This is a genomic window from Microbacterium sp. CGR2 (assembly GCF_003626735.1).
Classification (GTDB): domain Bacteria; phylum Actinomycetota; class Actinomycetes; order Actinomycetales; family Microbacteriaceae; genus Microbacterium.
Window position 1 is genome coordinate 3,396,498 of the sequence record NZ_RBHX01000001.1, and the last position, 114,113, is coordinate 3,510,610.

106 protein-coding genes and 3 pseudogenes (2 of these 109 cut by a window edge) are annotated in these 114,113 nt (G+C 66.0%); 35 read left to right on the top strand and 74 right to left on the bottom strand.

The window, feature by feature from the left end; translation table 11 throughout:
• On the bottom strand, positions 1-523 hold the beginning of the coding sequence (locus D7252_RS17050; RefSeq protein WP_120776471.1) for an aldehyde dehydrogenase family protein. Its footprint begins 917 nt before the window's first position; 523 of the gene's 1,440 nt are visible here — the first part of the coding sequence; it begins with the start codon at positions 521-523; its stop codon lies beyond the left edge, outside the window.
• A 1-nt stretch (position 524) separates the two neighbouring features.
• Positions 525-2,192 carry a thiamine pyrophosphate-dependent enzyme gene (locus D7252_RS17055; RefSeq protein WP_120776472.1) on the bottom strand — a complete coding sequence of 556 codons (1,668 nt, stop codon included), beginning with the start codon at positions 2,190-2,192 and terminating at the stop codon, positions 525-527.
• A 159-nt stretch (positions 2,193-2,351) separates the two neighbouring features.
• On the opposite strand from D7252_RS17055, the gene D7252_RS17060 reads away from it, so the two are divergent.
• Positions 2,352-3,080: a FadR/GntR family transcriptional regulator gene (locus D7252_RS17060; RefSeq protein ID WP_120776473.1), complete on the top strand. Its 729-nt coding sequence runs from the start codon at positions 2,352-2,354 to the stop codon at positions 3,078-3,080.
• Positions 3,081-3,117: 37 nt separating this feature from the next.
• Here D7252_RS17060 and D7252_RS17065 read toward each other — a convergent pair whose 3' ends face one another.
• From D7252_RS17065 to D7252_RS17085, 5 genes are read right to left on the bottom strand one after another with little or no spacing between them, the layout of a single operon-like run.
• Entirely contained in the window at positions 3,118-4,299 is a 1,182-nt protein-coding gene (locus D7252_RS17065) for a M20 family metallopeptidase (protein ID WP_120776474.1), read from the bottom strand.
• A complete protein-coding gene (locus D7252_RS17070; protein WP_120776475.1) occupies positions 4,296-5,477 on the bottom strand; it encodes an amidohydrolase in 1,182 nt (393 codons plus the stop codon). The genes D7252_RS17065 and D7252_RS17070 overlap by 4 nt, the downstream gene beginning before the upstream one ends.
• Positions 5,474-6,010 carry a hypothetical protein gene (locus D7252_RS17075; protein WP_120776476.1) on the bottom strand — a complete coding sequence of 179 codons (537 nt, stop codon included), beginning with the start codon at positions 6,008-6,010 and terminating at the stop codon, positions 5,474-5,476. Before D7252_RS17075 ends, D7252_RS17070 begins: the two co-directional genes overlap by 4 nt.
• 1 nt (position 6,011) lies before the next feature.
• Positions 6,012-7,214, bottom strand: coding sequence for an aromatic ring-hydroxylating dioxygenase subunit alpha (locus D7252_RS17080; RefSeq protein ID WP_120776477.1), 1,203 nt, complete (start codon positions 7,212-7,214; stop codon positions 6,012-6,014).
• Positions 7,215-7,238: 24 nt separating this feature from the next.
• A complete protein-coding gene (locus D7252_RS17085; protein ID WP_215110989.1) occupies positions 7,239-8,207 on the bottom strand; it encodes a PDR/VanB family oxidoreductase in 969 nt (322 codons plus the stop codon).
• A 125-nt stretch (positions 8,208-8,332) separates the two neighbouring features.
• Between D7252_RS17085 and hisC the strand changes: the two genes are divergently transcribed.
• Both hisC and D7252_RS17100 read left to right on the top strand, forming a co-directional pair.
• Complete coding sequence (gene hisC / locus D7252_RS17090; protein WP_120776478.1) at positions 8,333-9,430, top strand: histidinol-phosphate transaminase; 1,098 nt, start codon at positions 8,333-8,335, stop codon at positions 9,428-9,430.
• 1,208 nt (positions 9,431-10,638) lie between these two features.
• Positions 10,639-11,028 carry a GyrI-like domain-containing protein gene (locus D7252_RS17100; RefSeq protein WP_120776480.1) on the top strand — a complete coding sequence of 130 codons (390 nt, stop codon included), beginning with the start codon at positions 10,639-10,641 and terminating at the stop codon, positions 11,026-11,028.
• On the opposite strand, the pseudogene D7252_RS17105 reads toward D7252_RS17100, so the two are convergent.
• A pseudogene (locus D7252_RS17105) lies at positions 11,012-11,920 on the bottom strand (IS5 family transposase). The gene D7252_RS17100 and the pseudogene D7252_RS17105 overlap by 17 nt on opposite strands.
• Positions 11,921-12,151: 231 nt before the next feature.
• On the opposite strand from D7252_RS17105, the gene D7252_RS17110 reads away from it, so the two are divergent.
• Positions 12,152-13,369, top strand: a complete 1,218-nt coding sequence (locus D7252_RS17110; RefSeq protein ID WP_183055332.1) for an MFS transporter — start codon at positions 12,152-12,154, stop codon at positions 13,367-13,369.
• A gap of 164 nt (positions 13,370-13,533) precedes the next feature.
• Here D7252_RS17110 and D7252_RS17115 read toward each other — a convergent pair whose 3' ends face one another.
• Positions 13,534-13,992 carry a putative immunity protein gene (locus D7252_RS17115; RefSeq protein ID WP_120776482.1) on the bottom strand — a complete coding sequence of 153 codons (459 nt, stop codon included), beginning with the start codon at positions 13,990-13,992 and terminating at the stop codon, positions 13,534-13,536.
• 75 nt (positions 13,993-14,067) lie between these two features.
• On the opposite strand from D7252_RS17115, the gene D7252_RS17120 reads away from it, so the two are divergent.
• Positions 14,068-14,502 (top strand): hypothetical protein, encoded by a 435-nt coding sequence (locus D7252_RS17120; RefSeq protein WP_120776483.1) that lies wholly within the window; start codon positions 14,068-14,070, stop codon positions 14,500-14,502.
• 431 nt (positions 14,503-14,933) lie between these two features.
• Here the strand turns inward: D7252_RS17120 and D7252_RS17125 are convergent, their stop codons facing one another.
• Both D7252_RS17125 and D7252_RS17130 read right to left on the bottom strand, forming a co-directional pair.
• Positions 14,934-15,368, bottom strand: a complete 435-nt coding sequence (locus D7252_RS17125) for a hypothetical protein (RefSeq protein ID WP_120776484.1) — start codon at positions 15,366-15,368, stop codon at positions 14,934-14,936.
• Positions 15,369-15,396: 28 nt separating this feature from the next.
• Positions 15,397-15,525: pseudogene (locus D7252_RS17130) on the bottom strand (recombinase family protein); the annotation flags it as partial.
• A 250-nt stretch (positions 15,526-15,775) separates the two neighbouring features.
• Here D7252_RS17130 and D7252_RS17135 point away from each other — a divergent pair.
• The 3 genes from D7252_RS17135 to D7252_RS17145 are packed head-to-tail and all read left to right on the top strand — an operon-like array spanning position 15,776 to position 18,797.
• Entirely contained in the window at positions 15,776-16,390 is a 615-nt protein-coding gene (locus D7252_RS17135; protein WP_183055333.1) for a TetR/AcrR family transcriptional regulator, read from the top strand.
• Positions 16,387-17,142 (top strand): ABC transporter ATP-binding protein, encoded by a 756-nt coding sequence (locus tag D7252_RS17140; RefSeq protein ID WP_120776486.1) that lies wholly within the window; start codon positions 16,387-16,389, stop codon positions 17,140-17,142. Before D7252_RS17135 ends, D7252_RS17140 begins: the two co-directional genes overlap by 4 nt.
• Positions 17,139-18,797: a hypothetical protein gene (locus D7252_RS17145; RefSeq protein ID WP_147406762.1), complete on the top strand. Its 1,659-nt coding sequence runs from the start codon at positions 17,139-17,141 to the stop codon at positions 18,795-18,797. The genes D7252_RS17140 and D7252_RS17145 overlap by 4 nt, the downstream gene beginning before the upstream one ends.
• Before the next feature lie 199 nt (positions 18,798-18,996).
• Here the strand turns inward: D7252_RS17145 and D7252_RS17150 are convergent, their stop codons facing one another.
• The 9 genes from D7252_RS17150 to D7252_RS17185 form a co-directional block, all read right to left on the bottom strand.
• Complete coding sequence (locus tag D7252_RS17150; RefSeq protein WP_215110991.1) at positions 18,997-19,683, bottom strand: NmrA family NAD(P)-binding protein; 687 nt, start codon at positions 19,681-19,683, stop codon at positions 18,997-18,999.
• A 10-nt stretch (positions 19,684-19,693) separates the two neighbouring features.
• A complete protein-coding gene (locus D7252_RS20260; protein ID WP_215110993.1) occupies positions 19,694-19,846 on the bottom strand; it encodes a hypothetical protein in 153 nt (50 codons plus the stop codon).
• 70 nt (positions 19,847-19,916) lie between these two features.
• Entirely contained in the window at positions 19,917-21,152 is a 1,236-nt protein-coding gene (locus D7252_RS17155) for a peptide synthetase (protein WP_120776488.1), read from the bottom strand.
• A 4-nt stretch (positions 21,153-21,156) separates the two neighbouring features.
• On the bottom strand, positions 21,157-22,140 hold the full coding sequence (locus D7252_RS17160; protein WP_120776489.1) for a CPBP family intramembrane glutamic endopeptidase: 984 nt from the start codon (positions 22,138-22,140) through the stop codon (positions 21,157-21,159).
• Positions 22,141-22,523: 383 nt separating this feature from the next.
• Positions 22,524-23,735, bottom strand: coding sequence for an MFS transporter (locus D7252_RS17165; RefSeq protein ID WP_120776490.1), 1,212 nt, complete (start codon positions 23,733-23,735; stop codon positions 22,524-22,526).
• A gap of 33 nt (positions 23,736-23,768) precedes the next feature.
• Entirely contained in the window at positions 23,769-24,503 is a 735-nt protein-coding gene (locus tag D7252_RS17170; RefSeq protein WP_120776491.1) for a MerR family transcriptional regulator, read from the bottom strand.
• A 323-nt stretch (positions 24,504-24,826) separates the two neighbouring features.
• Entirely contained in the window at positions 24,827-25,471 is a 645-nt protein-coding gene (locus D7252_RS17175) for a stage II sporulation protein M (protein ID WP_120776492.1), read from the bottom strand.
• A 76-nt stretch (positions 25,472-25,547) separates the two neighbouring features.
• A complete protein-coding gene (locus D7252_RS17180; protein ID WP_120776493.1) occupies positions 25,548-26,915 on the bottom strand; it encodes an FAD-binding oxidoreductase in 1,368 nt (455 codons plus the stop codon).
• 91 nt (positions 26,916-27,006) lie between these two features.
• On the bottom strand, positions 27,007-27,480 hold the full coding sequence (locus tag D7252_RS17185) for a hypothetical protein (protein WP_251050757.1): 474 nt from the start codon (positions 27,478-27,480) through the stop codon (positions 27,007-27,009).
• Between the two features lie 260 nt (positions 27,481-27,740).
• On the opposite strand from D7252_RS17185, the gene D7252_RS17190 reads away from it, so the two are divergent.
• The 9 genes from D7252_RS17190 to D7252_RS17230 all read left to right on the top strand — a co-directional run bounded on the left by D7252_RS17190 (position 27,741) and on the right by D7252_RS17230 (position 34,281).
• On the top strand, positions 27,741-28,352 hold the full coding sequence (locus D7252_RS17190; RefSeq protein ID WP_120776495.1) for a TetR/AcrR family transcriptional regulator: 612 nt from the start codon (positions 27,741-27,743) through the stop codon (positions 28,350-28,352).
• Positions 28,349-28,654, top strand: coding sequence for a hypothetical protein (locus D7252_RS17195; RefSeq protein ID WP_147406763.1), 306 nt, complete (start codon positions 28,349-28,351; stop codon positions 28,652-28,654). Before D7252_RS17190 ends, D7252_RS17195 begins: the two co-directional genes overlap by 4 nt.
• Before the next feature lie 104 nt (positions 28,655-28,758).
• Positions 28,759-29,910, top strand: a complete 1,152-nt coding sequence (locus D7252_RS17200) for a GDSL-type esterase/lipase family protein (RefSeq protein ID WP_120776497.1) — start codon at positions 28,759-28,761, stop codon at positions 29,908-29,910.
• A gap of 5 nt (positions 29,911-29,915) precedes the next feature.
• Positions 29,916-30,845, top strand: a complete 930-nt coding sequence (bla, locus tag D7252_RS17205; protein WP_120776498.1) for a class A beta-lactamase — start codon at positions 29,916-29,918, stop codon at positions 30,843-30,845.
• A gap of 543 nt (positions 30,846-31,388) precedes the next feature.
• On the top strand, positions 31,389-31,829 hold the full coding sequence (locus D7252_RS17210; protein WP_120776499.1) for a hypothetical protein: 441 nt from the start codon (positions 31,389-31,391) through the stop codon (positions 31,827-31,829).
• 259 nt (positions 31,830-32,088) lie between these two features.
• On the top strand, positions 32,089-32,565 hold the full coding sequence (locus D7252_RS17215; protein WP_120776500.1) for an adenylyltransferase/cytidyltransferase family protein: 477 nt from the start codon (positions 32,089-32,091) through the stop codon (positions 32,563-32,565).
• Between the two features lie 335 nt (positions 32,566-32,900).
• Positions 32,901-33,092, top strand: a complete 192-nt coding sequence (locus D7252_RS20145; RefSeq protein ID WP_183055334.1) for an LPXTG cell wall anchor domain-containing protein — start codon at positions 32,901-32,903, stop codon at positions 33,090-33,092.
• Positions 33,093-33,272: 180 nt separating this feature from the next.
• Entirely contained in the window at positions 33,273-33,674 is a 402-nt protein-coding gene (locus D7252_RS17225) for a hypothetical protein (protein ID WP_259461130.1), read from the top strand.
• A 307-nt stretch (positions 33,675-33,981) separates the two neighbouring features.
• Positions 33,982-34,281 (top strand): hypothetical protein, encoded by a 300-nt coding sequence (locus D7252_RS17230; RefSeq protein WP_147406764.1) that lies wholly within the window; start codon positions 33,982-33,984, stop codon positions 34,279-34,281.
• Between the two features lie 462 nt (positions 34,282-34,743).
• Here D7252_RS17230 and D7252_RS17235 read toward each other — a convergent pair whose 3' ends face one another.
• Complete coding sequence (locus tag D7252_RS17235; protein WP_259461131.1) at positions 34,744-35,850, bottom strand: sensor histidine kinase; 1,107 nt, start codon at positions 35,848-35,850, stop codon at positions 34,744-34,746.
• A 420-nt stretch (positions 35,851-36,270) separates the two neighbouring features.
• Between D7252_RS17235 and D7252_RS17240 the strand changes: the two genes are divergently transcribed.
• From D7252_RS17240 to D7252_RS17255, 4 genes are all read left to right on the top strand, one after another.
• Entirely contained in the window at positions 36,271-36,909 is a 639-nt protein-coding gene (locus D7252_RS17240) for a response regulator transcription factor (RefSeq protein ID WP_259461132.1), read from the top strand.
• A 98-nt stretch (positions 36,910-37,007) separates the two neighbouring features.
• Positions 37,008-37,274 (top strand): hypothetical protein, encoded by a 267-nt coding sequence (locus tag D7252_RS17245; RefSeq protein ID WP_147406765.1) that lies wholly within the window; start codon positions 37,008-37,010, stop codon positions 37,272-37,274.
• On the top strand, positions 37,271-37,606 hold the full coding sequence (locus D7252_RS17250; RefSeq protein ID WP_120776505.1) for a hypothetical protein: 336 nt from the start codon (positions 37,271-37,273) through the stop codon (positions 37,604-37,606). The genes D7252_RS17245 and D7252_RS17250 overlap by 4 nt, the downstream gene beginning before the upstream one ends.
• A gap of 2 nt (positions 37,607-37,608) precedes the next feature.
• The gene (locus tag D7252_RS17255) at positions 37,609-38,268 is read left to right on the top strand and encodes a hypothetical protein (RefSeq protein ID WP_120776506.1); all 660 of its coding nucleotides are present in this window, start codon (positions 37,609-37,611) and stop codon (positions 38,266-38,268) included.
• A 501-nt stretch (positions 38,269-38,769) separates the two neighbouring features.
• Here D7252_RS17255 and D7252_RS17260 read toward each other — a convergent pair.
• The 6 genes from D7252_RS17260 to D7252_RS17285 form a co-directional block, all read right to left on the bottom strand.
• On the bottom strand, positions 38,770-39,747 hold the full coding sequence (locus D7252_RS17260; protein ID WP_120776507.1) for a fumarylacetoacetate hydrolase family protein: 978 nt from the start codon (positions 39,745-39,747) through the stop codon (positions 38,770-38,772).
• Positions 39,744-40,748: an amidohydrolase family protein gene (locus D7252_RS17265; protein WP_120776508.1), complete on the bottom strand. Its 1,005-nt coding sequence runs from the start codon at positions 40,746-40,748 to the stop codon at positions 39,744-39,746. Before D7252_RS17265 ends, D7252_RS17260 begins: the two co-directional genes overlap by 4 nt.
• Positions 40,745-41,881, bottom strand: coding sequence for an FAD-dependent monooxygenase (locus D7252_RS17270; protein ID WP_120776509.1), 1,137 nt, complete (start codon positions 41,879-41,881; stop codon positions 40,745-40,747). Before D7252_RS17270 ends, D7252_RS17265 begins: the two co-directional genes overlap by 4 nt.
• Positions 41,882-41,928: 47 nt before the next feature.
• Positions 41,929-42,927 (bottom strand): cyclase family protein, encoded by a 999-nt coding sequence (locus D7252_RS17275; protein WP_120776510.1) that lies wholly within the window; start codon positions 42,925-42,927, stop codon positions 41,929-41,931.
• Positions 42,924-43,895, bottom strand: a complete 972-nt coding sequence (locus D7252_RS17280) for a fumarylacetoacetate hydrolase family protein (protein WP_120776511.1) — start codon at positions 43,893-43,895, stop codon at positions 42,924-42,926. Before D7252_RS17280 ends, D7252_RS17275 begins: the two co-directional genes overlap by 4 nt.
• Before the next feature lie 82 nt (positions 43,896-43,977).
• Positions 43,978-44,997 (bottom strand): VOC family protein, encoded by a 1,020-nt coding sequence (locus tag D7252_RS17285; RefSeq protein WP_120777041.1) that lies wholly within the window; start codon positions 44,995-44,997, stop codon positions 43,978-43,980.
• A 105-nt stretch (positions 44,998-45,102) separates the two neighbouring features.
• On the opposite strand from D7252_RS17285, the gene D7252_RS17290 reads away from it, so the two are divergent.
• Entirely contained in the window at positions 45,103-46,056 is a 954-nt protein-coding gene (locus D7252_RS17290; protein ID WP_120776512.1) for a LysR family transcriptional regulator, read from the top strand.
• A 51-nt stretch (positions 46,057-46,107) separates the two neighbouring features.
• Here the strand turns inward: D7252_RS17290 and D7252_RS17295 are convergent, their stop codons facing one another.
• The 13 genes from D7252_RS17295 to pcaH form a co-directional block, all read right to left on the bottom strand.
• Positions 46,108-47,331: an ABC transporter substrate-binding protein gene (locus D7252_RS17295; RefSeq protein ID WP_120776513.1), complete on the bottom strand. Its 1,224-nt coding sequence runs from the start codon at positions 47,329-47,331 to the stop codon at positions 46,108-46,110.
• Positions 47,328-48,338 carry a branched-chain amino acid ABC transporter permease gene (locus tag D7252_RS17300; protein WP_120776514.1) on the bottom strand — a complete coding sequence of 337 codons (1,011 nt, stop codon included), beginning with the start codon at positions 48,336-48,338 and terminating at the stop codon, positions 47,328-47,330. Before D7252_RS17300 ends, D7252_RS17295 begins: the two co-directional genes overlap by 4 nt.
• The gene (locus D7252_RS17305; protein ID WP_120776515.1) at positions 48,335-49,216 is read right to left on the bottom strand and encodes a branched-chain amino acid ABC transporter permease; all 882 of its coding nucleotides are present in this window, start codon (positions 49,214-49,216) and stop codon (positions 48,335-48,337) included. Before D7252_RS17305 ends, D7252_RS17300 begins: the two co-directional genes overlap by 4 nt.
• Complete coding sequence (locus D7252_RS17310; protein WP_120776516.1) at positions 49,213-49,971, bottom strand: ABC transporter ATP-binding protein; 759 nt, start codon at positions 49,969-49,971, stop codon at positions 49,213-49,215. The genes D7252_RS17305 and D7252_RS17310 overlap by 4 nt, the downstream gene beginning before the upstream one ends.
• The gene (locus D7252_RS17315) at positions 49,968-50,798 is read right to left on the bottom strand and encodes an ABC transporter ATP-binding protein (RefSeq protein WP_120776517.1); all 831 of its coding nucleotides are present in this window, start codon (positions 50,796-50,798) and stop codon (positions 49,968-49,970) included. The genes D7252_RS17310 and D7252_RS17315 overlap by 4 nt, the downstream gene beginning before the upstream one ends.
• 161 nt (positions 50,799-50,959) lie before the next feature.
• On the bottom strand, positions 50,960-52,129 hold the full coding sequence (locus tag D7252_RS17320) for a thiolase family protein (protein WP_120776518.1): 1,170 nt from the start codon (positions 52,127-52,129) through the stop codon (positions 50,960-50,962).
• Entirely contained in the window at positions 52,126-52,761 is a 636-nt protein-coding gene (locus tag D7252_RS17325; protein ID WP_120776519.1) for a 3-oxoacid CoA-transferase subunit B, read from the bottom strand. Before D7252_RS17325 ends, D7252_RS17320 begins: the two co-directional genes overlap by 4 nt.
• Entirely contained in the window at positions 52,758-53,516 is a 759-nt protein-coding gene (locus D7252_RS17330) for a 3-oxoacid CoA-transferase subunit A (RefSeq protein ID WP_120776520.1), read from the bottom strand. Before D7252_RS17330 ends, D7252_RS17325 begins: the two co-directional genes overlap by 4 nt.
• Positions 53,513-53,914: a 4-carboxymuconolactone decarboxylase gene (pcaC, locus tag D7252_RS17335; RefSeq protein ID WP_120776521.1), complete on the bottom strand. Its 402-nt coding sequence runs from the start codon at positions 53,912-53,914 to the stop codon at positions 53,513-53,515. The genes D7252_RS17330 and pcaC overlap by 4 nt, the downstream gene beginning before the upstream one ends.
• Positions 53,911-54,687, bottom strand: coding sequence for an alpha/beta fold hydrolase (locus tag D7252_RS17340; protein WP_120776522.1), 777 nt, complete (start codon positions 54,685-54,687; stop codon positions 53,911-53,913). Before D7252_RS17340 ends, pcaC begins: the two co-directional genes overlap by 4 nt.
• On the bottom strand, positions 54,684-55,997 hold the full coding sequence (locus D7252_RS17345) for a lyase family protein (RefSeq protein ID WP_120776523.1): 1,314 nt from the start codon (positions 55,995-55,997) through the stop codon (positions 54,684-54,686). Before D7252_RS17345 ends, D7252_RS17340 begins: the two co-directional genes overlap by 4 nt.
• A 27-nt stretch (positions 55,998-56,024) precedes the next feature.
• Positions 56,025-56,585, bottom strand: coding sequence for a protocatechuate 3,4-dioxygenase subunit alpha (gene pcaG / locus D7252_RS17350; RefSeq protein ID WP_120776524.1), 561 nt, complete (start codon positions 56,583-56,585; stop codon positions 56,025-56,027).
• Positions 56,586-56,587: 2 nt separating this feature from the next.
• Positions 56,588-57,406, bottom strand: a complete 819-nt coding sequence (gene pcaH, locus D7252_RS17355) for a protocatechuate 3,4-dioxygenase subunit beta (protein ID WP_120776525.1) — start codon at positions 57,404-57,406, stop codon at positions 56,588-56,590.
• Between the two features lie 119 nt (positions 57,407-57,525).
• On the opposite strand from pcaH, the gene D7252_RS17360 reads away from it, so the two are divergent.
• The gene (locus D7252_RS17360) at positions 57,526-58,278 is read left to right on the top strand and encodes an IclR family transcriptional regulator (protein ID WP_120776526.1); all 753 of its coding nucleotides are present in this window, start codon (positions 57,526-57,528) and stop codon (positions 58,276-58,278) included.
• Between the two features lie 89 nt (positions 58,279-58,367).
• Entirely contained in the window at positions 58,368-59,558 is a 1,191-nt protein-coding gene (locus D7252_RS17365) for a 4-hydroxybenzoate 3-monooxygenase (RefSeq protein ID WP_120776527.1), read from the top strand.
• Between the two features lie 94 nt (positions 59,559-59,652).
• On the opposite strand, the gene D7252_RS17370 is transcribed toward D7252_RS17365, so the two are convergent.
• Both D7252_RS17370 and D7252_RS17375 read right to left on the bottom strand, forming a co-directional pair.
• Entirely contained in the window at positions 59,653-60,510 is an 858-nt protein-coding gene (locus D7252_RS17370; RefSeq protein WP_120776528.1) for a fumarylacetoacetate hydrolase family protein, read from the bottom strand.
• 66 nt (positions 60,511-60,576) lie between these two features.
• Positions 60,577-61,761 carry an FAD-dependent monooxygenase gene (locus tag D7252_RS17375; protein ID WP_120777042.1) on the bottom strand — a complete coding sequence of 395 codons (1,185 nt, stop codon included), beginning with the start codon at positions 61,759-61,761 and terminating at the stop codon, positions 60,577-60,579.
• A gap of 47 nt (positions 61,762-61,808) precedes the next feature.
• On the opposite strand from D7252_RS17375, the gene D7252_RS17380 reads away from it, so the two are divergent.
• The 3 genes from D7252_RS17380 (at position 61,809) to D7252_RS17390 (ending at position 64,341) form a co-directional block, all read left to right on the top strand.
• Positions 61,809-62,615: an IclR family transcriptional regulator gene (locus D7252_RS17380; protein ID WP_120776529.1), complete on the top strand. Its 807-nt coding sequence runs from the start codon at positions 61,809-61,811 to the stop codon at positions 62,613-62,615.
• Positions 62,616-62,692: 77 nt separating this feature from the next.
• Complete coding sequence (locus tag D7252_RS17385; RefSeq protein ID WP_120776530.1) at positions 62,693-63,799, top strand: cupin domain-containing protein; 1,107 nt, start codon at positions 62,693-62,695, stop codon at positions 63,797-63,799.
• The gene (locus D7252_RS17390; RefSeq protein WP_120776531.1) at positions 63,796-64,341 is read left to right on the top strand and encodes a maleylpyruvate isomerase N-terminal domain-containing protein; all 546 of its coding nucleotides are present in this window, start codon (positions 63,796-63,798) and stop codon (positions 64,339-64,341) included. Before D7252_RS17385 ends, D7252_RS17390 begins: the two co-directional genes overlap by 4 nt.
• 177 nt (positions 64,342-64,518) lie before the next feature.
• Here D7252_RS17390 and D7252_RS17395 read toward each other — a convergent pair whose 3' ends face one another.
• The 8 genes from D7252_RS17395 to D7252_RS17430 all read right to left on the bottom strand — a co-directional run bounded on the left by D7252_RS17395 (position 64,519) and on the right by D7252_RS17430 (position 72,538).
• Positions 64,519-66,231 (bottom strand): hypothetical protein, encoded by a 1,713-nt coding sequence (locus tag D7252_RS17395; RefSeq protein ID WP_120776532.1) that lies wholly within the window; start codon positions 66,229-66,231, stop codon positions 64,519-64,521.
• A complete protein-coding gene (locus D7252_RS17400) occupies positions 66,228-66,992 on the bottom strand; it encodes an SDR family NAD(P)-dependent oxidoreductase (RefSeq protein WP_259461133.1) in 765 nt (254 codons plus the stop codon). The genes D7252_RS17395 and D7252_RS17400 overlap by 4 nt, the downstream gene beginning before the upstream one ends.
• Positions 66,989-67,861, bottom strand: coding sequence for a phosphogluconate dehydrogenase C-terminal domain-containing protein (locus D7252_RS17405; RefSeq protein WP_120776533.1), 873 nt, complete (start codon positions 67,859-67,861; stop codon positions 66,989-66,991). Before D7252_RS17405 ends, D7252_RS17400 begins: the two co-directional genes overlap by 4 nt.
• The gene (locus D7252_RS17410; protein WP_120776534.1) at positions 67,858-68,652 is read right to left on the bottom strand and encodes a sugar phosphate isomerase/epimerase; all 795 of its coding nucleotides are present in this window, start codon (positions 68,650-68,652) and stop codon (positions 67,858-67,860) included. The genes D7252_RS17405 and D7252_RS17410 overlap by 4 nt, the downstream gene beginning before the upstream one ends.
• Entirely contained in the window at positions 68,649-69,443 is a 795-nt protein-coding gene (locus D7252_RS17415) for a triose-phosphate isomerase family protein (RefSeq protein WP_120776535.1), read from the bottom strand. Before D7252_RS17415 ends, D7252_RS17410 begins: the two co-directional genes overlap by 4 nt.
• Positions 69,443-69,913, bottom strand: coding sequence for a ribose-5-phosphate isomerase (locus D7252_RS17420; protein WP_120776536.1), 471 nt, complete (start codon positions 69,911-69,913; stop codon positions 69,443-69,445). The genes D7252_RS17415 and D7252_RS17420 overlap by 1 nt, the downstream gene beginning before the upstream one ends.
• An 11-nt stretch (positions 69,914-69,924) precedes the next feature.
• A complete protein-coding gene (locus tag D7252_RS17425; protein WP_120776537.1) occupies positions 69,925-71,652 on the bottom strand; it encodes a dihydroxyacetone kinase family protein in 1,728 nt (575 codons plus the stop codon).
• A 172-nt stretch (positions 71,653-71,824) separates the two neighbouring features.
• Complete coding sequence (locus D7252_RS17430) at positions 71,825-72,538, bottom strand: FCD domain-containing protein (RefSeq protein WP_308162518.1); 714 nt, start codon at positions 72,536-72,538, stop codon at positions 71,825-71,827.
• Positions 72,539-72,775: 237 nt separating this feature from the next.
• Here D7252_RS17430 and D7252_RS17435 point away from each other — a divergent pair, with 237 nt between their 5' ends.
• From D7252_RS17435 to D7252_RS17450, 4 genes are read left to right on the top strand one after another with little or no spacing between them, the layout of a single operon-like run.
• Positions 72,776-73,417, top strand: coding sequence for a DUF2291 family protein (locus D7252_RS17435; RefSeq protein ID WP_120776539.1), 642 nt, complete (start codon positions 72,776-72,778; stop codon positions 73,415-73,417).
• Complete coding sequence (locus tag D7252_RS17440; RefSeq protein WP_120776540.1) at positions 73,417-74,982, top strand: sugar ABC transporter ATP-binding protein; 1,566 nt, start codon at positions 73,417-73,419, stop codon at positions 74,980-74,982. Before D7252_RS17435 ends, D7252_RS17440 begins: the two co-directional genes overlap by 1 nt.
• Positions 74,979-76,082 carry an ABC transporter permease gene (locus tag D7252_RS17445; protein WP_120776541.1) on the top strand — a complete coding sequence of 368 codons (1,104 nt, stop codon included), beginning with the start codon at positions 74,979-74,981 and terminating at the stop codon, positions 76,080-76,082. Before D7252_RS17440 ends, D7252_RS17445 begins: the two co-directional genes overlap by 4 nt.
• Before the next feature lie 47 nt (positions 76,083-76,129).
• Complete coding sequence (locus tag D7252_RS17450; RefSeq protein ID WP_120776542.1) at positions 76,130-77,104, top strand: D-ribose ABC transporter substrate-binding protein; 975 nt, start codon at positions 76,130-76,132, stop codon at positions 77,102-77,104.
• A gap of 81 nt (positions 77,105-77,185) precedes the next feature.
• On the opposite strand, the gene D7252_RS17455 is transcribed toward D7252_RS17450, so the two are convergent.
• Genes D7252_RS17455 through D7252_RS17480 form a run of 6 tightly spaced genes read right to left on the bottom strand, consistent with a single transcriptional unit; the run spans position 77,186 to position 85,560 of the window.
• Positions 77,186-78,592, bottom strand: coding sequence for a nucleoside hydrolase-like domain-containing protein (locus D7252_RS17455; RefSeq protein ID WP_215110996.1), 1,407 nt, complete (start codon positions 78,590-78,592; stop codon positions 77,186-77,188).
• A 41-nt stretch (positions 78,593-78,633) separates the two neighbouring features.
• Positions 78,634-80,403, bottom strand: coding sequence for a glycoside hydrolase family 3 protein (locus tag D7252_RS17460; RefSeq protein WP_120776544.1), 1,770 nt, complete (start codon positions 80,401-80,403; stop codon positions 78,634-78,636).
• Positions 80,400-81,275 carry an ATP-binding cassette domain-containing protein gene (locus tag D7252_RS17465; protein WP_120776545.1) on the bottom strand — a complete coding sequence of 292 codons (876 nt, stop codon included), beginning with the start codon at positions 81,273-81,275 and terminating at the stop codon, positions 80,400-80,402. Before D7252_RS17465 ends, D7252_RS17460 begins: the two co-directional genes overlap by 4 nt.
• A complete protein-coding gene (locus D7252_RS17470) occupies positions 81,272-83,038 on the bottom strand; it encodes a dipeptide/oligopeptide/nickel ABC transporter permease/ATP-binding protein (protein WP_120776546.1) in 1,767 nt (588 codons plus the stop codon). Before D7252_RS17470 ends, D7252_RS17465 begins: the two co-directional genes overlap by 4 nt.
• Positions 83,035-83,976, bottom strand: a complete 942-nt coding sequence (locus tag D7252_RS17475) for an ABC transporter permease (protein ID WP_120776547.1) — start codon at positions 83,974-83,976, stop codon at positions 83,035-83,037. The genes D7252_RS17470 and D7252_RS17475 overlap by 4 nt, the downstream gene beginning before the upstream one ends.
• A gap of 45 nt (positions 83,977-84,021) precedes the next feature.
• A complete protein-coding gene (locus tag D7252_RS17480) occupies positions 84,022-85,560 on the bottom strand; it encodes an ABC transporter substrate-binding protein (protein ID WP_120776548.1) in 1,539 nt (512 codons plus the stop codon).
• Between the two features lie 117 nt (positions 85,561-85,677).
• Between D7252_RS17480 and D7252_RS17485 the strand changes: the two genes are divergently transcribed.
• Together D7252_RS17485 and D7252_RS17490 are read left to right on the top strand one after the other, a co-directional pair.
• Entirely contained in the window at positions 85,678-86,322 is a 645-nt protein-coding gene (locus tag D7252_RS17485; RefSeq protein ID WP_120776549.1) for a TetR/AcrR family transcriptional regulator, read from the top strand.
• A gap of 352 nt (positions 86,323-86,674) precedes the next feature.
• The gene (locus D7252_RS17490) at positions 86,675-87,223 is read left to right on the top strand and encodes a hypothetical protein (RefSeq protein WP_147406766.1); all 549 of its coding nucleotides are present in this window, start codon (positions 86,675-86,677) and stop codon (positions 87,221-87,223) included.
• A 278-nt stretch (positions 87,224-87,501) separates the two neighbouring features.
• Here the strand turns inward: D7252_RS17490 and D7252_RS17495 are convergent, their stop codons facing one another.
• The 17 genes and pseudogenes from D7252_RS17495 to D7252_RS17575 form a co-directional block, all read right to left on the bottom strand.
• A complete protein-coding gene (locus tag D7252_RS17495; protein ID WP_147406767.1) occupies positions 87,502-87,858 on the bottom strand; it encodes a hypothetical protein in 357 nt (118 codons plus the stop codon).
• A gap of 253 nt (positions 87,859-88,111) precedes the next feature.
• Positions 88,112-88,786 (bottom strand): SDR family NAD(P)-dependent oxidoreductase, encoded by a 675-nt coding sequence (locus tag D7252_RS17500; RefSeq protein ID WP_120777044.1) that lies wholly within the window; start codon positions 88,784-88,786, stop codon positions 88,112-88,114.
• 14 nt (positions 88,787-88,800) lie between these two features.
• Positions 88,801-89,817 carry a zinc-binding dehydrogenase gene (locus D7252_RS17505; protein ID WP_120776552.1) on the bottom strand — a complete coding sequence of 339 codons (1,017 nt, stop codon included), beginning with the start codon at positions 89,815-89,817 and terminating at the stop codon, positions 88,801-88,803.
• The gene (locus D7252_RS17510; RefSeq protein ID WP_120776553.1) at positions 89,814-90,674 is read right to left on the bottom strand and encodes a fumarylacetoacetate hydrolase family protein; all 861 of its coding nucleotides are present in this window, start codon (positions 90,672-90,674) and stop codon (positions 89,814-89,816) included. The genes D7252_RS17505 and D7252_RS17510 overlap by 4 nt, the downstream gene beginning before the upstream one ends.
• Entirely contained in the window at positions 90,613-91,602 is a 990-nt protein-coding gene (locus D7252_RS17515) for an SMP-30/gluconolactonase/LRE family protein (RefSeq protein WP_120776554.1), read from the bottom strand. Before D7252_RS17515 ends, D7252_RS17510 begins: the two co-directional genes overlap by 62 nt.
• Positions 91,589-93,307 (bottom strand): IlvD/Edd family dehydratase, encoded by a 1,719-nt coding sequence (locus D7252_RS17520; RefSeq protein ID WP_120776555.1) that lies wholly within the window; start codon positions 93,305-93,307, stop codon positions 91,589-91,591. Before D7252_RS17520 ends, D7252_RS17515 begins: the two co-directional genes overlap by 14 nt.
• A gap of 52 nt (positions 93,308-93,359) precedes the next feature.
• Positions 93,360-94,283: pseudogene (locus D7252_RS17525) on the bottom strand (SDR family NAD(P)-dependent oxidoreductase); the annotation flags it as partial.
• Between the two features lie 159 nt (positions 94,284-94,442).
• Positions 94,443-95,378 (bottom strand): alpha/beta hydrolase fold domain-containing protein, encoded by a 936-nt coding sequence (locus D7252_RS17530; protein WP_120776557.1) that lies wholly within the window; start codon positions 95,376-95,378, stop codon positions 94,443-94,445.
• Positions 95,379-95,427: 49 nt separating this feature from the next.
• On the bottom strand, positions 95,428-96,207 hold the full coding sequence (locus D7252_RS17535; protein ID WP_120776558.1) for an SDR family NAD(P)-dependent oxidoreductase: 780 nt from the start codon (positions 96,205-96,207) through the stop codon (positions 95,428-95,430).
• Position 96,208: 1 nt separating this feature from the next.
• A complete protein-coding gene (locus D7252_RS17540) occupies positions 96,209-98,890 on the bottom strand; it encodes an alpha-L-rhamnosidase (protein WP_120776559.1) in 2,682 nt (893 codons plus the stop codon).
• Positions 98,890-101,601 (bottom strand): alpha-L-rhamnosidase, encoded by a 2,712-nt coding sequence (locus D7252_RS17545; RefSeq protein ID WP_183055336.1) that lies wholly within the window; start codon positions 101,599-101,601, stop codon positions 98,890-98,892. Before D7252_RS17545 ends, D7252_RS17540 begins: the two co-directional genes overlap by 1 nt.
• Before the next feature lie 45 nt (positions 101,602-101,646).
• Positions 101,647-104,112 carry a glycoside hydrolase family 3 N-terminal domain-containing protein gene (locus D7252_RS17550; RefSeq protein ID WP_308162520.1) on the bottom strand — a complete coding sequence of 822 codons (2,466 nt, stop codon included), beginning with the start codon at positions 104,110-104,112 and terminating at the stop codon, positions 101,647-101,649.
• Positions 104,109-105,104: a Gfo/Idh/MocA family protein gene (locus tag D7252_RS17555; RefSeq protein ID WP_120776561.1), complete on the bottom strand. Its 996-nt coding sequence runs from the start codon at positions 105,102-105,104 to the stop codon at positions 104,109-104,111. The genes D7252_RS17550 and D7252_RS17555 overlap by 4 nt, the downstream gene beginning before the upstream one ends.
• On the bottom strand, positions 105,104-105,880 hold the full coding sequence (locus tag D7252_RS17560; RefSeq protein ID WP_120776562.1) for an SDR family NAD(P)-dependent oxidoreductase: 777 nt from the start codon (positions 105,878-105,880) through the stop codon (positions 105,104-105,106). The genes D7252_RS17555 and D7252_RS17560 overlap by 1 nt, the downstream gene beginning before the upstream one ends.
• A 65-nt stretch (positions 105,881-105,945) precedes the next feature.
• Positions 105,946-106,977 carry an alpha/beta hydrolase gene (locus D7252_RS17565; RefSeq protein ID WP_120776563.1) on the bottom strand — a complete coding sequence of 344 codons (1,032 nt, stop codon included), beginning with the start codon at positions 106,975-106,977 and terminating at the stop codon, positions 105,946-105,948.
• Positions 106,978-107,008: 31 nt separating this feature from the next.
• The gene (locus D7252_RS17570; protein WP_259461134.1) at positions 107,009-109,417 is read right to left on the bottom strand and encodes a glycoside hydrolase family 2 TIM barrel-domain containing protein; all 2,409 of its coding nucleotides are present in this window, start codon (positions 109,415-109,417) and stop codon (positions 107,009-107,011) included.
• A 134-nt stretch (positions 109,418-109,551) separates the two neighbouring features.
• Positions 109,552-111,024: an MFS transporter gene (locus D7252_RS17575; RefSeq protein WP_120776565.1), complete on the bottom strand. Its 1,473-nt coding sequence runs from the start codon at positions 111,022-111,024 to the stop codon at positions 109,552-109,554.
• Between the two features lie 158 nt (positions 111,025-111,182).
• Between D7252_RS17575 and D7252_RS17580 the strand changes: the two genes are divergently transcribed.
• Positions 111,183-111,824, top strand: coding sequence for a TetR/AcrR family transcriptional regulator (locus tag D7252_RS17580; protein WP_120776566.1), 642 nt, complete (start codon positions 111,183-111,185; stop codon positions 111,822-111,824).
• A 182-nt stretch (positions 111,825-112,006) separates the two neighbouring features.
• Here D7252_RS17580 and D7252_RS17585 read toward each other — a convergent pair whose 3' ends face one another.
• The gene (locus D7252_RS17585) at positions 112,007-113,482 is read right to left on the bottom strand and encodes an MDR family MFS transporter (RefSeq protein ID WP_120776567.1); all 1,476 of its coding nucleotides are present in this window, start codon (positions 113,480-113,482) and stop codon (positions 112,007-112,009) included.
• 105 nt (positions 113,483-113,587) lie between these two features.
• On the opposite strand from D7252_RS17585, the gene D7252_RS17590 reads away from it, so the two are divergent.
• Positions 113,588-114,113: the 5' portion of a TetR family transcriptional regulator gene (locus tag D7252_RS17590; protein ID WP_120776568.1), read on the top strand. It continues 125 nt past the right edge of the window; only the first 526 of its 651 coding nucleotides appear in the window; the start codon lies at positions 113,588-113,590; its stop codon lies off the right edge, out of view.

Sequence of the window (114,113 nt, forward strand, 5' to 3'; positions counted from 1 at the left end):
GAGGGGCGACCTCGCTGGGCTTGAGCACCACCGTGCAGCCCGCGAGAAGGGCGGCGCCGACCTTGAGCACGATCTGGTGCAGCGGGAAGTTCCACGGGGTGATCGCGGCGACGACGCCGACCGGCTCCGAGACGACGAGGGAGTTCGACACCGCCTCCCGCTCGACGTGCGCGCGGGCAGCATCGGCGAGCATGTTCAGGTCGGCGATCGCTACCCCGACCTGAGCGGAACGCGCGAACGCGATCGGCGAGCCCATCTCGGCACTGAGGGTCGCGGCGAGAAGCTCACGGTGGCGCGCCAACCCCTCGGCGAGCGCCTCTACGTAAGCGATCCGCTGCGCCATCGGCGTCGTGGACCAGCTGCCGAACGCGTCCGCGGCCGCAGCCACCGCGCGATCGACGTCCGCGGGGCCGCCTGCGACGACGGCGCCGATGACGGTGCCGTCGGCCGGGCTGACGACATCGATCGCCCTGAGGCCATCGACATCTTCCCTGATGCCTGCGATGTCGTGCCCGATGGTCATGTCAGACCCCTGCCCGCTGCACGAGGTGCGCGTCGGGCGCGAGCGGAACGGGACGCGGGACGCCCTCATGGATGAGGTGCCACGGCGAGGGGAACTCCCCCACCGGCACGTCGATGAGGATCGGCTCGTTCGCGGGGACCGCATCGGCGAGCACACCCGCCAGTTCCTGCGGCGTGTACGCCCGCGCGGAGCGGATGCCGTACGCGTCGGCGAGCTTGCCGTAGTCGGGGTTCGTCAGGTCGCTGGCGAAGTAGCGCGCACCGTAGCGGTTCTTCTGGATGCGGCGCACGTTGCCGTAGAAGCCGTCGTGGAAGACGATTGTCACCAGTCCGAGGCCGTAGCGCTTCGCCGTCGACAGCTCCTGCAGGGTCCAGGAGAATCCGCCGTCGCCGTTGACCGAGACCACCGAGCGGGTCGGATCCGCGGCCTTCACACCCAGCGCCGTCGCGAAGCCGTAGCCCAGCGTGCCCTGGTAACCGGGGCCGATGTACGTCCGCGGCTGGTAGGCGGGGTAGCAGGCGCTGGCGGCGTAGCCGACCTGGGTGAACTCGCTCACGAAGACACCATCCTCGGGCAGCGCGCCGCGGATCGCCGCGAGGTACTCGCGCTGCGGGGCGATGTCGTCGAACTGCTCGGCGAGCCAGGAGCGGACGCGGACGAACTCGCTCTCGCGGGAGTCCCGCTGCGGAGACCCCACCTCGGCGGCGAGCGCGGCGAGCGCCAGCCGGGCGTCGGCGTGGAGGGTCTGCACGGCGGCGCGCGGGCCGCCGAGGTCCGCCTCTTCCGCGTTCACGAGGATCACCGGTGCACCATGGGCGTCGACCTGGGTTCCGAAGGTGGAGACGAAGCGGGTTCCGACCGCCAGTACGAGATCGGCGTCCTCACGGAAGGCGCGGAGCGCGAGCGAGTCGAACGCGAGGCGGTGCCGGGCGTCGAGCGCGCCCCGGCCGTTCTCGGTCATCAGCACCGGAATCTCCAGTGCCTCGGCGAGCGCCTGCAGCGCGACGGACGCGTTCGAGGCGAGCACCCCACCGCCGACGACGATCATCGGGCGCTGGGCCGCGAGGAGCCGGGCCGCCGCGTCGCGGATCTGCTGCTCGTCGGGAACGAGCGGGGCGTCGGCGACCATCTCAGCCGCCGCCATGCGCGAGGTGGCGGCGAGCACGTCCGGCGGCACCTCGATCGCGACGGGACGCGGGCGGCCGCTGCGCAGCTGCACGAAGGCCTCGCGCACCAGTCCGGGGATCTCGTCGGCGGAGCGGGCGATGCCGGTCCACTTGGTGAGCCGTTCGAGGATGCCCGTCTGGTCGGGGATCTCATGCAGGGCGCCGAGTCCGCGGCCGATGGCCTTCGAATCGATCTGTCCGGCGATGAGCAGCATCGGCGAGTTCGCGGAGTAGCCCGTCGCCACACCGGAGAGGGCGTTGAGCACTCCCGGGCCGGGAACGACCATGGCGACACCGACGTCTCCGGTGCTGCGCGCATACCCGTCGGCCATGTAGGTCGTCGCCTGCTCGTTGCGGGCGCAGATGAAGTCGACCTGGTCGGCGCGGGCGTGGAGGGCGTCTGCGGCGGCATCGAGCTGAACGCCCGGAATACCGAAGATCCGTGAGACTCCCTGGTTGATGAGGGAGTCTGCGAGCAGATCGCCACCGGTGTGGTCGGTCATCTGTTTCCTCTCGTGAGCAGCATTGCGTGATTGACTGTATTAGATACATTCAATTACTGCAAATAGGAGAATCGCCCTGAGCCGCCGCTCCCCGGCAGCGAGGCGTCTCTAGGATGTGAGAGATCCGCTGCAGAACACTGCCCCGACCGAAGGACTCCCGTGGCCAGCACCCAGGATGACGCGCGCACCTTCCAGCGTGTCGCGCCCGCACAGTCCGTCGCCGACCGCGTCGTGGCCGAGGTCGAAGCGATGATCAAGTCCGAGGGCCTCACCCCCGGCCACCGCATCGGCACGCGCCAGGACCTGTGCGAGCAGTTCGGCGTCGCGCCGGCCACACTCGGCGAAGCGTTGCGCGTGCTGCGCGCCCGCGGCTCCGTCGACCTGCGCCCGGGCCCGGGCGGCGGCATCTTCGTCGCCGACCAGTCGCCGCTCATCCGACTCGCCCACAGCGTGCTCCGCCTACGCCAGACCGGCGCTCCGGTCAACGATGTGATCAAGGTGCTCGATGCCCTCGACGAGGCGGTCATGCACGATGCCGTCCTGAACCGCACCGACGCGGACATCGCCGACCTCGACGCGGTCATGTCGGACCTCGCCGACCACTGGCACGACCCGATCGAGGGGCTGCACGGCAACTGGCGGCTGCATCGCCGCATCGCCGAGATCTCGCCGAACGCGGTGCTGCGGACGTTCTACCTGAACCTCGTCGACTACATCGAGGGCGAGACCGCCGGCGCGGCGGATGAGGACGCACTGGCCGTCCCCGGATTCCGCCAGGACACGGACGAGCGCCTGCACATCCACGAGGCGCTCATCGAGGCGATCCGCAGCAGCGACGTCGAGGCCGGGCGCAAGGCCGTGCTGGACCACCGCACGCTCGGCCGCTGACCGCGGTCTCGGCACCGCGACCGGATCGCGCCCGCGCCTAGCGGGACACGTGCCGGAGAGCGAGCGCGGCCAGCGCCGCGGCCTGATCGCCGAGCACCGCATCGTCGAAGACCGCGTGCGGCGAGTGGTTCATCGGGATGTCGTCCGGGTCGACGTGCGGCGGCGTCGCGCTCAGGAACAGGAAGGTCCCCGGCACTTCGCGGAGCACGAACGAGAAGTCCTCCGAGGCCATCCAGGGCACGGCGAGCTCTTCGACCCGGTCGTTTCCGAACTCCTCCCGCAGCACCGCCGTCGCCGCCGCGGTCTCGGGCACCGTGTTGACGGTCACCGGATAGCCGATGATCACCTCGACATCGGCCGTGCACCCGTGCGCGGCCGCGATGCGCTCGACGAGGAGCGGAAGTTCCGCCTGGGCCTGTGCGATCGAGGCCTGGGACAACGTGCGCAGCGTCGCGGCGAGTCCGGCCTGCTCGGGGATCACGTTCACGACCTCGCTCGCGAACAGCTTCGTCACCGAGAGCACCACGGGGTCGAACACGTCGACGCGCCGGGTGACCCAACTCTGCAGCGCCAGCACGATCTCGGCGACCGCGGGCACCGGGTCGACCGCCTGATGCGGGCGGGAGCCGTGGCCGCCCCGGCCGTGCACGGTGACCTTCAGCACGTTCGCACCGGCCATGATCGTGCCCGGTTTGAGTTGGAACGTGCCGCGCTCCCCCGGACCGACATGGATGCCGTAGGCCGCTTCGACCCTCGTGCCGGCAGCGTCGAGCACGCCGTCGCGGATCATCAGCGGCGCACCTCCGCCGGCCTCCTCGCCCGGCTGGAACATGAAGACGACGGACCCCGCGATGCTCTCCCGCCGTGCCGCGAGCAGCCGGGCGGCGCCGACGAGTCCGGCCACATGGAGGTCATGACCGCACGCGTGCATGGCGCCGTTCACGGACGCGTACTCCAGCCCGGTCTCCTCGACGATCGCCAGCGCATCCATATCGCCACGCAGCAGCACCGACGGGCCGTCCGCCGCCCCGCGCAGCACCGCGGTGACCGAGCCCAGGTCGCTGCCGGTCGTGATCTCGAGGCCGAGGTCGGCGAGTTCCGCGAGCACGACGGCCTGCGTCTGCGGCAGGTCGAAACCGACCTCGGGGATGCGGTGCAGGCGGCGCCGCAGATCCACGAGCTCGGGCAGCAGGCGGGCGGCATCTTCGCGCAGCGTCACGGGTTCTCCTTCGTCGCGGTGTAGACGGTCCGTCCGTCGATGAGCACCTCCCGCACGGTCGAGGCGACGTCGAGCGGGTCTCCGGTCCACAGAACCACATCCGCGTCACGGCCGACCTCCAGCGCACCGACGCGGTCGCCGATGCCGGCGATGTCGGCCGCGGCGGAGGTCATGGCGGCGATGGCGGTCTCGCGGGGAAGGCCGGCGCGCACGGCGACGGCGGCCTGCAGAGCGAGGAGCCCGATGGGAACCACCGGATGATCGGTGGTCAGGGCGACGCGCACTCCCGCCGCGGCGAGGGTCGCGAGGTTCGCAGGATCGGCCTCGCGCACCTCGACCTTCGATCGGCTCGACAGGATGGGGCCGAAGATGACGGGCACATCGCGCTCCGCGAGCACGTCGGCGAGCTTGTGGGCCTCGGTTCCGTGGTTGAGCACGAGACGCAGCCCGAACTCCTCGGCGATGCGCAGCGCCGTCGCGATGTCGTCGTGCCGGTGCGCATGCTGCTCCCAGGAGAGCGTGCCGTCGAGGGCCTCGGTGAGCGCCTGCTTTCCCAGGTCGACCGCGAACGGTGCGCCCTCCGCGCGGGCGCGATCGCGTCGGTCGGCGTAATCGCGCGCATCCAGGAGCGCCTGCCGGATGACGAGCGCGATGCCGAGGCGGGTCGACGGCAACTGCTTGCGCTCCCCGTAGACCTGCTTCGGGTTCTCGCCGAGCGCCGACTTCATGCCGAGTGCCGCCCGGATCACCTGCTCGTCGACCGAGCATCCGCCGGCGGTCTTGATCGCCACACTCTGCCCGCCGATCGGATTCCGCGACCCCGGCTTCACGACCACAGCTGTGACGCCGCCCGCCAACGCATCGGCGAACGCCATGTCCTCGATGTTGATCGCATCGATCGCCCGCACCCCGGCGGTCACGGGCGACGACACCTCGCTGCCGTCGAAACCCGCGGGGCCGTTCGCCTCCTCGTGCACGCCGATGTGGCTGTGCGGATCGATGAGTCCGGGCAGGACCCAGCACCCCGTGGCATCGATCACCCGCGCACCGCCCGGCACGGAGATCCCGACATTGACCGCCTCGATCCGGCCGCCCGACACGAGCACCGTGCCGCCGTCGAACTCCTCGCCGAGGCCCGTGACCACACGTCCGCCGACGATCGCGACGTCTGCGCTCATCGTCGCTCCTCGCTGGTGCTCATCGTGTTCTCTCCCGCGCGCCGCTCGACGAGCGCGCGCGTCCGTGTCAGCAGATCCTCGAGGTCGAGGCTGAGGATGCCCGCCGCGGGGTCGACCCGCACGACGATCCCGTCCTCGCACTCCGGCGGCTCCCCGCTGAGATCCACGAGAGGATCGTCGACCCAGACCCACGGCAAACCGTCGGCATAGCGGCGGATGTGCGCGAGCTTGTCGAACTGCACGGGCAAGAAGGGCCAGGGCTCCTCCGGCAGCTCGAGCGGCGCACGGAACGCCGTGTGCGCGTTGTGTCCCCACTCGGATGCCCAGACGATGTCGAAGTGCTCGGCCAGCTCGTGCAGGCGCCGGGCCGCCGAATCCGGGATGGCGACGTCGCGAACCCACCGGCCCCAGGCGGAGAGGTGGTGCATGCTCACCGGGACCGAGGGCTCGCCCTCGATCACGAACACGTCGCTGATCCCCAGCACGAGGACCGGGCGGTCTCCGCGCGGCGGTCGCGCTGTGTACTTCGCCATGTCAGTCGTCCACCGCGTCGGCGAGCAGCGTCGCGTCAGCCGCGCCCTCGAAGTAGTTGCCGCCCTCGATGCGCACCAGCCGCTCCGACTCGTCGAAGCTCACGCCCACGGGGTCGCCGCCGGCGGCGACCGCGCGGTGCTGCTTGGCCATCATCCGCCGGATCATCGCGATGCCCTGATCGGTGGTCGTGAGGTGATCCTCGGAGTGCAGCGAGATGGCACCCTGCGACTTCTGCGCCTCGTAGTCACCGGGGAGGCGCTGATGCTCGAGGTCGGTGAGCTCCTTCCACGGCTTGCCCTCGTGCGTGGAGCGGAGCTTCGCGAGGAAGTCGGGATCGGCGTCGCGCGCCACCGTGAAGATGCGGAAGTTCGTGTCGTCCATCGGCACGACCCAGCCGATCATGTTCGTCTGTCCCGAGCTGAGCTTCGGGCTGGCGACGACCCGCAGGTTCGGGAAGATGACCTCGGTGACGCGGCGCAGCTGACGGCCGTCGCCGAGCTCGCGCATCTGGATGCTGCGCACGCCGAGCGGCGTGTACTCGTAGCTGACCTCGGGGATGAGCGCCATCTCGGGTGTGAACTGATTGCCGCTGAAGCGCGCGTGCAGGATCGGCACGTGGAACGGGTCCATCACGTTCTCCCAGTGCTGCAACCAGTTGAAGTCGAGCTCGGCGGGTCCGCCGCCGCCCACGCCTCGGTCGTTGACGATCAACTGCTCGTCGTCGGCGAGCTCCTCGAGGGTGTCGTAGCGCGGAAGCACGGGCTTCTTCTCGGGCGGGCCCAGGTACGCCCAGATCAGGCCGTACTGCTCCTCGACCGGGTACCAGGGCTGGCGCACACGATCGCGGTGCAGGCCCAGTTCGGGCTCGCACGGCTGCTCGAGGCAGTGCCCCTCGGTGTCGAACACCCACCCGTGGTAGCAGCAGCGGATGCCCTCCTCTTCGACGCCGCCGTAGAACAACGAGGCGCCGCGGTGGATGCAGCGCGGGTGCAGCAGGCCGGCCTTGCCCTTGCGGGTGCGGAAGAGCACGAGATCCTCGCCCAGCACCTGCAGCGAGATCGGGCGCGTCGTCGCATCCTCGACCTTCGCGATCGGGTGCCAGTAGCGGCGAAGCACCTCGCCGTAGGGGGTGCCGGGGCCGACCTGGGCGAGCTCGTTGAGCGGCTGCCCGAGGCGTAGGCCGTATGCGGTTCCGGTGTCCATGTTCGCTCCGTTCGTGCGGGGGGGTCAGATGTCGAGGACGAGACGCTCGCCGAGAGAGCGGGACACGCAGATCATCATCGTCTCGTTGCTCTCGCGCTCGTCGGGGGTGAGGATCGAGTCCCGGTGCTCGGGGGCGCCGTCGATCACGGCCGTCTCGCAGGTGCCGCAGACGCCCTCGAGACAGGAACTCGGCACCCCGATCCCGGCGTTCTCGAGCATCTCGAGGATGCTGCAGCCGCGGTCGACCGTGACGACGAGGTCGGACCTGGTCGCCACGACCTCGAAGGTGTCGGCTCCCTGCGACTCGCCGAACGTCTTTGGCTGGAAACGCTCCAGATGCAGGGCACCGTGCGGCCAGTCGAGGCTGAGCGCTTCGAGGGCATCGAGCATGCGGGCGGGGCCGCAGGCATAGATACCGGTGCCTTCCGACACGGAGCCGATCCAGGTCGCCAGGTCGAGACGCTCCTCGCGGTCGCGACTGACGAGCCGCGCCGTCTCCGCGCTCAGGTGCGGGGCGGAAGCGAATGCCATGCCATCGCGGCGCGTGCCGAGGTAGGCCAGTCGCCACGGGACTCCCCTGCGTTCGGCTTCGGCGACCATCGGGAGGATCGGAGTGATCCCGATGCCGCCCGCAAGGAAGACATAGGCGCTCGCGTCTTCGAGCCCGAAATGATTGATCGGAGCGGATGCCCTGACGGTGTCACCGGTGCGCAGGGTTTGGTGCACGTAGCGGGAGCCCCCGCGGCTCGGGGTCTCGGCCAGGACGGCGACGCGCCACATGCGGAGATCGGCCGGATCCGAACACAGCGAGTACTGGCGTTCGAGGCCGTTGGCAAAGCAGAGATCGATGTGGGCACCGGGAGCCCATTCCGGCAGCAGGTTACCGGCGGGGTCGTCGAGCTCGAGGGACAGAACATCGTGGGCCTCCCACCGCATCGCACGGACCCGGAGGTCGAGGGGCTGCGGGGAGAACTCTGCCGCAAACTGAGACACCGTCGTCCCGCTCCTTCCGTCGATCCGGTCACCCAGATCGAATTGACAACATTGGATATAATCAATTGCGATACTATGAATCCCGCCCGAGGCTGTCAAACGGGCGACGAGTGAAAGGCGGAACCATGTCGGAGTTGAGACTGCGCGAGGATCTGAACGCGATCCCGGACTACAAGCCCGGGAAGGCGACGACGCAGTCGCCCAACACCGGCCCGGTGTTCAAGGTGTCGTCGAACGAGAATCCGTACGGACCCCTGCCGTCGGTAGCGACCGCGATCGCGGACCGGATCGCCCACATCAACCGCTACCCCGACACCGCGGCCACCGCCGTCGTCGCGCTCCTGTGCGAGCGATTCCAGGTCTCGCCCGTGAACCTCGTGCTGGGCAGCGGATCCGTCGAGGTGGTCTCACAGCTCATGCGCGCCACCGCCTGCGAGGGCAATGAAGTCATGTTCGCGTGGCGCTCATTCGAGGCCTACCCGATGCTGGTTCGCGCCGCCGGCGCCACTCCCGTCGCCGTGCCCCTCACCGCGGACCACCGTCACGACCTCGACGCGATGCGCGCCGCGATCACCGCGCGCACGCGCCTGATCCTCGTCTGCAATCCGAACAACCCCACCGGCACCACGATCGGCACGGACGAGCTGACCGCGTTCCTCGACGCCGTCCCCGCCGACATCACCGTCGTGATCGATGAGGCGTACGTGCACTTCAACGAACGCACGGACTCCCCCTCCGGGATCGAATACTTCCGCCGCTACCCGAACGTCGCGGTCGCGCACACGTTCTCGAAGGCCTACGGGCTCGCCGGGCTGCGCATCGGCTACGCAATCGCTCCCGAGCGCCTCACGAACACCCTGCGCAAGGTCGCGATTCCCTTCGGCGTCACGGATCTCGCGCAGGCCGCAGCTGTCGCCTCCCTGCACGCGGAGGACGAGCTCTCGGCCCGCGTGGCCGACCTCATCGCCGAGCGCGAGCGCGTGGTCGGCGCCTTCCGGGATGCGGGCATCGATCTGCCCGAGACGCAGGCAAACTTCATCTGGGTCCCCTTCGGCGACGCCACGACAGCGGCGGCACAGCTGCTGGAGAGCCACGGGCTCCTGGTGCGCCCCTTCGCCGGAGAGGGCTTCCGCGTCACGATCGCCGAGCGGGAGGCGAACAACCTGCTCGTGCGCTTGGCGCCCAAACTGGCCGCCCATTTTGCGCCGCTCGCAGTCGTCTGAGAGTCAGGGCTTACTGAGGCAACCAGCTCGTGTGACACATCAACGGGCGGCTCGGCCACCTTTCTGGCACGCGGGGGTCAGATTCGTCAACGCTGGCAACAGGGCCCGACTTTGAGCTCCCGCAAACCCTCCCGCACCAACGTCGTTCCCGACGCCTCGGCACCGAAGTCCCGTCGTCGTTTTGGGTGGCATCGTCGAGATGGCCGATTTCGTGCGCGCAGACCTCTTTCCCCTCCAGGAGCGGCCCCGCGGGCAGGATTCCTGGGCGGTCAGTAAAGGCTCGGGGAAGGCGTCGCCGAAGATGTTCCGGTGAGTGCCCGCAACTACGCCACCGGGCGCCTGGTGGGCGATGCTCGTGAGCATCGCGTCGCTTGCGACAACCCTCGCGTCAGTGAGCCAGCGAACATCCAGCCCGTGGTGGCAAGAGGTTCGAAGTGTGCAGGAGTGAGATAGACGGAGCGCAACGCCACATCGTGCCTCTCCACCCATCTGATGAGCGCGTCGGCCTGCTCTCTGATGACCGGCGGGCCGGCCAGGAGGGCATCGCTTTCTCTCCGTAAATCAGCATGCGGGACAACGGGACCAAAAGACCCGGTCCGTCCTTCGTCGATCATGGTGCCACGTCGAGGTCTTTCACCCGGCCTCACGCGTGCTGAGCCGCTTTGGTCAGGACGATGACCCGAGAGTCGAAGGAAATCACCTGTTGCATCGCGACAGCATGGGCGTCTCGGACCTTCCATCGGACTAGTTCGATCCTCGTATCGAGCATGCTGTTGTGCGAACGACGATCCTTGGCGCCCTCTACGACAAGAACGCCGAAGTGCTGCACCGGCAACCTCAGATCGTTCGCGTTCTGCGCATTACCGAATCCTGTTACAGCCTCGGAGTCCTCACCACAGAAAGGCAGCACGGTGAAGCCGTGGAAGATCTCTTGAGACCCGACCGTTCCCGGCCTGACTCTCGAGCTGCACCGAACTAAATCACCGCATCTCCAGACGTCGACGCAGCCTTTAAAGCGCTGGCACGCGGCGGGCCCTTACCAGCTTCTCGTCTCGTGATGGCTAGTAAGGGCTCCCGGAAGGTACAGACGAGATCAGCTAGCGCAACGGCGGGTAGCGATCACCGCGATCTCGCGATCGTCGACAGGGCTGCGAACCTAGGGCGTGCCTGACAATAGATCGCGGGTTGGCGGAGCATAGCATGACGTCATGAGCGAATCTCCGACCCCTGCTTTTGTTGTTGGTGAAGTGGTACAGACTACTTACGGCGCCGAGTCGGGTTGGGTTGGACGTGTTGGCACTGAGTTTTTCGGCGTGTACTTCGACTACGAGTCGGACGAGTCCGGCGCCTACTCGCTTCTGGTCGGAGTCGGCGCTGACTCCGACGAAGACGCTCCTGATGGAGCGTCCAGTGTGGGACTGGACCAGGGGCGTCGGGTGGCGTTCCCTGCTGCGGGTCCGATGCCGGCGGGAATCGTCGAGGCGTGGGGACGCGTCTGGTCAGCGAGCACTTCTGGAGAACTCAGCCGAGCATTCACAACGGATATCGAAGTGCACCGACCGGACGGTTCGGCCGAAATTCTTATCGCGGCCAGTTAGAGCGCGTGTAGGCTAGCGCCTTGGTCCAGGCGATGGTGGCGTTGAGGGTGACGGCGGCGCGGTAGACGATGGCGTGTTTGTCGTAGCGAGCGGCAAGGCCGCCATTGCTTGAGGTGGCAGTACTGGCGCTCGATCACGTTGCGGTTCTTGTAGTCGGCGGCGTCGAGCTTGACCGGGCGGCCGCCGCGCGAGCCGCGGCGCCTGCGGTGACCCTTCTGATCGTCGGGCTCGGGGATCCCAGCCTTGATGCCGCGGGAGCGGAGATGGCCGCGGATCTCCCGCGACGAGTCCGCCTTGTCGCCGCGGGCTGCGTCTGCTCGGGTGCGCGGCCGACCCTTCTCGCGCCCGACGCGCAGCTGATCCATCAACGGGAGGAACATCGGCGAGTCGCCGGCCTTCCTCGGTGTGATGGGCGTGACCAGCGGGAGCCCTTTGCCATCGACGAGCTGATGGATCTTCGTCGATAGGCCGCCTCTGGAGCGGCCGATGCCGTGATCAGGTGGCTCTTCCCGCAGATTCTTGCAACTCGGTCCAACCCGCTGTGAGGCGGGGCGTGTTCGTCGCATGCTGATGCGCCCGGGCGATCGTGGAGTCCACAGACAACAACCAATCGACCAGCTCGGCGACATCAGCCGCGGCTGTCAGCTTCGCTAGCACCTGATCCCAGGAACCCTCGGTCGCCATCCGGGGATGCCACGTCCACACCGTCTGCCAGGGCCCGAACACCTCGAGCAGGTCACGCCAGGCGATCACCGTTCGGTACCGGTAGAGGATGCCTTCAACCATCGTCCGAGCATCCGAGAACTTCCGACCCGGTCTACCCGTCGGGCGCGGCAGCATCCCCTCGGTCAACGACCACTGAGCATCCGAAGAGCACCTGAAAGCGCGACAAGCATTCAGACATCCAGCCCGCAGCCCCAACCTTTGTCAGACATGCCCTAGCGGCACTGGCGTACCGAAAAGGTCTGCCGAACCCGGAAGCGGCGGACGTTTGCGGGACCGTTGGACTGCTCACGGCCGAGCTGTCGCCGAAACGATCGTATTTTGGAGGGTTTCCCACAGTCGTCCCCTCGGGCACGGTCTTGCTTGGCTCGACGTGCTCGCTATGGAACACTTGCTGGTCATGACCGCACCCAGAATGGCGAAAGGTTTCAACGCCTGGGTCGGGGCGTCGGTCGGTTCGGAGCTCGGTTCAGGTGTCCTCGCGTTCGCTTTGACATGGGTGGCATCGGGGTACAGCCCTCACGTTGCGGCTGCGGTGCTCACCGCGAGCATCGCTCCGTCTGTCCTTCTGGGGCTGCTGGGCGGAGCCCTTGCGGACAGGTTCGGGCCGCGACGGGTGATGGTGATCTGCACGGCGGCCTTGCTGCTCATCAGCGGCGGACTCGCGGCCGCCGTTGCCCTGTGGTCTACGCCTCCCGTGGTGCTCTTGCTGACGGCGGTACTGATCGGCACCGTGTCCGCTTTCCATCGGCCGGCCGCGGGTGTCTTCCCACGGCTCTTCGTCGCGGACAAGACCCTCGGAGCAGCTATGGCGAGGGTCGGCATGGCGAGCCAGATCGCCCGGACCATCGCACCTCCGCTGGGCGGCCTACTCATCGGCATGGTCGCCCTCAGTGGGGTCGCACTGCTCGACGTCGCCGGCTGCGTCCTGATGCTGGTCACCCTCCTCCTGATTCACCCCCCGCTCGAGCAACCACCCGCATCCGAGTCGGTGACGTTCCGCCGCATCGTCAGCGGATTGACTACCTCCCGCGCTACGCAGGGCGTTCCTGCACTGCTGCTGTGCGTCGCGATCGTCGCGGGAGCGGTGATCCCGGCAGTGCTGCTCGGCATACCCCTCGCAGCCCGAGAGCGCGGCTGGTCAGCGTCGGAGGCCGGTCTCATCGAGGCCGGTTGGATCGCGGGCGGAATCCTCAGTGGAGCATGGTTCGCCTGGAGAGGCATTGCCTCAAAGGTGTGGCGCCCCATGACAGTCGGGCCGCTGCTCATCGGCGCCGGCCTCGTACTCCTGGCGATGTCATCACACTGGGCGCTTGCAGTGGCGAGCACCACGCTCGTCGGCGCGGGCGTCGTGATCTTCACGGCGCACCTGTTCCCGACGTACATCATGCTCGCGCCCCCGCTGATGGTGTCGAGGTTCCAAAGCCTGCTCATCATCGTCCAGCAAGCTCCGCAGCTCGTTATCAACGCTCTGATCGGCCTCGTCGCAGCCACCATGGGCGCGGGAACGATGATCGCCCTCGCCGGCGGCGTCTCCGTGCTGGCGTCAATCGTCGTCCTATCCGACAAGACCTTGCGCGCGTTCACCGCCGAAGGGCCAGAGAGCGCAAGCGACTGATCTTCGCTTGTGTTGGCTCCGATCGACAATCCGCCGAAACCCCCTGCCGATTCAGACGGGTGCTGGTCGGGCCGAGAACCGGTCACCGTTTACGGCAGGGCCTCCCAGCCACGTCGAGAGCAACTACCGAAAACGATCGTTTCCGGCTGGGCTGACCGCGGCGACTAACGCCCCTTCGGGAAGCCGATGGGGCGCAGTTCTGGAGCCAGGCTCTCCCACTGCCACTCGCGTTCAGCATCTTGATCGATTTTGCCTTTGCCGTAGAGGCCAGCGGCTTTCGCGGCGTAGGTCGCAGCGTGTGGCGAGTGGTCGAACATGTGGGCTACCGCGCACGCCTGGCCGGCGGCACGAGCGGCAGCGACGGCTGCCTTCGCTCCTGCTTCGTTCGCTTCGCGCGCGGCCGCGTGAGCGGCAAACGCAGCGGTGCGACATGTCGTCATCGGAAGTTCGCCGCGCTCCCACGCACGTAGTGCTGCGATCGCTGCACGCGGTCGGTCATCACCCGGGCGTTGGTCCTCGAAGATCGGCAGAGTGCGCTCCGCGCAGCTCGCCGCCCAGAGCGCGATCGCGTGATGAATCAGGGGTTCAGGGTTGGTCCACTGGGTCTTCGTCTCCTCGCTCACTCCTTGATCGTCTCAGGGATCCGCCGGAGAACAATCAGCCCAACGCGGGTTGTGCAGATGTTGGGCGCGTACGTAATGGAAGCGACCTCGCACCCAAACAGTAACGATCGTTGGCTTGGCGCGGCACCTGCGGACGCGGTCTTCCTCACGCAGATCCTCGGGCCGACAGTGCTGATCGGAGTTGATCTCGGTGGCGGCTTCATCGCCACCACGCAACTCGGGGTGTCGGGCGTGGAGGGTGGCGAGTCCGGTCTGGCAGGCGGGTTGATCAACACCAGTCAGCAGTTCGGCGGCGCTCTGGGACTCGTCCTCGGGACGATCGCTGGCCTGCGAACCGCCGCGCTCGAGGAACACGGGGTTGCCGCCGCGGACGCGCTCAGCGGAAGGCTCTCTTGGCTCTTTCTGTCCGCCGCAGCTCTGTCGATCGGAGGCGCGGTCATCGTCGCCCTCTGGCACCGATCACGACTGACGACTCCGGGGCGACCAAGCGTGGTCGACCGTCAGGCATAACGCTCGAGGCTACGACCGGCAGCGAGATGTCGGCCGCATCACCGTCATCACACCGGATTTGCATCCTGGGGATGCACCCACCCGCGCATCCACGCCACGCCACAACCGCGACAACATCCGTGAGAATCCGCCACCTTTCATGAGAACAGCGGCAACTTTCGTGAGAAGGCGACAAGTTTCGAGAACCGACGCCCCCCGACCCCTTTCGGCAGAACAGTTTTGGTGTCCGTTGGGTGATCCCTATACGGACAGCTGTCACGCGCCAGGCTTCTCCGTCAGTGTTGCCGAGGACGATCGTTCGGTGGGCGGCCGTCGTTGATGTTGGTCCCTCGATCGGGATTCACTTGCAGGAAGCGTCGCCGGGGGCCAATGGGATGGAGCCAAAATCTAGCGCCTTCGGTGCCGCAACTCGTCCGCCGAGCTGCTCTCGCTCAGCGCCCTGCGGCGTGGAGCCAGATCGTAAGCCACCCCAGGGCAAGGAAGAACAGCGCTACACCAGGCAGCAGGCGCTGCATCGGGGTGAGGCGCTTCCACCGTGACCATGCGGTGATGGCGGCAACAAGACACACTGCTGTACCGATGACCGCAAGAGCGATGACGGCCTCACCTGTCTGGACGGTGATGGTCCCGCCGGTTGTTGCTTCGTAGATGCATGCCCGTCCGATTGGCATGAACGTCACGTCAGCTACTACCTGGGGGTACTCGCCGATGAAGACGGCGGTGTCCGGGGCGCTGCGGAAGCATGCGCCGTCGATCTCGCGAGAGTCGCCGTACTGAGACACGAAAGCGACCCAGACCGCCAATTGACTGAGGAGGCTCGCGATTATGAGCCATGTCGTCTGGGCTGCCTGGGTCGCTTTCGTCATTTGACTAGTGTTCACGCACTCACCTCGGAGCCCCGGACACGCCGTGATCGACGTACAGATCATCACGCCGCACGCCGGCAGCGAGCAGGTCCGCCTGCTGATGATCCGTGGACTGCTGACGCGTCGAGACACGTGCGTAGCCGATCAACTTGCCCATGAACCGCTCCGGTGTCTCGAAACCAACGATCAGTGCCCGCCTTCAAGCAGGTGGTTGCGAGACATAGTTGCGAGACTCGCCGGGCCATACAGGGCGGCCTCAGCCGGCGGCAGCTTGGCGCCGACTGTGAGACGTCTCATATCCCATGTGATGCGAGACGGCACGGTTGCGGAACGGGCGTTGCGCCGGTCGACCGTGATGATACCTTGGCACCAATGCCAAAATATTGGCTGTGATGCCAGGAGGTGTGATGCGAGTCGAGCGGGAATTGACCGTCACGCAGGAGGTCCGGCGTCGTCGGATCATCGATGCGGCGATCGACTGCCTCGGTCGCGATGGGTGGCACAGCACGACGCTGGCGTCGATCGCTGCGGAGGCGGGCATCAGTCGTGGCTTGATCTCGTACCACTTCGCTGGTCGTGACGACCTGTTCGAGGCTGTGCTCGAGACGGTGGTGGTCACGATCCTCGCCGAAGGGTCGGCGGCGATGCAGCAAGGCATCGATGAGGCGCCGACTGCGACGGCCAAGCTGCAGGCGTACATCGAGGGCAACTTGCGCTTCATCGGCGCGCATCGGCGCGAGATGGCCGCCCTTGGGCAGGTGATGCCGAATCTGCGGCGCAAGGACGGTGCGCTGCACGCGAGCCCCGATGCGGAGGAGCCGATCATCGCCGGCACCGCGCTGCTGTTCGAACACGGGCTCAACACGGGCGAGTTCCGCGCGGCCGATGCCCGCCTGACGGCCTACACGTTGCGCCGCTGCATCGATGGGGCTGCGTTGAAGATCGTCGCCGATCCCGACTTCGACATCGACGCCTACGCGCGCGAGCTCACGACCCTCTTCCTCCAAGGAGTCCACGCATGACCACGCAGATCACCCCGGCAGTCCAGCTGCGCGGGCTCTCCAAGCGCTTCGGCGACCACGTCGCCGTCGACGGCATCGATCTGACCGTCCCTCCTGGCACGTTCTTCGGCATCGTCGGCCCCAACGGCGCCGGCAAGTCGACGACGCTGTCGATGATTGCCGGCCTGCTGAGCCCCGACGCCGGATCCGTCAAGGTCGCGGGGCACGATGCCGCCACGGACCGGGATCGTGTCCTCAGCGAGCTGGGGATCATGATGGAGGGCCTCTCTCTGCCCGAGCGGCTGACGGGCGCGGAGCTGCTGGAGTACACCGCCAGGTTGCGGAGGATCGGTGACGACTGGCCGGAGCGGGCGGCCGACCTGCTCGAGGTCCTCGAGCTCGATCGAGCCCCTTCGACGCTGATCGTGGACTACTCCACCGGCATGCGGAAGAAGATCGGCCTCGCCGTGGCATTGCTGCACCGACCCAGCGTCCTCGTGCTGGACGAGCCGTTCGAGGCCATCGACCCCGTCTCCGCTCGAGCCATCGAGGGGCTGCTCGAGCAGTTCGTCGCCGGGGGTGGCACGGTGCTGCTGTCGAGCCACCTCATGGATGTCGTCGAGCGGACCTGCGAGCGCGTCGCGCTGATCAAGGACGGACGCATCCTCGCCGAGGGCACGGTCGACGGCGTCAGGGCGGGCCGCACGCTCAACGACACGTTCGTCGACCTCGTCGGTGCACCCGTGCAGCGCGAGATCCGGTGGCTGGCATGAGGATGAGTGCGACGTTCGCGTCGATGCGGTGGCGGATCATCCGACACGGACCGCACGACGAGCGAGGCTTCGGCCTCGTCGTCGGCCTGGTCGCCGCAGCCGGCGTGGTCGTGCTCGCAGTCCTCGGTGTCTCGGGCACGGTGCATCCGAGCTGGCTGATCGTGGGGATCTCGCTGTTCGGCCTGACCTGGCTGATCGGACCCGTCCTGCTTCCCGGATCCGCACCAGCCCTCGATCCGCAGTGGTTCAGGACGCTGCCCCGACGCCCGAGCACGATCGCCCGAGAGCTCTCCGCAAGCGAGGCGATCAGCGTCGGGACGGTCATCACCGCCGTCGCGCTGAGCAGCCTCATCGTCGTGGCGGCCGCGCACGGACCGGCAGCTGTCGCCGTCGCGACGCTGGCCGCAGCATTGCAGCTGCTCTTCCTGCTCTGGCTTGGCCGGTGCGCCTCGGCCGTGGTCGCTGGTCTGCTCCGCTCGACTGCGGGTACCTGGGTCGCAGCCGTCCAGATGTCGGCGCTTCTGGCGGTCTCCTTCGCTGGCTGGGTGCCGATCGCCGCACTGCTGCTCCCCGACCTCGGGGACGGCGGCACGGACATCGTCACTCCGTCGGTGGCGGGTGCGCTTCCCGTTGGAATTGAGGACGCGCTCCTCGCGCTTCCCGCCGGCTGGGGACTCTCCGCGACGCAGGCCATGATCTCCTCCGCCCCGCTGATCGATGTGATCGCGCCCTTGCTCGGGCTCCTCGTCGGGGCCTTCGCATTCCGTGGCGTCTGGATCGCCTTGACCGCGCGAGTGCTCCGCAAGGCGCCGGCGCGAACGCTCAGCAATGTCACCGCCAGGTCGGCAGCGTCTGCACGGACTCCGCGATCGGGTGGACCCACGCGGGCCGTCGTGGCGCGGGAGCTCAAGACCTGGTTCCGCGACCCGCACCGACGCCTCGGCATGATCCACGCCTGGATCACCCCCCTACTCATGATCGCCCTCGTCGCACCGACCAGCTGGTCGTGGGCGCTGCCCTTCATCGGCGTGATGGCTGCAGTGCTCGGCGCGATGGTGGCCGTGAGCACCTACGCCCTCGACGGCACCGCCTTGTGGCAGCTCCTCACCACGCCAGGAGCAATCCGCGCCGACGTGCGCGGCCGACAGCTCTCCTGGCTGCTGCTGTTCGGCATCCCGACTCTCGCGCTGACCGTCGCGCTCTGCCTCGTCAGCCAGTCGCCCCTGTCGGCGGTCGCGACCGGCATGACCCTGGCTGCCATCGGGGCGGCGTGCGCGTTCGCGCCCCTGCTGGGTGCGCTCATGCCGGCGATCGGCGCCGACGCGCGCGACCGCGTGTCATCCACCAGCCGCACGGGCAATCCCGCCGGCGCGCAGTACACCGTTTTCGCAGCCGTCGTCGCCACCGCGATCCTGCCTCCGCTCCTGCTGAACCTCAGCGGCTCGGGCCTGCCGTGGCCGGCGCACGCCCTGCTCGGTGCTGCCATCGGGGCGGCGTCAATGGTCGGGCTTGCGGCGCTCACACGCGCGCGCCTGCGACAATCGGGATCGGCCCTGCTGGCCGCCTTCGAGTCCGGCGACATCTCTCGGCTCCGCAACCGACCGAGCACTACGAAGACTGCGGCTCGACCCGAAAATGGTGCGTTGACCGGTTGAGACCACCATCGTTTGTGGAGCAACCGTCGAGCGCAGAGGTCCGCGACGAGGGCGAAGCTCTGGGCGAGCCGTTGGGATCGCGGCTGCCGAGGCGGTAGCCACCCCTGCGAGGATGGCAGTGATCACGCACGTGGCTCGAGTGACGAGCGAGAGGCGACATATGCCTCGCCCGCGCTGGCTGAGGGGCTGGCGATGCCGTTCACTTTCCTCGGAACAACGCGGCGTGTTCGCGGGCGAAGCTCTCGAACTCGCGCGGCGGATGTTTCATGAGGTCGGGCACGGCTGTCGAGATCGTGGCAGCTTCTCCGCGGGCGTAGTGCGCGTAGTCCTCGAGTAGTCCTTCGACCTGCCAGGGCGGGAGCACGCCGGAGAGCATCTTGCCGAATTGCTCCGGGGCGACGTCTTCGAAGTGGACGTGGCGTCCCATGGCGGATGAGAGGTGTGCGGCGAGCTCGGTGTGCGTGAGTGCTTCGCCCCCTGTCAGGGTCACGGCTCCCAGTGGCTGGGATGAGGTGAGGGCAAGTGCGGCGATGTCGCCGATGTCGCGCACGTCGACGAGACTTACTCGCGCCTCGCCGATCGGCGCGGGAAGCGTTCCTGTCGCCTGCACGATGCCCGCGAGGGCGAGCATTCCCTGCATGAACAGATTTGGTCGCAGTGCGGTGATTCCGATGCCTGATGCGAGGGCGTGCTGTTCGACGGCTGCGTGGTAGCGCAGGAAGCGGACTGGTGAGTCGATCGCGGACCCCAGTTGGGACAGCAGAACGAGGTGGCTAACGCCTGCCTCGATTGCGATATCGATGAACTGTTTCTGTTGCGCTTCGGCGCGCTCGGTCGACGGCGTCACCAGATATGCGGCGCGTACTCCCTCGAGCGCCGTACGCACACTGCGGGCGTCATCCAGGTCGGACCTGCACGCCGAACTCGACGGAAGGGGGCCTTCGGGACATGGACCGGAACGCGATGCCCCGTGCCGTCAGAGAATCGGTGGTGGCTCGGCCGGTAGAACCGGTGGCGCCGGCGACGAGGATGTCGGGTGCGATGGTCATGGTCTCTCCTGCAGGTCTCGGGGGTGGCGCGGTCCGTCGATCAGGGCGCGGGACCAGTCGGCGCGGCAGATCAGCATTGCTGGGTTGCCTGCCTCGACAGGCGTGCTGCCACGTCAGCGGCAAGCCCGCCAATGTCATCGTGGCCGGTGAGGGTAAGCCGGAGCGCGCCGCCGTGCGTGACGACGCCGAGGACGCACTCGCCCTGCACCTGGGTCGTCATCATCGGACCCCATACCGCTTCGGCAGCGTCTGAGCGGGGTGCGAAGATGCCGAGGTTCGTGATCTCGATGTCGGCATCCGTGGCCGCGAGCATGGCCGCTTCCGCTTCCATCGCGTCGGTTGGCTGCAGCGCGGCGAGCATGAGGGCGGCCGCGCGTGCCTGGACGCGACCCGTGCGAAGCTGTGCCGTCGCGTCCTGCGCGAGAGGCCAGAAGTCGCGACCCTGCGGGTCGTCCAAGGCAACGGTGGTCGCGGTGAACCGGTTCGCGACATCGTCGGGAAGCCCGACGGCCGAACGCAGATCGATGGGTGCATTGATCCGGACGGGTCCGGTGATGCCGCGGGCGCTCAGCGCCTGGGCGGCCGCGGCACAGAGCGCCCCTTGCACGGTCGCGTCATGCGATCGTGCGATCACGCGGAGTCGCTCGGTTGTGGACCAGTCCAGGGCGGCGACCTCGACGGTCGGCGGAGTGCCGTCGAACGCGCGCACCACGGCCGCTGGACGTTCGAGTCCCGCCGACGCCGTCGGGGTCGCGGCCGCAGCTCCGTCGGGCAGTGATCTCAGCAGCTGCTCTTGGCTGGCGGGGATCGGCTGAGCGGGCGGGGTTCGCCCGTCGAGGATCTCCAGAAGGTCCGTCACTGCCCGCAGTGCCCCTCGACCGTCCGCAATCTGGTGAGAGAAGGTAAGGATGACGACGAAGCCACTCATTGTGTCGACGAGCGTCGCTCTCGCCAGCGGGCCCAGGTCTGGGTCGATGGGTGCGGCCTGCTCCGCGGACGCCTCGACCACCCAGTCGTGGCCGCTGGAGACTCTGAGCGGAATGGGCTCAGACGTCGGGCGGAACACTGCCTGCTCGCCGGTGCGATCGATGCTGCTGGCGAGCAAGGGATGCGTCCGCTGCAGAGCCGCAAGCGTCCCGGTCAGCTCTTCCTCGGTGATCGGCGAGGTGAGCTCGATCACGATCGAGAACTGCACGGGGTTGCGGCTGATATAGAGGTCGATGATGTTCTCGAACGCCCCCAACGGCCGCAGGGTCGAGGCGGCAGCGTAATCGTTCGTGAGGGTAATGCGCTGGTCGCGGTCCATGCTTCTACTTCTCGCCCGCGATGGCATCAGCGGTGTCGCTGGGTGCGGTCGGGGTGAGGGCTGGGCCGGCCTTCCGAGTCCACCACAGGATGACCAGGGTGATGAGGACGACAGCCGCCGTCGGGATGAGCTGGGTGACGGATCCGACGCCGGCGGAGCGGTCGCTCAGCGCGCCACCGAGGTCAATGCGGAAGAGCGGTCCCGAGACGAGCGAGAACGTGTTCAGCACGGCGTGGAGCACAACCGCGATCTCGACGCCGCCGGTGCGCCAGGTGATGACGGCGAGGCATGACCACAGCACGAAATACCAGATGTTGATGTAAATGTCGGTCGACATGTGGACCGCGGTAAAGATCACGCTCGAGCCAATGATGCCGAAGACCAGGCCCGCCTTGCGGCTGCGCGTCCAGCTCCCGAGGACTCGGAACAGCAGCCCTCGCACCCCGTACTCCTCACCGGTCGTCTGCAGAGGGGTGAGCAGCAGGGTGCCGATAAAGATAGCCACAAGGTCGAACTGCGTCCACGGCACCTCGACAGAGGGCGCGAAATAACCCACCGCATTGGCGAGAATCCAGAAGGGACCGAACACGAGCAGGCTCTTGCCGAGCAGGTCGAAGCGGAAGCGGGAGATCACCGAGTGCATCGACGCTCCGGGAACCCCGTACAGCCACCGCTGGATGAGCATGCTCCACGGCATCAGCAGGAACAGCGACAGCATCGAGGACGCGTGGTAGAGCGGTGTGTAGTCGGTGCCCTGGAACAACGGGGTCGTGTGGCCGTTCTGCAGGTCAATGAGACCGGTCAGCGCTCCGAGTCCGGTCGGGAAGATGACGAGCCCGGCGAGGAGCATGACGATGGCGAGGACGCCGCGACCGATGCGACGCTTCTCGCCGGCCAGCACGCGATGGTACTCAACTCCAGGAGGTACGGAAGGGGCACGCTTCGGGAGTGCGCGCTCGAGCAGCCAGTTCGGCGGGATGGTAGTCATGGTGTCCTTCGTCAGTGGTGAGTTGGTCAGTTCCGTGTTTCGTGCCGAGGAGTCCGTGGTAGTGCATGCGTAGCGCGCGTGCCATGGTCGCCAGTGTCGCGGCCGGGCATCAGGTTCAGTCAGTTCGGCAGTCAAATGAGCGACTCAAACGTGCCGATCGTCTCGGCGATCGGAGGGATCTGCGAGATAGGCTCGACCGCCTGCGGGCTCTCGAACGCCATGCGTCTCTCTCCGTTTTCGTCGACTATTACAGTGTGTTAGTTAGAACGCTAGCACACCGTAATAGCGTGATGGGAGACCGAGGCAACCGCTAGAGTGGCGGTCACACCGCGCGGGCGCCCATGACTCATGCCTCGAGTCTGCGCTAGCTCGTCGGTGAGCTCTTATTCGAGCGCGGAGGGTGCGAGGTCCTTCATCGGTTTGGCCACGAGCACGCTGATGACCATGACTGCCCACGCCGCGGCCGCTACCACCGCGGCGATCTGCAAACTCACAACCTCCGTCAAGACCGACGCGATGACGATGCCGATTGAGGGGGCGATAGTGACGGCGGCGTTTTGAACGCTCATGACCCGCCCGCGCACAGGATCGGGGATTCGTTCGAGCATGAGGACGCCTGCGAGGCTTGTGAACAGTCCTGAGGCCATGCCGGTGACGAACGCGCCGACCAGGACGATCGGTATGTTCGCGAGCGTCGCCATCATTCCAATCCCGATTGCGGCACCGCTAAGACCGCCCCCGAGCCAGGCTCGCCGTCCACGACCGGGCTTCGCAAGCACGGCATAGATCACGCTCCCTAGGAGCAACCCGAGCGCAAGCGCGCTCAGGACAAGTCCGAGAAGAGCTGGCGCCTCGATCCGAGTGAAGTACACCGGGAGGATCAGGCCCTGGAAAGAGCTGGTGACCATTCCGGCGACGAATGTCATCATCAGCAGCATCACCAGGAATGGTCTGCCGAAGAGCGCATTGAACCCTTCCCGGAACTCGGTGAACACGTTCCTGCGCGTCGGGATGACCTCGTGCGGAGTGGCGCCGGCCCGGTGCGGGATCAGGAGCGTCACCGCGGCTGCGGCAAAGGAGAGCCCTGCCGTGACCCAGAGGACAGTGCTGCCGCCGAGGACTCCGACGAGGAGTCCGGCAGCCGCAGGGCCAATGACGATCGCCGCGGCTCCGAGGCTTTCGCGCAGGCCGATGAGTCGTTCCGATGACAACGGGCTTGTCCGCACGATGGCGGGTAGGAGGGTTTCTCGAGCCGTGATTCCGGGGATGTCGCCGAGGGCGCCGACCGCGCCGAAGAGGATGAACCAGCCGACATTCAGATCCGTGATGAGGTCGATGAGTGGAAGGGCCGCGACCGCAAGGCCCGAGATCATGTCCGTGATGATCGACGAGGTACGACGGTTGACCCGATCGATCACCACCCCCATGAGGATCCCACCGGCAAGCGCGGGGAGTACGGTCGCGGCGGCGACCGTACCTGCGCCAAGCGCGCTCCCCGTGGCCTGGAGAATGATCAAGGGCAGGGCAACGGTGGCGATCGAGTTGCCCAACGCGGACAGCACGTACGAGGCGAGATAGGCGATCGTGAGTCTCATGACCCGAGTGTCGACGTTGTCGCCGCGACAAGGTCAAATCTGCCCTGCGGTACCTTGTTCCGCTTTCGCCGTGGCCCTCGAGATGATGTCGAGCTGTGGCGGGGTGAACGCCTGCTCGAGGTAGTCGTTCACCAAGGCTGCGAGCCGGGGTTGCACGGGCAAGTCTGTCCACTGTGCGAGCACACCGCTGAGCGCCGCGATCGCCGCATCTCTTTCCGCCTGAGAGGAGGTTTCATCCATCGCTCGCAGCTGTCTGCTCAGGTCTCCGAACTGCACCATGCCCGCGGAATCGCTGAGGCCTGCTCTGAGCGACTCGCGGAGGCGCTCGGTTCCAGCCGACATCAGAAGCAGGGTCATATCTCGTTCGATCCTGCGGACGTCAGGGAGCGACCATAGTTCGCGAAGCGCATCCTGATCGCTGTCGTATAGGGCGATCACTTCCGGTGAGGAGGACGAACGCGCCGCCCGCACAGCGGCGAGCTGCGCCTGCATTCGATCTATTTGTTCGAGGAGACTCGATTCGAGCGCAGCGAGTTCATCAACCACGACATCGTCGCGCTCTTCGATCAACATCTCGCCGATCCGGTGCAGAGGAAGCCCGAGAGCGACTAAACGGCGGATCCTCAGCAGCCGAGTCAGGTCCGTCACCGAATACAGTCGATACCCGTTGGGAGCGCGGGCAGGCTCCGGCAAGACTCCCTCGCGGTGATAGTGACGGATCGCCCTCGGCGACACCTGCGCGATCGCCGCGATCTCTCCGATCAGCATTCGCCGCCCTCCCCCACTCGTTCGGTCCTCGGGTTCGCCCCGGGTCCGGCATTCGCTCCATCGAGGCGCTCGCGAACGCGTTCGACCTCGGCCAGTTGTGCGCTGCCCACATCAGCGGCGCATCGGTGAGGTACTGCACGGCGCCCAAGTTTCACCGACGCCCACGCCACCGGCGCGTTCGACCACATCGCGCCCCCAATGATTGCAGAACACCGCCGAAGAACGTCATGCTGCGACAGGGAGCCCGTGGGGTAAGGAGCTGTTCGCGCAGTCCCCTTCAACGAGTCGGTCGTCGGTCGGCGAGTACCGATATGCCTCCGGCGCTACAGCAGCAGCTGGCTCAGCGGGCCCACCATGTAGACCAGTGAGAATGCCTCCCAGATGGCTCCGATGATGAGCAGGGCGAAAGCGGGCAGCGCCAGCCATCCGATTGTCTGGAGGCCGCGCACATATCCCTGGCGGCGGTTCTTGGCACCGACCGTGCGGGGGAACAACCAGTATTTGCCGAGCAGGAAGGCACCTAGCGCGAGCAGGATGTATGCCTGGAACTCGATGATCACCGTGAGCGAGTGCGGGATCAACGCGACCCATCCGGTCTCGCTCGTGGGGGCGAGCGAGACGCCGGTCACGGCCACCCAGACGCCGAAGGCCGCGACGCCCGCGAAGGGCACGATCAGCGAGGGCAGCACTATGGTGAGCGCGCTCAGCTGGAAGACGTTCACGCCGAGGATCACGAGAGCGAAGAGCCACGGCTGGCTGAAGATCGACAAGACCAGATCGGCGGTGCCGTCCTCCTCCATCGACGCCGCGCGGGCCTGGACCAGCTCGGGGAATATCAGTCCGACGGCGAATCCAATCAGGCCGATGCCGTAGGTCGCGAGGTTGAGCAGGAGATAGAGGCGACGGTTAGCGCCGATGATGCGGAACGGTTGGCCTATTGCTCGAGGACGTCGGACGTTGTTGGGCATGGGTGATTCTCCTGAGGGGTTGTTCGCGTTCGATGTAGGTATCGAGCTTCTGGACGCGGTCAGCGTCGTGGCGTTGTCAGTGGTCGGGCAGGCCGATGGAGACTGCGGAGAAGCGTCCGGATGGATCCACATCCCCCTTCACGGCGTGCAGGCGGGCGAGGTTATCGCCGAACGCCGCCCCAGCACGCGTGATGTCTGCTGGTGGCAACAGATTCGGGTAGGCGGCCGGCAGTCCGTGCGCCTGCAGCTCGCTGAGCAGCCGCTCGGCCCAGGCGACCTCCGCATCATGTCCTTCCGCGTCCGGGGTTGTGGCGATGAGCTCCACCATGAAGTGCGGCTCCCTGAGCGCCCATGGAGAGTGAGCGGCGTCGGGGCGAGTGGCAGCCCCGTGGAAGTGGTGGATGTTCACCGCGGTGAGTGGCGAGATGCGGCGCCGTTCGCCCTCTGCGAGAGCTTCAACGACTGCGGGATTCAAGCTCGACAGCGAGATGGTTCGCAGGGTGTACTGTCGCCCCGCCGGGAACATGCCATCCAGTGAGTGAAGGGCTTGGGCGGGCGTGACGGGGTGGACCTCGGACATGAGTGGCATCCCGATCTGTTCGATCTCCTGCACCCACTGCGTACCCTCGGTCGCGTCACCCTGCCAGTTGACGGACACGAGGAGCATCGGGTTGCCGTCCGGGCCGCTGGTGATCGCGGGGGCGATGGAGAGTTCGTCCGGGACGGCCGGGTAGAGGTCGTTCAGGGCGGTCAGGACCGGCCGGATCTCTTCCGTGCTGAATGCGATGGGGCCGGCGAGGACGACGGGGAGTTCGGTGAGCGTGATCTCGAGTGTCGTCACGACACCGAAGTTGCCGCCTCCCCCACGAAGCGCCCAGAGAAGCGAGGGGTTCTCATCGTCAGAAGCGACGACGATCGATCCGTCGGCGAGCACGATTTCGGCCGAGACGATGTTGTCGGCGGCGAGGCCCCGGGTGCCGAGGTACGGGCCGTAGCCGCCACCAAGGGTGAGCCCGACGGCACCGACCTCATTGACGGTCCCCACCGCTGCAGCGAGGCCGTGCTCTGCGGCTGCATCGACCAGATCCTCCAATCGCGCACCACCTTGCACCCGAGCCGTACGGGCCTGGCGGTCGATCTCGACGCCGCGCATCTGCGAGAGGTCGATGGTGACTCCATCCTGGGCGTGCGCTCTCCCGGCCCAGTCGTGCCCTTGGCCTCGAACCGTGACGGGCACGTCGGGCGGCGTCTCCCGCAGCACGCGCTGGACATCGACTGCAGTGGCGACGCGAGCGACAATCGCAGGGCGCGATGTCGACTGGTCGCTCCACAGACCCGTCGCACCTGGGAACGCTTCGTCGCCGGCCTGGATGACCTGCCCGTCGATGGCCTCTCGTATCGTCTCGGCGAGCTTTTTGCGGTCGGATCGAGTGTGCGTGGTCATGTTTTCCTTTCCGGGGCCGCAGCGTCCGCTACAACTATCGAGGAGTCAGTTCTGAGGGCTGTTCTGCCTGTCGGGTGCTTTCGTGGAGGTTCTAGCTGGCGAGCTCATCGATCCAGCTCGACCGCATCCGTAGCGCGCGCTCCGTGCTGCCGATCACGGCAGCGAGACCGATCAGGAGATTGATGTGGAGAGGAAACTGGAAGGGCGAGGTGAAGGTACCGATCGAGTCGGCGATCGGCGGGATCTGAGAAAGGGCCTGGATGATCTGCGGCACCTCCACGCACAGGCCGACGACAACGAAGGCGATGGAGACGAGTCCGATGACGTGACTCACCCCGGGGTGTCGTTGGTGCAGGCGGGCGCGACGGCCTTCTGCAGATGCGGGATCGGGTGTCAGGGGTTGCTCTGTGCCGTTGGCGCGCACGTAGTGGCAGCGCTTGAGCCCGAAGCCCGTGATGGCGACCTCGATGTGCCCGCCGGGCACATCGAACCTCGTGGGCATTTTCGCGAACGACCGCAAAGCCCCATCGACATATAGCCGGGCGCGGATCTCACCGTCGGTCATGTCGCCGGCATGGCGGACATCAACTGTGTACGTGGAGGTCGTTCCGTCCGGTGCTGGCAATGAAATGGAGCGGAGCGATCTGCCAAACAGCTGCCACCACCGGTACCGGCGCAGCGGCTCCCCTGAGCCGGCTCGCACACGGCGGTGTCGCCATTGTCTGATCCCCATCGAGACGGCTCCAATTTAATAGCACGGTGTGATAGTCGGTCGTGGACTAAGATAGCACACCGTGATAGTGCGACGTCATGAGAGGAGCAGACATGGACGTTGAGGCAAAGGAACCAGGGACGCGCGACAAGATCTTGATCGCAGCGGCAACAATGCTCGGAGAGAACCCGACCGCACGTTTGAGCGTCCGGGCCGTGGCTGCCCGAGCTCACGTGAGCACAGGGTCGCTCAGGCACTTCTTCCCCACGCAACGCGATCTGATCGACACCGTCGTCGCCGCGATGTATGACCTGCAGATCCCGGACGATCCCATCGCGGAGGTTTCGCTCCCGCCGGCCGAGCGGCTGATCGCCTGTCTGCAGCTGCTCCTGGCACAGGCGGGTGTGGGCGATCGTGCGCGACAGCAATGGGGCGACCTCTACCACGCGTACGTGGCGTCCACCCCGCCCGAGGAAGAAGCTGCCACCTATCTCGCGCTCGAGCGGATGGGTCGCCACCGCATCGAGCAGTGGCTGGAAAAATTGGTGGACGAAGGCGGGATCCCCGCGGGGTCGATCGAGCAGCGGGCGCAGTTCCTCGCGACGGTGATCACCGGCATCATGACCGAGCGCGCCCTGCCATCTGCCGTCGTGCGGGTAGAGACTGAGGCAGAGACGCTCCGGCTAGCCGCCCATGCCGTCACGACCGGATGGCCCTCGGCGTGAACGCCCTCCTCTACGAAGCCGCGGTGCAGGTCGTTCCGCTGTTGCTCATCGCTCTCTTCTTGGACCGACGAATCGCCAACGATGAGACGACGGCGCGTGCACGACGGTGGCGCCGCTGGTCCAACAAGTTCTCCCTGATTCTGAACGGGATCGCGTTCATGGTGTCGCTGTTCATTCTCGCGGGGGCGTTCCCGGCCAGCTCGCTCAGCATGGCCATCGTCATCTCGGCCGTCGCCGGATCTATCGGACTGCTCTGCGGACAGATCTGGCAACGACTCGACGAAGAACCCGGCCGCTCGTGACCATCGCGGGTCCGTACCGGGAAACTTCAGGCTGTCGCCAAGGCTGTATTCCCTCGTCGCGACCCGCACACTGACACCCGCACACCGACAACCTACGGAATCACATGATCACAACCACGCTGAATGCCGAGTTCCTCGACGGCATAGCAGACCTCGAACCCGTGGACCGTGGAATGCGGCCGCACCGGCTTCCACCACACATCCGTGACCTGGATGCGGATCCCCAGTTGAGTCTGATGGAGGCCCAGCCTTCCGGTGCACGTGTCGCTGTCGTGACCGAAGCGCGCCGGATCGAACTCGAAGTACACGCCACCCGAGTGGGATACCGGATGATTCCAAGGCCACGAGGCGCGATCGATGTGGTGGTCGACGGCGTCCACGAGCAGACCTACTCACTCACCGAAGGCGACGCGGTGGAGCTCGACGTGGCCACCGGTGGCAGCTCAGCCACCGCGGGAAGCGCCGAAACGGTCGTCCTCGAGGGAATGCCTGCGGGCCGGAAGACAGTGGAGTTCTGGCTCCCGCATAACGAAGCCGTGGACCTGGTGCAGCTTCGTGCCGATGCGCCTGTCGAGCCCGCTCCGAAGACCGGTCTCCTCTGGGTGCACCACGGCAGCTCGATCAGTCAGGGGTCCAACGCCACGCATCCGACGGGTATCTGGCCGGCCATCGCGGCCCGCCGCTCTGGAGTTCGGCTACGCAACCTCGGGTTTGGCGGCAGCGCCCTCGTCGATCCGTTCCTCGCCCGGGTCATCCGAGACACTCCCGCGGACATCATCAGCGTCAAACTGGGGATCAACGTCGTCAACCTCGACGCCATGCGGCTGCGCAGCTTCGTGCCCGCGGTTCACGGTTTCCTCGACACCATCCGCGATGGGCACCCGGCGACACCACTTCTCCTCATGTCACCGCTTCATTGCGGCATCCACGAGGAGACACCCGGCCCTGGGTCGGTCGACATCGCCTCGATCGGCACGGACCTGGTTCAATTCACCGCCACCGGTACCCACGGCGATACCGCGCAGGGACGATTGACCCTGCAGGTGATCCGCCAGGCCCTCGCAGAAGTGGTCGCGGCCCGCCCCGAAGACCCGAACCTCCACTACCTCGACGGGCTCGAGCTCTACGGGGCAGCGGACGCCGAAGCCCACCCGCTCCCCGACGCCCTCCACCCGGACGCCGAGACACACCGTCTCATCGGCAACCGCTTCACCGACCTCGCTTTCGCCCCGCGGGGCACCTTCGGAAAGGCCTAAGGCTCATGCGCCGCCTCCTTACCGCCGGACTCACCGGACTTTTCGCCCTGACTGCACTCACCGGCTGCGTCCACAGCCCAGATGAACCGACCACTCCCAGCCCGGCCCGGCCGACCACCACGCCCTCCCCCGAACTCCACGCCGACACCGAGCAGGAGCTTGTCGCGCTCGAACAGGAGTACAACGCAACCATCGGCGTCGTCGCGGTCAACACCGGCACCGGGGAATCCGTCTCCTACGGCGAGAATCGACGGTTCGGCTTCGCGTCGACCATCAAGGCGTTCGCCGCTGCAGAGTTCCTCCGGACAGTGCAAGGGCCAGACCGCGACGAACTCGTCCACTGGACCGCAGACGAGGCCGACGCCTCAGGCAACGCTCCGGTGACCTCCCAGCACGTCGAAGAAGGCCTGACCTATGCGCAGCTTGCCGAAGCCGCCGTCCGGTTCAGCGACAACGCCGCTCTCAACCTCGTCTTCGACCGGATCGGTGGCCCCCAAGCCCTCGACGACGCCCTCACGGATCTGGGAGACACCACCACGGAGGTCGTGAACAACGAACCGACGCTCAACACGATCGAACCAGACAGCACCGAGGACACCACCACAGCGGCCGCATTCACCGCCTCCTTCGAGGCGTACCTCGACGGCTCCACTCTCACCGCAGCCGATACCGCGCTACTCCTCGACTGGATGAGCGACAACCGCACAGGAGACCCCCTGATCAGAGCCGGTGCGCCCGCCGGGTGGGTTGTCGCAGACAAATCCGGTGGCGCCGGCCCCATCCGCAACGACATCGCCATGATCACGCCACCCGGAGAAGCTCCCATTCTTCTCACCGTGCTGACCTCCCGAAACGACCCAGATGCGGCTTTCGACAACACCCTCGTGGCGCGAACCGCCTCCACCATGCTGAATGCACTCGGCCCCACCAGCTAGGACAGGCAAGAGCGCACGCTTTGTACTCCAGGATCGCCACGTCCAGGGAGGACTCCCCTGCCGATGACGGAGCCCCGAAACCGCCAGTTGATGGGTGCGATAACGGCCCAGCAAGCCAACTAAGTCCGTGGCTCAGCTCCCTCCCCGTCCGCGGCGGGCGAACCGTACCGCTATCCCCGCACCGATAACGAGGACGACCAGCACCACGCGTCCCCTCAGCGACATACTGTGAACAGACGGCAGCAGCGGGCGTTCGCCCCTCGGGGGCCAGCCAATCGACGGGTACGAATTCTCCTGCTCCACCCCAGGACAACAGGCACTGGTCAGGGCGGGTGTCTACGGCGAGTTCTTCGAAGCTCGCGCGCGAACCAACCGTAAACGATCGTTTACGGCAGACGACGGACCGGTGGCCGGTATCGCGCATGCCGCGGGTGCCGCGGGTGCCGCGGGTGCCGCGGGTGCTGGCACACCGTAGCGTTTCAGGCCAGCGATTCGAGACAGCCTTCAGCCGGGTTCGAGGAGCGGCGGGTAGCCTCGGGCACCATGACTGACCAGCAAGCCGAGCGGAGCTCCCGGATCGTAACGACCGGGAGCTCGCTCGTGTACTTCGTCTTCGCCTGCCTTGCCGTGCTACACGTGCTGGCGATGCCCGTCTTCCAGTACTTCAGCGTCGCGGGCAACGCCGAGTACGCGTGCATCATGGGACCCGTCCCACCAGACGCCGCGGTTCAAGGAGAGGTGTCGCTCGTCGAAGGACACAAGACAGCCTTCCCTGCCGGCAGGTACTGCGAGTTGGAAAGCATTTCGGGCGAGCCACTGACCTATCAGACCGGATGGGTCATAACGATGATCGCGTGTGTCGCAACCCTCATCGTTGCCTGGGTGACCGTGCTCGCGATTCGACGGCGGCGACCGCGCAACATTCTCGTCGCGCTCGTCCCCGCGGCGTTGACGCTGCTCGCATGGGTTGCGGTGTTCGTGTAGCGCTGCGCTTCGCGGCTTCTCCGGCTCCCCTCGGTAGAGCTGTCCCGGACTGTCGAAGTAGTGGAGCCGCTGCGATTCGGCGACTACCATCGCGCCGGATGCCGCTACCGCGACTGCGCCGGCGGTATCGCGAGCGATGATGCGATGACGCAGTTCGGAACGAAGGGGATTGAGCCGTGTCGACGTGGAGCGACGACACCTGAGCGCGCTGGCGAGATCAGTAGAGTCGTACGGGTACTTTCACTCCGAGGGAGACGCAATGACGGCAGAGCCCACCATTCAACGGCGAGATTACAATCCCGGGCCGCGGGTCGGAATCACGTTCTCCACGTTTGATCTGCTGCACGCAGGGCACATCATGATGCTCGCCGAAGCGAAGCGTCAGTGCGACTACCTCATCTGTGGGTTGCAGATGGATCCGACTCTGGATCGTCCCGAGAAGAACGCGCCGACGCAGGCTGTAGTTGAGCGGTACATCCAGCTCCGCGGCTGCCGGTACGTGGACGAGATCGTGCCGTACTCGACCGAGCAGGACCTCGAGGACATCCTCCGATCGTTTAAACTCGACGTGCGCATCGTGGGCGACGAATATGCGGACCGTGGCTTCACCGGGCGCGAATACTGTGAGGCGAGTGGCATCGAGTTGTACTTCAACGGCAGGGACCACCGTTTCTCCAGCTCGGGCCTCCGAAAGATCGTCGCGGAGAAGGAAGCGGAACGAGTCGCCAGAATCTGACCGTAGGAGCGTCATCAATCACGGCGTTCCCAGGTGGTGGATGCCAGGCTAGGCAGCCACGGTACGGAGGGGTTCGGTGAGTGATGCGCGAGTCTGGTGATCAGAGTGGTGTGCAGGCGGGGTGGGTGATCGTTGCGGCGTGCGCCGTTGCCGCTCTATCGGTGTGGTTCGCGATGGCCTCCGCATACGCGGATGCCCGGGAGATCGAGGGGCAATGCTTCCAGAATTCGCCGCCCTCCGCCGTTGTGACAGAGGATGCTTCCGCCTTCGAATCGGATCGGACCGCTCTCCCCGCTGGTCGTTCATGCGTGTACGACGCGCAGGGCGGAGGGACTGTGTCGACACAGACAGGGTGGCCCACGACGATCGCCGCGTTCGCCGGAACCGGCATTGCTGCGCTCGCGCTCGGGCTGGCGTTCGTCCGTCGTCGCCGGATGAACGCGATGCAGCACGTCCTCACGAGTTCTGCGCTCCTTGCGGTCTGCCTCGGGTGGGTGTCGATCGTGATTTTCGCATCGAAGGGATGATTTTTCTCACCAGACACCATCGTGCTCTTCGTCTTCACTCTGCTGAGCGCCCGCCCCGCTGGTGCTCGCTTCGATGAGTAGTCCGACCTCTGCTGAGGAACGGCATCATCGGAGCGTCGACAAGCTTGCGCCAGGCACAGATACTCTGGCGTTGCTGACGGCCCCCATTAGGCTGACGGCGTGACCCTCCAGCCACTGCCCGCGAGAGATGTCCGCTTGCGTGGCACCCGAACCGCGTTCTGGGTGATCGCAGCCTTCGGTATCCCTGCGGCTGCCGTAGCGTGGAACTGGTACGCACTCGCGCAATTCGAGGCTCAATCCGAACAGAGCAAGGCACTCTCGGCCCAGACCACGATGGCGGGTTTCGCGGAAGTCTGGGGTGGTGTACCGCTGGTTCTCGCCCACATCGTCGGGTTGGTCACGCTCTTCGTCCTCGGATGGAAGGGCTATCGAGGTCGCGGCATCGCTCTTGCGATGGGCGCCGTCGTCATCGCATCTGTCATCGGCATCGGCATCACGCAGCTGCTCTGGGCCGGCGAGCTGTTCCAACTCGGCATCGACAACGACGTGTACGTGCCCTGAGGCAGCGGCCCATCACTACGTCGGGTGCCACGTTTCGACGCCTCCAGCGGCGGAGCCACGGCATCCGCCTTTCGCCAATGTGGGCGGGTTCATAAAAAGACCTTCGCGCGAACGAACCGCCCACCGGCAGATGGCCCCTCAACCTGTCGAAAGGAATCACGACATGACACTCCAACGTGATGAATCCCCAAATCCCTCGTTTCCCATCGATCCGTCGGAGAACGTGATCGTGCGATCAAACGGGCAGTACTGGGCCCCTCGGCGCCGCGGTGGATGGCGAGCCGTGAAACCAATGTCGGAATCCGAGATGCATTCTCGCGATAGTCGCGCCATCGGCCTTACTGTCGGTGGAGCCTGCGGGATCTTCGCCGGTTGGATCTTCTCGGTCGTCGTGGACTGGTGGGCGTGGAGCTCCTTGGCGGGTCTGCTCATCAGCCTGACGGGCGCCATCGCACTGATCGCAGGTGCGATCCTGCTCATCCGGCAGCGTCGATTCGTGGCCTTCGTCGTGCCTGCCCAGGGAGACCTGTTCGGCATGGCCCAGCACATCGACGGACTCCCCAAGCTCATCGATCTCGACACGCCACCCTCCGATGTCCATCAGTAGGGTCAGAGCTTACTGAGCCCGGTCAGCTCGTCCGCGGCGCCGACCCGTGGGAGCTGAACGACCCAGATCTCATCCCCGAGAGCGAGTGCCTGGAGGGTCGACCCCGCGCATCTTCGACGACTCCCCACCGTCGACTCGTCTGGCCCGACGCTGCTCGAACCCCATCGCGTAGTCGGGGCAGACCCCTCCCCGAGAGACTCGTACACAGAAGTACACTGGGTACACAGGAATTCACAGGAGGTAGTCGATGCGACCCTTCTTCCGCTGCCCCGTATCGCGCACGCACCACGGCCCGCGCATGGACATTCTCGGAGGACGAGCTCGACGCTCTCCGTAGCGAGCTCAAGACTCGATCGCTTCGGATCCTGTCCGAATGGGAGCACGGACGGCATCGCGTTCATCGTCACCGATGGCCGTGTGTGAGGGTTCTGAGTGGCCCTCGCCGCCGTGTTTCGTCGCGAGCTATTCAGTTGCAATGTCGCTTGCTTTGGCGGAACTGTCCGCCGGCACAGGCACTGTCGCTCGAACGACCCATGCGCCCTGTGAAGGCCCCGCTTCGAGCGACCCGCCATGTTGCGAGAGCCGTTGTCGTCCCCGCCACAGACCCCGGCCTCCCGAAGTCGCTGCGCCGCCAGCTACGCCCGGGGCTAGGGCATTTTCAACGAGGAGCGTCACGCTGTCGGGACGGTCGAGAATGCGGATGCTCGCGAACTGCGACGTGGGGGCATGTTTGATGATGTTCGTGACTGCCTCGATCGCGATCTCGATGAGGAGCCGCTCCGCCGTAGGTGACAGACACTGATTGTCGTCGGATGCCGACACTGTTGTCGGTATCCCCGCGTCCTTCAGCAGGTCGCCGAGCGTGGCGATAGCTTCCGCCACCTGCCCGTTGTATCGAAGGGCGCGCGACGCTGGCGCTTCGGTCTGGGTGTCGCGCATCAGCGAGAGCAGTGACTGAATGCTCCCAAGTGCGCGCTCAGCCGAGTCCTCAATCGTGGTGAGTGAAACGGTACGCGCATCCTTATCGGGCTGCTTGGGTAGCGCACGGGCGTGGAAGAGGATGAGTGTGAGGTCGTGCGCGATGCCGTCGTGGAGCTCGTCGGCGATCCTCTCCTGCTCTTCACGGGCGATCAGTTCGAGGTCCTGCTCGACCCGCGCACGCTCCGCGATGAAGATCCCTTCCCGTGTGGCCAGGAGCCGGAATGCCAACCCTGCAAGCAGTGCGATCGCGGCGATCCCCGCAATCCCGAACATGCCCCCTTCAGCGAGCGTCGTGCCCGTGGCAGCGATGTAGGCCGTCAGAGTGGCGACGAGAAGCGAGTGCGTAATGACCACCCATGGCGCGCAGGTTGCAGCGACGAGGCTTAGCGCAATCGCGAGCTCCAGAACGTCACCGCCGCTTCCGGTGAAGATCACCCCGACGCCGCTGATGATCATGATTGCAAAGGCGGCGGTCAGCGGGTGCCAGGCGAAGGCGGCAAGACCTGCGTAGAACGCCATCGCCAGGAGATCGGAGCGGGTGAAGCGCCCGCTGGAGATGATGAACCCAACAGCGATGAATACGAGCACTCCGACAGACGCGACGAGCAGGACCCTGACGACCGGATGGAGTGAGCGTTGCTCCCAGAACCCGCGCGAGAGCATCGTTCGCCGGATGGATAGCCGGGCGCTGTCCCCGCTACTCAGCACTCGTGAGGTGTGCGGGTTCGACCGGTCAGGCACAGATGCCGAGAACCTTGCACATCCAATCTCCGAGATCGGCGTTGTCCGCGATGGTGAACAGAGCAAGCGTTCCGATGTCGTACAGATTCAGGCCCATGTAGAACTCCTTACGATCGGTCGCTGAAACACCTGCTCGATGTTGAGCCCCGGGCGCGACCTGGATGTGCTCCCGCCATATTCGTGTGCCGCCCTGAGTCCCGGAATCATGGCCCCAGGGCTACAGCTTGCCAATCGGTGACGCGATACGGTTTCCGGGTGGCTGAAGCGGTGAAGGTGCTGATCGTCGACGATGACGCACTCGTGCGGCATGCTCTTCGGGCATTCATTTCTGTCGACGAGCGCGTGACCCTCGTCGGCGAAGCCAGCGATGGCGCCGAGGTCGTGGATGCGTGCAAGAGGCTTTCCCCTGATGTCGTCCTGATGGACATCAAGATGGCGGACGTCAACGGCGTGGAGGCGACGCGACGAGTTCTAGAGTGGAACCCGCGCTGTCGAGTCGTGGCGCTGACGACCTTTACCACGGAGTGGCGTGCTCTCGAGGTACTGCGCGCGGGCGCCAGTGGCTATCTGGTCAAGAACTCTGCCCCAGACGACATCATCGCCGCCATCCTTTCGGCGCACGCCGGCGACCGTGTTGTCTCCCCCGAAGTGCAGTCGAGATTCGTGCGCACGATGATCGAGTCGGGCGATATGGAGCCTGTGGATGCGCCCGCTCTCAGCCACCGTGAACATCAGATCATCGAGCTGATCGCGAAGGGCCTGTCGAACGCCGAAATCGCGCATGAACTGCACTACGCCGAGGGCACCGTGAAAGCTGACATCCGGCGCATCAATCAGATTTGGAACGTTGACAACCGCCTGCAGATCGTCCTGCGGGCAACAGCGATCGGAATCATCAGCCTGTAGCGCCAGGCGGGTGCGGTCGCGATCCATCACAGATAGCCCTAGGGCTACAGTGCTCGACGATCTCTTGCCCCCTGCCTCCGTGTCCCAACATGATGCGTATGTCCGACATCTGGATTGGGCATCACCGCCACACGCTCACGACGGGCAGGGATGAAATGACGATAACTACTTCACGCCTCGCGGTGTCCTTGCCTCTCGTCGGCGCCGCGTTTCTGACGATGGCGATTCTCTTGCCTGTCGAGCTCGCGATAGCGGCATGGCTGCTTGCCATGCTCAGTTTCGCGGCCGCCGTGGTGTGCGCGATCATCGTCGGACGGCGACGCAACCCCGCGCTTCTCGCCGTTCAGCAAGGAGGATCGAAATGACCGCAGATGTTCACCAGGCGGACCCGCAGATCGCAGGGACCGGCCGCGGACGCGTGATTGCAAGCTACGTTCTCGCCAGCCTCGTGGTTCTGGCGCTGACGCTCCGATTCCCTCCCGGCGATTTCACCGGATGGATGGCAACCAGTCTCAGCACTCCCCTCTGGGTGGCGTATCTGATCCTGGCGGCCATCTCGCTGGTGGGGTTCCTCCTCACTCTCAACCTCGAGCGTCGCTACGGGCGCTCGGGCGCGCGGTGGATGAACCTCATCCTGCTCGTCGGCACGTTGCTATCGACGGTGGGGGAGCTAATAACCGGTTCATCAAAGGGATGAGAATGAAGAATCAGAAGAAGACTGTAGTTGGAGCGGTCGCTCTGCTGGCGCTCTCGCTGGCCATGCCGCAGACGGCGTCTGCGAACGAGACGCAAAGCAACCTCGAGGATGAGGTTGCAGCCATCATCGGCGCTGAGATCCAGGCGGATGTCGATCCCAACGAAGCAGGGATCATCTCGTTCGGCACGCCAGATGTGACGGTCACTGCGCAGACCGCGAACGAGTTCAACAACGATCCCGAAGCGATCGCCGACGCGTTCTTCCAGGGCGTGCAGGACGAGCTCGCTGAATCCCCCGAGCCGACGCCTCCGCCCCTCACGACATTCGGCACCGGAACCTACGTCGCCGATCAGAACGTGACAGTTCCCTCCCTGGGAATCGCGTGGATCGCGCAGAAGCTGAACTACAACATCTCCGGCAGCTACATCAACAGCCTCTCGAAGAGCGGCAGCTCGTACATGTACGGCATCGCGCTCGGTACGTGGTCGCACAACAGCACCACGACCACGCTGAAGAGGTCGCGCACCTGTGTCGCGACGCAGATGTCCGGGGTGTTCCGTTACACGGTCAATGGGGTGGGGATCCACCTCCCGGCGAATGTCCTCGCCTCTGACGCAGCGAGCGGCGGCGGCCTGCACAGCGTGACCTACCACGACTGCTGAGTCGATACGGATGCAGGCCTTTGGCATGCACGATCGCCGGTGACCAACCAGCGGATCGAACGGAGCTCCCGGGCAATCAAGCCCGGGAGCTCTCTCGTGTACGGGGTCTGAGACCGCTGGGGCTGCTCCCGCTTCAAGCCCTTTCGCGCGCCCCTGCTCAGGGGCCGAGCTAGATGATCAGCACGCGCGCATCCAGCATCTCGATCAAGTCCGCGTGTCGCACTCCGTGCCCAGTAACCACGCGAAACGCGCTCTCACCTGCTGAGCCACATCTCACTTCCCTGTCTGGCCCTTTACCGACGATAAGACCACTTATCGCAACTATCCGGCGCAGTCCCCTTCGCTCGAGGCCCGCAGGGTGGCGGCACTCTGATCTGCGTGCGGGTGCCGCCGCAGCGAAGGCTGGTCTCGGGTTTCGGCGATCTCGCGGTGACTTGAATCTTGCGCCGCTGCCGCCCTGGGGCGAGCTCCCCTCTAAGGGGCGCATCAGTCGAATCTCAACTACAGCGCCCGCCGACGCGCGCGGGTTCGGCTTCTGGCGCGGGGCAACGCGGGGGCGGAGATGGGCGCACCGACCCTCCCGACGAGCTCGCCCACCCCCTCGACCGCCATGCGCACCACATCGCCCTCGACCAGCGGCGGCGGCGTGAGGGTGCCGTTGCGTCCCCACAGCTCGCCCAAGCATCCGCCGTTGCCGACCGTGCCGCTGCCGAGCACATCACCCGGGATCACGCGGGAGTTGCGCGATGCGTAGGCGACGAACTCGGGGAACGGCCAGCCGGCGTTCGAGACGAGATCCTCACCGATGAGCTCATCGTTGACGTACACCTCAGTACGGATGGCGAGGAAACCATCCTCGTCGAGGTACGGGTCGAGTTCGTCTGCCGTGACGATCCACGGGCCGAGGCTCGTGCCGAAGTCCTTGCCCTTCGACGGCCCCAGCCGGACTTTCATCTCCCGCGCCTGCAGATCCCTGGCCGACCAGTCGTTCATGATCGTGTACCCGAAGATCACCGATGCTGCGGTGCTCGGGTCGAGGTTCGATTCCCCGACCCCCGGCGCTCCGCCGATCACCACCGCGACCTCGAGTTCGAAATCCAGACGTTCGGTCACCGGAGGGTGCAGCACGTCGGTAGGTCCGAGGATCGTGTGCGGATTGCCGAAGTAGAACGTCGGAGCCTCGTACCATTCCGGAGCCACGTCGCTCTTGCCCTCGACGCCCGCGCTGACCCCCTCGACGTGCTCCTCGAAGGCCACGAAGTCGCGAACGGATGCCGGCGACAGCGGCGAGAGCAGGATGACATCGGCGAGCGCCGGACCCGCGGTTCCGGCGACCTCGCGGTGCAGCCCGTGAGCGGCATCCAGCCCCAGCGCGAGCACATCCGCCACCGTCAGACCGCGAGGGAAGGCGAGCACCCGCTCACCCTCCACGAATCCTTCGCCGATCGTCCCCTCAGCGAGCCACCGGGCGATCTTCATGCCCGAACCCGTCTGCCGAGCAGCGCCGCGGCGTTCGTTTCGAGGATCCCCTCGACCACGTCTGGTGCCAGACCGGCCTCCCGCACGAAGTCGACGGGGTCGTCCAGACCCATGTCGAACGGGTAGTCGCTGCCGAGCAGCACGCGCGACTCCCCCGCGACCTCGACGAGGTGTCGCAGAGCACGGGGATCGTGCACCACGGTGTCGAACCAGATCTTCGAGAGGTAAGTCGACGGCGCGTGCACGCAACGCTGCGCCTCGGGCCGCACCCGCCAGGCGCGGTCGGAGCGTCCGATCGCGATGGGGAGATAGCCCCCGCCGTGCGCGGCGACGACGATCAGCTCCGGATGCCGGTCCAGCACGCCGGCGAAGATCAGGTGGGAGAGGGCCACCGCGTTCTCGACGGGCTGCCCGACCGTGTTCGACAGGTAGAACCGATCGAGCCGCTCATCGAGACTGCACCCGAACGGGTGCAGGAAGACCACGGCGCTGAGCTCGGCGGCCCGCGCCCAGAAGGGTTCGAGTCGTTCGTCGGACAGCTCCACGTCGCCGGCGAACGACGAGATCTCGACGCCCGCGAGTCCGCGGCCGAGCACGGCGTCGTCCAGGCACTCCACGATGCGCTCAGGATGCTGCAGCGGAACCAGCCCGAGTCCGATGAGCCGCTGAGGGGCTTCGGCGACGTGCTCTGAGACCAGGCGGTTCGCCTCGTTCGCCGCCCATACGGCCAGCCCTTCCGGCGCCCACGGGTAGAACTGGTTCGGCGAGGTGCTGACCCACTGCACGTCGACGCCCTGAACATCCATCTCGGCCAGGCGCACCGGCACCGAGGTGAGCTTCGGGATGCGCGCCCCGACCATGGGTCCGGACACGGCCAGGCTCTCGGCACCGTTGCGGGTCAGCTCGAGGGCAGCAGCTTCGCGCACGAGCTCGGGGGCGCGTCGTTCGACCTCTGCCTGCAGCGAGGGCAGCAGGACGTGTGCGTGGACGTCGGTGGTCATGCCGGCTTCGCCATCTGCTGCGCGATGCCGAAGATGAGGCCGCCGGCGTCGGCTTCGCGGTTGTGGTCGAGCTGCCATTGACCGAGTTGCACCGAGGCGTCGACGACGGCCTGCGCACGCGGTACGCGACGGGCGTGGAATTCGTCGAACAGTGCGTCGTCGACGACGTCGCGTCCGATCAGCAGCTCGGTGAGCACGAAGGCATCCTCCAGGCCCTGGGCGGCGCCCTGTGCGATCGTCGGAGGGCACGAGTGCGCGGCATCGCCGATCACGATCACGCGGCCGCGGTTCCACGGAGCCGGGACGACGTGCTTGGTGAACCAGGTGTAGTTCGCGGCAGCGCCGGCTTCGAGGTCGGCTCGGATGGAGTTCCACGGCCCGTCGTAGGCCCGCGACGCCTCGAGCATGATCTTCGTGGCTTCGTCGCCGGAGACGCCGAACCGATCCTGCGCATCCTCGACGAGGAACGCGTACATGGTGTCGTCACCGGTGGGCGTGTATCCCGCGATGTAGACCGGGCCGCCGTAGTAGAGCTCGGAACGCTCGACGTCGGCGGGGCGCGACACGAACGCCCGCCAGATACCCATCCCCGTCGGCTCCGGCTTGGTCTCGATCCCGATCAGCTCCCGCACACCCGAGTTGAGGCCGTCGGCGCCGATGAGCAGGTCGTACACTCCCGCGGACTCGTCGTTCACGAAGACTTCGACCGCATCAGCGGCTCGAGGGCCGAGACCCGTGACCTTCGCGCCGAAACGCACACTCGCCCCCGCCGCGCGGGCGTGGTCGAGGAGGATGCGTGTGAGGTCGGCTCGGGGCATCCCCATGGCGGCCGGGTAGTCGGGGCCGCCGGTCTTGACGTCGGGAAGCGCAGCGACCACGGGGGCGCCAGGTCCGGGTGCCCGGAGGTTGAGGCCCTCGAACGGGAAGCCGGCCGCCTGGATGTCGCCCCACGCGCCGAGCGCATCGAAGACGCGGAGAGCGTTGCCCTGCAGAGAGATGCCGGAGCCGAGAATCGACGGGGCATCCTTCACCTCGAAGACGTCGACCTCGACGCCCGCCTTGGCGAGCTGGATGGCGGCGGCGAGCCCGGCGACTCCGGTGCCGGCGATCGCGACCTTTCGGACTGCGGTCATGTGCAGAACCTCCTTGTTCTGGATGAAGCGATGTGAAGAGACGGTGACTACAGGATGGCGACCGGGTTGACCGGCGAACCGACCGCCCCGGTGATGGGCAGGGGCGGCGCCGACAGCAGGAAATCCCATCGTCCTCGCGAGGCGCACTCCTCGGCGAGTTCGTCGAGATTCCACATCTCACCGATCGTCAGTCCGAGATTCGGGATGACGACCTGGTGCAGCGGCTGGAAGGCGGGTACGTCGAACTCGTTGGGCCGCACCTCGAAGCCCCAGGTGTCGGTCGCGATGGCGGCGATGTCGGTGCGATGCAGCCACCCCGCCGTCGTCAGCGACAGACCAGGAGCCGGTCCGCCCGCATAGTCTCCCCAGCCTTCGCGGCGCGCGCGTGTGAACTGCCCGGTGCGCACGACGACGATGTCGCCGCGGCCCACTGCGCTCGATGCCCCCTGTGCCGCGATCGTCGATTCGAGGTCCGCGGCCGTGATGGCGTACCCGTCGGGCAGCTCGCCGGACTCGGGCTGGAGGTGCCGCCCCACGTCGAGCAGCACGCCTCGGGAGACGATGACGGACGCGGCATGTTCGATGCCGGTCACCAGGTCGCCTTCGCTGGTCACGACATCCCCGGCTCGGCGCCCGTTCCAGGCGTTGCCGTGATCGAAGATGTGGCCGAGGCCGTCCCACTGCGTCGAGCATTGGAGCGGCATCGCGATGACGTCATCCGCCCCTCCGATGCCGTGCGGGAAGCCCTGGTTGCCGCGCTCGGCATCCACCCCGGTGTCGGTCATCGTGTGCACCGGGTTGGTCCGGCGACGCCAGCCCTTCTGCGGGCCGTCGGTGTCGAAGCGCTGCGAGAGCGAGATCACACGCCCCGAGGTGACGAGAGTCGCGGCCTCGACGCGCTTCGCATCGTCGATGAGGTTGAGCGTTCCGAGCGCGTCGGCCTCGCCCCACCGATTCCAGTTGCGGAAGGCCGTCGCGCGCGCGGCGACCTCTGCTTCCGGGTCGTGACGGTCGAGGTCGGCCGGGTTCTCGGAGGGAGCGCTCATCGCGCGTCTCCGTCGGACGTCTCTGCCACGCAGCGCACGACCTGCGTGCCGAGGTTGGCGATCGTACCTATCATGACGTCGCCGTCCTGGAGGAAGCGCTTCCAGTGCTGGCCGTTGCCGGCCGGGCTCCCGGTGAGGAGAAGGTCGCCCGGGTACAGCGGATGCGTCTGAGATGCGGCGGAGAGCAGCGCGGGGATGTCGAAGAGGAGGTCCGTCGCCGAAGCATCCTGCATCGTCTGCCCGTTGAGCTCGAGGTGCAGGTGCGCGTCTTCGGCGGAGACGAAATGGGCGGGAACGAAGAACGGGCCCGTCGGCAGGAAGCCCGGCGCGTTCTTGGCGCGGTACCAGTCCGTTCCGATCTCCTTCATGTCCTTGCGGAAGACCAGGTCGCGGGTGGTGACGTCGTTGACGATGGTGTAGCCGGCGATGTGGTCCCAGGCTTCCTCGCGCGAGACTCGGAAGGCCTCTTTGCCGATCACGAGGGCGAGCTCGAGCTCCCAGTCGTGCACCTCGCTGTAGGCGGGGAGGACGAGGGGAACGTCGTCGCCGACGACGGCCGCCGGCAGCCCGATGAAGAAGTACGGCTCACCATTCTTCTTGCGGTCATCCATCATCGTCGCCGCGAACTCGCGCGCCTCCTCCGGCGTGCGGTCGGTGTTCTGAGTCAGGCCGGCGGCGACGAGCTGGATGACATGCTCCCGGTAGTTCGCGCCAGTCTGCAGCACCTGCCGCGGCTCGACGGGGGCCGTCAGCGTCATGTCGCCCAGACGCAGCCAAGGCCCGTCGGCGCCGGCCATTCCCTGCAGACGATCCCAGTCCGGTGCGGCGAGGAAGGCGTTGAGGTCAGCGGCACCGAGATCGTCGGGGGTGAGCGGTCGGATGCGATCACCCACCACGAGACCGAGCTGTGCACGTCCGCCATCACGGTAGCGGGCGAGGGCGAAGGGGGCGTCGGGTGCTGTCGTCATCGTCGGTGACTCCTCTGTCGTTCGATGTGTCGGTTCTAGTGGCATCAGGGGCGGACGACATCGTCCGCCCCTGTGAGCCCACTCAGCCCTGGCCGTGCTTGGCGTAGGGGTTGAAGAGCGCGTCCTTGATCTCGTCGGGAACGCCCTCTTCGGTCGCGCTGGGCCCGTCGGCCGCCGGGAACGACTCGGTCATCGACATCGGCATGGCGCTGTTGCGATAGAAGTTGTTCGAGCCGAGCGAGGGCTTCCAGGTGTTCGCCTCCCAGTCGGGCACGTAGTTGCGGTAGCCGCCGGTGTTCAGCTCGATACGGAGACTCGAGGGCTCGCGGTAGTAAAGGAACGTCTGCTCCCCGATCCCGTGGATGTTCGGCCCGTACTCAATCGGGGTGCCGTTCTCCATGAGGGTGTCCGCCGCGATCAGCAGCTCCTCACGGGTGTCGACCCAGAAGGCGTAGTGGTTGATCCGTCCGGCACGCGTGGAGCCGTCGAGCACCACTCCCAGGTCGTGCGACTTCTCATTGGTCGTGAGCACCGAGAACACCGAGATGGGCGCCTCGTCGAGCACAGTGCGGGCCATGAAGCGGAAGCCGAGGACATCGACGTACCACTTCACGAACGCGTCGACGTCGCTCGCCGCGACCGTGACGTGGTCGAGCTGGCGGGGAGCACCGGCGACCTTGGAGCGCCTCTCCGGGCGGTCGGGGTAGATCGACGCGACACTCTCGGGAGCCTGGTGACGCGTGACGTCCCAGTGCAGGGTCATGTCGTGACCGAATGGGCCCGTGAAGCGGTAGGCGCGTCCGATATGCGGAACATCATCGAGCCACTCGCCTTCGACGCCCGCGGCTTCGACACGTTTCGCCGCCTCTTCGAGCGCCTCGGCACTCGAGGTGCGCCAGGCCATGGTCGCAAGCGAGGGCTCCTCGCCGGGCACGATGACGAGCGAATACGCGTAGTAGTCACCCCAGCAGCGCAGGTACACGGCTCCGTCGACGCGGTCGACCACGGTCAGGCCCACCTGCTCCTCATAGAATCTGACCGACGCCTCAACGTCGGGCGCGGTGATCGCGACGTAGGACAAATGGGACAGTAGTTTGATCATCTTCGATCCTCCGTTGAGTTCTCGGGTATTCCCGTACATCCACTCTCCGCTCGGCGCTAACATCAGGGAAGATGTGTTCGACAATCCTGCACATCGATGTCATCTATGAGCTGGAGGCCCGCCGTGCCGAGTTCCAAGAACGTGTCGCGCCTCGACCTCAATCTGCTCGTCTCTCTCGACGCGCTCCTCACCGAGCGAAGCGTGACGCGGGCAGCAGAACGACTTCACCTCAGCCAGCCGGCGCTCAGCGCATCGCTCTCTCGACTTCGAGTGCATTTCGACGACGAGATCCTCACACGGCGTGGCAACAGCTATGAGCTCACGCCTTTCGCCGCGCGTCTGAGCGAGCACACGACGACGGCGCTCGAGGCTGCCAGACGAGTCTTCGACAGCCAGGCGGACTGGGACCCGTCGACGTCGACGCGGGAGTTCTCGATCTTCGGCTCGGACTACGGTTTCGCGACCGTCGCGCAGCGTGTGTCCGCTATCGCGGCACGGCAGGCTCCCGAGGTCAGATTCCGATTCATGCTGCACAGCCCGGCGATCGTGGAAGACGCCGCCGTGCGCCTGCGGTCGGCCGACGGCATGCTGATCCCGCATGGTCACATCTCGGAACTGCCGCACCTGGATCTGTGGCGCGACGACTGGGCGGCGATCGTGGCCACCGAGAATCCCGACGTAGGGGAGTCGCTCAGCCTCGAACAGGCTGCGGGACTGCCGTGGGTGCTCACCTACAGATCACGGTTCGCCTTCACCTCTGCAGCGCGTCAACTGGAACAGCTCGGCGTCGAGCCGCACGTCGAAGCCGTCGTGGAGAGCTTTCTGGCGATGCCGTTGTTCATCGCCGGCACCCGCCGAGTGGGAATGGTCCAACGCGCACTCCTGCCGATCGCGATGCGCGCGGCAGCTGTGCGCGAAGTGCAGATGCCCTTCGAGGCGACGCCGCTGGTGAGCGCGCTGTGGTGGCATCCTGTGCATGCCCGGGATCCGGAGCACGTCTGGATGCGTTCCGTGTTCGAACAAGCCGGCGCCGAACTGTCCGAGTCCCTCAACGGGTGACGGCGAGAGAGGGCGGGACGGAGCATCCGTCCCGCCCTCTCCCGCGCCCTGCTACTCGACAATCCCTTCATCCCGGACGTCGATGACGCCGCCGACCGGCTGCCAACTCGCGCCATCGAATTCATTGAGCTCGAACTGGAACGCGATCCGACCGAACGGTCCGGAGTCGAACACGATCCCCGGCAGCAGCAGCGGGTTCTCGACATCGGAGAAGTCGTCCCAGGCGGCGATGATCCCCTCGCTGTCGAGCGACTCCGCATTGCGCAGCGCCTCGACGATCGCCGCCCCGAGACCGTAGCCGTTGAGGGCGAGCGCATCGCTGATCTCGGCCTCATGTCCGTACTCGGTCATCGCTTCGGAGTACGCGAGGAAGTCCTCGTCCTCGGCGAACCGGGGGTCTGAAGGATCCATGAACCACTTGAACGCGTGCGCTCCCTTCACTGCCTCCGGACCCGCCTGGTTGATGGCCGTGGTGAAGTCTGACGTCGTCGAGCCCAGTATCACGGTCGGCTTCCAGCCGATCTGGTGGATGTAGGCGAGCACCGCACCGACGGTCGGTGCGCCGATGTTGATGATGAGTGTGTCGACGCCTGCGGACTGAAACTCGCTCACCTGGGCGCTGAGATCGGCCGTGCCCGGAGCGACCAGAGCGGTCTTGGCAGGAACGACCCCGCCTGCCGCGAGGCCGGCGGTCTGGCTCTCGCTGAGGTCGTTGTTGAAGCCCACGTAGCCGACGACCGCATCCGGATGCTCCGCCGTCAACCAGTTCGCCTGAAGCTGCCCCTCCCAGGCTACGTCGGGCCAGAACGCCCGCTGCAACGGGAAGTTCTCGATGTCGCTGAGCGGGCTGTTGCCCGCAAGCGAGATGCCGGCCACGCCCTTCTGCTGCAGGTAGTCGCGACCGGCGATGGAGATGCCGCCGAAGTTCACGACGGCGACGGCGCCGTCCTTCTCGACGAACTTGCGCTCGTTCTCGACGAGTCGCGCGGGGTCGTAGGCGTCGTCTGCGGTGACGAGCTCGATCTGCCGCCCGTCGATGCCGCCTTCGGCATTGGTCTGCTCGATGTATGTCTCGAGACCCGCCAACCCCGGCGCGACGGCACCGAGCGGACCGCTCTGCGGCCAGCTCGCACCGATCACGATCGGGGCCTTGTCGTCGCCTCCGCCCGAGGCGTCCGGGGTGGCGCCGCGGGCGGTGCAGCCGGTGAGCACGAGGGCTGTGGCTGCGACCACCGCTGCCAGGCGCGATGCGACGCGGATCGTGGAATTCATCATTGAGTTTCCTCTCGGGTGCTGGGTATATCACGAGTTGCAGTACGTGCGAGGGCGCGGTATCCGCGACCGATCAGTCCGGCGGCGCCGCTGGGAGCGATGATGATGCAGGCGCCGAGCACGACGGCGAAGACGAGCTGCGCCAGGTACGCCGAGGTGTCACCCGGAACCGCCTCGCTGAACCAGGTCGGCAGGTAGACGATCACGACCGCGCCGATGATCGCGCCCCACCACGACCGGTTTCCGCCGACGACGGAGGCGACGAGGAGGGTGATCGAGAACACCAGCGGGTAGGACTCCGGCACGACCAAGCCGAGCACCAGCGCATACAGCGCGCCGCCCAGGCCCGCGACGGCGGAGCTGATCACGAAGAGCGCGAGCTTGAGTCGGTCGGTCTCGACGCCGACGGATGCCGCCAGGATCGGGTTCGCACGCACCGCGGCGAGCGCGCGGCCGATACGCCGTGAGACCAGGTTGCGCACACCCAGAATGCTCAGCAGCAGCACCACGAGCAGCACGAGGTAGATCCACTGCGCGTCCGTCAGAGCGCCCGTGGGCGAGAAGAGTCCTCCCCCGCTGAGCGTGATTCCCGCCTGCCCTCCGGTGAAGTCCGGGAGACGGTAGAGCACGATCGGGAACAGTGCGGCGATGACGATCGTGAGGAGTCCGAGGTTGAAGCCGCCGAGTCGGACGCCGGGCAGCCCGATGATCGCACCGACGATCGCACACACCACGACTGCGGCGACGAGCGCGAGCGCGACCGGCCATTCCAGGTGGCGGATGACCAGCATCGACGCATACCCGCCGATGCCGAAGATGGCTCCCTGGCCGAGACTGATCTGGCCGGAGAAGCCCATCAGCAGGTTGAGGCTGATGACACCGAGTGCGACCGCGAGCACGCGGCTCATCGCGAAAAGGTCGTAGTCGGTGACCAGGAACGGGATGCTCACGGCGATCACGATCGCGACGCCCGTGGCGATGCGGGGCAGCCAGTGGAGGATGGTGGTCATGCGCGCACCGTGCTTTCGCGTCCGAAGAGCCCGGCGGGCTTGAAGAAGACGACCGCGATCACCACGGTGAAGGCGAGCAGTACGTTGAGGTCGCCACCGAGCCCTGGGACGTAGCGGCCGCCGATCGCCGTCAGCAGACCGATCAGCAGGCCGCCGACCACGACGCCGATGCGGCTGGTGATGCCGCCGAGGTTGGTGGCCGCGAGTCCCATCAGCAGGGGGACGGTCATCATCGCCGGGGATAGTCCGAGCGAGGGCGCCGCGACGACGCCGGCGACGGTTCCGACGGCGCTCGCGGCCGCCCAGCCCGCCGCGAGCCATATACCCGCGTTGAGTCCGAGCAGCGCCGCGGAGTGTTGATTCTGTGCGACAGCTCGGAGGCGCAGGCCGAAGGTGGTGCGGGTGAACAGGAGCGCCATCGCGCCCATCACGGCCGCGACGAGGATCAGTCCGCCGACCTGTTGACTGGTGAGCCGGAGTCCACCGAACTGCAGCACCCAGCTGCCGAACGGGTTCGGGAAGTTGCGCGGATCGGTGCCCCAGATCATGCTGACGACGGCATTGATCCCGAGTAGCAGCGTGACGCCAAGGGTCGTGAGCGCGGTCTGATTCCGCCGGTCGACCCAGCGCACCACCCCGAAGTAGAGAAGCGCGCCGATGAGCGCCGACACGACGATCGCGAACGGGATCGCCAGCCAGGCGGGCCAACCTGCGAGCAGCGCCGTGTAGGCGACATAGGCCGCGAGCACCGCCATCTCGCCCTGCGCGAGATTCAGCATCCCAGTGCCCTGGAAGATGACGCTGATCGCGAGCGCGAGGGCGGCGAAGACCACGCCGGTCGTCAGGCCGTCGAGGGCGATCTGCAGGAACTCGATCATGACACCTCCCGTGTGTCTGTTCCTCGTGCACCGTCGTCACTACCCCCGAAGTAGTGCGCGTGCAGAGCGTCCGTCGAGTGATACTCGGCCGCCGGCCCGTCGTGGACGACGCGACCTCTGCTGAGCAGCACGACGCGATCGGCGACCTCGAGCGAAAGGCGGGCGTTCTGCTCAGCGAGCAGAATCGTCAACTCCCATTCGTCACGCAGCGCCACGAACTGGGCGAAGAGCTCCTTCGTGGTGAGTGGGGCGAGCCCCAGCGAGGGTTCATCGACCAGGAGCAGCCGCGGACGCGCGAGCAGCGCCCTGCCGACCGCGAGCATCTGCGCCTGGCCGCCGGAGAGCGCCCCGGCCGGCCGCTTGCGGAACTCCTCGAGGATCGGGAAGGTCCGGTAGACACGTTGGAGATCGGATGCCGCAAGCGACCGTCGCGCCGAAGGTCGCCCGATGCTGCCGAGGCGCAGGTTCTCCTCGACCGTGAAGTCGGAGAACGTGCCGCGTCCCTCCGGCACGTGGCCGATGCCGAGCCGGGCGATCTGCGCGGTACGCAGGCGGTTGAGATCGGTGCCGTCGAAGCTTCGGCTGCCTCGCACCGAGACCGTCCGGCTGATCGCACGCAGCAGGGAGGTCTTGCCGGCGCCGTTGGGGCCGAGGATCGCCACGATGCTGCCCTCGTCGACCGTGAGGTCGATCTCGTGCAGCACCTCGACGCGCCCATAGGCTGCGGTCACTCCGCGTAGCGAGAGAAGGCTCATGCGGCGCCCGCCTCGAGATGGCCCGTCTCGACGTCACCGGTTTCGACATCGGTTCCCAGATAGGCGGCGATGACGTCGGGGTTCCGCCGGATTTCCTCAGCGGTGCCGTGAGCGAGGAGGCGCCCGGCATCCAGCACCGCGATCGTCTGGGCGTACTTCATCACCAGCGCGACATCGTGCTCGACGAGCACACACGTCATTCCCGATCTCGTGCCGTGAGCCACGATCAGGTCCATCAGCGCCGCCGACTCGTCTTCGCTGAGGCCCGCCGCCGGCTCATCGAGCATGAGCAGGGTCGGGTTCGAGACCAGCGCGCGGGCGATCTCGATGCGGCGTCGGTCGCCGTGCGCCAGTGCACCAGCCGGGGTCAGGGCATGCGCGGAAAGACCGACCCGGTCGATGACGTCTCTCGCCCACTCGGTCGCGAGCTTCTCCTCGCGGCCGCTGCCCGGCGTGCGCAGGACGTGGCTGAGCAACCCGGCCCCCGTACGCACATGCGTGCCCAGCATCACGTTGCTCAGCACGTCGGCGTCGTCGATGAGGGCGGGGGTCTGGAAGGTGCGGGCGATCCCGGCCTTGGCACGACGGAAAGCGCGCAGTACGTCCAGCTGCTCGCCGTGCAGCGCGATCGTGCCCTCGTGCCGGTAGATGCCGCTGATGCAGTTGAACAGTGTGGTCTTTCCCGCACCGTTCGGCCCGATCACGGCGCTGACGCCGCCCGCCGGAACATCGAACGTCACGGCATCCAGTGCCCTGACACCGCGGAAGCCGATGCGGACGCCTGTGAGGCGGAGCGCGGGTGGCGCAGGTGTGTGCGCGTTGTTCATGCAGAACTCCTTCGTTCTGCTTTCATGACACCCGAGTCGAGGGCATCACAGAAGCCCCTATCGGTGATGCCGGGCATCGGGTTGCCTGATACCCGTGGTGGGTGTGATCGCTGGAGCCAGGCGGAATCTCTCAATGCCAAATTCGCGCCGGGCCCCCGCCGCTATCGCTCGAGGACGAGCGCGAGCCCCTGCCCCACGCCGATGCATAGGGCGACGACCGCCACACCCCCGCCGCGACGCCGCAGCTCGTGCGCTGCACGCGCGAGGATCCGCGCGCCCGACGCGCCGAGGGGATGGCCGATCGCGATCGCTCCGCCGTGCACGTTGAGGCGCTCGGGATCGAGCTCCGGCCAGCCGGCCAGGCAGGCGAGCGACTGCGACGCGAACGCCTCGTTGAGCTCCACGAGATCGACATCGCCCCACGTTCGGCCGGCGCGGGCGAGCGCGCGGTTCGCCGCCTCGACGGGCGCGATTCCGAACACGTCGGGATCATTGCCGAATACGCCCCGCCCGGCGATGCGGGCGAGCGGCTCGCCGTCGATCGCTCCTTCTCCTCCGAGCAGCACGGCGGATGCCCCGTCGGTGATCGGCGAGGAGTTGCCCGCCGTCACCGTCCCGTCCGCGGCGAAGAGCGCCCGCAGGCCACCGAGCTTCTCGAGCGTCGTGTCGTCGCGGATGCCCTCGTCGCGCGAGAGGCCGGCACCGGGAACCCCGACGATCTCGCCGTCGAACACGCCATCGGCCCACGCCTGAGCGGCTCGCCGGTGGCTGCGGAGCGCAAACGCATCCTGCTCCTCCCGCCGGATCCCGAAGATCGTGGCCAGCTTCTCGGCCGACTCCCCGTTCGAGATCGTCCACTCCTTCGGGAGGGCGGGATTGGTCATCCGCCAGCCGATCGCGGTGTTCCACATCGTCTGATTGCCCACCGCCGGCCACGGCTTCGGCGACTTCTCGACGACGAACGGAGCCCGGCTCATCGATTCCACCCCGCCGGCGAGCACGATGTCAGCGTCACCCGTCTCGATCGCTCGAGAGCCCTGGATCACCGCCTCCAGACTCGAGCCGCACAGCCGGTTCACCGTGGCTCCGGGCACGGTCGTCGGGAATCCTGCGAGCAGCGCGGCGAACCGGGCCACGTCGCGATTGTCCTCCCCTGCCTGATTGGCGTCGCCGAGCAGCACGTCGTCGATGCGCCCCGGATCGATCCTGGTACGGTCGACGATCGCCCGGAGCGTCACGGCCGCGAGATCGTCCGGGCGGATGCCAGACAGAGCCCCGCCTGCACGTCCGAAGGGCGTGCGCAGGGCGTCGTAGACGAAGGAGGCGGTCACGAGAGATCCAATCCGGTCAGCGAGCTCAGCGCAGCGACAGTGTTTGCTCCGAACGCCTCGCGGACGACGAAGCGCCCGTCCACGACGTCGAAGACCGCGTGATCGGTGTAGACGCGTGTGACGCACCCGACCCCGGTGAGAGGGTATGTGCACTCGTCGACGAGCTTGGACGACCCGTCTTTGGCGAGCAGATCGGTCATCACGAACACCTGCTTCGCTCCGATCGCGAGATCCATCGCACCCCCGACAGCGGGGATCGCGCCGGGTGCGCCGGTCGACCAGTTCGCGAGGTCGCCGTTCTGAGCGACCTGGAATGCTCCGAGCACGCAGACGTCGAGGTGCCCGCCGCGCATCATCGCGAACGAGTCGGCGTGGTGGAAGTACGCCGCCCCGGCCAGCGCCGTCACCGGCTGCTTCCCCGCGTTGATGAGGTCCGGGTCGATCCGGCCGGCTTCGGGCGCCGGCCCCATGCCGAGCAGGCCGTTCTCGGTGTGCAGGATGATCTCGAGCTCCGCCGGCAGGAAGTTCGCGACCAGTGTCGGCGCACCGATGCCGAGGTTGACGACCGCGCCCTCCGGGATATCCGCCGCGATGCGTGCCGCCAGGTCGTCACGCGTGATCCGGGTGGTCATCGCAAGACCTCGCCGTCTTCCGCAGCACGCTCGATCGGTCGCCCCTCGATGTCCACGCCTCCGATGAAGCCGTCATCGCCGAGCCAGGGCCGCCGCCCGACGGCCACGACACGGTCGACGAACAGCCCAGGAGTCACGACCGTCTCGGGATCGATCGACCCGAGGGGCACAACCTCATCGACCTGTACGACCGTGATGGCGGCGGCCGAGGCCATCACCGGACCGAAGTTGCGTGCGGTCTCGCGGTAGACGAGGTTGCCCCATCGGTCGGCCGCGCAGGCGCTGATCAGCGCGACGTCCGCGGCGATCGGGTACTCGAGCACATACCGCCTCCCCTCGATCACCCGCTCCTCCTTGCCTTCGGCGAGATCGGTGCCGACTCCGGTCGGAGAGAAGAAGGCGCCGATGCCGGCGCCCGCGGCACGGATGCGTTCGGCGAGGTTGCCCTGCGGCACGATCTCGAGCTCGATCTCGTCCGCCCGGTAGAGACCGTCGAACACCCACGAGTCGTGCTGCCGGGGGAAAGAGCACATGATCTTGCGCACCCGACGCTCAGCGAGCAGCGCGGCGAGGCCAGTGTCGCCGTTGCCTGCGTTGTTGGCGACGATGGTGAGGTCATCTGCCCCCTGAGCGATGAGCGCGTCGATCAGTTCGACCGGCTGTCCGGCGCGGCCGAATCCGCCGATCATCACGGTCGATCCGTCTCTTATCCCCGCCACGGCCGCCGCGGCATCCTGTACGGTCTTGTCGATCATGATTCGTTGTCGCCGCAGTCGGGGCCGAACACGTCGCTCGCGATGCGGAACGCTGTGTTGGCTGCGGGCACGCCCGAGTAGATCGCCGACTGAAGGATCACCTCGCGGATCTCGTCGATCGTGAGGCCGTTGCGGACGGCGGCTCGCAGGTGCATCGCGAGCTCCTCATGGTGACCGAGCGCGATCAGCGAGGAGAGCACCGCGATGGATCGAGAGCGCCGATCGAGTGCCGGTCGCGACCAGACATCGCCCCATGCGACGCGCGTGATGAAGTCCTGGAAGTCGGCGTTGAGGTCCGTCGTCGCCGCGATCGCGCGGTCGACATGCGCATCGGAGAGCACCTCTCTGCGGACGGCGAACCCCTGTTCACGTCGTTCGTCGTCGGTGAGACCCGTCATTCGCGGCTCCTCTCGTTCAAGAACTGAGTCAGCAGGGCGGCGACGGCCGCGGGCGCATCGACGGGCGCGAGGTGCGACGCCTCCGCGATCCCTGCTGCCGATCCGTCGACCACCCCCGCAGCGATCTCGCGCACTGACGACTCGGGCGTGACCTCATCCTGCTCGCCCCAGATCGCCAGCACCGGCGCCGAGATCTCACCGAGCCGATCGCGCACGTCATGGCTTGCGAGTGCCTCGCAGCACCGCGCGTAGCTCTCGTCGTCGGCGTTCTGCAGAACGTGCAGCAGTCGCCCCGTGAGATCCGGGTGCGAGGCGATCGAACCAGGGGTGAACCATCGTTGCGCCGAGCCGATGATCAGCGCTGAGGTGGATTCAGCCCGCACCTTCGCAGCGCGCTCCCGCCAGGCATCCGGCGTACCGATCGCCGCGCCGGAGCAGAGGATCGCCGCACGCTCGACGAGTGCCGCATGTCGCAGCAGAAGCTCGAGCCCGACAGCCCCACCGAGTGAGACACCCGCGTAGCGGATGCTGTCGACGCCGAGCGCCGAGGCCCCCGCCGCCACCGCATCAGCCAGGTCGGCCACCGAGAACGCCGTGGAAGCCGCAGCAGAATCGCCGTGTCCTGGCAGGTCCCAGGCGACGATCCGGTGCGTCTGCGCGAGCGCGGGGGCGACCGATTCCCACAGGATCGTCGAGGTGCCGAGCGAAGGACCGAGCACGAGCAGTGGTGCACCGTCGGGGCCCACCGGTTCTGTGAAAGCGAGCGTCGTCATCGGGTCTCTCCCCCTGCAGCCGTGCCGAGGTGCGCGGTGGGGTCGAGCAGCTGGTCGAGATCGACCCCAGACGCCTCCGCCATCGCACCGACGAGGTCGCGCAGATCCGCGCCCGCGACGGCAGCGTCGATCAGCTCATCGAATCGCGCGCGGCCGATCAGCGGCACGAGCACGATCGCGAGCCGTTCGCTGACCATCAGGCCACCGGTGAGTGCGAGGTTGCGGGATGCCGCGGCGCGGTCCATATGCAGATTCTCGGCGAGCGTGGCGGCGTGCGCCGAGGCGCCGAGCGCGAGCCGCAGCAGTTCGCGAAGGGTGGGCCACTCGGCGTGCCATGCCCCGTCCGGGCGTTCGTCGCCGGCGAGCGCTGCGGCCAGATGAAGCGTGGCGCCGAGGCCGGGCGCCCGAAGTGCTGCCGAGCGGATGAGGATCGATTCGACCGGATTCTGCTTCTGCGGCATCGCGGAGGAGCCACCGCCGACGCCTTCGAAGAGCTCGCCGATCTCGGTGCGGCTGAGGGTCGCGACGTCGGTGGCGACCTTGCCGAGCGCGTCGATGGCCTGCACCAGAGCGTCACCGAGTTCCGTCACCGGCCAGCGGGAGACGTGCCAGGCAGCTCCGGTGTCGCTCAGACCCGCGCGCCGCGCGAAGGCGGCAACCAGATCGCCGGTCGCTTTGCGGGATCCGGTGATCTCGACGAATGATGCTCGGGTCCCGCCGGCCCCAGCAAGCTGCGCGGGGAAGTCGAGCGCGGCCAGTCGAGTGGCGGCACGGTCGATCCCGAGGAGCCAGGAGTCGATCCTGGCGCCGAACGTGGTCGGGACGGCGTGCTGGGTGAGAGTGCGCGCCACAACCACCTCGCCGCCGTGGGCCACCGCGAGGTGGTTCAGTCCGTCTGCCACCTGCCCGAGCGACGTCCCGACCTGAGCCGCCGCCACGCGCGCCACCGACATGATCGCCGAATCCCAGATGTCCTGACTGGTCGCCCCGCGGTGCACCCACACTCGAAGACCCTCCGGCGTCGCGGCCTTGAGCTGCCGGACGAGGGGTATCACCGGGTTCCCGCCCTCGACTGCGGCGGCGATCAGCGCGTCGACCTCGATGATCGAGCTGCCGCCCGGCGTGAGCCGACCACGGAGTACATTCTCGATCGCCGCGAGATCGGCCGCAGAGAGCATCCCGATGTCTGCGTACGCTGCGGCGAGCGCCCGCTCTGAAGCGATGAGTGCGTCGAGGAACACGGCGTCGCGCACGATGTCGTCGCGTCCCACGGTCGCGGGCGAGAGCAGTCCCTCATCGAAAGCGGTCATGCGCACACCTCTCGGTGATGCTGGGCGTCAGTAGACAAGGAATACCGTCTCCCCTTCGCCCTGCACGCGGATATCGTGCTTGAGCCGGCCGTCGGCGGTGCGCGTCGCGATCAGCGTCGCCCGTTCCTCCGCCGAGAGCGACGAGAGCAGCGGATCCGCGTCGAGAGCGGTCGCATCGTCCGGAAGGTAGATGCGCGTGTGGAGTTTGTCCGGCAGTCCGCGGGCGTAGACGATCGTGGCGAAGAACGGCGCCCGCCGGTTGCGAGATCCGGGGTTGCGGGTCCAGAACTCGTAGCGCCCCTCGGCGTCGGTGAAGGTGCGCCCGAAGCCGGTGAAGGTGTGGTCGTCCCTGCGGAAGGCGCCGCGAGCGCGCGGCACCGTGCCGTCGGTATCCGCCCCGAAGATCTCGATGAATGCATCGGGGATCGGATTCCCCGCTCCGTCACGCACGGTGCCGCCGAGCAGGATCGCTCCGGGCGAATGCGGGAATGCCACCTCATGCATCTTCGGGTACTCGATGCCGTAGGCGAAGAACGGGCCGACGGTCTGCCCCGCGGTGGGCCGATGGGTCTTGGCGGGCACCGACATGCTCAGGCCTCCTCCTGCTCGAACCAGGTCGCGTCGGGTCCGTCAACGACGATGTCGAAGCGGTATCCCGTAGACCATTCCGGCGACGTTAGGTCGTGGTCGTACACCCCGACCAGAGCGTCGCGGTCCTTCTGGCGCCAGATCGTGTTGTAGATGGGGTCGAGGGCGAAGAGCGGGTCGCCGGGAAAGTACATCTGCGTGACCAGTCGCTGGGTGAACGACGAACCGAACACCGAGAAGTGGATGTGCGCGGGGCGCCACGCGTTGAGATGGTTCTTCCACGGATACGGGCCCGGCTTGATCGTCGTGAACAGGTACTCGCCGTCATCGTTCGTGACCGCACGCCCCGCGCCGGTGAAGTTCGGATCAAGGGGCGCAGGATGCTGGTCGCGCTGGTGGATGTAGCGCCCAGAGGAGTTCGCCTGCCACAGCTCGATGAGCTGGTTGCGCACCGGCCTCCCCCACGAGTCCAGCAGCCGACCACGCACCGTCATCCGCTCGCCCAGCGGCTCACCGGCATGCTGGATCGTGAGATCCGACTCGATCGCGGCGACATCGCGCTGCCCGAAAGCCGGCGACAGCAGCTCGATCGTCTCGGGGTCGACCAGCCGGGGGTTCTTGGTCGGATGCCGCAGGATGCTCGACCGATACGGCGGGAAGTCGTGCATGGTGGCAGGCAGCGCTTCTCCCCGCGCCTCCCGACGGTCGAGCGCCCCATGAAGATCGACGATCTCAGCGGTGATCGCCGACTGCGCGACCTGGTCGGGCGAAGCGAGCAGCGACTCCGGGGCGGCTGCGATCGTTCCTGACTGGAGGGTCATGGGTGTCTCCTTCGACACGGGCGGGCTGCGTTCACAGCATCCTGATCCGCGATCGTCGGTGGCGGATGCCGATTCCCACTCAATGAGACACGAGCGTCGAGGTGTGGCACTATCGGCGCATGGCAAACTCCCCCTCGGGCGATTCCGTCACCGAGCGACTCATCCGCGTGCTCGAGACGTTCACGCCCTCTCGCACGGCGCAGAGCGCCGCCGAGATCGGTCGCCGGGCGGGCCTACCCGCCTCCTCTGCCCATCGCATCGTCGGCGAGCTGGTCGACGCGGGGATGCTGGAGCGCGACGACGACCGGAGGATCCGCATCGGCATGCGCCTGTGGGAGCTGGCCACGCGATCCTCACACGCCCTGCGCCTCAGGCAGGTGGCGCTGCCCTTCATGGAGCGGGTGCAGTCGCGTGTGCGCGAGCACACCCAGCTGGCCATCCTCGAGCAGGACGAAGCACTGTTCCTGGAGCGCCTGAGCAGCCCTGATTCCGGGTCGAACGTGACGAGGGTGGCGGGCCGGCTGCCGCTGCACGCGTCCTCCTCCGGGCTGGTGCTGCTCGCCTATGCCGAGCACGCCCTGCAGGAGCGAATCCTCGCCGGCGCCCTCCCCCCGGTGTCTGCCGAGACGATCACCGACCCCGCGGAGCTGCGCCGCAAGCTCGCGGAGGTCCGCGCCGTGGGGCATGCGGCGGCCCCCGGCTACATCGAAGAGGTCTCGACAGGTGTGGCCGTGCCTGTGCACGACGAGACGGGCAACGTCGGGGCGGCCCTCTCGGTCGTGCTCCGTCGCAACGACGCGACCGAACCCGCGCTGCGCGAACTGCTCGCCGCCGCCCGCGACATCGAGCGCGGTCTCGGCGGCCGCCGCTGACGCCAGCTCCCATTCAACGGTAGAACGGTGGGTTCGGTGGGCTCGGTGATCCCACAATTGCTGGCGATACGTCCGTCGAAGGAGACGCCATGACCATCACCACCCGCACCCGCGTCGCCATCGTCGGCGCAGGACCCGCAGGGCTCCTGCTCTCGCACCTGCTGGCCGAGGCCGGGATCGACTCGATCGTCCTCGATCGGCGCAGCCGCGCCGAGATCGAATCGACAATCCGCGCCGGCATCCTCGAACAAGAGACGGTGCGCGTACTGAGTGAGACAGGTGCCAGTGACCGGGTCCTCACGGTCGGCAACCGCCACGACGGCATCGAACTCCGTTTCGACGGCGAGGGGCACCGCATCGATTTCCCCGCCCTCACCGGACGCAGCGTCTGGCTCTATCCGCAGCATGAGGCACTCAAAGACCTGATCTCCGCGCGCCTGGCCGCCGGTCAGGATCTCCGGTTCGAAGTCGACGTCACGGGCGTCGGCGATGTGGGAACCGCGCGCCCCTGGGTCTCGGCGATCGCCGCCGACGGGACGGAGCAGCGCATCGAGGCCGAGTTCGTCGTCGGCGCGGACGGATCACGAAGCGTCGTACGCCCCGCGGTCTGCGGGTCATCCACCGGAGGGTACTTCCGCGAGTACCCCTTCGCATGGTTCGGCATCCTGTGCGAGGCGGCGCCCAGTTCTCACGAGCTGATCTACAGCAACTCCCCCGACGGGTTCGCGCTGATCAGTCAGCGGAGCGCCACGATCCAGCGCATGTACTTCCAGTGCGATCCCGGCGCCGACCCCCACGCGCTCTCCGAGGCGCAGATCTGGGACACCCTGCAGGCGCGCGTGCCTGGCACGATGCTGACGACGGGGCCGATCATGCAGCGCGACGTACTGCGCTTTCGCAGCTTCGTCGCGCATGAGCTGCGCAACGGACGAGCCGTGCTCGTCGGCGATGCCGCCCACACCGTGCCTCCCACCGGTGCCAAGGGCATGAACCTCGCGGTGGCCGACGTGGTGCTGCTCGATCGGGCGCTGCGCGCACTGCTGCTCGAGCACGATGCCCGCCTGATCGATGTGTTCGCCGAGACGGCACTGAAGCGCATCTGGAAGGCACAGCATTTCTCCTGGTGGATGACGAGCATGCTGCACACTGCGACCGACGCCTCGCCCTTCGATCAGCGTCGCCAGGTCGGCGAGCTGCGGTCAGTCGTCGAATCGGAGGCGGGGCAGACCTTCCTCGCCGAGGCCTACACCGGATGGCCGCACGAGGGATCCAGCCGATGATTCGGTCCGATGGGAGACCGACAGGTGCCGTGCGCGGGTAGCGCCGCAATCTCACGCGCCGGGTCAGCAGGAACCGCTCCGCCCTGGAACACGGTCAGAGTGCGGGCAGCGGCCTCTCGGCGTAAGCAACCGCGGTGCGGCCGGACACGTTGACGACTAGTCGACCAATCCGCTCGATCTCGAGCTCGATGACTTGCCCGTCCGACAGCGGTCCGACACCTGCCGGAGTGCCGGACGCGATCACGTCACCCGGCCAGAGAGTCATCACCGAGCTGGCGTAGGCCACGAGTTGAGCGACGTCGAAGATCATGTCTGCTGTGGAGACACTCTGACGATGGTCACCTCCCACCCAGCAGTCGAGCCTCAGCGAGTCAGCGTCGCCGACCTCGTCCGGCGTCACGATCCACGGACCGATCGGAGTGAAGGTGTCGAAAGACTTGCGCGTCGAGCGATCTTCGGTCGAGCGGACGCTGATGTCGAGCACCCCGGTGTACCCGGCCACGTACGACAGCGCGTTCCCGGGGGGAACGCTGCGCGCTCGACGACCGATGAGGACTCCCAACTCGCCTTCCTGGTCGGTGCGCTTGTCGGTGTACGGCAGCTCGACTGTGCCCCCGGGTGCGAGCACAGAGCTCGTCGCCTTGAGAAACAGGCCGTATTCGGCGATCGTCTTCTGCTCGGACATCTCGATCTTGTGGTCGAGATAGTTCACCGGTGCCGCGATCAGCTTCCCCGGGCGCGGTAGCGGGGCATCCAGGACCACAGATGCTAGAGACGATCTCGGGAGATCCGCCAGTTCGAGATCCGCGACGCCTGCGAAGTCCCCATGCGCGTCGAGCCAATCGCTCCACGCACCGGCGACGCTGGGGGTGGGCAGCAACGAAGACAGGTCGACGACGACGTCACCGTCGACCAGACCCGGGCGCTGCCCGTCGAAGAGCGCAAGTTTCATGTGTTGTTGTTCCGATCGTGGTCGGGGGAGACAGGCTCCCGCAGGGTTGACGAGTCGTGCAGGTTCCTACCCGCGCGCACCTCCGCGTGCGGCGTACAACCAGTCGATCGCGCTGAAGTCGTCGATCGCACGGGAACGCAGCACCTCATTGCGCTCTGCCGCTTCGCTGCCCGATCGGTGACAGAGTTCGCCGAACGCCCGCGCCATGGTCTGCACCTGAGCCGCTCTCGGCGAACGCTCTGCGGCGAAGCGTGCGCCCACGTCCATCGCAGTCCCGGCATGACCCGCCACCCGACCGAGCGCCTCAGCGTCCTCGAGCGCCTGACAGGCTCCTTGGGCGAGATACTGCAGCATCGGATGCGCGGCGTCTCCCATCAGTACAAGCCGCTGATCAGCCCAGATCGGCGATGGCATCCGGTCGAACAATGGCCATCTGCGCTGCTTGCCGACGAAGTCGAGCGCGCGCGCGACCACGGGGTGACAGCCGCTGAAGCGCTCCTCCAGCTCATCCACACCGCCGTACTCGCTCTCGCCTCTGGCGAACGAGTCGCTCCTGAAGACGAGAACGTTGTTCAGCAGCTCGCCCCGGCGCAGCGGATACTGCACGAGGTGTCCTCCAGGCCCCATCCACACCACCACATCATTGGCGATCGGCCCTCCGTCCGCGATGGGGATCGTGCCTCGATACGCCACGTAGCCCGAGTTGATCGGACGGTCGCCCACGAGAGCATCGCGCAGCGACGACCGCAGACCATCCGCTCCGATCACGAGGTCTGCACTGAGGGATCGACCGTCGAGCGTGACTGCGATGCCAGCCGCCGCGTCGACGGACACGACCTCGGTGGCGGTGCTCAGATCCGCGCCGAGTCGAACCGCCTCCGAGAGCAGCAGCGAGTGCAGATCTGTCCGGTGGATGACCGCGTAGGGAGCTCCGTACCGATCCTCGAAGGCCTGATCGAGGGTCACCCTCGAGAGCTCCCGATCGGTGATCGCATCCCGGGCGACGAGATTGTCGGGAAACACGGCGATCTCACGGATCGCGTCCTCGAGCCCCCATGAGAAGAGGACTCGCATGGCATTCGGACCGAGCTGCAGCCCCGCTCCCACCTCGCCGAACGCGGTCGCCTTCTCGACCAGGGCCACGGCGATTCCCGAGCGTCGCAAGGCGATGGCGCTCGCCAGACCGCCGATCCCTCCGCCGATGATGAGGGCGCTGCGAACCGTGATTGCGTCTTCGTCGAGCGTGCTCATCCCGTCAGCTTCGACGTGCACCGCCGGAAAACGCCTAGGATTCCTCCATGCGGAACGATCCCCTCCCGCGTCGCCCGTCGAACGGTGTCGAATCGCTCGACCGCGGCCTGCGGCTGCTCCAGCTGTTGCGCGACGACGGCAGCGTTCGCGTCGCAGACGCAGCCGAGCACCTGGGCACTGCGCGGTCCACAGCGCATCGGCTGCTTTCCACCTTGGTCTACCGGGGCTTCGCGGTGATCGATGACGATCATGTCTATCGTCCCGGACCATCGATGGATGCAGGAACGGCCCGGCTGGCGTGGACGAAGGAGCTCCGCCGCATCTGTCACCCTCATCTCCTGCTCCTGTCCCGTCGGGCGGGGCAGTCGTCGAATCTCATGGTGCGAACCGGGTTGCAGGTGCGATTCCTGGAGACCGTCGAATCTGCAGCTCCTCGGCGAACCCGCGACCGTCAGGGGATCATCATGTCTGCCTCGAAGGCCTCGGGCGGCAAAGCCATCCTTGCGCGCTTCACCGATGAGCGGATCGCCTCGATGTACCGAGAAGCGCGGGATGAGGATCGTCTCAATGCGCATGAACTGACCGCCCTTCTGCGGGAGCTGAGGTCGATCCGTCGGTCGGGCTACGCAGTGAACCGCGGGGAGACCGAGCGCGACGTGGCAGCGGTCGGTTCGGCGATCGAGTCCTCAGACGGCTCCGAGATAGGTGCGTTCTCGGTGTCGGTACAGTCGGACCTCCTCACCGCATCGCTGCAGGAGCACCTCATCGAACTCGTGCTCTCAGCACGTCAGGAGATCGCGCGCGATGTCCGCGACAGCGACCTTCACGCCGACACTGGGGATGGTTCCGCATAGCGGAATCCTTGCCACTCCGTTGCGCCCCCCGTCTAGCGTCAGCCTCGCATCCGTCACCGATCGACGAGGACACGTCAATGACGATCGACAACGCCGCGCACAGCGACACCACTGACCCGCAGCTCCCAAAGCCCTCTCCGGAACTGGAGCGGCTGTACGCCGACTTCGCTCGAAACAGCACGGCTCCGCTGTGGACGCAGACGAACGACCTCATGCCGTTCGCGCCGAAGCCAGCAGCGGTTCCGTTCGTCTGGCGGTGGAAGGAACTGCTCGACATTGCCAAGAGGTCGGGAGATCTCGTGCCGGTGGGACGCGGAGGAGAACGCCGAGCCATCGGCCTCGCGAACCCTGGGCTCGCGCCGACCGCGTACGCGACGCCCACGCTCTGGTGCGCGATCCAGTGGCTCGGCGGCCATGAGACGGCCCCCGAGCATCGGCATGCGCAGAACGCCTTCCGCTTCGTCGTGGAGGGCCAGGGGGTGTGGACGGTGGTCAACGGCGACCCGGTCGCGATGCGGCGAGGCGACCTGCTGCTCACCCCCGGATGGAACTTTCACGGCCACCACAACGACACATCCGAGCCGATGGCATGGATCGACGGACTCGACGTGCCGCTTGCCCACGACCTGGACTTCGGGTTCTTCGAGTTCGGCTCAGACCGCGTCACCGACGAGGCATCACCAGCGGTCTCCCGCAGCGAGCGTCTGTGGGCGCACCCCGGCGTCACCCCGCTGTCGAGCCGAGGGTCATCTTCGAGTACTCCGCTCGGTGCCTACCGCTGGGAGGCGACAGACGCGGCGTTGCGCAACCAGCTCGAACTCGAGGACGAGGGCTACCCGGCGACGGTCGAGCAGGGGCATGCTGCCATCAAGTTCACGAATCCAACCAACGGAGGCGACGTCCTCCCCACGATCCGCTGCGAGTTCCATCGCCTGCGCGAAGGGTCCGCCACGGCCCCCAGGCATGAGGTGGGCTCGTCAATCTGGCAGGTCTTCGAGGGACGCGGGGCTGTGGTCCTGGGAGGGACTCGGCACCGTCTCGAACGGGGCGACCTCTTCGTCGTGCCGTCCTGGGTGTCGTGGTCACTGGAGGCGGAGACATCGTTCGACCTCTTCCGCTTCAACGACGCGCCGATCGTCGAGAAGCTCCACTTCGACAGAGTCTTCATCCCCTCCGAGCGATGACCCCGAGGATGTCACGTGCGCCGGGGCGGGCCGCGGATCGGATGCGCGAGGCACGGCGCGGAACGGCCTACTTCTCACGCATCCTGGATAGCCTCTCGGATGAGCATCTCGCCGAAGAGATCTCGCCCACAGGGGAACGAACAGCCGCCATCGCCGCGCGAGTCGCGCTGCATGCCCGCGTCTGCGCCGAAGCGCTCGAAGCCGCGCGGATGGGCACCGTGTACACGCCGCTCGCCGCACGTTTCGATGCCGCCTCGATCAGATTCACCTCGACGCTGTCGCCCGACGCCCTGCGTAATCTCCACGCGCACAGCGTCGTCCATCTGAATGTCGAATGGCGTGATCTGCCACCCCAGCTCTGGACCAAGGCGATATCGACCGGCGGCGACAGTGCGCGCAGTCCACTCGTGCTGGTTGAAGAACGACGACGCCTAATCTGGACATCAGCCGCAGCCATAGATCCCCTCAGACGCCTCGAGCCTCTGCCGGACGACGTCCGAAGAATTGCTCGCATCGCCTCGGTGAGCATCCGGACAGTCTGACGAGTGCGAACGGCGGCGGTCGCACACATTCAGCAAACGAACTCAACCACCTCACCCCGAAGCTAAGTGACGGTCCGGACACCGCTTCGACCACCGCCCCGTCGACGTAAGGCGTGTCTGCGTCGCTCGCAAGCACGGGAGGGGGTACTTGACTCCACATCTGCTGCATCCCGTCCCCTACACGGCAACGCGTGCCCATGAGCCCGCGGCGAGCTCTCTTCGCGCGACCGCACCACCGGGGACCTTGACCCTCACCACCCGAGCCCGCCGGTCCATGTTCGCGACGAGAAGGATGTCTGCACCCTCACATCGTCCTCCGAGGCTCCACAGAAGACCGTCCGGGCTCGCGCCGGACAACAGCACACTGTTCTGCAGTTCCACGAGAGCGTCGAGGGCCTCAGCGACGGGCAGCCGGCCAGACTGGTCAGCGATCCCACGGGGGCCCCAGGTCTCGAACCAAGACAGGGAGCTCACGCCGCGAACTGCGAGAGCCGCCGCGCTTGCGATGACCCAGGCGGCGAGTTCGGTCGCACCCTGACGCTCGTCGGATGCACCCGTGAACTCTGCGCCGTACCCCGCGGACAGATTCGTTCGAGACGGGGCCGGTTGCGGTGTCGTCGCCACATTGTTGAAGCGCGGTCGCAACGAGACTGGCCCGATGTGCACATCGAGTCCGTCCGCGATCCGCACGGCCTGCTCGGCCACGAGCCGCTGCATCGCGACCGACTCGACGAGCTGCTCAGTGTCGAGCGCATGAAACAGCGGACTCACCGTGACGACGATCGCCTCGGCGTCGCGCGAGATGGAGTCGCGCTCGCGGTTGAGCTCGGTGAAGTGCGATCGTGCCCCGCTCGCGAAGGGAGCATCGATCCCCGCAGCGCGGAGGGCTGCAATCACTCGCGCTCCGACCGCGGGTGATGTCACGTGCGTGTCCTTGTCGAACGCCGCAACCCGCAGCAGCGGCACGGTCAGCGCCGTCAGCGCTGCCGCCGCGGAACCGACCTGATCGTCATCCTCTCCGCAGATCAGCCGCACGTCGAGCGGCCTCTCATCACGGGCCGCCCTATCCAGCACGGCGCGCCAGTTGCGCGTGGTCAGATCCAGTTCGACGATCCGGAAGGTGCCCGCCGACGAGACTGGTACAGGGTCAGGAGCGGTCGAGGCCTCGACTCCGATCTCTGGGAATGAACCGCCCTCAGTCAGGTCGATCCGCGCTTCCGGGGCAGAGCCCGCACGAGTCTCTCGGTCCGCCGGAGCGGAGACGATGATCGTCTGCTCCACCGTCTCGCCGTCACCCAGGACATACGGGTACGGCAGATCGAGCGGCCGGCTGTACGTCTTGAACGACGCATCGGTCCAGTTCCGCTGATCCTCCATCTCGAACACGTCGCCCGTGAAGGAGATCCGCGCTCCCCCGTCGATCCGCAGCTCACGGATATCGCGGATCGGCTGGTGCGGACTGATGTCGACGGGGAAATCTGTCGCCTCCGTCGAGCCGTCGGAGTGGACGACGACGACGTCGCGTCCCGCCTCCGACGGCGGATGCAGTGCGACGAGCCCAGTGCGGCATGTGTCGAAAGCCGCAGCGCTGACGGCGCTCCACACGATCGACAGCTCATCGCCGCGGGTTGCGACGGTCAGAGTCGACGACACACGGGCACCGAGTCCTTCGTGCTGAAGGGCCAGCTCGAAGGACTCGGCACCGCGGTCGAGCCTGCGCACGGCGACGGGCACGGTTTCCCACCCTCTGTCACGCACGACGGCACGCACTGCGCGGAGCACGATGATGCCATGATGGCGAATGTCGGCGATCTCGTCGCCCCTCACCTCGAGCGTCCAGCCGCCGGCCTGCCACTCGACAGCATCGGTCCGCCACCAAGTCGGAGTCACAGCGAAGTCATGCCCCCGTCAACCTGGAACAGCGCACCGGTTGCGAAGGCTCCTTCGTCGCTCGCGAGGTAGACCATGATCCCGGTCACGTCGTCAGGGGTGCCGGCACGGCCGATCGGGATGCGGCTGACGATTGCCGCGCGCGACTCGGGATCGGCGCTGATCGCGGCGACCAGCGGGGTCTCGGTGTATGCGGGTTGCACCGTGTTCACCCGGATGCCCTGCGATGCGTAGGCCGCAGCGACCGTGCGGCCAAGGCCGTGGATTCCCGCCTTCGATGCGCTGTAGGCGGTGAAGTCCTTGCCTTCGCCGTTCACACCTGTCGGGCTGCCGGTCAGAATGATCGATCCACCTCCGTGCTGCACCATCGATCGCACGGCGTGCTTGACTGTCAGGAATGTTCCGGTGAGGTTGATGTCGATCGTCCGACGCCAGACATCCAGATCAAGCTCTGCTGCCGGCGCGTCCTGTCCGAACAGCTGCACGCCCGCGTTGGCGACGACCACGTCGGGTGACCAGCCTGCGGCTTCGAGTTCAGCGAAGCCTCCGGCGACGGCATCCTCATCAGAGATGTCCATGGTGATCGCGCGTGCCCTCGCACCGATGTCCGCAGCCGCGAGCGCAGCTCCCTCGGCGTTGCGATCCGCGAGCACCACCCGTGCCCCCTCTCGAGCGAAACGCTTGGCCACCGCCAGACCGATGCCCAGCGCAGCACCGGTGATCAGCGCAGTCTTGCCTTCGAGTCGTGTCACGTTCTTCACCGCTTGATCTGATCGAGGTGCAGCATGCGGGCGAGGTTCTTATCAAGTTCGTCGTCCTGGAAGATCTTCTTCCAGTCGTCCTTGATGATGCTCTCACGGCCGTAGTCCATCGCGATGAGGCACGCGTCGGAGAACGGGTTGTCTCCGCGGAGGCCGTTGGCGAGTGCGACCTGGGTGTGACCGTACAGGATGCTGCGGGCAGCTGCCTCGGGCACGCCCATCGTGTTCACCGTCTCTCGGAGAGCTTCGTTGAGCAGGTCGCCGATCATGCACGCGACGGTCTCGACCAGGGTCGGCTCGAGCTGGGCGAGCTGCTTGATGGTGACCCAGTGCACGTCGATGACGGGCGCGTAGATGGCGCGGACGGTCGCCTCGACGATGGCCTTCTTCGCCTTGTCATCGCTCTCGATCGCGGCGATCGCGTCCTGCGGAGCGGCGATGCCGCCGAACGTGTCGGCCCACTGCTCAGGCGTCTCGCGCTGCAGGAAGAACGACGGGTGGCACGGGTGCGCGACGGCCTGGATCACGTCGGCGCGCGTCGTCAGCAGACCGGCGTACGCGGCGGCGGGGTCGAGGGTCAGCACGATGGCACCGGGGCGCAACTGCGGGACCACATCGGCCGTCACCGGGCCGAGGGCGAGGTCGGGCACGGCGAGCACGACGATGTCGGCGTCGGCCACGGCCGTCGCGGCGTCAGTCAGCTCGCGGCCGGCCTCGATCGTGCGCTCCTGTCCGGCGGGTGAGTTCTCGACGTACCAGACGGTGTGGTCGGTCTTGACGAGGTTGTTGGACACGCGCATGCCCATCTTTCCGCCTGCGCCGATGACGGCGATCTTGTGGGTGGCGGTGGCGGTCGAGCTGTCGGTCATGATGTGCTCCTCAGGTATTCGAGTGTGATGCGGGTCCATTCCCGCTCGGTTCGGATGGTGGTCTCGGCGTCGGACTGCCAGGGGAGCCAGTGCTCGACGATCTCGTTGATGCCGCGCTCGCGCGGCCGGACGGCGGAGAGCAGCTGCGGGTAGTCGTGCATTCCCGTGCCCATCGCGGTGCCGGAGTATGTGAAGCCGACCCAGCCGTCCTGGCGGGCGAAGGCGAAGTCCTTGACGTGCACGTTCTTCACCAGCGCAGAGGTCTGCTCGACGCAGATTCTCGGCTGCTCGAGTCGGGCCACGACGTTGGCGGGGTCGAGGCAGATGCCCAGATGCGGACTGTCGACGCGCTCGACCAGCCCGACGAGGTCGGTGGTCGCCATCTGCTCGTAGGTCTCCAGCGCGAGAGTCACGCCCGCCGACTCGAACGCGCGGATGCTGCTGCGCAGCCACGTCTCCGCTTCGGTGGTCGAGGGCCGGGAGTCGGGGCCGTAGACCATGCTGCGCAGCAGACGGACATCGAAGATCTCGGCGATCTCCAGGAACCGGGTGAGGTGCTCGGGCGCGATGCCCTTCGTTCCCAACTCGATCGTGATGCCCAGGTCGCGCGCGGCCGAAGCCGCCTCACGCAGCAGCGCATCGCTCATGCTCTCCAGGGGGGCGTAGTCGCAGATCTGGAAGAGCTCGACGCCCTGCTCGCGCGTGTCCTCGAAGGCGTCGACCAGACTCAGCGGATCGAGCGCGCGGTCGGAATGCCGCCAGAAGTAGGCGTAGGTGCCGAGACCGATCATGCGCTCTGCCCCGCAGTGCGTCCCTGGTCCTGTCGAAGGGCCGCGAGTTCGGCGGCCTCGTCGAGCACGGTGACCAGCGCATCGGGATCGTGGGCGAAGCGGCCGAGGAAGACCCCGTCCACCGCATCGCCGAGAGCGGTGAGGAGGCCAGGGCCAGCGGCTCCCCCGTAGATCACGGCGGAGTCCGCGCGCGCAGCATCAGCCTGGATGGCGAAACGCAGCGCCGCGGCGACGACGCGGATGTGCTCGGGCCCGGCGGGCTCGGGGGCGCCGATCGCCCAGACCGGCTCATAGGCGACGATCACCGCGCCTGCGTCGGCCCCGTCGAGCGCCGATCGCAGCTGGTCGACGGCGACGACCGCGGCATCCGCAGGCGCCTGCTGCTCGGTCTCGCCGATGCACAGCAGCGGCGTGAGTCCTGCACGCAGGGCCGCCCTCGTCTTCGCGGCGGTCTGCTCCTCGGTCTCGCTGAACAGGCGGCGGCGTTCCGCGTGACCGATCTCGGCGATCGTCGCACCGACCTCGGCGAGCTCGGCAGCCGTCACCTCCCCGGTGAACGCACCCGGCTCCTCGCCGGAGACGTCCTGCCCTCCGATGCGCACGGGCGTACCCGCGAACGCGGCGATCGCCGGCAGCACCTGCAGATAGGTCGGGGTGATGAACAGCTCGACCGCGCCGTTCATGACGGCGCCGTGTGCGCGCACGCGCGCCGCGACATCGTCGAACCAGGCGCGTGCCCGCTCGTGCCCGAAGTACGTCTTCAGGCTCACCCCGACCGTGACCTGCGACATCAGCAGGATCCGGTGGTCTCGTACTCGTCGATGACGGCGACCTTCTCGGCGCTCGCACTGGTCTCGTCGAACCGGTAGCCGAGCCACTCCCGCACGAGTCGGCGGGCGAGCTCGATGCCGACGACGCGCTGGCCCATCGTGAGCACCTGCGCGTTGTTCGAGAGCACGGCGCGCTCGACCGAGAACGAGTCGTGCGCGGTCACGGCGCGGACGCCGACGACCTTGTTCGCGGCTATCGCCACACCGAGACCTGTACCGCAGATGAGGAGGGCTCGGTCGGCCTTCCCCTGCGCCACGAGTTCGGCGGCGGCGATCGCGACGCGCGGGTATGCGGTGTGCCCGTCGGCATCCACGCCCACGTCGACGACGGCGGCGACGCCGTCGCTGTTCTCGAGGTCCTTCTTGAGTATCTCCTTGTAGTCGAATCCGGCGTCGTCGGAGCCGATCACGAGACGGAGCTTGTCGGTCATGGTGAGTCCTTTCAGTTCGAGGTGTCGGCGAGCAGGTCGCCGAGAGCGCTGACGATCAGCGCGAAAGAGATGGCCCCGGGGTCGGGAGTTCCGATGGCGTGCTCGCCATGCGTGCGGGCGCGGCCCATCTTCGGCATCAGGTCCGAAGTCGCCGCGGCCGCATCGGTCGCGGCGACCGCCGCGCTCTGCCACGCCGCAGCGAGCTCAGCGCCGCCATCGACAGCGCCGGTGAGGACGCTCGTGAACGGCACGAGCGCATCGACCATGGTCTTGTCGCCCACCTCGGCCTTGCCGTAGGTCTGAACGCCCCGGACACCGGCGTCGACACCCGAGGCCACTGCAGCCGCGTCGGGTCGCCCCTCGTCGCCGAGCCGCGAGGCGACGGCGTTGAGCATGACGCCCCAGAGAGCGCCCGACGTGCCGCCCGCCTTGTCAGCCCAGGCGTCCGCAGCATGACCGAGAGCGGTCTGCGCTCCGGCTCCGGCTTCGGAGGCGAGGACGGCGGCGGCGAGGGCCGCATGCGAACCGCGCTGCATGCCGATGCCGTGATCTCCGTCGCCAGCGATCGAGTCGATGCGACCGAACTCGTCGGCGTTCTCGTCGATGGTGTCGACGATGACCTGAAGGGCCGCGCGCACGGTCTGTGCGACCGCTTGCGAATCGTCATCGCCGGGCGTGATGATCTCGGTGATGCTCTCGCCCGCGCTGACCGGTGCTGCCTGCTCGGCCGTGACGACCGAGCCGCGGCGGTAGGCCGGCGCGTCGACCGGGGTGTCCCAGAGTCGCTCGAGCTCCTCGTCGAGCCAGAACAGGGTGAGAGAGGTGCCCGCCATGTCAAAGCTCGTGCAGAACTCGCCCAAATGGGGATCGACCGCGACGATCCCTGCCGTGTCGAGCAGCTGCGCGATGCGGCGGTAGACGACGAACATCTCCTCGTACTTCAGCGCACCGAGCCCGTTGAGGATCGGCACCACGCGGGCTCCTGCCGCGTCGACGCCGTCGGGGATCTCGGACAGCAGACGTGAGACCAGGAGCTCGGCGAGTTCGTCGGCGGTCGGCACGTCGGCCTCGTCGATGCCCGGCTCGCCGTGAATTCCCAGACCGATCGCCATGCGTCCTTCGGGCACCGTGAACAGAGGCGCAGGCGCACCGGGCAGGGTGCACCCGGTGAAGGCGACGCCGAAGGAACGCGTGCGCTCGTTCGCGAGCCCGGCGACACGGGTCACCCCGGCGAGGTCGTAACCGGCCTCGGCCGCGGCGGCCGCGGTGCGGAATACTGTGAGATCTCCGGCGATGCCTCGACGCTTGTGCTTCTCCGCGGCGGGCGCGCTGGCGATGTCATCGGTGACCGTGACCGTCTCGGTGGGGATGCCCTCGGCGCGGAGCTTCTCCTGCGCGGCATCGAAGTTGAGCACGTCCCCGGCGTAGTTGCCGTAGCTGAGGAACACCCCGGCGCCGCGGTCTGCCGCCTTGGCGATGCTGTACACCTGCTGGGTCGACGGGGAGGCGAACAGATTCCCCATCGCCGCGCCGTGGGCAAGTCCCTGGCCGACGAGTCCACCGAACGCGGGGTAGTGCCCCGAGCCTCCGCCGACGACCACAGCGACCTGACCTGCGGGAACAACCGTGCTGCGTACGACTCCCCCGGGAATCCGACGGACCGATCGTGCGTTGGCGGCCACGAAGCCATCGATCATCTCGTCGACAAATTCCGCTGGATCATTCCACAGACGCGTCACGAGTGCACCATGATCGCGACATCGATCACCGATCTAGCTGCCTGGCTGATGTCCACGATGACTCCTCAATCGACGGTGATGCGAGCAAACCGACGCTCACGCTCCATAGTTTGGCAAACCGGTTGACCAATTGCAAGTACAGAGTTCTCCGCTGATGCCCCACATCGTCAGCTCAGTCGGAAAGCGGCTGACCGCTCAAGCGACGCGTCGCGGTCGACATGTGATTCGCCATGGCTGAGGCTGAGGCGTTCTCATCGGCGGCGGCGATCGCCTCCAGGACCGCAGCGTGCTCCTCGATCGCGATCAACACACTCTCGGTATCGTGAACCGCTCGGTCGGAGTACACCTGAAGCAGGGATCGAACCACGTGCAGCATGTCGACGATCGTGCCGTTCGCCGCGGATTCCGAGAGGACGTGGTGGAATCTGCTGTCTGCGACCGCAAAGGCTGCGAAATCGTGGCGCGACGAACGCATCGCCTCGAGTGCGGTGGTCAACGCGGCGATAGCTCTCTCGTCGGCCCGGGCCGCAGCGAGCCGGGCGACGTAGATCTCGAGCCCGGAGCGCAGTTCGATGAGTTCACTCGTGTTGCGCTCCCCGATCAGCAGCCCCCACCGCAACGCCTGCGGAAGCAGGTCGCTGGCCGCGCCCCGCAGGTAGGTACCCGACCCCGGGCGTACGTCCACAATTCCGAGAATCTCCAGAGCTGCGAGCGCCTCTCGCACCGCCGAGCGGCCGACTTCCAGCGTTGCAGCGAGCTGTCGCTCAGGCGGCAGACGGGTTCCCGGCGCGAGGTCTCCGCCAGTGAACAGATCGAGCAGACGTCGCGCGACCTCGGTGACCGGGGATCCCGAGGGCAGGGCGTTCAAGGAGCCCGCAATGTTCATCGTGCGATTCTCGGGATAGGCCGGCATGGATCTAAAGATAGCCTCGGCCACCGATGATTCGTCCAGGCGACGAATCATCGCCGCTCATCCCCACCACGGGAAGAGTCGACCCACCGTCGCTCCGCAAGGCTCCGCTGTGAGGTCGCGGCTCTTTCGTTGTGCTGAATCTCCTGCTACCTTTTGGTCAACCGGTTGATATCTCGACTTCCGAGCCGGTGATCTGCGAAGGAGCAGCACATGAACGCGACGGCGCATCGCCCCAGGATTCCAGCCTGGCTGCCGATCACCGTGATCATTCTCGTCGTCCTCGGCGTGGGCCTCAGCACCACCAAGTACGTCTCGATCCAGGAAGCGACCGTTGCCGCGAGCGAGGGCGAATTCGATCCGGCCGCATACGCCGATGAGAACTTCGAAACGGATGTCGTCCCGCAGATCGAGGACGAAGCGATCGACCTGGCTACGCTGCTCGAAGATCTCGCCGATGGTGGCGACGAAGCGGAGTACGGTCGTGCTCCTGGAGCCAGCAGTGCATACAGCTTCCCCGTCACCTTCACCGGTGTCGCGGGTGTCCAACAGGGCTCCATACTCCCGGTCACGGTCGAAGGCGTTCCCTCCGATGTCATCGTGCAGGTCCAGGTCGGACCGGCGATCAACGGCACCGCTCTGCGCGATGTCACAGGCACCGTGTCGTTCAATGACTTCACGAATCAGCTCGAGTTCCAGAACGTTGCGACGGTGTTCAACGAGCGCGTCCGCGACGGGATCCTGTCCGAGGTCAGCCTTCCCACCGAAGGACAGACGGTCACGGTGACCGGCGCGTTCACTCGGGTGAACCCCGCATTGGTCTCCGTCGTTCCGATCGCACTCGAGGTCGGCTGATGTCGCTGCTCATCGAGCATCGCGTGACCGATGGCGTAGTCATGACTGCTCGCGGCATCTCCAAGGTCTACGGCGCGACGCACGCGCTGAAAGGCGTCGACTTCGACATCCGCGCCGGCGCCGTCACCGTGCTCTTCGGCGAGAACGGAGCAGGAAAGTCCACGCTCATGAAGATCCTGTCCGGCGTCGAGACGCCGACCGCGGGAACGCTCACACTGAACGGCGAGGGGATCGAACTCGTCGACACCGTGGATGCTTCCCGGCGCGGTATCGCGATCATCCACCAGGAACTGAGCCTGGCACCGAACCTCAGCATCAAGGACAACATCTTCATGGGTCGCGAGTACACCCGCGCCGGACTGATCGTCGACGACAAAGCCGAGGCTGCCAAGACACGCGATCTCATGGGGCGTCTCGCAGAAGATCTCAACCCGCACACGCTTGTCGGAGACCTGCGACTCGGACAGCAGCAGATCGTCGAGATCGCGCGAGCCCTCGCCGGGGAAGCCCGAGTGCTCATCATGGACGAGCCGACGTCTGCCCTGAGCGGCAACGAGGTGGAGGTGCTCTTCTCCCTGATCCGCGAACTGACAGACGACGGCGTGGCCATCGTCTACATCTCCCACCACCTGGAGGAGGCGCTGGAGATCGCCGACCACGCGGTGGTCTTCCGCGACGGGGCATTGGTTGCGACCGGAGACCGTGCCGACATAGATCTGAACTGGGTCATCTCAAACATGGTCGGTCGAGCGGGCGACGATCTCGCGCCTGATCTGCTTGAGGAGTTCGGCGACGTCGCCCTGTCCCTGAGAGGCGTCACGATCGCCGACCCCTCTAATCCGAGCAGACTGGCCGTCGACGGACTCGATCTCGATGTGCGCGCGGGCGAGATCGTCTGCCTGTACGGGCTCATGGGCGCCGGGCGCACTGAGCTTCTCGAAGCGCTCGCGGGTCGCTCACCGATTCAACGGGGCACTGTGCTCGTGCACGGTGAGGAGATCGCCCGGCAGAGCATACGCGAACGGATCGCCTCCGGGCTCGCTCTCGTGCCCGAGGACCGGCAGCGCGACGGGCTCATTCAGACGATGTCGGTGGGCGAGAACACCGCTCTTGCCAACCTCCTCGCATTCACCCGCTTCGGATGGGTCCGTCGCGGCGCGGAACGCGAGGCGGTCGCGGCGAGTATGGCGGATGTGCGCGTCAAAGCCGCGGGTCCGAACGCGTCGATCACATCCCTGTCCGGCGGCAACCAGCAGAAGGTCGTCATCGGCAAGGCGCTGATGACCGCACCCAGGGTGATCCTCCTCGACGAGCCCTCTCGTGGAATCGATGTGGGTGCCAAAGCCGAGATCTTCGCCCTCATGGCCCGCGAAGCCCGAAGAGGCCTCGCGGTGCTCTTCGCGACGAGCGAGGTCGGCGAGGCCCTCGGAGTCTCCAACCGGATCATCGTCCTGTCCAAGGGGCACGTCGTCGGCGAGTTCGATCCACGCCAGACAAGCCGGGAAGATCTCATGATCGCCTCGGGAGAATCACACACCGACGAGCCCGCAGGGAGCGCGCAATGACCATCACCCAGAAGAACGACTCGCGGCGCGCCCGCCTGCAGAACGTCGACATCGGATCCGTGCTGCTCGAGGGACGAGCTTTCATCGCTCTCATCGTCCTCATCATCATCTTCGCCCTGCTGTCGGACTCTTTCTTGAGCTTCGGCAACCTCGTGACGATGACCAAGCACGTCGCCTACAACGCGATCCTCGCCATCGGGATGCTGTTCGTCATCCTCAAGGGCGGGATCGATCTGTCGGTCGGGTCAACAGTCGGACTATCCGGAGTCGTGGCGGGCACGATGCTGCAGGGCTGGCAGCTCACCCTGTTCGACATCGTCGTCTACCCACAGGTCTGGTTCGTCGTCGTAATCGCACTGGGAGTCGGAACGTTCGTCGGCTTCATCAACGGCATCCTCGTCACCAAGTTCAACGTCGCGCCGTTCATCGCCACCCTCGGCATGCTCTATGTCGCGCGCGGCGCAGCTCTCCTCATCTCCAATGGAACCACGTATCCGAAGCTCGGCGGAAGCGAAGAACGGGGCAATCAGGGCTTCCTTCTCATCGGGGGCGGTCGCATTCTCGGCATCCCGACAGCCATCTGGATCATGGTGGTCTTCGCGGTAATCGCCTCCTTCGTGCTGCGCAAGACTCCGTTCGGCCGCTGGGTGTACGCCACGGGCGGCAACGAGCGAGCCGCCGAGCTCTCCGGAGTCCCCGTGCGCAACGTCAAACTGCACGTCTATCTGATCAGCGGCTTCTGCGCGGCCACGACCGGCCTCATCATCTCGTCCGAGCTCACCAGCGCCGCCCCACAACTCGGTGAGACCTTCGAACTGAACGCGATCGCGGCGGTCGTCATCGGAGGCGCTGCACTCACCGGTGGTCGCGGCAACGTCCGCGGAGTACTGATCGGCGCATTCGTCATCGGCTTCCTCAGCGATGGGCTCGTACTCGTCGGGGTCTCGACCTTCTGGCAGATCGCCATCAAGGGCGCCGTCATCATCCTGGCCGTCATGCTCGACCAAGCCCAGCAACGGATCACGAGATCGAAGAACGCTGCCCTCGCGGCCGCGAACAAGCAATCCGCTCCCCCACAGACAACGCCGGTCTCGGCGTGATCCCGCTGCAACGTCCGCAGCACCCACAGCACGATCAAAGGAGAATCATGCGACGCAATATCATCGCCGCAGCAGCGGCGCTCACCCTCGCCCTCAGCCTCACCGCGTGCAGTTCCGGTGAAGGTGATGCGGGTTCCGGCGGGGACGACGGCGAAGCCGGCGGCACCATCGCCATCATCACGCCCTCGCCCGATAACCCGTTCTTCAAAGCAGAGGCAGACGCCGCCCAGGCCGAAGCCGAGAAACTCGGCTATGAGACGTCCGTCTCCTCACACGACGATGATCCCAACAAGCAGAGTGAGCTGATCGACGCCGCGATCAGCAACGGCGCGAAGGCCATCATCCTCGACAACGCCGGTGCTGATGCTTCGGTCGGTCCGATCCAGAAGGCGAAGGATGCCGGCATCCCTGTCTTCCTGATCGATCGTGAGATCAATGAGACGGGCGTGGCTGCCGCGCAGATCGTGGCGAACAACGCGCAGGGCGCAGCAGCAGTGGCCGAAGAATGGGTCGCCGCGCTGCCGGACGGCGGCAAGTACATCGAGCTCACGGGCAAGGAGTCGGACACGAACGCGGGCGTCAGATCGGAAGCGTACGCCAGCGTGATCTCCCAGTACCCGGAGCTCGTCTCGGTCGCGAAGGAGACCGCGAACTGGAGCCAGGACGAGGCATTCGCCAAGATCGAGACGCTGCTGCAGCGCGATCCTGACATTCAGGGCATCATCGCCGGCAACGACACGATGGCGCTGGGAGCCGTCGCGGCTGTGGAGGTCGCGGGACTCAGCGACAAGATCGTGATCGCCGGATTCGACGGCAGCCCGGATGCTGTGGCGGCGATCAAGAACGGAACGCTGCTCGCCAGCGGTCTTCAGCCGGCGGTGCTCATCTCGCAGCTTGCGGTTCAGCAGGCCGACAGCTTCATCCGCACGGGCGAAACCGGCGCTGACGAGAAGCAGTCGATCGACTGCGTCGTGATCAATGCTGGCAACGCCGAGAGCTACACGCTTTTCTCGCTGGAGTGACCTGAACCCAGCTCGAACGACCAAGAAGGGGCCGCCTGATGGCGGCCCCTTCTCATGTTTGGAATCGCTCGCTCGGTATGGTCACTCCACAGTCAGCACGACCCGGGCATATCCGGTCAGAGCTGGGGCTCCACCATCGACGGCTTCGATGATGATGTGGATGCTCGATCCGGCCGGCGCATCGGCGGGAATCTGGATAGTGCAGGCGCCGGGCACGACCGTGAGCTGGCACTCGGAGCCGCGATCTTGAAACGCCCGGACGGTGACGTCGTCTCCGTCCGGGTCGGTGACGGTGAACCCCAGCTCGACGTGTTCGCCGGGGGATACGGTCCTGTCCAGCGTCTCGACACTCACTCGGGGTGCATGATTGGCCGAGGCAGGATCCGACGTGACCGTCCACTGCAGGCGTGCGGCGAAGTCTCTTTGGAACGCTCCGAACCACCGGCTCGCATCGCCTGCGTCCACGATGGGCGCGCCGGGCGTCCACGGGATCGAACCGGCGCTGTCCCAGCGATGCGCATCGTCGGGGTGCGGGACCTGCCTGCCTCCCCAGCCTCCGAAGGCGGGGTCTTCTGCGTTGCGGAGACCGTTATCGATGTGCATCGCGAAGTTGGAGGAGTCGCCCTCGGATATCCAGGCTCCGGCGGCTTGAAGCGGTGCCCAAAGCTTGAATCCGCGTTCCCTCAGCGCCTCGGCCGAAGCGCCGACGACACCGAAGTAGTCCTCGTCGTCGAAGCCGGCGGCCATGTGCTTGCCGTCACCCCAGACTCGGTACGCCGCTCCGATCGCCCCCACGGATGAGACATGCTCGCGCGTCCATCCGTCAGAGAGATACTGCTGCGCGTCATCGGGGACGACGTGCCACGCGAAGTAACCCCATGCCGCGGTGGCGACGTCACGGAACTCCAGTTCCGGCCAGACGGGACGGATGTAGCTCGAAAACGTGTCGTCCTGTTCCCCATAGCTCGTGATGACCGTACGCCCGACGATGAGCGCGTAGATCTCGTCCCATTCCGGGGTCCCGCGGTACTCGTCTTCGATCGACATCAGTGCACGGGCGATCGTATTGGTGCCCCCCCATGCCTGCGCGAAGACCCTGCCCGGTGCATCGCCCAGGAGCACATCGCGGACCAGATCGGACCCGGCGGTGGGCTCTCGGGTGTCCCCGACCTCAGCGATGTTGCCCGTCGCGACAAGCGCACGCAATCGCTCAGGGGAGGGATAGCGCGGATCGTGGCGTACGAGATTCTCGTGCACGGCCTCGTAGGCGTCCAGCGCCTGATCTATGTGCATCCGTGCGCCCGGTTCGGGCCACCGGTGCGGGGCGACTCCACGCGCTGGGTCTCCCGAGTGATGGAACTGGCTCGCGGAGTAGACGAGCGCGGCGATGTCGATCTCGTTGCTGTACAGAAGCAGCCGGAGCATCGAGTTCAGGTCATCGAGTTCTGGATCTGTCGTGACGATTATGCGCGCGCGATGTGCCGACATGGCTCTCATTTCAGAAGGGATGGAAATTTGTCACGCGACGGTCACGACCGCGTCAAACGCAACCCGGCACCGACCGGGAAGACGGGATCGCCGGAGTCCGAACCTACGTCCGGCGAACTCGCCACGACGGCCGCCATGCTGCGCGGCAGTTCGAAGGGCAGCCGACCTTCGGGCGCCTGCGCGAGAGAGAGCGCATCGAAAACAGCAGTATCGGACGCGCCGAAGTCGGCGACGAGAGCGGTCACGTGAGGCAGCAGCGATGTCAGGATCGCCGGACGGCTGAGCGTGACGCACACCACGACGGGGCAGAGAGCGGCGAGGTCACGGATCTCCTCAGTCACTTCGTCTGAAAACTCGAGCGAGCCCTGCTCCATCGATGCCTCGAGGAAGAACCTGTCACGGAGCTCGAACGGAGCGGACAGGCGAACGATGGCGAGGTCGGCGTCGTTTGCCGACGCCACCGACCACCCCGCGGGCAGAGCCGATTCCTCGATACCTCGGAGATGGATCCGTCCCGGACCGGCCAGAGGCAGCACGGGGTGGCCATCGATCTCTTCGTTGACCAGCACGGTGATGGCACGCGACTGAGCCGCATGTCCGAGGGCGACGTGCTCTCGGTCCTCGAGGCCCGACAGCGGTGGAGCATCTGGCAGTCGCGCTCCGGGGAAGAGATCGAGCGTGAGCGCCACGACGCGAGTCACCGCTTCGCGGAAGCGCTCGTGCGAAATGCGTCCGTCCTCGAGGAGCCGACCGAGCTGCACCGTGTCGCTCTCACCGCCCAGTTGGTCGATGCCGGCATTGATCAGGCGCGCCATCCGCTGCTCACCGTCGAGATGCTCAACGCCCCACGCACGCGCGGGGAACGGCTTGCCGAACGGTGCCGCATCGTTGATCAGACCGAAATCCGACAGCACCACCCCTTCAAAACCCAGTTGGTCTCGGAGCAGGTCCGTGATGATCCGCTTGTTGAAGGCGAAACCCACCTCCTCGACGGGAGCGCCTCCGAGTTCGAGACCGACCGGCATCCCGTAGTACGGCATGATCGCAGCAGCCCCGAGCTCAACCGCAGTGCGGAACGGAAGAAGGTGGTCCTCGAAACGCCCTCCGGGATACACCTGCTCACGTCCATAGGAGAAATGCGGGTCTTCTCCGTCGCGCTGCGGCCCCCCGCCCGGGAAGTGCTTGACCGTGGCCGCAACAGTGCTTCCGGAAACCCGGTCGCCCTGCAACCCGATGAGGAACGCGCGCAGCAACCGCGCTGTCTTCTGCGGACTCACACCGAAGCTCTGCGCTTGACGTGCCCAGCGAGGCTCGGTCGCGAGGTCGACCTGGGGGTGGAGGGCCATGCGGATTCCGATCGCCCGGTAGTCGTCCCGCACGATACGGGCGAACGTCTCGACGAGCGCGTCGTCGTCGATGGCGCCGAGACCGATCGGCTCGGGCCACTGCGACATCCCATCCGCACGGTGAGACGCCCCGAGATTCTGCAGGAACGAGTGCCGCGGATCGGAGGAGAAGGTGATCGGCAGTCGTGTGCCGTGCGAGGTCGCGATCGCCTGAAGCGACTGGATGATGTCCGCGGCCTCCGTCGGCGACGGCATGGCGCCGAGACAAAGATGACGGATGCCGCGGTCGACGATCAGTTCCCGCGTGGACGGTCCAAGCGGACTGGGCGCGTCGGGATCGTGGTCGGGCCTGATGAAGACCATGGGATGGAAGAGCAGACCGAAGAGGTCTTCATCCGCCTGTCCGCGGATGAATTCTCGTGCGAGCGCATCCCGCGTCATCGTGCTGGCGGTGGGATTCGTCATCGGTTGTCCTCAAGGTTTTCGAGCGAGGCGTCCTGGTCGCGCACGAGCGCGTACTCCTGACGACGCCGAGCTTGCTGAACTGGGTCTGCCACCGGCGCTGCCAGAAGCAGGCGTTGTGTGTAAGGATGGGCGGGGGCTGAGGTCACGGCGTCGCCATCGCTCGACTCGACGATCTCGCCGCCGCGCATGACCGCGACGCGGTGGCATACCGCTCGTACGACATTGAGATCGTGCGAGACGAAGAGATACGCGACGCCCGTGCGTTCCTGCACTTCAAGGAGAAGGTCGAGGATCCGCTCCTGAGTGGTGAGGTCGAGGGCGGACACCGGCTCATCGCAGATGATCAGCCGCGGCTCGAGCGCAAGCGCACGAGCGATCGCGATGCGCTGACGTTGGCCACCGCTGAACTCTCGTGGCAGGCGCCTTGCCGCATCAGCAGGGAGATTCACAAGGTCCAGCAGTTCGCTCACCCGCCGCAGCGAGTCTCCTCGAGTGCCCCCGCGCGCGCGCAAGGGCTCGCTCAACGTGTCACCGACGGTCAACGACGGACTCAGCGAAGAGTACGGGTCTTGGAAGATGACCTGAATGTCGGCGGCAAGAGCGCGACGACGCGCGCGCGAGGCGTGCGAGATGTCTTCCCCGTCGAACACGATCGAGCCGCCCGTGACAGGCGCCAGCCCGAGCACCGCTCGACCGAGCGTCGACTTACCCGATCCCGATTCTCCGACCAGGCCGACTGCTTCGCCTGCGCGCACGTCGAGGTCGACGCCATGCAGTACCCGCGTCGGGGGTCTGAAAGTGCGACCGCGATATGCCACCTGCAGCCCGCGCACTGTCAACAGGCTCCCGTCAGCACTGCTGTCGTGTGTCATGATCGCTCACCGTCCTTCGTGGTTTGGAATTTCCCACGCGCAGGCACTCCATCTAGTACCGCGCCGAACAGTGAACGCGTGTAGGGATGCCTCGGCTGGCCGAAGACATCGGCGACTCGCCCGGTCTCGACGATGCTGCCGGTGCGCATCACGGACACGCGATCAGCCAAGTCGGCCACGACGCCGAAGTTGTGGGTCACCATGAGCATCGCGAGGTTGCTCTCCTGCTGGAGTCTGCGGAGGAGCTCGAGGATCTCCGCCTGCACAGTCACGTCCAGCGCCGTCGTCGGCTCGTCCGCGATGATCAGTTCTGGCTCGCCCGATACCGCCCCCGCGATCAGCACTCGCTGCGCCATTCCTCCTGAGATCTCATGGGGATAGGAGCGAAACGCTCGCCGCGGATCCCGGATCCCGACGTGCTCCAGCAGCTCAAGCGCGCGGTCTCGAGCTTTCTCGCGCGAGAGTCCGAGCGTGACGCGCATCGGTTCGACCAACTGGTCACCGATCGTGAACGACGGGTCGAGGTTCGACAGCGGCTCTTGCGGCACGTAGCCGATGCGCCTTCCCCGCATACGCGAGAAGTCGCTGTCGGAAAGCGTCGTGAGGTCCACGCCGTCGAAAAGGATCGTTCCCGACGTCGGCCGCCCGCCTGCGGGAAGAAGACCGAGGATCGTCCACGCAGTCTGCGTCTTTCCCGATCCTGACTCGCCGATCAATGCATGGATCTCGCCGCGGTGGACGGTCAGCGCGATGTCGTCGACAACGGTCTTCCAACCGCCTGAGACTCCGTAGGCGACGGAAAGACCATCCACCACCAGTAGCGGGGCCGCACCGGGTTCACCGCCATGGTCGATCGGCGAGTCTGGGCGCTCCGCGGGTGGCGTCCAAGTCGGGCGGCGCCGGTCAGTGTCGCCTGTCCGCTCGAGCTCGTCGCGGAGCGCGTTGCCGAACAGCGACAGCGCGATGCACGTGAGGCCGATGACAAGGGTCGGCCAGACCATGAGCAACGGCGCGCGACTGATGTTGTAGAACCCGTCGCTGAGGATGCCGCCCCACGTGGGGACAGCCGGATCTCCGACGCCAAGGAAGTCCAGACTCGCCTGGATGGCGATGGCGACCGCGAACAGCCCTGCCGCCAGCAGGATCACCGGTGCGCGGATAGCACTGAGCACGTGCCGGGCTACGATTCGCAGATCGCTGAGGCCTGCCACCCGAGCGGCGTCGATGTACAGCTCTTCTCGGACTCCACGAACCGCGCTATAGACGATGCGATGGAATGAAGGCGCGAGGATCATGCCGAAGATCGCCATGATCCACCAGATCGAGGGACCCAGGACGGAGCGCGCAGCAAGCAGGACGACGATGCCGGGGAGGGCCATGATCGTTCCCGAGAGCCAGCTCGACACCGTGTCGAACCATCCGCCGCGGTAGCCGGCGATGAGTCCCGTCGTCACCCCGATCGCGGCGGCCACGATCAGTGCCAGCGCTGCAGCGGCGAGACTCGTCGATGTGGCGACGAGGAGACGGGACAGTACGTCGCGGCCAGCGCTGTCAGCGCCTAGCAGGTGCTCCGACCCTGGGGGCGCGAGCACGTCGCTGATCACGCTCTGGTCAGCGGGATACGGGGTGACGAAGGGGCCGATGACGGCGACGAGCAGCAGTAGCAGCAGATAGCCGGCTGAGATGGCGCCGAGAGGGTTTCCCAGAAGGCGACGCCAGAGGGGTGTCCGCGACGGTGCGGGGACAGGGATCGACATGGTCATGACATTCGCATTCTCGGGTTCAGCCAGGCTTGGAGAAGATCGACAACGAGGTTCACGACCAGGACGAGGATGGCGGTCGCGACGAGGATTCCCATCACGAGAGGTATATCGCCGCCGACGGTGGCGCTCACCGCCGTCTGCCCGACACCTGGAAGGGAGAAGACCTGCTCTACGACCACCGCCCCACCGAAGAGCACGACGAACTGGAGGCCGAGCACGCTGAGAGCCGGGCCCGCCGCATTGCGGAGGACGTGTCGGTAGAGCACTCGGTGCCGGGGCAAGCCATGAGCGCGAAGTGTGCGCACATAGTCGAGGCGAAGCGCGTCGACCATGGATCCGCGGACCTGCTGTGCGATTGAGGCGATCGCGCCGATGGAAAGCGCGATCACGGGGAGGGTGATCGTCGAAAGCCATCCCGTCAGGGAGTCTTCTGGTCGCACGTATCCTGTCGCCGGAAGCCAGCGAAGCCAGATGCCAAAAATCAGCGCCAATATGAGTGCGACCAGGAAGCCGGGAATTGCCGCTGCCACGATGGATGACGTCTGGACTGCTCGGTCGACGGCGCCGCGACGCGATGCGGCTGCGACGCCGAGCAGCACGCCCACGATGGCGGTCAGGAGGACCGCGCCGATGGTGAGCGAGAGCGTCACTGGCAACCGTCCACTGATCGCAGCGACGACCGGCTGCCCGGAGAACCATGACCGCCCGAGGTCACCGGTGAACACGCCGCCGACCCAATCCGCGAACTGCGTGACGACGGGCCGATCAAGACCGAGTTCTTCGGCCTTGCGGGCGACGATCTCAGGGCTGGCCAGGTCGCCGACGATGCGCCGTGCGACATCGGAACTGTTGGCGTAGAGGAGGAAAAAGCCGACGACGCAGATGGTCACGACTGTGAGTAGGCCCGCTACGAGGCGTCGAAGGAGGAATGAGAGCATGGCGAGCGCGCCGGCCCGCGCGTGCGGGCCGGCGCGTTCCTTTCGTTACTTGGCGGGGCGGATGTTCCAGAGGTAGGGGACTGCGTTACCCACCTGCACTTCGACCTCGGTCGCGTCGTTGGTGAGGTACACCGATGACGGGCGGTGCGTCGGCGCGAACCAGGCCTGCTCGACAACGTAGGTGTTCAGGTCCTGAGCTGCAGCATCCGCTTCCGGCCCGTCGCCTGCGCGGATGATCCCCGCAAGTTCGTTGATGGTAGCGTCCTCCACGTGGAACGGGTTCCACGTCGAATCCGGCAGCAGGAGGAACTGAACCGTCTGCCAGACCGTCGGGTCAGTCTGGAGTAGGAACGGAGCAGCTGCCCAGGATCCGGAGAGCATCCTGCCGAAGAGGTCGTCTCCTGTCTCCTCCCAGCTGACGTTGAACCCGCCCGCCGCCAGCATCTCCTTGTTGATGGCGAAGTTCGCCTCCGGCACGAAGTTATTGCTGGGCATCACAATGTCGAGCCCATCGGGGTAGCCGGCTTCGGCGAGCAGCTCTTTGGAGCGCTCCGGATCATGCGGGTAGCGCTCATCGAGTGCCTCGTCGTACGCGGAGCTCTCGGGTCCGAAGACCTGTGTGGTCGCGGTTCCCATTCCGCCGTCGAAAGCCTCAATTGCTCCTTCGCGATCGAGCGCATAGTTGAACGCCTGACGCACGCGCACATCGGCGAACGCGGGATTGACCTCGCCAGTGCGATCGAACAGCAGGAACCCGGACCAGTTCAGCTCGAAGGCATGTGCGGTGTACCCCGCAGCTTCAGCCTCGACGGACTGCGTCGGGTTCGTCGTGTTGGTGGCATCGAGCTGCCCGCCCTTGACCGCGTTCATCAGAGCGGTCGGGTCACCGAAGACCGACATCTCGATCGAGTCGTAATGGACGTTCTCAGAGTCCCAGTAGTCGGGGTTGACGTCGAAGACATAGCTCGATCCGACGACGGAGGCGTCCTCGTCGAGGGTATAGGGACCACTGCCGACTGGTGTCGTCTGCGCGTCCTCGGCGTCGAACATGGCGGGCGACCCGACCAGTCCGGCGTTCTGCGTCAGATACACCGGAAGGGCGGGGTCTGGTGCACCGAGAGTGATGACGAGCGTGGTCTCATCGGGTGCCTCGGCCGAGGTCATTCCCGCGAGATAGGCCGCATTCTCACTAGTTCCATCCCGGAAGCGGACCAGGTAGTCGGCAGCGACCGACGCCGTGAGCTTCTCACCGTCGGAGAACGTCACGTCATCACGGAGCTTCAGTGTCAAGACGGTGCGGCTGTCATCCCATTCCCATTCGGTCGCGAGTCCTTCAACGACCGTTCCGTCCGGGTCGGCCCGCAGGATCGTGTCGTAGACCGCCTGCAGGTACGGGGACTGGTTGGCCCACGATGCCTCCCACGGCGCGAACGATGTGAGATTTGTGATGACGCCCATTCGCAAGACCGAGGGAGCCTCCTCGGCATCCCCGGCAGTACCGGAGCAACCAGCGAGGGAGAGGGCCAGAGCGGCGGCCGCGCCGATTGCAGCGGCAGCACGCGTCGAGGTGAAGCGGTGCATCATTGCACGTCCTTTCGGAAGGTGTGAGTTCCGCACATGCGGCGGTAGGTCGACCGTAACACCAAATTTCTTCAACAGCAAAGAATTTCATTTTCGTGATGTGCCTGATAAGTTCGGCGAATGGCCGGGCGACCAGGACGGCGCGGAGAATACGCCAAGACACCACGACGGCGCGAGGAGATCCTCGCCGCCGCTTTCGCTGTGTTCTCCACGACCGGCTACCTGAACAGCTCGCTCAGTCAGATCGCCAAGCAAGCCGGGATGACGATGCCGGGTCTCACGTATTACTTCCCCAGCAAGGCGGTGCTGCTGGAGACAGTCCTCGATGAGCGAGATCAGGACGCCGTCACTCACCTCGAAGGGCGGCGCGGGGTCCACCTGCTGCGAGGGCTCATCGAAATTGCAGAACGCGATGACTCCGACGTTGGGCTCACTCAGCTGTTCATCATCCTCTCCGCAGAGGCGACGCAGGGTGATCACCCCGCTCACCATTACTTCTCGAATCGTTACCGTGTGATTCTCGACAATGTTCGTCGAGCATTCGACGATGCGAGCAGGGATGGCGCGCTCCGCGAAGGAGTCGATCCGATCATCGCGGCCACGACGTATGCCGCTCTCTCAGACGGGATATCGCTGCAGCGCCTGTATACCGTCGCCCCAGCATCGCAAGCGGATCTGATCACTCAGTTCTTCGATGGGCTCCTCACCGAAGAAGCGCGACGTCAGCTGCATGCGCCTCAGGTGAACGCGGCCTCCGTCGTCTGATATCTCGACCGCGGGCCCCCGACTAATTCGATGCTCCGAGATGAGCGCACCGAACGGTGCGCCGGACCAATTGCTCGGCCAGGTATCCGAAATCCAAGGGTAGACCTCACGAACATCGGCGCGAAGTGGGGCTATAGACGCCCGTCGCCCCTGAGACGGCCTCGGAATCGTTGCAACTTCACATCGGAACTGCAACGGACCAGAGGCACTATTGGGAGCTGCTCGATGCGGTTCAATTCACCCTGACAGCGCTCACCGCAGAACGCGGGGCGGAAGAGCTCGCCCCCATTGACGCCGAGGTCGACTCCCCGGAAGTCCTGCGCAGTTCGCTGTGTTCGCGTGGGGCCTCGCAATGACTGCCTTCCTCGCGATAATCTCGCCGCTTGCGTTCGCCGACTGGACTCTCGCGACGGACCGCTCACATCGCACCGCGTCCGGAATACCTCACGTGCTGCTGCGCAACGGGTGGTACATCGAGAACTACGCACCCGACGTCGAGCGCGCCCGCCAATCCGGTGTGATCGCTGCCGCCGTGGGCGAATCCCGCGTCGCCGCCGCCGCACGAGCTGACTACGCCGAAGCTGCCGCCATTGCAATCACCGACGGCACCTACCTCGGAAGAACACTCGAGCTGGTCGGTGACACCGCCTTCTCTTACGCCGACCTTGCGTCAACGGTGGGTGAACTGCTCGGTCGCGACGTCACTTACCAGCCGCTGAGGTCCGCGCAGTTCATCGCGGCGCTACGTGGTGCCGGACTCGACGAGGACACTGCCGGTTTCGTCGCGGGGCTCGATACCGGCATCGCCGAAGGGGCGCTCGATTCGGCAGACCTCACGTTGGCGGAGATGCTCGACCGGCCGACCACCCCGCTCATCGACGGGCTTCGCGCGGTCAGCTAGAACCTGCGGGCGCGGGGCGGGACCGGGGCGGACAAGTTGCGGATGGTGCTGGAGCCACCGCATGATCGCTCGCTCTCCGCGCCCGTAGGCAATCCGGCTACCTGTGCGTTACGCCACCACGATTCGGACATGACGAAGGCCCCGCATCCCAATGTTTCTAAGGGGATTCGGGGCCTTCGTGGTGGCGGTGATGGTGAAGATTTGAACGCGGTGAAACCCGATGTCACAGTCGTCCATGAACGCATTTCGCTGGCCCCGCACCGGCCGACCACACGGGGTCAGAACTCGACAAGTTCGCCCGCAGGGGCCGCCGAGCGTTCTTCCCTATTCCGCAGATAGCTCTCGAAGTCGGCTTCCGAGTCATAGGTGTTCGGATGCCCGTCACCCCACAGCTCATACTTTGCCTCGACGCGGCCGGGCGGAGAATACGACCAGATCCACTCCTCGCCCCGTGCGTGCGCCCAGACCGCCGAATTCACAGCCGCACGGGCGAAGTTGACGGCGGCGATGACGGAGTCGACGAATGCGCTCCAATACCGCTGGTCAGAGGTGGGGCCATCGCCCGCCTCGTCCCACGCGCGGTCCCTATCGGTGTAGAGAACGCGCTGCGCAGAGAAAGGGACGAGCAGGGCCACCGAAGCAGCGGGTAAGGCTGCGGGGATTCGGAAGTGAATGGAGGCGTATTCTTCATTCTCGTTGGTAAGCACCAAGAACAGAAGATGCACGCACGTGTGGACCCAGCTAATCGTGCTCGCGAGCGCACGCACGCGATTTTCGGTGCCAGCATCGACGCTGCTCGAAGACTCGGATCTGCTGCAGAGGACCCATCTCGGTGAGACTGGGTGAACTCGCGGCTTCCGCGGTCTAATGGACGTTTCTTGAGGCTAGTCAGTATGTGGCCCGACCTCCACTGATGTCATACACCGCGCCAGTGGAAAACGAGACACGTTCCGATGCCAGCCAGGCGACGAGTTCCGCCACCTCTTCCGCTCGCCCCACCCGCTTCATGGGAATGAGACTCGTGATGTGAGCGAGCACATCGGGCGCGGTCGTGTCGTTCATCGGCGTCGAGATCACTGCCGGGGCGATCGCATTCACCAGCACGCCAGTCGTCGCGAGCTCCTTGCCGACAGACTTCGTGAGCGCGATCACCGCGGCCTTGGATGCAGAGTATGCCGCCAGGTTCGGGTTACCGTCCTTCCCTGCCATGCTCGCGAAGTTCACGACACGTCCCCATCCCGCAGCCACCATGCCCGGAACGAACGCCTGAATGGTGTTCACCACCCCGACGACGTTGACCTCGAACGTGCGGCGCCACGCATCCAACTGGACCTCGGCCAGCGGAACGTTCGGGCCGACGATCCCGGCAGAGTTGATAAGGATGTCGACAGTCCCGACCTCCGCAGCGACGCTGGCCGTCGCGGTGGCGTCCGTGACATCGATATGGAAGTCGACGTCGCCGAGAAGGTCGAGGGTGATGACCTCGATCCCGTCTTCGCGAAGGCGCTGGGCTGCTGCGGCACCGAGGCCACTGGCGGCTCCGGTGATGATGGCTTTTCTCATCGGTTTCTCCGAGTTCATTGGGCGGTCGTGTCGATATGGATCTTCGGGCCCGGGCCGCTGTCGCTCGGGCGACGGCCGGCGAGGACCTGAGGCAGGTCCTCGAGAAAGATCGTGGAGGCGACGAGGGGTCGCGGATCGACCGATCCGTCAGCGAACGCCGCGATGGTCGGGTCGAGTCCTGCGGACGCACCGAGAATGCCCACAGCTGTGACGTCCTTCAGCGCGATCGTTCTCGTGTCGACGAAGCTGGGACTGCCCGCGAGGCCGACGTGCACCACTCGGCGCCCAGGTTCGACGAGCTCGAGTGCTCGCGCCGGAAGGTCGGGAGCGTTGGAGGCGTCGATGACCGCATGCCAGGGCTTGTCGGGCAGTTCCTCGGCGGTCCAGACTCCGTCCCATTCGAGGGAGCGGGCGAAATCGAGTGAGCGCCCCGCCCGCCCCATGAGGTGGACCTCCGCGCCCGCAGCGCGAGCGAACATGGCGCAGAGTAGACCGATGGTTCCCGGTCCGAGGATGAGGGCGCGCTCTCCGGATCGGAGCTGCGCGGCGTCGACTGATCGCCAGGCGTTGCCGCCTGGCTCGACCATCGCCCCCGCGGCGTCGTCGACGGAGGCTGGAAGCGTGTGCAGCGACGTGACAGGCACCGCGACCTGTTCAGCGAGCGCACCGGGCATCCCACCTCTCACGCCCAGTTCGAATCGGAACGCGCACACGTGGTGGAAGCCGTTGCGGCATCGTTCACAGATGCCGCAACCGATCATGGTGTCGCCGGTGACGCGGCGACCGATCCAGGACGGATCGACGTCGGAAGCGACCGAGGCGACCGTGCCCATCCACTCATGTCCGATGCGCAGGGGGTATGCGGCGTTGCCGTCGTGGAGGTACTGCATCTCGCCACTGAAGAGTTCCATGTCGGTCCCACAGATGCCGGCACGCTGCACGTCGACCACGACCTCGCCGGCGCTGGGAACGGGCGATGCGACGTCCTCGATGCTCGCCCTCCCGGGGCCCGTGACGACGAGCACCTTCATCGGGGAGCCACGACCGTCTGCTTCTGCGCACCCAGTCCGTCAATGCCGAGCGTCATCACGTCGCCGGGCTGGAGCCAGATCGGCGGGGTGAATCCGAGGCCGACTCCGGGCGGGGTTCCGGTATTGATGAGGTCACCGGGCTCGAGGACCATGAACTGACTGATGTAGTGGACGATGAAGTACGGGTCGAAGATCATGGTCGAAGTTGATCCGGTCTGCCGACGCACGCCGTTGACATCGAGCCACATGCCGAGATCGCGGACATCATCGATCTCATCCGTTGTCGCCAGCCACGGACCCGCGGGGTTGAAGGTCTCTGCGGACTTCCCCTTGAGCCACTGCCCACCGCGCTCCATCTGGAACGCGCGCTCGCTGACGTCGTTGACGAGCACCCATCCGGCGATGTGCTCGCGCGCCTCATTCACAGATTCGAGGTAACTGGTGCGCTTGCTGATCACGATGCCCAGTTCGACTTCCCAGTCTGGTTTCGTCGCCCCTCGGGGGATCCTGACGTCGTCGTTCGGACCGACCAGCGTGTTCGGGGACTTCGTGAAGAGAATCGGCTCCTCAGGCACTGCCTGGCCCGACTCCGCGGCATGGTCAGCGTAGTTCAACCCGACGCAGATGATCTGGTGAGGTCGCGCGATCGGGGATCCGATCCGCTCGCCGTCGAACTCGTGTGTTTCGCCGGCAGCCGCGCGTTCAGCGACGATCATCTCGATCCGCTCGAGTCCACCTGAGCCGAAGAACTCCTCGTCATAATCGTGCACGACATCCGAAAGGTCGACGTAGCGATCATCGCTCACGAGGGCGACGGGTTGTTCCGACCCCACTGGGCCGATACGCATGATCTTCATTCTGGTCCTTTCGAAGAATGTGGTCGTTCGCCGTTCCACAGCGCGGAGGCGACGCGGTGATCCCGGTGTCGGTCGTGAACAGGCTGCCTGAGAGGGGGAAGCGGTCGAGTTGGGACTTGGTGAGGCCCTCGCGTGCGGTCGTGATGACCAGCGTGTCGAGATCGGGCCCTGCGAAGGCCACGCTCGAGACGTGCGGTACGGGCACGTCTACTCGTGCGACTGGGATGCCGTCGGGCGAGATACGGATGACCGTTCCGAGGCCCCACACGGCAACCCAGAGGCATCCTTCGGCATCGACGGTCGCCCCGTCGGGGTATCCGTCCTCGAACGTGAAGAAGAGCCGCCGCTCTCCCACTTCGCCGTTCGGCTCATAGGAGCGCACATAGATCTTCTGTGCGAGGGTGTCTACCGAGTAGAGAAGCAGCCCGTCTGCAGTCCAGGCGATGCCGTTCGACAGCGACAGGTCATCGTCGAACGTGGTGACGCGCTCCTCTGCGTCGATTCGCACCAACGACTCATTGCCTGGGCCTTTCGTACCGACGACGAAGCGCCCGGCAGGGTCGGGCTTGCCGTCGTTGAAGCGTCTGCCCTCGCCGTGCATGAGTTCTCCGCCGGGAACGCGCACACCCTCGGTGTTGAAGTAGTGCAGGCGAGTGGACCCGGCCACGACCATGGAGCCTGTCGCAGAGATGGCCACTGTGCCGGCGGTATCCGCAACGGTGACGAGGCGGCTGACCGATCCGATGCGCCCATCTCCTGCCAATCGTCCGTCGTAGACCGCACCAGCTTCGATGTCGACCCAGAGCAGTCGTTCACGGATCGGATCCCAGACCGGGCCCTCGGCCAGGTGATAAGTGTCGCGGGTAGCGACCTGCGCGGTCCCGCATGTGGGAAGGGCCGCGTAGGCGGACGATTCAGTGCGATTCACGTGACGCCGCCGATCCGGAACCACCGACGAGGAAATCGAGGTCGGCCCCCTGATCCGCCTGCAGGACGTGATCGACGTAAAGGCGTTCCCACCCGCGTCGAGGGTTGGCGTAGCCGGCGACGGTGTCCTCATTCGGTCGCCGCGTCGCGAGCTCGTCCGCGGGCACGTCCAGGTCGAGTCGGCGTGCCCGCACGTCGAGGCTGATCCAGTCGCCCGTTCTCACGAGCGAAAGCGGCCCACCGGCTGCAGCCTCGGGTGTGACGTGGAGGACGACGGTGCCGTACGCGGTGCCCGACATGCGTCCGTCGCAGATTCGCACGATGTCTCGGATGCCTCGCTCGAGAAGCTTCTTCGGAAGCGGCATGTTCGATACCTCGGGCATGCCGGGGTACCCCTTCGGTCCACACCCCCGCAGCACCATGATGCTGTTCTCATCGATATCCAACTCCGGGTCGTCCACCCGCTCATGGAAGTCCTCGATGTTGTGGAAGACCACGGCACGGCCGCGATGCTTGAGGAGGTGCGGCGACGCCGCGGCGGGTTTGATGATGGCGCCGCCGGGGGCCAGCGATCCCCGGAGAACGCTGATGCCCGCCGCCGCGATGAGAGGCTCGGCTCGCGGCGCGATCACGTCGGGATCCCACACCTGCGCATCCTCGAGGTAGTCCACGAATGGCCGGCCCGTGATGGTCAGCGCATCGGGGTCGAGAAGATCACCGACCTCTTTCATCACGGCGAGAAATCCGCCTGCGCGGTAGAGATCGTCCATCAGGTACGTGCCCGCCGGCTGAAGATTCACCAGGAGAGGTACCTCCGCGCCGATTCGGTCGAAGTCATCCACCGAGAGGTCGACGCCGAGTCGGCCGGCGATCGCCAGCAGGTGCACTACCGCGTTCGTCGACCCGCCGATAGCTGCAAGGGCGACGATCGCGTTGTGGAAGCTGCCCTTCGTGAGGAAAGTCGAGGGACGCCGGTCTTCCGTCACGAGCTGCACGGCCAGCCGACCCGTCTCATGCGCGGCAGCCAGGAGACGGGCATCCGGCGCAGGTGTCCCCGCAATCCCGGGAATGACGACGCCAAGGGCTTCGGCCACCAGCGCCATGGTGGACGCCGTGCCCATGGTGTTGCAATGCCCCTTCGATCGAATCATCGACGACTCTGAGCTGAGGAACGCGGCCTCGGAAAGAGTGCCGGCGCGGACCTCTTCGCTCAGCCGCCAGACATCCGTGCCGCAGCCGAGCGCCTCGTTCCGGAAGTGCCCGGTCAGCATCGGCCCGCCCGGCACCACCACGGCAGGAAGGTCGACGGATGCCGCGGCCATCAGCAGCGACGGGATCGTCTTGTCGCAGCCGCCGAGCAGCACAGTGCCGTCGATCGGATTCGCACGCAGCATCTCTTCCGTCGCCATCGCCGCCATGTTGCGCCACAGCATGGCAGTCGGTCGCACCTGAGTCTCGCCGAGCGAGACCACCGGGAGTTCCAGCGGGATGCCTCCCGCTTCGTAGATGCCGTTCTTCACCGATTGTGCGACCTCGGTCAGGTGCGAGTTGCAGGGCGTGAGGTCGGACGCGGTGTTCGCGATCGCTATCTGGGAACGCCCTTCGAATGCGCTCGACGGCACCCCTCGTCGCATCCACGCGCGGTGGATGTAGGCGTTGCGGTCATCGCCGTCGTACCACTCCGAGCTTCTGAGTTCCGTTGTCATGCGTGCCATTCCTGAGATCGACGGGTGAGGTGCAAGAGCTATCTGCCGATGACTACCCGGCGGCTGATCGGGTGGAGTCCTTCACGGACTGACTCGCAATCCATTGCAGATCGGGCGTGTGCCCGAGTTCCAGCGTCTTGAAGAACAGACGCTCCTCGCGGGGCTGGCTCTGCTCGAACACGTCGAGAAGAGCACCCGTCGAATCCGTGTCGCCGATGATCTGATCCCAGTTGTCCACGACATCCTCGGCGGTGACGTCCGGGTTGAAGTAGCCCCGAGTTCCGGCGAGGAACACACGAGCCATACGTCCGCCGCCGGCCGTGAACGCCTCCCCGCTGGTTCGGGCCGACTCATGAAGCAGCGGGGCGATCGCCATCGCGACTTTCTCGGGCTGAAGGGGGGCCCGCATGAACGTGATGAGCTCGGTTTCTTCTCCGCCTGCACTCGCGTTCACCGTTTCGGTGAACGCCCACGGCATGAGGGTGTTGGCGACGATCCCGTGCTCTGCTCCGGCCGCGGCGATCTGCCGTGCTGCCGCGAAAACGGCGAGCTTCGAGACGGCGTAGTCGAGTTCGTAGCCGGTGGGTCCGTACCAGAATCCGGTTCCGACGGCCGAAGAAGTGAACAGGATGCGTCCATAGCCTTGTCGGACCATATGCGGCCAGGCGGCACGGTTGAGCTGAAGGGAACCACGAACGTTGATGTCGAAATACAGGTCCATGCCGGTTGCCGGAGCGTTCTCAACCAGCTCGGAGCCGTCGACGACACGTCCGACGGGCACACCTGCGTTGTGGATCACGATATCGATGCGGCCGAACTCGGCGATGGTCCCCTCGACGAGCGCCCTTGCAGCGTCATCGTCGCCGATGCGCCCTCCGATCGCGAGAGCTGTTCCTCCCGCGGCCCGGATCTCGTCGCGAAGAGCCTCCGCGCGACTGAGACTGTTCGGGAGATCGTTGATCACCACGATCGCGCCTCGAGAGGCAAGGAACGCGCGTGTGCCGCGCCGATACCGATCCCCGCGCCCGTCACGATCGCCACTCGTCCGTCAAATCGAAGTTCGTCAATCATTTGTCGATCCTTTCTTGGGTTCGTGTTGTATTCAGGCCGGAGGGCGCACGATGCGGGGGTCTCGTCAGCGAGGCGCGGAGGGGCGAACCCCTCGCGCAAGTGTGTTGAGCGACTCCTCCACCTCGGGTAGCGAAGGGAATCGGTTGAGATGCCCGTGCAGCATGCCTCTCGAGAGATAAGTACTCACCGGAACGCCTGCATCCACGAGTTGCTGGTGAAGACGCTCACCGGACGGCCGAAGATCGTCGTATTCCGAGAGCACGATGGTTGTCGGCGGCAGCCCATCGAGGGTCGCAGCGCCGGGGAGCGCGGCGGGTGGAATGTCGGTGAGTCGTCCGACGTAGCTCTGCACCATTCCCGCGATCGCGGGTTCTGAGAACCGCACCAGGGGTGGCAGTCCCGCCATCATCTCCGTGAGTTCCGCACTTGGAGCCGGAACAGGGAAGTGGACGAAGGGGTAGGCCAGCAGGAGGGCGTCCGCGGCTCGCCCAGTCTCGTCCTTGACCCGGAGTGCGCCGCTCAGGGCGAGAGCGGCTCCGGCGCTGGCGCCCCCTATAGCGAGGGGCAAATCATCTCCGACCTGTTCAATCAGGTACTGCCACCCCGTTACGACGTCATCGACCGGCGCCGGATAGACGATCCCGTCGCCAGCCAAGCGGTAATCGACGGAAACGACCATGACTGACCCGCGGTCTGCCAACTCGGCGGCGACGACGTGCGCTTCCGGCATGTTGATGTCGCCACTTGTGAATCCGCCCCCATGCATCCAGAGCAACCCCCCCGTGAGGCGCCCAGCTGGTCGGTACGTCCTGACTGTGACGTTCAGGTCTCCGCTCGGAAGGGTGACGGTGTCGATCGTCACCCTTCCCGGCTCCTCCCAGCTTCCGTCTTCGGAGGAGAACTCGACCACTCGGCCGGCCTTTTCGGGGTCGGCGAGGTCAGAGAAATCGAGACCCTCGATGAGGTCGACTTTCGCGGCGAAATACGGATCGAGAGGCAAGAGTAGTGCTCCTTGTTCGAGGGATGCGGGGAGGTTGTGAATGACGCGATCAGCCGACGAACTTGCGGAGGTCGGGATAGCCGCTGGTTGCCCACCCGCCATCGACGACCAGGTTGTCGCCCGTGATGTAAGACGCGTCGTCGCTCGCAAGGAACAGCGCCGCGGCCGCCACTTCTTCGGGCCTGGCTGCCCGGTTCATGGGGATTCGCCCGAGGAAGGCGTCCAGCACGACGGGCGACTGCATCATCGCCGCGGTCAGAGGTGTGTCCACCAGCCCCGGGGAGATTGCATTGACGCGGATGCCGTGCTCTGCGAGCTCGAGCGCAGCTTGTTTTGTGAGCATTACGGCGGCCGCTTTCGACGCTGAGTATCCGGCGCCGAACTGCAGCGGAACGAGAGAGTTCAGGGAAGCGACATTCACGATGGCCCCGGGCTTACCCAGTTGGAGGAGCTTCCTGGCAATGAGTTGGGTGCCGAGGAAGACGCTGTGCAGGTTGAGCCGGATGGTGAAGTCCCAATCCGCGTACGTCATCGTAGTGAGCGGAGCTGCCTTCGAGCCGCCGGCGACGTTGAACAGCAGATCAAGCGTTCCGTACTCATCCACCGCCCGCTCGATCGCGGCCTCGAATGAGGCTTCGTCGGTGACGTCCGCACGATGACCAATGACGGACTCACCGAATGTCGTCGTCGCGGCGGCAACAGCGTCCGAGTTGATGTCCACGGCCACAACACGCGCGCCCTCAGCGACGAGTCTGCTGGTGATCTGTGCTCCGATCCCGGAGACACCTCCCGTCACCACGGCCACTTTGTCTGCAAATCGTTCTGACATGTCATAGACCCTTTCTTGTGGACGTCACGGCCCAGCTCGACTGACCGACCGGGAGGACAGTGCTGCTCGAGCCGTCCGCCAAGCAGACAGCACCCTCGACCACGAGCCGAGCTTCTGTCCCGGAAGGTACCGAGACATCCACAACCCACCCGCCCGCGATGCGCCGCCACGCGCTGGTGAGCGTGCCGAACGGCGTCGTCGTCTTCGCAGCTATGTGGTCGAATCTGTCGGTCAGAAGTGGGCGGATCTCGATCTTCTGCCAACCCGGAGCAAGGGTTCGCATGCCGGCGAGGTTCTCATACAGGTATCTACCGACGGCACCGTACGCATAGTGGTTCTGAGAACCGACTCCGTCCCAGGTTTCGAGTGTCGTCGTGGCGCCGAGGGCGACCTGCCCGAGCCACGATGGCTGCTGCTCCTGCAAGAGCACGTCCAGCGCGAGGTCGTCATGGCCCCACTGGGACAGAACCGGCAGAAGGAGCCCCGTCGAGAGGAAGCCCGTCCCCAACCGTGAACCGTTCGAGACGATCAGCTCTGCCAGCCGGTCCGCAACACGCTGACCGGCTGAATCCGGGATGAGCCCGAACGCGAGCGGGCGGACGAGTTTCGCTTGGGTGAGGATGCGGGGAACGCCGCTCTCGTCGAGGAACTCTGCCTGATATGCAGCGCGGATCCGATCGTGGAGCGCAGCGTAGGTGAGAGCATCCTCCGTGTTGCCGAGGACGTCCGCAACCCGGGAAGCCAGCTGGGCGGACCGTGCGAAGTACGCGGTGGCAACCTCGGCGTCGGGGTTCATGGCCAGATCGATGATCATCTTCATCGCGTGGGGCATCTCGCCCTCCACGACCGGTGCGTCGCTCAGCGAGTTGCTCGGCTCCAACCACTCACCCCAGTGGAACCCCGTGTCGATGATGTACTCCTCGTGCGGCTGAGCATCACCGGTGCGCGAAGAATGTCGGGCGGCTGCTCTGCGGACGCAGAACTGCAGCCAGGCGACCATGGCTTCCCAGTTCTCCTCGAGCACGTCCGCCCGCCCGTACCGCTCGTACAGCTCCCAGGGAATCATGGTGATGGCGTCAGCCCACCCCGCCGATCCTGTGGGCATGAAGTCGGCGAACTGTTCCGTTTCCGGCATCGGGTTTGAATCCCGGGGCGCGGTGTCCTTGACTGCGCCGTCCTCTGTCTGCAAGACCACGACGTCGCGAAGCCAGTCACGCAGGAACAACTCGACGTCGGCAAGCAGAGTCGCGGTCGGGGCGAATACCTGAGCGTCGCCGGTCCAGCCGGTACGCTCACGCGTCGGACAATCCGTGGGGATGTCTGTGAAATTGCCGCGCATGCTCCACACGATGTTCTCGTGCAGACGGTTGAGACCCTGATGCGAGCTCGTGAACTCGCCGCCATAGCGGAGGTCTGCCTGGAGCACGAGAGCTTCAGCGCGGTGGATGTCGATGGGAGTTGTCGACTCGATCTCGATGTACCGGAAGCCGCGAAGGGTATACCGGGGCTCCAGGATCTCATTACCGCGTCCCGCGAGCACGAACTCGTCGATGGGGAGGGACTCCGGAATGATCCCGTCTCCTGCAAGATAGCCCTCGTCAACGTGGCCTGCGTCGTCGAGCAGCTCGCTGTGGTGGATCTTGACTGTCGTGTCTGCAGTGCCTGAGACAGTCAGGCGCGCAACTCCAACGAGGTTCTGACCGAAGTCGATGATCGTGTGCCCGTCGACCGTGGTGATGCGGGCCGGCTCGAGGATCTCAGAGACGACGACCGGTTCGCTGCGCATGGGTTCCACACGTGCACTGCCGCTCTCGAAGACCGTCACCGGTCGCTCATTCACGAGAGCATCGCCGGCCGTGAAATTGGCGCCAGAAATCCTGGCGTCGACGACCACCCCCTCCTGGGGGTCGGCGATCTGTCTGGGCCCGTGGCCGCCTGTCCATGCGGCGTCCGTCGTGATCACCTGCACACGGCCGGATTCGAATTCGACGAGGAGGTACGCGATCACTGCAGTTTGCAGACCGTACGTGTTCCTCTGCGCGAATGCTCCGTTGCGGCCGCGGTATCGTCCCTCCGCGAGCTCCAGACCGACGGTGTTGTCACCCGCGACGAGGGCGAGCGTGACGTCGTACGCTTCGTACTCGATGCGCTGGTCGAAAGACGTGAACCTCGGTGTGATGCGCACTCCTGTGACGTCGACACCGTTCACCGAAGCGCCGTACCAGCCTCGAGCGCTCGCATAAAGCCGCGCACGCGCTGGCGCTTCTTCCAGATGGAAGGTCCGACGGAGATACTGCACGGGGGTCGGTTCCTCCTCGGCTTCCGGCACCGGCAGCGCGATCCACTCGGCGAGCTCCTCCAACAGGCCCGGGTGTGTCTCGAAGTCCGCGCTGGCGTCCCACTCTCCGGTGGTGCCGTCTGAGCCGGAACGGATCCGCCATGTGTATGCCGTCGCGGGCTTCAGCGAGGGCCCGGTGTACGCCAGCGTCGGCGCGGACCCGTGGTGCCAGGTGCCTTGCCACACCGGCGATCCCGTCTCCGACTCGATCACCTCCACAACTGCGGACTCCGGTGCCGGGGCATCGACCTCGAACGACCAGGAGAACTCGGGGTCAGGTTCAGCGAGCAACTGCGGGTCAAGGCCCGAGGTGCGAAGGTTCACGAATGGGTGGATGGAAGACATCACTGTTCCTTCTTGTGTGTGACGGTGCGGGTGTGTGCGCCGGGGCGAAGCGTGACGGGTTCTGCACCGCTGACCTTCAGGACCGCGCGGGTGTTGGCGGGCACAATCAGCCGGATTTCAACGTGCGCTGGCGACGTTCGCGCCCATTCCAGAGCTGCACGGCCGAACGGCGTCTCAATCGATGCGGCGACGGCGTCCAGGGGCGCCGACAGGTCAGGTCGAAACTCAATTTCCGCGTAGCCCGGGGCCGTCGGCGTGATGCCGGCGATGTACCGGTACATCCAGTCGTCAACCGCGCCGAACGCGTAATGGTTGAGCGAGAAGTCTCGTGGTTGTCCGTCGGGGGCGATGCCGTCCCACGATTCCCAGATCGTCGTGGCCCCCATCTTCACCTCGTACAGCCATGAGGGCGCGGTGTCTTGGAAGAGGAGCGTGTACGCGAGCTCTCGCTCGCCGATCGAGACGAGCACGTCCAGCAGGTGCGGCACGGAGAGGAATCCGGTGTCGAGGTGATCCTCGGCCTGGTGGATGAGTTCCACCAGGTGCGCCCCGGCAGCATCGCGAAGCCCCTCGGGCACGAGACCGAAGGCAAGCGAGATCACGTACGCGCCCTGCATGTGCACGGAGAGTCGCCCATCCTCGTCGAAGTACTCGGCGACGAACGCGTCTTTGATCTGAGCTGCCAGCCAGCGGTACTCCCGCGCGGTGGCGCCGTCGCCAAGGACTTCCGCGGCCGCGGCGAGGTTCGATGCGGAGTGGTAGTAGTAGGCGGACGCGACGAGGGCACCGGTGAGGGTGGCGGCGACCATCATCGACATCGGTTCGTCGGTGATCGTGCTCGGCACGAGCCAGTCGCCGTAGTGGAATCCGGTGTTCCAGAGCAGCGGCTGCCGTTTGAGGATGGGGTCGTCCGATTCGAGCTGCTGGTACTGCTCAGGCAGGCCCTGCTCCGCTTGCGTCCGTATCCAGTCGACCCATCGCCGCATGGCATCGATGTTCTCGTCGAGAACTCGGCGATCACCGTAACGCTCGTACAGGGCAAGCGGCACGATCGTGATCGCGTCCCCCCAGCCGGCTGATGTGTCCCCGAGCAGGCCGAAGGAGGTGGCGAACGAGGGAGTGTTCGGAACGATCATCGGAACGATTCCGGCATCGGACTGGGCGGCGCGCACATTCGCCAGCCACCGGTCAAGGAACAGGTCGACTCGGGCGTTGTTCGTCGCAGCTCGCGCGAACACCTGAATGTCGCCCGTCCAGCCGGCACGCTCGCGTTGCGGGCAGTCCGTCGGCGTGGAGAAGAAGTTGGCCCGCTGACTCCATACGACGTTGTCGTGCAGTTGATTGATCCTGGGGTCGCTGGTGGTGAACGTTCCGGTCTGGGGCACGTCCGAGGAGAGGATCACACCGACGACGTCTTCAGGATGGAGGTCTCCGGGATAGCCCGTGACGCGCACATAACGGAAGCCGTGATAAGTGAATCGCGGCTCGAAGGTCTCCTGCCCGGTTCCTGCGAGCACCCAGACGTCGGTCTGGTCTTTGTTGCGACCTTGAACGTTCTGCTGGAAGTTCCCGTCCCGGTCCAACGCTTCGGTGTGCTCGAGGGTGATGGTGGTGCCCGCAGCGCCACGCGCGGTGAGACGCACCCGCCCTGCGATGTTCTGGCCCATATCGACCAGGAGCTCCCCGGCGGGGCTATGAAAGACCTGGGGTTCGTGGATCTCGTCGATTCGGCGCACCGGTTCTCCGACGAAAGGGACCAGCGTCGACGTGCCCCCATCGGCCACATGCACCTCAGCCCACTCGGAGTCGTCGAATCCGACCGTGTCCCATCCGTCAACTGCCAGACGAGCGTCGACCTTCTCCCCGATGAAGATGTCCGAGTACCGGATCTCGCCGAACGACGACCGGGCCGACGCGTCGGACGTCGCGATGGCCTTCCGGTCGCCCTCCAGCCGCCACAGCACGCCCAGGGTGTCGCCATAGTTGATGCTGCTTCCGGTGAAGCTGATGCGTCCAGCCCACCACCCGTCCGCGAGGCGGACTCCGAGGACGTTCTCACCGACACGCAACTGGGAAGTCACGTCGTACGTCTGGTAGGACAGCCGCTCCTGGTACTCGTCGTACCCGGGAGCGAGCACCTCGTCAGTCACCTGCTGTCCATTGACGGTAACCTCGTACACGCCGTGCGCGGTGATGTAGAGGCGGGCACGCTCGGGGGCCTCATCCAGGACGAACTGCTGTCGCACCAAGGGGCTGGGGTGCAACCGGCTCTCGATGTCCACGTCGTCCAGGCTCGTCGGCTCGACTCCGAGATACAGTACTTCCTCGGGGGTGACCGGTTCTTGGACCGGCTCCACCCATCTCGCCGCGTCCCATTCCGAGTTGTTCAGGAGTGTCGTCTCGAAGCGCGATTGGGACCATTCGGTCGCCTCGCCGTCGTCAGCCCACACCCGGACACGCCACGTGTAGGGGGTGCGCGAGGAGAGGTCGACGTCGGGCAACACCACCGAGTGAGATTGCGCAGAGTCGACCTTGCCCGTCGCGGCGATGATCTGCGCAGTGAGCGCATCGCGCACTTCGAGCTCATATGCGTTCTGGCGCTCGGTCGCAGCACCGTCCAGGAGCCAACCGAACCGCGGTCGTGTGGTCCACACGGCGAGCGGCTCGACGAGTCGCTCGACGGTCAGTGCGGAGGGCTTCGGCGAAGTCATGTGTCCTGCTTTCTCAGATTCGGGTGAACGTGGCCGGCAATTCATCTACCGTGCGAGCGCTCGGGGGCCTACGTCGATCACGTCGGCTGTGCTGAGGTACATGCGTTGCCCTTCGAGGTCGGCCGCCTTGCCCGACAGGGTGACCGTGGCATGTGCGGGTGTCTGGTCGGAGCTCCCTCCGACCGCGAGGGTCATGTCTCCGGGCTCGAGGATGAAACGGCCATCCACTCCGCTGTAGCCGAGCTGACTGGTCGCGACCGTGAATCGAACAGTCGCAGCCGCCCCCGGATCAAGCGTGACCCGGCTGAACCCGATGAGCTGGCGAACAGGCCTCGTCACCGCAGTGGCGTTCTGCGAGGCGTACAGCTGAACGACTTCGGTTCCCTCGCGGTCGCCTGTGTTGCGCAGCTCCACCGACGCGACGATGACACCATCTGCCGCGGGCACCTCAGCCGCCTCGAGCTGCAGCTCCCCGTACTGGAATGTCGTGTAGGAGAGACCGTGTCCGAACGGGAACAGCGGGGTGGCGTCGAGATCGATGTACTTGCGGAACATGTCCCCGTCGTTGCGCTCGTAGCCGCTTCCACGCTTGTGTGCGGCGTACAGCGGCACCTGTCCTGTCGCTCGAGGCATGCTGTAGGGCAGCTTGCCGGAAGGGTTCGTGTCGCCGAAAAGCACCCCGGCGACGGCCTCGCCACCGCGAGGCCCCGGGTAGTAGCCTGCGACGATCGCGCCGAGCATCGGTTCGACCTCAGCGAGACCGATCGGGCGTCCCTGGTACACCACGGCCACGAGTGGTGTCCCTGTGGCGCTGACTGCTTCGACCAGAGCAACCTGGTGGGCGGACAACTCGATTCGCGCCGCGTCGGACCCCTCTCCCTCGGTGACACGATCCCCGAACCAGCCGGCCTTGCCGCCGATGGTGAGGATGACCACATCCGCCTCCTTCGCCAGCGCAACGGCAGCGTCGAGGTCCTGGGGGCCGTCGGGATGGATCCCGACACCGACGACGCTGTCGACGATCGCATCCGGGGCTGCAGCACGAACGGCCTCCGTCAGAGTCTGGGTGCCGTAGAGGTGCCGAGCGACGTCTTCGCTGTCGATCGCCATGAGGCCCTCCGCCTGAGCGGCAATCGTCTCGTCGACGTCCGCCGACACGGAGTCCACCGCGCCATCGATACCCGCCATCTTCGACTCGCCGGTGCTGAGGCCCTTCATCATGTCGATCGCGGCCGGGAACGTGTACGCCGCGAAATTGACCATCGCCGAGTCGGCGTGCGGCCCGATCACGGCTACACGGCCCGATTTAGCCAGAGGAAGCTGTCCCTGGTTCTTCAGCAGCGTGATCGATTCATCGGCCAACTCACGAGAAAGAGTGACCCCTTCCTTCTTCACCGCATCCAACTCAATGGGGTCGGCGCTGGCATAGGGGTTCTCGAACAGGCCCAGCTTGAGTTTGTCCATGAGCACGCGGCGCACCGCGTCATCCAGCACGGCTTCGTCGAGGCGGTGCTCACGGACGGATTCCTCGAGACCCTTGAACCCGACCGTGGCGGGTAGCTCGACATCCAGGCCGGCGGCGAGGGCGAGCTCACCCGCCTGAGCGACAGAGGATGCGATGCCCTGACGGGTGTGTAGCCACTCCACGGTGCTGTAGTCGGAGACGACGCTGCCCGTGAACCCCATCCGACCGCGGAGCAGATCGGTGAGGATCGCGCGATTCACGCCTACCGGCACACCGTCGATTTCGGAGTACGAGTTCATCACACTGCCGAGGCCTGCAAGCTTGATGGCGGCTTCGAACGGAGTGCCGTAGACATCGTACAGTTCGCGAGAGCCGAGATGCGTCACTGCCATGTTCTGGCCTGCCTCGGTGAGGGCATACCCGAGGAAGTGCTTGGCTGTAGCCAACACCCCCTGGGAGAGATCCTCGCCCTGCAGACCGCGCACGAAGGCGACGCCGAAGGCAGTCACAAGGTAGACATCCTCGCCGTACGTCTCGTGCACCCGACCCCATCGTGCGTCGCGCGCGACGTCGAGAACCGGCGAGAGAGCCTGCAGCACCCCGACGGACCGCATCTGACGACGGATGACTTCCGCCATGGCCTCGACTCGGTCAGGGTCCCAGGTCGCGGCCAGCCCGATGGGTGTGGGGAACGACGTGTAACCGTCGGCAAGGAAGCCGTTCAGCGCTTCGGTATGCATGATCGCGGGAATGCCGAGCCTGGTCTGCTCGACGAGATAGCGCTGGATCTCGTTGATGACGTGCGCGTTCTGCTGAGGTTCGGATCCTGTGATGGCGCTTGCGATGTGTCCGATCCCGTTCGCGAGATGCTTCGCAGCGGCCTCGCTGTCCAGACCGTTCGCCCCCAGGAGCGACTGAGGCATCACTGATGAGACTTGTCCTACTTTTTCGGCAACGGTCATCTGTGCCAGCAGCTCGTCGGCGCGCTCTCGGGGTGACTTCGACATTGCGTGTTCTCCTTCGGTGGGCAGTTCGTGCAGGCTCATTCGGATGGGTTCGGTTGTGTGGCGAGGCGGTCGCGAATCTTCCCGAGTGTGTCGAAAACGCCAGCCGCGGCATCCATCGTGTGAAGCGGATGCTCATGCTGGCCGCGGCTGATCGCCTCGGTGACGGCACGGAGCATGGGGACGTACCCGTAACCCTTACGGTGCACGGCGACGGGAACGCGGACCTCGCCCGTGTGGTCGTAGGTGTGGATCGTGAGCGAGGTGGCCGCCCAGAATGGCCCGTCGATGGTGATCCACCCGTGAGACCCGGAGATGGATGCGGACAAATCCAGCCACTCGGTCATCGAAACAGCGCCCTGGAAGTATCGACCATCCGCGTAGTCGAGTGTGAAGTGCTCGCTCAGATCGACTCCATCGGGTCGCACGACTCCGCGTGCCGTGACCTCGTCGGGCTGGCCGAGGAACATGTGCGCCAATGTGACCGGGTAGATGCCTTGGTCCAGCAGTGCGCTTCCGCCGGGCTTCCACCGGCTGGATCCGTCCTGCGGGAAGGGGATGCCGAAGCCGCCTCGGCCACTGTGCACCTCTCCGATGCGGCCGGCGACGACGAGGTCGACGAGCTGGACGAAGAGTGGATTGAACTTCATCCACATCGCCTCCATGATGAACACGCCTCGCTTCGCGGCTCGGTCACGAAGCTCACGGACCTCGGCGGCGGTCATCCCTATGGGCTTCTCACAGAGCACGTGGCGTCCAGCATCGATCGCGGCTGCCGCGATGTCGAAGTGAGTGATGTGGGGAGTGCCGATGTAGACCGCATCGATGTCGGAGTCCAGCATGTCGGCGAGAGAGCTGTAACGAGACTCGATGCCGCACTTGTCGCCGAATTCGCGCGCACGTCCTTTGTCGCGCGATGTGACCGCACCAACCTCCGCGTTGTCCACCATCTGCAGATCGGCGGTCATGTGCTCGCTGATAGACCCCGTGCCGACGATCCCCCAACGCACGAGGGGCCCACTCACCGATGCCATCACCGATACACGCCCGCCCCGCCAGCGACGTGAATGGACTGTGCGGTGAGGTAGGTCGAGTCGTCGCCGAGGAGGAACGATACGAGCGCGCCGACATCCTTCTCGGTGTCTCCGATGCGCTTCATCGGTACCGCTTGCATCGCCGATCCGAATGCGTTCGGATCGAGCTTTTCCCACTCGAGCGCCCCCTCCGAGTTCGCGAACGGCAACACGACGTTGACGCGAATGTTGTCGGCTCCCCACTCGACGGCCGCGACGCGAGAGAGTCCCCGAAGAGATTCCTTCGCTGCACCGTACGAGGCAAAGCCCGCCTCGCCTGCGGCACCGGCGCCGGAACCGAAGTTCACGATCGACCCCCCACCTGCGGCAACGAGATGCGGGTACGCCGCTTTCATCAGCAGGAACGTCGCCCTGGGTCCGGTGCTCGAGGCGAGTTCGAAATCCTCAACGGTCTGCGCGGTGAACGAACTCGGAGGTCGGATGGCGATGGCATTGTTCACAAGACCGTCCAGACGCCCGAACCGCTCGATGGCTGCCTCGACGATCCCATCAGCTGACGACGGGTCGCGCAGATCCGCCGTCAGCGTGCCAACGCCGGCACCTTCGGTCTCGAGCGTCTCACGGACGCTTTCGAGCTCGTCGGCGAGAATGTCGGTTAGGAAGAGCTGTGCTCCGCTTCGGGCGAGAGCTCGAGAGATTCCGCGCCCAACGCCCCGGCCGGCGCCGGTAACGATGATGACCTTCCCGGCCAGCGATTCTGAGTGAGTGTAGGACATACGTGTTCCTTCCGGTCGCGCCCTGGGCAGAGAGCTTGATGGGTCAGACGTGGAGGTGGCGACGGTCACGCGTCCGCGTCGTCTGCTCCCCGACTGTCGGGGTGACTGTCTGCTCGTTGCGCGCGTTCGAGGTGCTCGGCCTCGAATCGGCGCGTTTCGGCACGAAGTTCCTCGTCCTCGGGGCTTCCCCCGAAGCCCCCGTGCGGCATCGCCTCGAACACGTGAAGCTCGGTAGGAACTCCCGCTTTGCGGAGTTTGCGATGCATCCGAACGGTGTTGGAGAGGAAGAGGTCACGGGTCCCGCTCTGCAGGAAGGTAGGTGGGAACCCCTCCAAGTCGGCGAACAGGGGAGAAACGTACGGATGGGTGAGGTCCTCGCCGGCTGCGTACAGGAGATTGACGGTCATCAACGGGCCGAGCATGTTGTCGATGCCGTTGTTCGTGGTGAACGTGTCGCCTGCCTCCGTGAGGTCCACCTCAGGGGTGAGCAGCACGAGCGCTGCGGGCATGGGAAGCCCCTCGTCCTTCGCGCGCACCAGGAGCGCTGCCGCGAGATTGCCGCCTGCAGAGCCTCCGCTCACGACGACACGATGGGGCCCGGCCAGCTCGAGAGCGGCCCGGTAGAGGACCAGCAGATCGTCGAGTGCGGCCGGGAACGGGTGCAGCGGCGGCATCCGGTAGTCCGGTGCCCATGTGATCCCGTTTCGACCGACCGCGTGAGCAGCGGCACCCATCCAGGCGATATCTCCGCCACCGAGGTAGAGGGCTCCGCCGTGGATGTCGATGAAGATCGGAGCGTCCGGGGCGGTGAGGTCGGCAGGTCGGATCACGAAGTTCGAGACACCGTCGATCTTCTCCGCCTCGACCGTGTACGTCTCCGCGGGGGGAAGCCCCGGCTCTACGAAGGTGCGCAGCATGGCGTCTACTGCTTGCGCTTGCGCCAGCCACCCTTCGGTGTCCTCTGGCGCGGGGTACGGGTTGTCCCCACCCTGTTTAGGCATCGACAGCATGGCTTGGGCGTGGGCGCTCACCGTCGAGGGCACCGGTGGATGGTCGCGCTGCGTGGGTGCTGACGATTCGGTCTCTGTCACATGCATCTCAGTCATCCTTTGTTGTGGTCGCCGGTTGTCATTCAGGACGGGCGGAGCGGTCCGCGGCATCCGAGACGTGGAGCGACGTTGTTACGGCGTCGAAACCTTCGGCGGATACGGTGACCTCAATCACTCCGACGCCGGTGGGTCGGACGATAGCGAGGGCACGTCCGTCGAACGTGGTGTGCACATCGGTATTGAGGGGTTCCGCCGTGTCTGGACGGCCGCTGCCGAAGGCAAGGAGGGTCCCGGCGCCCTCGACGGAGACCTTGACGGGCACATCTCGGGCGCTCGCGAGATTCCCGGCCTGGTCGCGCAATTCGATCTCGATGAAACTGAGGTCGCGGTCTCCGGCCAGAAGCTCGGTGCGGTCGGGAGTGACGGCGAGGTCCGCCGACTTATCCGCCGATCGCAATGCGGTGCGTCCGACCTCGACGCCATCCCGATAGGTGACGGCTTCGAGGGTCCCCGGCTCATACGTGATGTCGAACGAGGCAAGGAATGGCACGGAGGCGCCAGGGGTCGTGCGCCCGACGGGGTGTCCGTTCAGCACCAGTTCGACGTCGTCCGCATCGCTGTACACCTCGACGACGATCGGAGCGCCGGTTCTGACATCCCAGCTCCAGCTGCTGATGGAGTCGCTCCACCCCCATTTGCCGGGAATGATCTCGCGGCCGTGGTTCTCCGGCCGCAGTACCGCGATATATGGTTCCGTGCGGAGGCCGAACACGATTTCGCGATAGTAGGACAGCGGTCTCCGGTGCCCGGTGATGTCGATGTCACCGACCCACGCGGTCATCCACGGGTATGGAGGCTGCCACGCCGGGTCGTCGGCATACTGCGTTCGCCCGATCCCGACCTCACCGAGGTAGTCCCAACCGGTCCAGGTGAAGTCCCCCAGCACATGCGGGTTGTTTAAGACAAGTCGCCAGTTGGTCGCGATGCTCGGTCCGAACGTCTCGGTGCCGACCATGATCCGGTTCGGGAACCCCACACGATCGAGTTCGTAGCGGCCCTCGGCGTAGTTCACGCCGGCCACGTCCAGTGCCGCGAAGGAGGCCTCGGTGCGCTCCGTCGCCAGGTCGCTGGTGCTGACGTGCTCCATCATGCCGTCGAGGTTGATCGCGGCGTTGACCCCACCTTCGGTGGGCGACTCCGAATCGGCAGAGGCCATCTGACTGGCGAGATCGGTGAGAACAGACACGAAGGGATTGATCCCGTTCGTCACCAGCCGGGTGTCGTCGAGCGTCCGGACTTTCTCCGCCAGGGCGCGTCCCCATTCCGAACCGAGCGGGTTGCCTGTCTCGAAGATCTCGTTCCCGATGGAGTAGAAGATCACGCTGGGGTGGTTGAAGTCCTTCTCGATCAGTGACTCGATGTCGCGTTCCCACCATTCGGGGAAGGCGAGGGAGTAGTCGAACGGCGTCTTGGCCTCGGTCCACACGTCGGTGGTCTCGTCCATGACGAGCATGCCGAGCCGGTCGCACGCGTCGAGCATGGCCGGGCTGATGGGATTGTGTGCGCTGCGGATGGCGTTGAAGCCTGCCTTTTTGAGCAGCTCGACGCGCCGCTCTTCGGCGCGGCCGATGGCGGCGGCACCGAGTAGTCCGTTGTCATGATGGACGCATGCGCCCCGCAATTTCACCGTCTCACCATTGATTCGGAGCCCGCTCCATGGATCCAGTTGCACGGAGCGGATGCCGAACGGGGTGTCTTTCTCTTCGAGCTGAATGTGGTCGGCGTCCTCGAGGATTGTTCTTGCGACGTACAGGTTGGGCGTGTCCACGCCCCACAGTGCTGGCTTCGTGACGTAGAGACGCTGACGCACCACCGAGGAAGCGGTTGGACGCAGGGTGACAGGGGCTGAGTCCGAGGCGACGACCGACCCGTCCGGGGCGCGCAGTTCCGTGCGCACACGGACCGTGGCGGTGGTGATGCTGTCGTTCTTGACGGGCGTCACCACCGCGATGACGGCGCGCTGCTCATCGATATCGGGAGTGGTGATGCGCAGCCCCGATTGCTCGATGTGCACGAGCTCGGTGACCTCGAGCACCACATCGCGGTGGATCCCTGCTCCCGAGTACCACCGCGAGTCCTCGTGTGTCCGGGCGTCGACCCTGATGGTGTTGGTCTCCCCGTAGCGCAGGAAAGGGTCCAAGGCGGTGCGGAACGGCGTGTAGCCGTTGGGGCGTTGCCCGGCGAAGGCGCCGTTCACGAAGACCATCGCATCCCGGTATACGCCCTGGAACTGCAGTGAGACTCGCTTCTCACGCCATTCTTCGGGCACTTCGAAGGTCTTGGAGTACTCGAAGGCGCCGCCGGGGAAGTACCCGGTGAAACCTGACCCTGCGACGTCTGCACTACGCGGCAGCGAGATGATCGCGTCATGCGGGAGGCTGACGGCGTCGCCCTCTCCCTGTCCGTAGAGCACAGCGAAGGGGCTCATCTTCGGACGGACCCGCCACCCGCTATTGAATGAAGAGTTGGTCATTTGCTGCTCCCTTTCAAGGGACTCCTCGACACCTCAACGGGCAGAGTCTTCGTCGAAACGATGTGTGGATTCGTCGGCTACAGGGCGAGTCAGACGACTTTGATAGAGCTGGTGTCGGCATGGACACCAGCTGCGAGGTCCGCCTGGATGGCAGGAATGTGCCTGTCCAGCTTGTACAGGTACGTGAGCGCGAGCATGATGCCGGTCAGGACGAGCGGGACCAGGGAGTAAAGGGCGATGATCGTCGATTTCACGGCGGGCGACTGTACTTCGGCGAGGCCGTTGTATCCCGCCGCTCCGATGATGATTCCGACCGTGGCGATAGCAACACCCTGGCCGACCTGGCTCGCGAAACCCTGGAGCGAATTGGTCACAGCGTCGATACGCTCACCGGTCTTCCACTCCCCATATGTCATGGTCTGGATCAGGAAGTAGGAGGCCAGAGTGACGAGGACCGCGGTGAAGATCTGCAACGTCACACCGACAAGGACGAGAGGCACATTAGTCGGGGCGACGGCTACCAGCGCGTAGCCCACCATCGCGAGAACGAGGCCGATGCGGGCGAAGTTCATGGCTCCGATGGTGCGCACAGCAACCGGGAACAGGATGAGCACCAGCGGGATGATGGCTGTGGTGATTCCTCCGATCGAGGCGAGCCCGAGGTCGCCGAGGATGTACTTGAAGAAGTACGTACCGGTGGCCGCGCCGATAGCTGAGACGATGCTGCTCAGCATCAGGATGGCGGCCATGATCAGGACGTAACGGTTGGAGAGGAGTGCACGAAATGTGGCCCGCACTCCGAGACGCTCTTCCGTGTCGTGGTCAGTCTTGTCCTCAGGCAGCTCCTTGATTGTGAAGAAGCGAACGAGGCCGATGATCATGAGGGGAATGGCATAGAGCAAGGCGATCTTGGTGTATCCGCCCGGCTCAGTTCCCCACGTCGCCATGAGCTGTGGCAGGAGGATCGCGGCGGCGGCAGAGAAAAAGATGATCAGCATCCCCTGTCGCGATATGACCTTGGCATACCTGACCTCGCCGCGCAGCGAGCGCTTGAGGTACACCGCCCCCGATGTCATGAGGTACGTCTGGCACACCGACGTGATGAGCACGAACATGACGAAGAGGTATGTGGCCTGCCAGAACTGACTCATCTCGGGAACGGAGAAGGCGGCGACTGTCAGAAGCCACATGGGAATGATGAATAGCTCGTACGGGCGCGCCTTGCCCAGACGTGTTTTCGTTCGATCAATCATGAAGCCGATCGGGAAGTCGGCGATGGCGTCGATGATCTTCGCGGCGAGGAAGAGACCGCCAATCAAAGCCGGAGGCAACCCGACGATGTCAGTCGCGTAGAACGTCAACTGAGCAAGGACCACGATGTTTACACCCATCGCGATGCTTGACGTCGCGAATCGAGTCGAGAAGAGCAGCGGGAGTTTCGTGTCCTTGCCGAGCGCGGTCTGAGAGTCAGGTGAAGCCTCCGGGCGAGGAGGCGCATCTGTGTCCAGCGGTTCAGCGGTGGGCGCCTGTCCGGGTGTGGCTGGTCGATCGGATGTTGACATCGGAACTCCATTGTTCGGTGGCCGGCAGAAACTCGAATCGGGCTTCGAGTTTGCAGGATCGAAGAAACCGTACCACAAAGTCGAATCACGATTCGACTTTGTGCGGATAGACTGAGACAGAGGACTAGGCAGGTCCGACCGCAACGGCAGGAGGCCCAGTGACTGCTTCGACGAGCGAGGCTGCGCGACCGCGCAAGCAGTACGCGAAGAGTGCAGCGATACGTCAGCGGGTCATCGATGCGTGCATCGACGCATTCGGGCTTTCGGGCTTTCACGGCGCGACGATGAAAGACATCGCGGCGAGGGCCGGCATGAGCCACACCGGTCTCTTGCACCACTTCCCCAGCAAGGAGTCACTCCTCGTTGCCGTGCTCGAGTACCGCGATGAGCGGATCATCGCGGTGACTCGCGCCGCGCTCGAAGACCTTGGCGACACCCCTGACAACTCGATACTGGTCTTGCGCGCAGCGGTGATCGCGAGCGAGTTAGAACCCGGCTTGGCCGCCCTCGACGCTACCCTCTTGGCTGAGGCGACGACACCGGAACACCCAGCTCACCACTACTTCCAGGATCGCTTTCGCGTATTCCGCAACGTCTACCGAGCTCGCTTCGAAGAGATGACCGCGCGCGGGGACTTGAACACGTCGATGAGCCCACGAGCGCTCGCGTACACGTTCGCGGCAATCCTCTATGGCCTTGAATTGCAATGGCTGTACGAGAAGGAAGATTTCAAGATCGAGGATGTGTTCGACGAGTTCGTCTCCTCCATCACGCGTGCGCCCAGTGCGCGAATCGTGTGAATCTCGCACACACCCCGCGGCGCTTCCCTCCCCTTGGGCCACTGAAACCGCATCGGCTCCACGATTTAGCCGCCTAGGCGAGGAAGCCTCACATTCGGGACACCGACGAAGGAACCGTCAACCACGCTCGCTCGCAATGGGCGACGGAAAGTGCGGATTAATCGTCCTCCCCGAGTACCCAGTCAGTGCCCCACTGAAACGGGCACCTCGGCATCCGTCTGCGCGGGCTTGCGGACGAACAATGTGAGCACCACAGCGGCGGAGGCGATGAACGCCCCTACCAGGAACGCCGCGTGCACCCCGGTGACCGTGGCTTGGGCGACGTCTGCCCCAGATTCGAGAGCGCCCGCCGCACCGACCGACATGAGCGTGATGAACAGCGCGGTGCCCGCAGCTCCGGCGACTTGCTGCAGCGTGTTCATGATGGCGCTGCCGTGGGAGTACAGGGTGCGAGGGAGTGACCCGAGCGCGGAGGTGAGCAGCGGGGTGAAGACGAATCCAAGCCCGACGTTAAGCGTCATGTGCACAGCGATGATCCACGCGATACCCGTGTTGCCGTCGAACGTCGTCATGCCCCAGAGTGCAGCGGCAGCCACTAGCATGCCGGGGAACACCAGCGGCCTCGGACCGAAGCGGTCGAAGAGCGATCCGACGACGGGGGCGATCAGGCCCATCAGAATGCCGCCGGGCAGCAGCATGAGTCCGACGGTGAGGGTGTCGAGCATGAGCGCCTGCTGCAGGTAAAGCGGCAGCAGGATGAGCGAGCCGAACAGCGCCGACATCACCACGACGACCAGCACGATCGCGAGACTGAACGACCGCGAGGTGAAGGTGCGCAGGTCGAGCAACGCAGCATCAGACCGCTGCAGGTGCAGCTGTCGCAGCACGAAGGCGAGAAGGGATGCTGCGCCAAGCATGAGCGGGATCCACACCGGCACCGGTGCATGATCCGACGCGGATTCGCCGATCGAGCTCAGACCGAAGATCAGCCCACCGAATCCGAGAGCGGACAGCAGCACCGAGAGGACGTCAAACCGTGCCGGCCTCGTCTCGGTGATGTTGCGCACCCACACGGCGCCCAGCGCGAGGGCGAGGAGGGCGATCGGCAGGACGAGCCAGAACATCCAGCGCCAGTCGAGAGCCGCGAGGATGATGCCCGAGACCGTCGGCCCGACCGCCGGCGCCACCGCGATCACGATGGAGATCACGCCCATCATGCGTCCGCGATGCGTGACAGGGACGACGTTCAGCACGGTGGTGAACAACAGCGGCAACATGATCGCCGTACCGGCGGCCTGCACGACGCGTCCGGTGAGCAGCAACTCGAATCCGGGGGCGGTCGCTGCGATCAGAGTGCCGGCGGCGAACAGCGACATCGCCATGAAGAACAGCCCGCGCAGCGGGAATCGGGCGAGCAGGTACCCGGTGAGCGGGATGACGACGGCCATCGTCAGCAGGAAGCCGGTGGTGAGCCATTGGGCGGTCGCCGCGGTGATGTCGAGGTCGACCATGAGACGCGGAAGCGCCACGCCCATGATCGTCTCGTTGAGGACGACGACGAAGGCGGATGCCACGAGGAGCGCGAGGACGGGGCCCGTCCGGGGTGCGTCGGCCGTTGTGGGCACCGGAGAGGTGGCGGGAGATTTCTCGAGAGTCACGGAGGGCTTTCTGACAGCGCGGTACAAGGACAGGCACTCCGGCGGGCCACCATATGATTCTATGGCACAAACTGCCAGATTGTCAGAAGATGAGAGATTGTTCACATGACTGCCCCGAACGAGGAGACGCCTGCGGCCCTCGGCCTGCGCGATCGCCGCCGCCGCGAGACCTGCCGCGAGCTTGCCGCCGCGGCGACCGACCTTTTCGAGCTACAAGGCGTGCACGGCACCACGGTCGACGAGATCGCTCACGCCGCCGGCATCTCCTCGCGCACCTTCTTCCGCTACGCGGACACGAAGGAGAACGCGGTCTTCGTCGACGATCGGGGCGGGGAGGAACTGGTCGTCCGGGTGCGCCGAGAGGTCGCCGCAGGCAACGATCCCATCGCCACCATCGAACAGGCTCAGCTCGACCTCCTGGATGCATTCGATGCACAACCAACCGCCACGCATGCCCACGTGCTCCGGGTGCGCAGGCTGGTCATCTCGGAGCCCTCACTTCTTGCGGTGGCTCTTGCTCGCGACGAGGAATCCGTCGCCCAACTCACGGCGATCGTGGTGCAGACGAAGAGCACCCCCACCGACGAACTGCGCGCCCGCGTGCTGGTGACTGCCGTCGGAACAGCCATGC

Coding starts and splice junctions, on each gene's coding strand:
- D7252_RS17055 (WP_120776472.1), bottom strand. CDS start 2,192: ATGACCGACCACACCGGTGGCGATCTGCTCGCAGACTCCCTCATCAAC.
- D7252_RS17070 (WP_120776475.1), bottom strand. CDS start 5,477: ATGAGCGCAGACGTCGCGATCGTCGGCGGACGTGTGGTCACGGGCCTC.
- D7252_RS17075 (WP_120776476.1), bottom strand. CDS start 6,010: ATGGCGAAGTACACAGCGCGACCGCCGCGCGGAGACCGCCCGGTCCTC.
- D7252_RS17080 (WP_120776477.1), bottom strand. CDS start 7,214: ATGGACACCGGAACCGCATACGGCCTACGCCTCGGGCAGCCGCTCAAC.
- hisC (WP_120776478.1), top strand. CDS start 8,333: ATGTCGGAGTTGAGACTGCGCGAGGATCTGAACGCGATCCCGGACTAC.
- D7252_RS17100 (WP_120776480.1), top strand. CDS start 10,639: ATGAGCGAATCTCCGACCCCTGCTTTTGTTGTTGGTGAAGTGGTACAG.
- D7252_RS17110 (WP_183055332.1), top strand. CDS start 12,152: ATGACCGCACCCAGAATGGCGAAAGGTTTCAACGCCTGGGTCGGGGCG.
- D7252_RS17120 (WP_120776483.1), top strand. CDS start 14,068: ATGGAAGCGACCTCGCACCCAAACAGTAACGATCGTTGGCTTGGCGCG.
- D7252_RS17125 (WP_120776484.1), bottom strand. CDS start 15,368: ATGACGAAAGCGACCCAGGCAGCCCAGACGACATGGCTCATAATCGCG.
- D7252_RS17135 (WP_183055333.1), top strand. CDS start 15,776: ATGCGAGTCGAGCGGGAATTGACCGTCACGCAGGAGGTCCGGCGTCGT.
- D7252_RS17140 (WP_120776486.1), top strand. CDS start 16,387: ATGACCACGCAGATCACCCCGGCAGTCCAGCTGCGCGGGCTCTCCAAG.
- D7252_RS17145 (WP_147406762.1), top strand. CDS start 17,139: ATGAGGATGAGTGCGACGTTCGCGTCGATGCGGTGGCGGATCATCCGA.
- D7252_RS20260 (WP_215110993.1), bottom strand. CDS start 19,846: ATGACCATCGCACCCGACATCCTCGTCGCCGGCGCCACCGGTTCTACC.
- D7252_RS17155 (WP_120776488.1), bottom strand. CDS start 21,152: ATGGACCGCGACCAGCGCATTACCCTCACGAACGATTACGCTGCCGCC.
- D7252_RS17160 (WP_120776489.1), bottom strand. CDS start 22,140: ATGACTACCATCCCGCCGAACTGGCTGCTCGAGCGCGCACTCCCGAAG.
- D7252_RS17165 (WP_120776490.1), bottom strand. CDS start 23,735: ATGAGACTCACGATCGCCTATCTCGCCTCGTACGTGCTGTCCGCGTTG.
- D7252_RS17170 (WP_120776491.1), bottom strand. CDS start 24,503: ATGCTGATCGGAGAGATCGCGGCGATCGCGCAGGTGTCGCCGAGGGCG.
- D7252_RS17175 (WP_120776492.1), bottom strand. CDS start 25,471: ATGCCCAACAACGTCCGACGTCCTCGAGCAATAGGCCAACCGTTCCGC.
- D7252_RS17180 (WP_120776493.1), bottom strand. CDS start 26,915: ATGACCACGCACACTCGATCCGACCGCAAAAAGCTCGCCGAGACGATA.
- D7252_RS17185 (WP_251050757.1), bottom strand. CDS start 27,480: ATGACCGACGGTGAGATCCGCGCCCGGCTATATGTCGATGGGGCTTTG.
- D7252_RS17190 (WP_120776495.1), top strand. CDS start 27,741: ATGGACGTTGAGGCAAAGGAACCAGGGACGCGCGACAAGATCTTGATC.
- D7252_RS17200 (WP_120776497.1), top strand. CDS start 28,759: ATGATCACAACCACGCTGAATGCCGAGTTCCTCGACGGCATAGCAGAC.
- bla (WP_120776498.1), top strand. CDS start 29,916: ATGCGCCGCCTCCTTACCGCCGGACTCACCGGACTTTTCGCCCTGACT.
- D7252_RS17210 (WP_120776499.1), top strand. CDS start 31,389: ATGACTGACCAGCAAGCCGAGCGGAGCTCCCGGATCGTAACGACCGGG.
- D7252_RS17215 (WP_120776500.1), top strand. CDS start 32,089: ATGACGGCAGAGCCCACCATTCAACGGCGAGATTACAATCCCGGGCCG.
- D7252_RS17230 (WP_147406764.1), top strand. CDS start 33,982: ATGCATTCTCGCGATAGTCGCGCCATCGGCCTTACTGTCGGTGGAGCC.
- D7252_RS17245 (WP_147406765.1), top strand. CDS start 37,008: ATGTCCGACATCTGGATTGGGCATCACCGCCACACGCTCACGACGGGC.
- D7252_RS17250 (WP_120776505.1), top strand. CDS start 37,271: ATGACCGCAGATGTTCACCAGGCGGACCCGCAGATCGCAGGGACCGGC.
- D7252_RS17255 (WP_120776506.1), top strand. CDS start 37,609: ATGAAGAATCAGAAGAAGACTGTAGTTGGAGCGGTCGCTCTGCTGGCG.
- D7252_RS17260 (WP_120776507.1), bottom strand. CDS start 39,747: ATGAAGATCGCCCGGTGGCTCGCTGAGGGGACGATCGGCGAAGGATTC.
- D7252_RS17265 (WP_120776508.1), bottom strand. CDS start 40,748: ATGACCACCGACGTCCACGCACACGTCCTGCTGCCCTCGCTGCAGGCA.
- D7252_RS17270 (WP_120776509.1), bottom strand. CDS start 41,881: ATGACCGCAGTCCGAAAGGTCGCGATCGCCGGCACCGGAGTCGCCGGG.
- D7252_RS17275 (WP_120776510.1), bottom strand. CDS start 42,927: ATGAGCGCTCCCTCCGAGAACCCGGCCGACCTCGACCGTCACGACCCG.
- D7252_RS17280 (WP_120776511.1), bottom strand. CDS start 43,895: ATGACGACAGCACCCGACGCCCCCTTCGCCCTCGCCCGCTACCGTGAT.
- D7252_RS17285 (WP_120777041.1), bottom strand. CDS start 44,997: ATGATCAAACTACTGTCCCATTTGTCCTACGTCGCGATCACCGCGCCC.
- D7252_RS17290 (WP_120776512.1), top strand. CDS start 45,103: ATGAGCTGGAGGCCCGCCGTGCCGAGTTCCAAGAACGTGTCGCGCCTC.
- D7252_RS17295 (WP_120776513.1), bottom strand. CDS start 47,331: ATGATGAATTCCACGATCCGCGTCGCATCGCGCCTGGCAGCGGTGGTC.
- D7252_RS17300 (WP_120776514.1), bottom strand. CDS start 48,338: ATGACCACCATCCTCCACTGGCTGCCCCGCATCGCCACGGGCGTCGCG.
- D7252_RS17305 (WP_120776515.1), bottom strand. CDS start 49,216: ATGATCGAGTTCCTGCAGATCGCCCTCGACGGCCTGACGACCGGCGTG.
- D7252_RS17310 (WP_120776516.1), bottom strand. CDS start 49,971: ATGAGCCTTCTCTCGCTACGCGGAGTGACCGCAGCCTATGGGCGCGTC.
- D7252_RS17315 (WP_120776517.1), bottom strand. CDS start 50,798: ATGAACAACGCGCACACACCTGCGCCACCCGCGCTCCGCCTCACAGGC.
- D7252_RS17325 (WP_120776519.1), bottom strand. CDS start 52,761: ATGACCACCCGGATCACGCGTGACGACCTGGCGGCACGCATCGCGGCG.
- D7252_RS17330 (WP_120776520.1), bottom strand. CDS start 53,516: ATGATCGACAAGACCGTACAGGATGCCGCGGCGGCCGTGGCGGGGATA.
- pcaC (WP_120776521.1), bottom strand. CDS start 53,914: ATGACGGGTCTCACCGACGACGAACGACGTGAACAGGGGTTCGCCGTC.
- D7252_RS17340 (WP_120776522.1), bottom strand. CDS start 54,687: ATGACGACGCTCGCTTTCACAGAACCGGTGGGCCCCGACGGTGCACCA.
- D7252_RS17345 (WP_120776523.1), bottom strand. CDS start 55,997: ATGACCGCTTTCGATGAGGGACTGCTCTCGCCCGCGACCGTGGGACGC.
- pcaG (WP_120776524.1), bottom strand. CDS start 56,585: ATGTCGGTGCCCGCCAAGACCCATCGGCCCACCGCGGGGCAGACCGTC.
- pcaH (WP_120776525.1), bottom strand. CDS start 57,406: ATGACCCTCCAGTCAGGAACGATCGCAGCCGCCCCGGAGTCGCTGCTC.
- D7252_RS17360 (WP_120776526.1), top strand. CDS start 57,526: ATGGCAAACTCCCCCTCGGGCGATTCCGTCACCGAGCGACTCATCCGC.
- D7252_RS17365 (WP_120776527.1), top strand. CDS start 58,368: ATGACCATCACCACCCGCACCCGCGTCGCCATCGTCGGCGCAGGACCC.
- D7252_RS17370 (WP_120776528.1), bottom strand. CDS start 60,510: ATGAAACTTGCGCTCTTCGACGGGCAGCGCCCGGGTCTGGTCGACGGT.
- D7252_RS17375 (WP_120777042.1), bottom strand. CDS start 61,761: ATGAGCACGCTCGACGAAGACGCAATCACGGTTCGCAGCGCCCTCATC.
- D7252_RS17380 (WP_120776529.1), top strand. CDS start 61,809: ATGCGGAACGATCCCCTCCCGCGTCGCCCGTCGAACGGTGTCGAATCG.
- D7252_RS17385 (WP_120776530.1), top strand. CDS start 62,693: ATGACGATCGACAACGCCGCGCACAGCGACACCACTGACCCGCAGCTC.
- D7252_RS17390 (WP_120776531.1), top strand. CDS start 63,796: ATGACCCCGAGGATGTCACGTGCGCCGGGGCGGGCCGCGGATCGGATG.
- D7252_RS17405 (WP_120776533.1), bottom strand. CDS start 67,861: ATGACCGACAGCTCGACCGCCACCGCCACCCACAAGATCGCCGTCATC.
- D7252_RS17410 (WP_120776534.1), bottom strand. CDS start 68,652: ATGATCGGTCTCGGCACCTACGCCTACTTCTGGCGGCATTCCGACCGC.
- D7252_RS17415 (WP_120776535.1), bottom strand. CDS start 69,443: ATGTCGCAGGTCACGGTCGGGGTGAGCCTGAAGACGTACTTCGGGCAC.
- D7252_RS17420 (WP_120776536.1), bottom strand. CDS start 69,913: ATGACCGACAAGCTCCGTCTCGTGATCGGCTCCGACGACGCCGGATTC.
- D7252_RS17430 (WP_308162518.1), bottom strand. CDS start 72,538: ATGAACATTGCGGGCTCCTTGAACGCCCTGCCCTCGGGATCCCCGGTC.
- D7252_RS17435 (WP_120776539.1), top strand. CDS start 72,776: ATGAACGCGACGGCGCATCGCCCCAGGATTCCAGCCTGGCTGCCGATC.
- D7252_RS17440 (WP_120776540.1), top strand. CDS start 73,417: ATGTCGCTGCTCATCGAGCATCGCGTGACCGATGGCGTAGTCATGACT.
- D7252_RS17445 (WP_120776541.1), top strand. CDS start 74,979: ATGACCATCACCCAGAAGAACGACTCGCGGCGCGCCCGCCTGCAGAAC.
- D7252_RS17450 (WP_120776542.1), top strand. CDS start 76,130: ATGCGACGCAATATCATCGCCGCAGCAGCGGCGCTCACCCTCGCCCTC.
- D7252_RS17455 (WP_215110996.1), bottom strand. CDS start 78,592: ATGTCGGCACATCGCGCGCGCATAATCGTCACGACAGATCCAGAACTC.
- D7252_RS17460 (WP_120776544.1), bottom strand. CDS start 80,403: ATGACGAATCCCACCGCCAGCACGATGACGCGGGATGCGCTCGCACGA.
- D7252_RS17465 (WP_120776545.1), bottom strand. CDS start 81,275: ATGACACACGACAGCAGTGCTGACGGGAGCCTGTTGACAGTGCGCGGG.
- D7252_RS17470 (WP_120776546.1), bottom strand. CDS start 83,038: ATGACCATGTCGATCCCTGTCCCCGCACCGTCGCGGACACCCCTCTGG.
- D7252_RS17475 (WP_120776547.1), bottom strand. CDS start 83,976: ATGCTCTCATTCCTCCTTCGACGCCTCGTAGCGGGCCTACTCACAGTC.
- D7252_RS17480 (WP_120776548.1), bottom strand. CDS start 85,560: ATGATGCACCGCTTCACCTCGACGCGTGCTGCCGCTGCAATCGGCGCG.
- D7252_RS17485 (WP_120776549.1), top strand. CDS start 85,678: ATGGCCGGGCGACCAGGACGGCGCGGAGAATACGCCAAGACACCACGA.
- D7252_RS17490 (WP_147406766.1), top strand. CDS start 86,675: ATGACTGCCTTCCTCGCGATAATCTCGCCGCTTGCGTTCGCCGACTGG.
- D7252_RS17500 (WP_120777044.1), bottom strand. CDS start 88,786: ATGAGAAAAGCCATCATCACCGGAGCCGCCAGTGGCCTCGGTGCCGCA.
- D7252_RS17505 (WP_120776552.1), bottom strand. CDS start 89,817: ATGAAGGTGCTCGTCGTCACGGGCCCCGGGAGGGCGAGCATCGAGGAC.
- D7252_RS17510 (WP_120776553.1), bottom strand. CDS start 90,674: ATGAAGATCATGCGTATCGGCCCAGTGGGGTCGGAACAACCCGTCGCC.
- D7252_RS17520 (WP_120776555.1), bottom strand. CDS start 93,307: ATGACAACGGAACTCAGAAGCTCGGAGTGGTACGACGGCGATGACCGC.
- D7252_RS17535 (WP_120776558.1), bottom strand. CDS start 96,207: ATGTCAGAACGATTTGCAGACAAAGTGGCCGTGGTGACGGGAGGTGTC.
- D7252_RS17540 (WP_120776559.1), bottom strand. CDS start 98,890: ATGTCTTCCATCCACCCATTCGTGAACCTTCGCACCTCGGGCCTTGAC.
- D7252_RS17545 (WP_183055336.1), bottom strand. CDS start 101,601: ATGACTTCGCCGAAGCCCTCCGCACTGACCGTCGAGCGACTCGTCGAG.
- D7252_RS17550 (WP_308162520.1), bottom strand. CDS start 104,112: ATGAGCCTGCACGAACTGCCCACCGAAGGAGAACACGCAATGTCGAAG.
- D7252_RS17555 (WP_120776561.1), bottom strand. CDS start 105,104: ATGGCATCGGTGAGTGGGCCCCTCGTGCGTTGGGGGATCGTCGGCACG.
- D7252_RS17560 (WP_120776562.1), bottom strand. CDS start 105,880: ATGTCCTACACTCACTCAGAATCGCTGGCCGGGAAGGTCATCATCGTT.
- D7252_RS17565 (WP_120776563.1), bottom strand. CDS start 106,977: ATGCATGTGACAGAGACCGAATCGTCAGCACCCACGCAGCGCGACCAT.
- D7252_RS17570 (WP_259461134.1), bottom strand. CDS start 109,417: ATGAGCCCCTTCGCTGTGCTCTACGGACAGGGAGAGGGCGACGCCGTC.
- D7252_RS17575 (WP_120776565.1), bottom strand. CDS start 111,024: ATGTCAACATCCGATCGACCAGCCACACCCGGACAGGCGCCCACCGCT.